At 32.9% G+C, this 115343-nt stretch carries 70 protein-coding genes and 1 pseudogene (1 of these 71 cut by a window edge); 50 read left to right on the forward strand and 21 right to left on the reverse strand.

Translation table 11 applies throughout. The features are described 5' to 3' along the window. From ACFPTQ_RS07760 to ACFPTQ_RS07825, 14 genes are all read left to right on the forward strand, one after another. On the forward strand, window positions 1-605 hold the 3' end of the coding sequence (locus ACFPTQ_RS07760) for a sugar-binding domain-containing protein (RefSeq protein WP_379775956.1). The gene continues 1831 nt to the left of window position 1, outside the view; only the last 605 of its 2436 coding nucleotides appear in the window; its start codon lies beyond the left edge, outside the window; the stop codon is at window positions 603-605. A 146-nt stretch (window positions 606-751) separates the two neighbouring features. Next, window positions 752-2119, forward strand: coding sequence for a glycoside hydrolase family 27 protein (locus ACFPTQ_RS07765; RefSeq protein WP_379775959.1), 1368 nt, complete (start codon window positions 752-754; stop codon window positions 2117-2119). Continuing rightward, complete coding sequence (locus tag ACFPTQ_RS07770; protein WP_379775962.1) at window positions 2119-4050, forward strand: family 43 glycosylhydrolase; 1932 nt, start codon at window positions 2119-2121, stop codon at window positions 4048-4050. The genes ACFPTQ_RS07765 and ACFPTQ_RS07770 overlap by 1 nt, the downstream gene beginning before the upstream one ends. A 160-nt stretch (window positions 4051-4210) precedes the next feature. Continuing rightward, on the forward strand, window positions 4211-6232 hold the full coding sequence (locus ACFPTQ_RS07775; RefSeq protein WP_379775965.1) for a DUF2264 domain-containing protein: 2022 nt from the start codon (window positions 4211-4213) through the stop codon (window positions 6230-6232). A 145-nt stretch (window positions 6233-6377) separates the two neighbouring features. Continuing rightward, window positions 6378-7409 carry a winged helix-turn-helix domain-containing protein gene (locus ACFPTQ_RS07780; protein WP_379775968.1) on the forward strand — a complete coding sequence of 344 codons (1032 nt, stop codon included), beginning with the start codon at window positions 6378-6380 and terminating at the stop codon, window positions 7407-7409. A 192-nt stretch (window positions 7410-7601) separates the two neighbouring features. Further along, window positions 7602-8672: an L-rhamnose/proton symporter RhaT gene (rhaT, locus tag ACFPTQ_RS07785; RefSeq protein ID WP_379775971.1), complete on the forward strand. Its 1071-nt coding sequence runs from the start codon at window positions 7602-7604 to the stop codon at window positions 8670-8672. 37 nt (window positions 8673-8709) lie between these two features. Further along, on the forward strand, window positions 8710-10845 hold the full coding sequence (locus tag ACFPTQ_RS07790; protein ID WP_379775974.1) for a bifunctional aldolase/short-chain dehydrogenase: 2136 nt from the start codon (window positions 8710-8712) through the stop codon (window positions 10843-10845). Window positions 10846-11023: 178 nt separating this feature from the next. After that, window positions 11024-11338 (forward strand): L-rhamnose mutarotase, encoded by a 315-nt coding sequence (gene rhaM / locus ACFPTQ_RS07795; RefSeq protein WP_379775977.1) that lies wholly within the window; start codon window positions 11024-11026, stop codon window positions 11336-11338. 13 nt (window positions 11339-11351) lie between these two features. Then, window positions 11352-12626 (forward strand): TIM barrel protein, encoded by a 1275-nt coding sequence (locus ACFPTQ_RS07800; RefSeq protein WP_379775980.1) that lies wholly within the window; start codon window positions 11352-11354, stop codon window positions 12624-12626. Window positions 12627-12640: 14 nt separating this feature from the next. Further along, window positions 12641-13993 carry an FGGY-family carbohydrate kinase gene (locus tag ACFPTQ_RS07805; RefSeq protein WP_379775983.1) on the forward strand — a complete coding sequence of 451 codons (1353 nt, stop codon included), beginning with the start codon at window positions 12641-12643 and terminating at the stop codon, window positions 13991-13993. A gap of 78 nt (window positions 13994-14071) precedes the next feature. Then, entirely contained in the window at window positions 14072-14809 is a 738-nt protein-coding gene (locus ACFPTQ_RS07810; RefSeq protein WP_379775986.1) for a (Fe-S)-binding protein, read from the forward strand. Window positions 14810-14839: 30 nt separating this feature from the next. Continuing rightward, on the forward strand, window positions 14840-16210 hold the full coding sequence (locus ACFPTQ_RS07815) for a glycoside hydrolase family 28 protein (protein WP_379775989.1): 1371 nt from the start codon (window positions 14840-14842) through the stop codon (window positions 16208-16210). Window positions 16211-16249: 39 nt separating this feature from the next. Beyond that, on the forward strand, window positions 16250-17644 hold the full coding sequence (locus ACFPTQ_RS07820; RefSeq protein ID WP_379775992.1) for a lactate utilization protein B: 1395 nt from the start codon (window positions 16250-16252) through the stop codon (window positions 17642-17644). Beyond that, complete coding sequence (locus ACFPTQ_RS07825; protein ID WP_379775995.1) at window positions 17644-18231, forward strand: LutC/YkgG family protein; 588 nt, start codon at window positions 17644-17646, stop codon at window positions 18229-18231. The genes ACFPTQ_RS07820 and ACFPTQ_RS07825 overlap by 1 nt, the downstream gene beginning before the upstream one ends. Window positions 18232-18386: 155 nt before the next feature. Here ACFPTQ_RS07825 and msrB read toward each other — a convergent pair whose 3' ends face one another. Further along, complete coding sequence (gene msrB, locus ACFPTQ_RS07830) at window positions 18387-18833, reverse strand: peptide-methionine (R)-S-oxide reductase MsrB (protein WP_379775998.1); 447 nt, start codon at window positions 18831-18833, stop codon at window positions 18387-18389. 7 nt (window positions 18834-18840) lie between these two features. Continuing rightward, window positions 18841-19278, reverse strand: a complete 438-nt coding sequence (locus ACFPTQ_RS07835) for an META domain-containing protein (RefSeq protein ID WP_379776001.1) — start codon at window positions 19276-19278, stop codon at window positions 18841-18843. Window positions 19279-19461: 183 nt separating this feature from the next. Between ACFPTQ_RS07835 and ACFPTQ_RS07840 the strand changes: the two genes are divergently transcribed. From ACFPTQ_RS07840 to ACFPTQ_RS07870, 7 genes are all read left to right on the forward strand, one after another. Beyond that, a complete protein-coding gene (locus tag ACFPTQ_RS07840) occupies window positions 19462-19938 on the forward strand; it encodes an OsmC family protein (protein ID WP_379776003.1) in 477 nt (158 codons plus the stop codon). A gap of 101 nt (window positions 19939-20039) precedes the next feature. Continuing rightward, a complete protein-coding gene (locus ACFPTQ_RS07845) occupies window positions 20040-22331 on the forward strand; it encodes a type IA DNA topoisomerase (protein ID WP_379776006.1) in 2292 nt (763 codons plus the stop codon). A 261-nt stretch (window positions 22332-22592) separates the two neighbouring features. Continuing rightward, window positions 22593-24074 carry a xylulokinase gene (locus tag ACFPTQ_RS07850; protein WP_379776009.1) on the forward strand — a complete coding sequence of 494 codons (1482 nt, stop codon included), beginning with the start codon at window positions 22593-22595 and terminating at the stop codon, window positions 24072-24074. Window positions 24075-24086: 12 nt separating this feature from the next. Then, the gene (xylA, locus tag ACFPTQ_RS07855) at window positions 24087-25412 is read left to right on the forward strand and encodes a xylose isomerase (RefSeq protein ID WP_379776012.1); all 1326 of its coding nucleotides are present in this window, start codon (window positions 24087-24089) and stop codon (window positions 25410-25412) included. A gap of 309 nt (window positions 25413-25721) precedes the next feature. Then, on the forward strand, window positions 25722-27140 hold the full coding sequence (locus tag ACFPTQ_RS07860) for a Gfo/Idh/MocA family oxidoreductase (RefSeq protein ID WP_379776013.1): 1419 nt from the start codon (window positions 25722-25724) through the stop codon (window positions 27138-27140). 137 nt (window positions 27141-27277) lie between these two features. Further along, entirely contained in the window at window positions 27278-28486 is a 1209-nt protein-coding gene (locus ACFPTQ_RS07865) for a Gfo/Idh/MocA family protein (RefSeq protein WP_379776015.1), read from the forward strand. Between the two features lie 9 nt (window positions 28487-28495). After that, window positions 28496-29863: a 3-keto-disaccharide hydrolase gene (locus tag ACFPTQ_RS07870; protein ID WP_379776017.1), complete on the forward strand. Its 1368-nt coding sequence runs from the start codon at window positions 28496-28498 to the stop codon at window positions 29861-29863. A 182-nt stretch (window positions 29864-30045) separates the two neighbouring features. On the opposite strand, the gene ACFPTQ_RS07875 is transcribed toward ACFPTQ_RS07870, so the two are convergent. Continuing rightward, window positions 30046-33993, reverse strand: coding sequence for a two-component regulator propeller domain-containing protein (locus tag ACFPTQ_RS07875; RefSeq protein WP_379776019.1), 3948 nt, complete (start codon window positions 33991-33993; stop codon window positions 30046-30048). A 379-nt stretch (window positions 33994-34372) separates the two neighbouring features. Here ACFPTQ_RS07875 and ACFPTQ_RS07880 point away from each other — a divergent pair, with 379 nt between their 5' ends. From ACFPTQ_RS07880 to ACFPTQ_RS07910, 7 genes are all read left to right on the forward strand, one after another. Then, a complete protein-coding gene (locus tag ACFPTQ_RS07880; protein WP_379776021.1) occupies window positions 34373-35557 on the forward strand; it encodes a 1,4-beta-xylanase in 1185 nt (394 codons plus the stop codon). 30 nt (window positions 35558-35587) lie between these two features. Continuing rightward, window positions 35588-36637 (forward strand): family 43 glycosylhydrolase, encoded by a 1050-nt coding sequence (locus ACFPTQ_RS07885; RefSeq protein WP_379776023.1) that lies wholly within the window; start codon window positions 35588-35590, stop codon window positions 36635-36637. 648 nt (window positions 36638-37285) lie between these two features. Then, on the forward strand, window positions 37286-40456 hold the full coding sequence (locus ACFPTQ_RS07890; protein WP_379776025.1) for a SusC/RagA family TonB-linked outer membrane protein: 3171 nt from the start codon (window positions 37286-37288) through the stop codon (window positions 40454-40456). 13 nt (window positions 40457-40469) lie between these two features. Beyond that, window positions 40470-42338, forward strand: coding sequence for a RagB/SusD family nutrient uptake outer membrane protein (locus ACFPTQ_RS07895; protein ID WP_379776027.1), 1869 nt, complete (start codon window positions 40470-40472; stop codon window positions 42336-42338). A gap of 26 nt (window positions 42339-42364) precedes the next feature. Further along, window positions 42365-43504, forward strand: a complete 1140-nt coding sequence (locus ACFPTQ_RS07900) for a SusF/SusE family outer membrane protein (RefSeq protein WP_379776029.1) — start codon at window positions 42365-42367, stop codon at window positions 43502-43504. 375 nt (window positions 43505-43879) lie between these two features. Next, entirely contained in the window at window positions 43880-46378 is a 2499-nt protein-coding gene (locus ACFPTQ_RS07905) for an RICIN domain-containing protein (RefSeq protein ID WP_379776031.1), read from the forward strand. A gap of 92 nt (window positions 46379-46470) precedes the next feature. Then, window positions 46471-49719 carry a TIM-barrel domain-containing protein gene (locus ACFPTQ_RS07910; RefSeq protein ID WP_379776033.1) on the forward strand — a complete coding sequence of 1083 codons (3249 nt, stop codon included), beginning with the start codon at window positions 46471-46473 and terminating at the stop codon, window positions 49717-49719. A gap of 1022 nt (window positions 49720-50741) precedes the next feature. Here the strand turns inward: ACFPTQ_RS07910 and nagA are convergent. The 13 genes from nagA to ACFPTQ_RS07975 form a co-directional block, all read right to left on the reverse strand. Then, window positions 50742-51857, reverse strand: a complete 1116-nt coding sequence (nagA, locus tag ACFPTQ_RS07915) for an N-acetylglucosamine-6-phosphate deacetylase (protein WP_379776035.1) — start codon at window positions 51855-51857, stop codon at window positions 50742-50744. A 32-nt stretch (window positions 51858-51889) separates the two neighbouring features. Next, window positions 51890-53980: a GDSL-type esterase/lipase family protein gene (locus tag ACFPTQ_RS07920; RefSeq protein WP_379776037.1), complete on the reverse strand. Its 2091-nt coding sequence runs from the start codon at window positions 53978-53980 to the stop codon at window positions 51890-51892. A gap of 306 nt (window positions 53981-54286) precedes the next feature. Then, complete coding sequence (locus ACFPTQ_RS07925; protein ID WP_379776039.1) at window positions 54287-55519, reverse strand: ROK family transcriptional regulator; 1233 nt, start codon at window positions 55517-55519, stop codon at window positions 54287-54289. Between the two features lie 664 nt (window positions 55520-56183). Beyond that, a complete protein-coding gene (locus ACFPTQ_RS07930; RefSeq protein WP_379776041.1) occupies window positions 56184-56402 on the reverse strand; it encodes a hypothetical protein in 219 nt (72 codons plus the stop codon). Between the two features lie 293 nt (window positions 56403-56695). Beyond that, the gene (locus ACFPTQ_RS07935; RefSeq protein ID WP_379776043.1) at window positions 56696-56983 is read right to left on the reverse strand and encodes a family 20 glycosylhydrolase; all 288 of its coding nucleotides are present in this window, start codon (window positions 56981-56983) and stop codon (window positions 56696-56698) included. Between the two features lie 245 nt (window positions 56984-57228). Then, on the reverse strand, window positions 57229-57579 hold the full coding sequence (locus tag ACFPTQ_RS07940; protein WP_379776045.1) for a hypothetical protein: 351 nt from the start codon (window positions 57577-57579) through the stop codon (window positions 57229-57231). Window positions 57580-58101: 522 nt separating this feature from the next. After that, window positions 58102-59247: a sialidase family protein gene (locus ACFPTQ_RS07945; protein WP_379776048.1), complete on the reverse strand. Its 1146-nt coding sequence runs from the start codon at window positions 59245-59247 to the stop codon at window positions 58102-58104. Between the two features lie 120 nt (window positions 59248-59367). Continuing rightward, window positions 59368-60552 carry an AGE family epimerase/isomerase gene (locus ACFPTQ_RS07950; RefSeq protein WP_379776051.1) on the reverse strand — a complete coding sequence of 395 codons (1185 nt, stop codon included), beginning with the start codon at window positions 60550-60552 and terminating at the stop codon, window positions 59368-59370. Window positions 60553-60823: 271 nt separating this feature from the next. Next, the gene (locus tag ACFPTQ_RS07955) at window positions 60824-62068 is read right to left on the reverse strand and encodes an MFS transporter (protein WP_379776054.1); all 1245 of its coding nucleotides are present in this window, start codon (window positions 62066-62068) and stop codon (window positions 60824-60826) included. A gap of 66 nt (window positions 62069-62134) precedes the next feature. Beyond that, entirely contained in the window at window positions 62135-63307 is a 1173-nt protein-coding gene (locus ACFPTQ_RS07960; RefSeq protein WP_379776057.1) for a galactose oxidase, read from the reverse strand. A 30-nt stretch (window positions 63308-63337) separates the two neighbouring features. Further along, window positions 63338-64258, reverse strand: coding sequence for a dihydrodipicolinate synthase family protein (locus ACFPTQ_RS07965; protein ID WP_379776060.1), 921 nt, complete (start codon window positions 64256-64258; stop codon window positions 63338-63340). 136 nt (window positions 64259-64394) lie between these two features. Then, window positions 64395-65975, reverse strand: a complete 1581-nt coding sequence (locus tag ACFPTQ_RS07970) for a RagB/SusD family nutrient uptake outer membrane protein (protein ID WP_379776063.1) — start codon at window positions 65973-65975, stop codon at window positions 64395-64397. An 8-nt stretch (window positions 65976-65983) separates the two neighbouring features. Next, window positions 65984-69391, reverse strand: a complete 3408-nt coding sequence (locus ACFPTQ_RS07975) for a SusC/RagA family TonB-linked outer membrane protein (RefSeq protein ID WP_379776066.1) — start codon at window positions 69389-69391, stop codon at window positions 65984-65986. Between the two features lie 1284 nt (window positions 69392-70675). On the opposite strand from ACFPTQ_RS07975, the gene ACFPTQ_RS07980 reads away from it, so the two are divergent. The 20 genes from ACFPTQ_RS07980 (at window position 70676) to ACFPTQ_RS08075 (ending at window position 100559) form a co-directional block, all read left to right on the forward strand. Further along, on the forward strand, window positions 70676-72046 hold the full coding sequence (locus ACFPTQ_RS07980) for a Gfo/Idh/MocA family protein (protein WP_379776069.1): 1371 nt from the start codon (window positions 70676-70678) through the stop codon (window positions 72044-72046). 81 nt (window positions 72047-72127) lie between these two features. Next, window positions 72128-73987, forward strand: coding sequence for a glycoside hydrolase family 35 protein (locus ACFPTQ_RS07985; RefSeq protein ID WP_379776072.1), 1860 nt, complete (start codon window positions 72128-72130; stop codon window positions 73985-73987). A gap of 109 nt (window positions 73988-74096) precedes the next feature. Further along, window positions 74097-75575 (forward strand): arylsulfatase, encoded by a 1479-nt coding sequence (locus ACFPTQ_RS07990; protein WP_379776075.1) that lies wholly within the window; start codon window positions 74097-74099, stop codon window positions 75573-75575. A gap of 81 nt (window positions 75576-75656) precedes the next feature. Beyond that, the gene (locus tag ACFPTQ_RS07995) at window positions 75657-77138 is read left to right on the forward strand and encodes a sulfatase family protein (protein ID WP_379776078.1); all 1482 of its coding nucleotides are present in this window, start codon (window positions 75657-75659) and stop codon (window positions 77136-77138) included. A gap of 90 nt (window positions 77139-77228) precedes the next feature. Beyond that, window positions 77229-79859: a family 20 glycosylhydrolase gene (locus ACFPTQ_RS08000; protein WP_379776081.1), complete on the forward strand. Its 2631-nt coding sequence runs from the start codon at window positions 77229-77231 to the stop codon at window positions 79857-79859. Between the two features lie 111 nt (window positions 79860-79970). Next, window positions 79971-82022 carry a glycoside hydrolase family 2 protein gene (locus ACFPTQ_RS08005; protein ID WP_379776084.1) on the forward strand — a complete coding sequence of 684 codons (2052 nt, stop codon included), beginning with the start codon at window positions 79971-79973 and terminating at the stop codon, window positions 82020-82022. Window positions 82023-82090: 68 nt separating this feature from the next. Further along, window positions 82091-83806, forward strand: a complete 1716-nt coding sequence (locus ACFPTQ_RS08010; RefSeq protein ID WP_379776087.1) for a PNGase F N-terminal domain-containing protein — start codon at window positions 82091-82093, stop codon at window positions 83804-83806. A 139-nt stretch (window positions 83807-83945) separates the two neighbouring features. Continuing rightward, complete coding sequence (locus ACFPTQ_RS08015) at window positions 83946-85277, forward strand: alpha-L-fucosidase (protein ID WP_379776090.1); 1332 nt, start codon at window positions 83946-83948, stop codon at window positions 85275-85277. 122 nt (window positions 85278-85399) lie between these two features. Next, a complete protein-coding gene (locus ACFPTQ_RS08020; protein ID WP_379776093.1) occupies window positions 85400-87037 on the forward strand; it encodes a beta-N-acetylhexosaminidase in 1638 nt (545 codons plus the stop codon). 483 nt (window positions 87038-87520) lie between these two features. After that, on the forward strand, window positions 87521-88054 hold the full coding sequence (locus ACFPTQ_RS08025; protein ID WP_379776096.1) for a sigma-70 family RNA polymerase sigma factor: 534 nt from the start codon (window positions 87521-87523) through the stop codon (window positions 88052-88054). 118 nt (window positions 88055-88172) lie between these two features. Next, a complete protein-coding gene (locus ACFPTQ_RS08030; RefSeq protein ID WP_379776099.1) occupies window positions 88173-89333 on the forward strand; it encodes a FecR family protein in 1161 nt (386 codons plus the stop codon). Window positions 89334-89447: 114 nt separating this feature from the next. Then, window positions 89448-92864: a SusC/RagA family TonB-linked outer membrane protein gene (locus ACFPTQ_RS08035; RefSeq protein WP_379776102.1), complete on the forward strand. Its 3417-nt coding sequence runs from the start codon at window positions 89448-89450 to the stop codon at window positions 92862-92864. Window positions 92865-92873: 9 nt separating this feature from the next. Next, on the forward strand, window positions 92874-94724 hold the full coding sequence (locus ACFPTQ_RS08040; protein ID WP_379776105.1) for a RagB/SusD family nutrient uptake outer membrane protein: 1851 nt from the start codon (window positions 92874-92876) through the stop codon (window positions 94722-94724). A gap of 57 nt (window positions 94725-94781) precedes the next feature. Next, entirely contained in the window at window positions 94782-95744 is a 963-nt protein-coding gene (locus tag ACFPTQ_RS08045; protein WP_379776108.1) for a BT_3987 domain-containing protein, read from the forward strand. A gap of 174 nt (window positions 95745-95918) precedes the next feature. Continuing rightward, window positions 95919-97172, forward strand: coding sequence for a glycoside hydrolase family 18 protein (locus ACFPTQ_RS08050; protein WP_379776111.1), 1254 nt, complete (start codon window positions 95919-95921; stop codon window positions 97170-97172). 398 nt (window positions 97173-97570) lie between these two features. Continuing rightward, the gene (locus tag ACFPTQ_RS08055) at window positions 97571-97792 is read left to right on the forward strand and encodes a family 20 glycosylhydrolase (RefSeq protein ID WP_379776113.1); all 222 of its coding nucleotides are present in this window, start codon (window positions 97571-97573) and stop codon (window positions 97790-97792) included. A gap of 24 nt (window positions 97793-97816) precedes the next feature. Next, a complete protein-coding gene (locus tag ACFPTQ_RS08060) occupies window positions 97817-98185 on the forward strand; it encodes a hypothetical protein (protein WP_379776115.1) in 369 nt (122 codons plus the stop codon). 295 nt (window positions 98186-98480) lie between these two features. Further along, the gene (locus ACFPTQ_RS08065) at window positions 98481-98582 is read left to right on the forward strand and encodes a hypothetical protein (protein WP_379776118.1); all 102 of its coding nucleotides are present in this window, start codon (window positions 98481-98483) and stop codon (window positions 98580-98582) included. A 35-nt stretch (window positions 98583-98617) separates the two neighbouring features. Next, a complete protein-coding gene (locus tag ACFPTQ_RS08070; RefSeq protein WP_379776121.1) occupies window positions 98618-100123 on the forward strand; it encodes an alpha-L-fucosidase in 1506 nt (501 codons plus the stop codon). Between the two features lie 97 nt (window positions 100124-100220). Then, window positions 100221-100559, forward strand: coding sequence for an L-rhamnose mutarotase (locus ACFPTQ_RS08075; RefSeq protein ID WP_379776123.1), 339 nt, complete (start codon window positions 100221-100223; stop codon window positions 100557-100559). A gap of 854 nt (window positions 100560-101413) precedes the next feature. Here the strand turns inward: ACFPTQ_RS08075 and ACFPTQ_RS08080 are convergent. The 5 genes and pseudogenes from ACFPTQ_RS08080 to ACFPTQ_RS08095 form a co-directional block, all read right to left on the reverse strand. Then, complete coding sequence (locus ACFPTQ_RS08080) at window positions 101414-102214, reverse strand: transposase (protein ID WP_417394811.1); 801 nt, start codon at window positions 102212-102214, stop codon at window positions 101414-101416. Between the two features lie 15 nt (window positions 102215-102229). Then, a pseudogene (locus ACFPTQ_RS16090) lies at window positions 102230-102355 on the reverse strand (transposase-like zinc-binding domain-containing protein); the annotation flags it as partial. A 231-nt stretch (window positions 102356-102586) separates the two neighbouring features. Further along, on the reverse strand, window positions 102587-104347 hold the full coding sequence (locus ACFPTQ_RS08085; RefSeq protein ID WP_379776126.1) for a RagB/SusD family nutrient uptake outer membrane protein: 1761 nt from the start codon (window positions 104345-104347) through the stop codon (window positions 102587-102589). Between the two features lie 11 nt (window positions 104348-104358). Continuing rightward, on the reverse strand, window positions 104359-107508 hold the full coding sequence (locus ACFPTQ_RS08090) for a SusC/RagA family TonB-linked outer membrane protein (RefSeq protein ID WP_379776128.1): 3150 nt from the start codon (window positions 107506-107508) through the stop codon (window positions 104359-104361). A 170-nt stretch (window positions 107509-107678) separates the two neighbouring features. Next, window positions 107679-109364, reverse strand: a complete 1686-nt coding sequence (locus tag ACFPTQ_RS08095; protein WP_379776130.1) for a sulfatase — start codon at window positions 109362-109364, stop codon at window positions 107679-107681. A 186-nt stretch (window positions 109365-109550) separates the two neighbouring features. Between ACFPTQ_RS08095 and ACFPTQ_RS08100 the strand changes: the two genes are divergently transcribed. Both ACFPTQ_RS08100 and ACFPTQ_RS08105 read left to right on the forward strand, forming a co-directional pair. Beyond that, window positions 109551-112553 (forward strand): two-component regulator propeller domain-containing protein, encoded by a 3003-nt coding sequence (locus tag ACFPTQ_RS08100; RefSeq protein WP_379776132.1) that lies wholly within the window; start codon window positions 109551-109553, stop codon window positions 112551-112553. A gap of 540 nt (window positions 112554-113093) precedes the next feature. Then, window positions 113094-114761: a glycosyl hydrolase family 18 protein gene (locus ACFPTQ_RS08105; RefSeq protein ID WP_379776134.1), complete on the forward strand. Its 1668-nt coding sequence runs from the start codon at window positions 113094-113096 to the stop codon at window positions 114759-114761. The last annotated feature ends 582 nt before the right edge of the window (window positions 114762-115343 follow it).

The raw sequence follows: 115343 nt of genomic DNA on the forward strand, positions 1-115343 counted from the left end.
CTAATGATACAAACAAAAAACACCTTTCCATGGATGCTTGGTCATTGTGGAATTATGACGAAGGGCAAAAAGTAAAAGTAGTTTGTTATACTAATGCACCAAAAGCACGTTTAGAATTAAACGGAAAAGTAGTTGGAGAGGTTAAAGAATACGATCAAGAAGTAGGGATTATTTCATGGGATATTCCATATCAATCTGGAAAATTAGTTGCTGTGGGCTTAGATAAGAATAATAAAGAAGTAAGCCGTTACGAAATCACTTCTTCTAAACAACCTCATGCTATTTCAGTTCAAAGTGCAGATAAGCAAATTAATAAAGACAAAGGAGTAGCCGAAATAATTTTACAAATTGTCGATGAAAATGGTATTCCAGTGATGCTTTCTGATAATGAAATAACATGTAAAATTATCAGTGGTAAAGCTAGTTTGTTAGGCTTAGAAGCAGGAAATAATAGTGATATGACTGATTATACTGATAATGTTCACCGTGTTTTTAATGGACGTATTTTAGTCTATATTCAGTCTAATGACAGTACAGAACCTATCAAAGTTCAATTTACTAGTCCTTGGTTAAAAGCAACTGAAGTAACTATCAATGTGAAATAGTTTCTTTTTTAAAGTAAAAAAAGAAATAAATAAAATGGCGTTTTTAGAAATTGACCTGTTTACTTTTTAGTAGACAGGTTAATTTTTATAATAAAAAAACTTCGTTATATTTGAAGTGTAATATTAACACATATTAATTAACCAAAATGAAATTAAAGAATAAAATAGTATTGTTATTGGGAGTTGTACTGGTGTCTTTGTTTGCAAAAGCGCAAAACTCAGTTTTAAAGAAAGACGAATTTAAGCAATGGGCTCAAACGCCTCCTATGGGGTGGAATAGTTGGGATTGTTATGGCTCAACAGTTGAAGAACATGAAGTAAAAGCAAATGCTGATTATATGGTTAAAAACCTAAAAAAGCTGGGCTGGGAGTATATTGTTGTTGATATTAGATGGTTTGTAGAAAATGATAAAGCAGGGGGGTATAATCAGAAAGATCCACGATATGTAATGGATCAATATGGAAGATATTTACCAGCATTGAATAGGTTTCCTTCTGCAAAAGATGGAAACGGATTTAAACCTTTAGCGGATTATATTCATAAAAAAGGATTGAAATTTGGAATTCACATTATGCGTGGAATTCCTAAAAAAGCAGTAGAAGAGAAATTACCTATTAAGGGAGCTAACGGAATTACAGCTGACCAAATATACACTACAGCCTTACAATGCGAATGGTTAAAAGACAATTACACAATTCTAGCAGATAAACCTGGAGCGCAAGAATATTATGATTCATTATTCGAATTGTATGCACAATGGGGTGTCGATTTTATTAAAATTGATGATTTGTCTAGACCCTATCATGAAGCCGAAATTAATCTGATTAGAAAAGCGATTGATAAATGTGGACGTAAAATTGTTTTAAGTACTTCACCAGGTGAAACTCCTATATCTGCTGCCAGCCACGTAAGTTCACATGCTAATATGTGGCGTATGGTAGATGATGTTTGGGATACTTGGCCTCACATAACTCATTTAATGGATGTAGCTCAAAAATGGTATCCATACATTGCGCCAGGAACTTGGCCTGATTGTGATATGATTCCTTTAGGAAGAATTTCGTTAAGAGGAGAGCGAGGAGAAGATCGAATGTCACGTCTAACCAAGGACGAGCAGTACACCTTGATGACTTTCTTTACAATTTTTAAATCGCCCTTGTTTTTTGGAGGAGATTTACCTAGCAATGATGCTTTTACTTTATCTTTATTAACGAATGCTGAAGTTTTAAAAATGCACCGTGAAAGTACTGATGTAAAGCAACTTTTCCAAAAGGATGGTACTGTTGCGATAACTTCAAGAAATCCTAAAGATAAAAGTATTTACCTGGCCTTGTTTAATATCTCAGACAGAGATTTTAGAGATGTGTCTGTTCGTTTAGCTGATTTAGGAATCACTTCTGCTGAAATTACTAATATGTGGACGGGTGAAAAACTAGGTTTAGTAAAAGATGAAATTGTGGTATCTGTAAAAGAACATGGTTCAGTTTTATATAAATTAAAATCAAAAAAATAATGCGTAAAATACAATTCAGTTTAGTTTTATTCTTACTTATAACTAGCTTTTCAAAAGCACAAAATAAATCGGGTGTTCCACCTGTTGTTGCCGAAAAAGATTTAACAGCTTATTTGTTTGTGTATTTCACAGGAAATAGTGTAGAAGAAGAGGCTGTTCGTTATGCCATAAGTCCTGATGGCTATCATTATTATCATTTAAATGATAACAAACCTGTTATAGATAGTAAATTAATTAGTTCTACTGGTGGTGTTCGTGACCCACACATTTTAAGGGGAGAAGACGGTAAAACCTTTTACATGGTTTTGACTGATATGACCTCTTCAAAAGGTTGGGATTCTAACCGTGCAATGGTGTTGCTAAAAAGTACTGATTTAGTAAATTGGAAAAGTAGTGTAGTAAATATCCAAACCACTTTTTCAGGAAATGAAAATTTGAAGAGAGTTTGGGCGCCACAAACTATTTATGATGCAAAAACGGGTAAATACATGATTTATTTCAGTATGCAGCATGCAGGGGGGCCAGATATAATTTATTATGCATACGCTAATAAGGATTTTACAGCTTTGGAATCAGAGCCAAAAGTGTTATTTGTGCCAAAGTCTAAAAATGCTTGTATTGATGGGGATATAATCGAAAAAGACGGTGTTTATCATTTGTTTTACAAAACCGAAACAAAGACTCCAGGTATTAAAGTCGCTACTTCTAAAGATTTAACTTCTGGAAATTGGACTGAAAATGATAATTATTTGCAACAAACAAAAGAAGCTGTTGAAGGAGCAAGTGTGTTTAAACTGAATCATTCTGACGAATATATTTTGATGTACGATATGTACATGAAAGGGAAATATCAATTTACTAAAACCAAAGATTTGGAACATTTTACAGTGATTGATAATGAAATTTCAATGGATTTTCATCCACGTCACGGAACGATTTTACCTATCACACGTTCTGAATTAAAACGATTAATTGCTAAGTGGGGTAAACCAGCGGCTTATCCACAAATCAATAATAATCCAGTTTTAGAAGGATTTTATGCAGATCCAGAGGTTTTATATTCGAATAAAACTAAGAAATATTATATTTATCCTACCAGTGATGGTTTTGATGGTTGGGGAGGCTACTATTTCAAGACTTTTTCTTCTGATAATTTAGTTGATTGGAAAGAGGAAGTTATAATCATAGATCTTAAAAAAGATGTGTCTTGGGCTAATAGAAATGCTTGGGCACCTTGTATAGTGGAGAAAAAAATAAAAGGCAAATACAAATATTTCTATTATTTTACTGCTGCTCAAAAAATTGGTGTAGCTGTCTCAGATAATCCAGCAGGTCCTTTTAAAGACAGTGGTAAAGCTCTAGTGAGTTCTCGTCCTGAAGGAGCAAAAGGTGGTCAGGAAATTGACCCAGATGTTTTTACAGATCCTAAATCAGGTAAAAGTTATTTGTATTGGGGTAATGGATATATGGCCGTTGCCGAATTGAATAAAGATATGGTATCTTTCAAGGAAGGAACGACTAAGTTAATAGCTGTAGATAGAACTTTTAGAGAAGGTACTTATATTATATATCGTAATGGAATTTATTATTTCCTTTGGAGTGAAGATGATACCAGAAGTCCAAATTATAAAGTTCGTTATGGAACATCAAAATCTCCAGTAGGGCCTATTGAAATTCCTAAGGACAATATTGTAATTCAAGGAAATAAAGAACAAGGTATTTATGCGACAGGGCACAATTCAGTAGTTAAAGTTCCGAACAAAGATGAGTGGTATATTGTTTATCACCGTTTCCCTTACCCTAACGGGATAAATATGGGTGATGCTGCTGGTTTTCATCGTGAAGTATGTATTGATAAGTTAGAATTTAATTCAGATGGGACAATTAAGCAAGTGGTTCCAACTCTTTCTGGAATTAATCCTCTTAAATAGAATTAAATTATAATTTTATAACTCTAAAAAGGAAAGTACTATTAAAAAAGTGACTTTCCTTTTTTTATTCATGCAACAAACTGGTAGGTAGTAGTTCAATTTATTGGATTGACCTTTTATCTTTGAAAAATTGCTATAACCAAAATTTTATTTAGAATCTATGAAAAACCGCCAACTTCTCGTTTTAGTATTGCTTTTTGGATTGCCAATCTGGGCGCAACAGATAGTTGAAAAATCGACAAATTCGATTTTCGAAATAAAAAATCCCGATTTTCAATTAAGTCCTGAAACAGGAATGACCAAACAACATTGGAAAGATGCTGCTATGTATCTTTTAGAAGGTGCTTTTAGTTATATCCAATCTCTTGATGATCCTATGAAGTTTCCTAAACAGGAAGGAAAAAGTTATCCACAGAATGAAGGGCAGATACCTACAGAAAAATTAGAAGGTTTGTGTAGAACCTTATTTGTTGCTGCTCCGCTTTTAAAAGAGAATCCTTCATTAACAATTAATAATATTAAAGTTGCCGATTATTACCGTTACCAAATTACTCAATTAACAAATCCTCAAAGTGCGTCTTACATTGTTCCTCGTTCTAAAAATGGAGGTCCTAGTCAGAATTTAGTAGAGTTTGGCGCATTGTCTATTTCTTTATTAGTGAATCCAGAAGTGTTATGGAATCCTATGTCACAAGAACAAAAAGATGCTTTGGCTAGAACCATGTTAAGCTACGGTGATGGACCAACGGTGAATTCTAATTGGAAGTTTTTCAACATTTTTGTATTGAGTTTCTTCAAGCAACAAGGTTATGTAGTTAATGAAAAATTATTAGTAGAATATCTGGACAAGTCTTTGAAAGATTATCGGGGAAATGGCTGGTACAATGACAGTCCAGCGTATGATTATTATAGTATGTGGGCTTTTCAAATGTATGGAATGATGTGGTCTGAATATTTTGGAAAGCAATACTACCCAGAATATGCAGCCAAGTTTACAAAGAACTTTAGCGATTTAAATGCTAATTACCCTTATTTGTTTAGCAAAAATGGCGAAATGATTATGTGGGGAAGAAGTATGAGTTATAGAGTAGGAGCCGTTATTCCGTTTCCATTAATGGGTTTTCAAAACGATTCGTCAATAAATTATGGCTGGATGCGAAGAATAGCTTCGGGAGTGATTAAACAATTTTTCACCCATCCTGATTTTATGAAAGACAAAGTTCCTACACTTGGCATGTATGGCCCTTTTGAACCAGCGGTACAAATTTACAGCTGTCGCGGAAGTGTTTACTGGATGGGAAAAATCTTTTTCGGATTATTGATTCCTGATGATAATCCGTTTTGGACAGCCAAAGAAAATAATGGTGCCTGGGATACTGAATTTAAGAAAGATGAAGTGTACAATAAATTTCAGGGCGTTTCCGAAATTCTAATTACAGATTATCCAAATATTGGCGCTTCTGAAGTGAGAGCCTGGTGTCATGAAAAGGTTAAAGACGACTGGCAAAAATTCCGGTCTACAGAAAATTACAACCGCCTTTCTTACATCAGTGCGTTCCCTTGGCAAGCCGATGGAGCAAACGGAGAAGTAGCAATGAATTATGTTATCAAAAATAAAGCGAACCAATGGGAAGCCTTCCGCTTATATACTTTTAAGAAATTTGAAGATGGTATTTATTATCGCGATGTTGTTTTAGAAACCGATTCGAATGTAAAATTCAATCTGGCGGATATTCCTTTGGCAAACGGAATTTTAAGAGTGGATAAAAATAATAGTTCAGTACCACTTCAAATGCGATTGGGACACTATGCCTTACCAAAGTTAAAGGGTGAAATTAAAACGACTATTAGAAAAGTTAAAAATCATGAAGTAACTATTATTGATAATGGAAAATATCAATTAGCCATGATTCCGCTTTTAGGCTGGGACAAATCAGAAGTAGTTCAGGCAAAAGACTTGCATCCAGAAGCCAACGAAAGTTCAGTTATTAATGTTGTCACTAATTTTGTTCCTAAAAACGAACAAGCGAATGTTTACGCCACATTAATGCTATGGAAAAAATCAGGAGAAAAGTGGAGTAGTCAGGAATTAGTACCCGTTAAAGAACTTTTTTATTCTACTGAATCAAAAAACATTAAAGTTGTTTTTAATAATAATACAGTCAAATGGATTAAATATTAATTGCAACTCAAAATTAATTTCAAAGCTTGTTTCTTTATTAAAGGAACAAGCTTTTTTTTTAATGAAATTACTATCTTTGAGAGTATTTTTGTTTTAAAATAAAAAATGTAAACGTTACCAAATGTAATTTTTTCAAAAACTCAAGATGAAAAGAAAATTGAAATTAGAAAGTCTTGCTATTGATGAGTTTTCTGCCACGCCAAAATACCAGCAATTAGTGAATGCGATATTAAATGCTATTAAAAAAGGGATTTTAAAAAAGGGCGACTCTATGCCATCTATCAATGAACTTAGTTTTCAGTATGAAATGTCTAGAGTTACCATAGAAAAAGGATATAATATACTACGAAAAAAAGGGATTTTGGAAGCTTTTCAAGGTAAAGGGTATTTCGTAGCTAATACTGATGTATCTCAGGATATTAAAATTTTTTTGATGTTTAACAAATTAAGTGCTCATAAAAAAATTGTTTATGATGCTTTTGTTGAAACTTTAGCTGATAAAGCTGCCATTGATTTTTACGTTTATAATAATGACTATGCATTGTTTAAAAAGTTATTGAATCAGCAAAAGACGGATTATACTCATTATGTGATTATTCCTCACTTTATAGAAAAATCAGATGATTATCAATTGCTAATTGACGGAATTCCAAAAGAAAAATTAGTACTTGTAGGAAAAAAAATAAAAGGGATTACTGGTGAATATGCTGCTGTTTATGAAAATTTTGAACAAGATATTTATAAGGCGTTAAGCGAAGCGCTAAAACCTTTGAGTAAGTACCACACCTTAAAATTGGTTTTTCCAGTGGATAGTTATTTTCCAAAAGAAATAGCAAAAGGTTTTGAGAATTTTTGTTATGACTATGCTTTTAATTTTAAAATCGTAAGCAATCTTGATGATGAAGAGGTCAACGAGGGAGAAGTATATATTAATCTTATGGAAGAAGATTTAGTTAAGATCTTAGATAAAATAATCAGCTTAAACCTAGCAGTAGGCAAGCAGGTAGGTTTGATATCTTACAATGAAACTCCTCTGAAAAATTATATTATGAATGGTCTTACTACAATTTCTACCGATTTTAAAATGATGGGGAAAACAGCTGCTCATTTAATTTTAAATAACTCTAGAGAGCACGTTGAAAATCCTTTTTCGTTGATTTTGAGGGGGTCACTGTAAGTTTTGTAAAAAAACAGCTATTCTGAATATTTAAAAAACGATACCTAGAATTTCACATTTTGTATTTAATCTGTCAGAAACTTAAAAAAAATATATTTTTTACCCTGAGACAAGGATTGTACAGGACAGTTTTAATTTTCCTTTTCTTTTATTTTACAATTCTATTACACAACCTTTAACTTATAATAATTTATGGAATCAATTCTTGGTATACTTTTTCATTCAATAGGAGGTTTTTCTTCGGGAAGTTTTTATATGCCTTTTAAAAAGGTAAAAGACTGGGCTTGGGAAAGCTACTGGATTGTTGGTGGTTTTTTTTCTTGGTTAATCGTTCCGCCATTGGCAGCTTATTTGACTATTCCAAATTTTACAGAAATTATTAGCTTAGCTGCTCCTACCGTTAAGACTGTTACTTATACCATGGGATTAATTTGGGGTATTGGAGGATTAACGTATGGTCTTGGAGTACGTTATTTAGGGATGTCTTTAGGGAATTCGATTACCTTAGGGTTTTGTTCTGCTTTTGGGGCATTAGTACCACCAATATATTATAATTTTAATCCAATTGAAGGAAAAGAATCCTTTACAGAGATGGCATCTACAGCTGGAGGACAGTTAGTGTTGTTAGGCGTTTTAGTTTGCATCTTAGGAATTGTTTTATTAGGTAAAGCAGGTACACTTAAAGAGAAAGATTTTGCTGTAGGACATGAAGATAAGGATAAAGATTTTAATCTGGCAAAGGGACTTATAATCGCTATTATTTCAGGTATTTTAAGTTCATTCTTCAATTTTGGTATTGAATCAGGAAAACCAATGGCAGATACAGCAAATGAAGCTTGGAAAGCTTTAAATCCAGGTCAGGGTGAGTTTTTATTTCAAAACAATGTAACCTATGTGGTATTGCTTTGGGGCGGACTTACAACTAATTTCTTATGGTGTATGTATCTTAATTTTAAAAATAAAACCTTTGGCGACTATACTAATACAAGTACTCCAATAGCTAAAAATGTTTTATTTTCTGGTATCGCTGGTACCATGTGGTTTTTACAATTTTTCTTCTACGGAATGGGTGAAAGTAAGTTAGGTAATGGAGCTAGTTCATGGATTTTACACATGTCTACTATTATTTTGACGGCAAACTTTTGGGGATTCTACTTGAAAGAATGGAAAGGGGTTTCTAAAAAGACCTATCAGATTTTCTTTTTCGGAATCGGATTAATGTTTTTATCAATCGTTTTAGTTGGTATAGGGAACTCAATATAATTATAATACGGAATAACAATTTTAAATTTAAATAACAATGTCAAATACTAATACAATGACTTTTAAACACGTAAGTTACCTATGGGATGATGCTAAGGCTGCTGAATTAGCAGGTGATGAAGTAGCTCTATTTATTTATCGCTCTAATTTATTAGGGGCAGATTTGAGATTAACTAATTATGGGGGAGGAAATACATCTGTAAAAATTACCGATAAAGATCCGTTGACTGGAGCTGCTACTGAGGTAATGTGGATTAAAGGTTCTGGTGGAGATATTGGAACATTAACAAAATCAGGTTGTGCTGCTCTTTACTTAGAAAGATTACGCAATTTAGAAAATGTATACAGAGGTATCGAATTTGAGGACGAAATGGTGGAATTATTCAACCACTGTATTTTTGATTTAGCTTCAAAAGCGCCTTCAATCGATACGCCATTACATGGTTTCTTGCCATTTGCTCACATCGATCACCTACACCCGGATGCAGCTATTGCTATTGCTGCTGCAAAAGATGGTGCTAAAATCACTGAAGAGTTATTCAACGGAGAGATTGGATGGGTTGGATGGCAACGTCCAGGTTTCGACTTAGGGCTTCAATTAAGAGCTTGTTTAGAAGAAGCGGAGAAAAACGGAAAAAAATTAAAAGGAATCATGTTAGGTTCTCACGGTTTATTTACTTGGGGAGATACAGCTTACGAAAGCTATGTAAACACTCTTGAAGTAATTGAAAAATGTGCTGAGTATTTAGAGTCTAACTACGGAAAAACCCGTCCTGTTTTTGGAGGTCAAAAAATCGAAAGTCTTTCTGAAGAGGCTCGTAAATTACAGGCAGCTAAATTAGCTCCAATCTTAAGAGGTTTCTGTTCTTCAGAGCGTAAAATGATTGGTCACTATACTGATGATGCAAGAGTTTTAGAATTCATCAACTCTAATGATTTAGAGAAATTAGCTCCTCTTGGAACTTCTTGTCCGGATCACTTCTTGAGAACTAAAATCAGTCCTCTTGTGATTGAATTGGCTCCAAACGAAGATTTATCTGATGTTGATGCTATCAAAGCTAAATTAACTCCAGCTTTCGAAGCTTACCGTCAAATGTACACGGATTACTATAATACTTGTAAAAAATCAAACTCACCAGCAATGCGTGATCCAAATCCAGTGGTTATTTTATACCCAGGAGTAGGTATGTTTACTTTTGCAAAAGATAAAACAATGGCTCGTTTGGCATCTGAATATTATACTAATGCTGTAAACGTAATGAAAGGTGCTGAAGCAGTTTCTGAATATACTTCATTACCTCACCAAGAAGCTTTTGATATCGAGTACTGGTTATTAGAAGAGGCTAAATTACAACGTATGCCAAAACCAAAAGCATTATCTGGAAGAGTTGCTTTAATTACTGGTTCTGCCGGTGGTATTGGTAAGGCTATCGCTAAGAAATTTGCTGAAGAAGGTGCTTGTGTTGTAATCAATGATATCAACGAAGAGCGTTTGGAAGGAGCTACTGCTGATTTCAAGAAAACTTTCGGTAGAGATGCAGTTTCTAGTACTTTATTAAACGTTACTGATGATGCTAGTACAGCTAAAGCTTTAGACGCTGCTTGTTTAGCATTCGGTGGTGTTGACATAGTTGTAAATAATGCTGGTATCAGTATTTCTAAATCAATTGCTGAGCACTCATTAGAAGAGTGGGACAGATTATATGATATCTTGGTTAAAGGACAATTTATTGTTTCTAAAGCAGGAATCGAAGTAATGCGTAAACAAGGATTCGGTGGGGATATAGTAAACATCGTTTCTAAAAATGCAGTTGTTGCAGGACCAAACAACCCAGGATATGGTTCAGCTAAAGCGGCTCAGGCTCACTTGACTCGTTTGATGGCTGCTGAATTAGGTGCTGATAAAATCCGTGTGAACACAGTTAACCCTGATGCTGTAATCTCTGACTCAAATATTTGGTCTGGAGGATGGGCTGAAGGACGTGCTAAAGCTTACGGAATTACTGTTGCTGAATTACCGGCTTACTACGCTAAGCGTACTTTATTAAATGAAATTATATTGCCAGACGATATTGCTAATGCATGTTATGCTTTCGTTGGAGGTTTGTTAAGCAAATCAACAGGAAATGCATTAAATGTTGACGGTGGTGTTGCAATGGGCTTTTACAGATAGTTTTTAGATGTTAGTTTTTAGATTGATTAATCTAGCGTCCGATTATTTTCGGACGTTAGATTTTTCTTAGTCAAGAAATGCATCTGTAAATTTCTTTCCTTTTTTAAAAAACAAATATTCTTTAGCAACTCAGGTGGTTTATTGCATAATGACTGCCTTTTTAGTATCATCTTAATTTATGAAAAAAGTAGCATTTAAAATGCAATTGCATCAAGGTCAGGTTCAAGAATACCAAAAAAGGCATGATGAATTGTGGCCTGAATTAGCTGATTTATTGAAAAGTGTAGGAGTAGAAGATTACTCTATTTTTTTTGATGAAGGTACACATGCCCTTTTTGGTGTTTTAAAAATTGAAGATCCAAGTCGTTTAGATGAATTGCCTAAACATCCTGTTATGCAAAAATGGTGGAAATTTATGGGAGATATTATGGATGCCAATCCAGACAATTCACCAGTGAGTGTTTCGCTCAAAGAAGTTTTTTATTTACCTTAAAATTTAAATTATCATGATATTAGATTCTAATAAAATTGCAGCTCATAATGACGGACTTTATGCTGCTCATAAAAACAAATTAGTTTTCACTCTTTCAGAAATTGCTGAATCAGAAAATATTATCCAAAAATTAATTGATTTCCAAATTGCAATTCCATCTTGGGCTTTAGGTACGGGAGGAACTCGTTTTGGACGTTTTCCAGGTGGTGGAGAACCTCGTTCTTTGGAAGAAAAAATCGAAGATGTAGGTTTGTTACATGCTTTAAATAATGCTTCTGGAGCAATCTCTTTACACATTCCTTGGGATATTCCAACAGATAGAAATGCTATCAAAGCTTTGGCTGCTCAACATGGTTTGAAATTTGACGCTGTAAACTCAAATACTTTCCAAGATCAGGCTGATAGTCAATTTTCTTATAAATTTGGTTCGTTACAAAACGTAAACAAAGCAATCCGTAAACAAGCCGTTCAACACAACATTGATGTTATCCAACAAGGTGTTGAGTTAGGTTCTGAGTCGTTAACTGTTTGGTTAGCTGACGGATCTTGTTTTCCAGGGCAATTGAATTTCCGTAAAGCTTACGAAAATACATTAGAGAGTTTACAGGAAATTTATGAAGCATTACCTTCAAACTGGAAATTATTCTTAGAATACAAATGTGCGGAACCTAATTTCTATTCCACTACAGTTGCTGATTGGGGACAATCGTATTCTTATGTGAAAAAATTAGGGGATAAGGCAAAAACCTTGGTAGATTTAGGTCACCACCTTCCAAATGCTAATATAGAGCAAATCGTTTCCTTATTATTGATGGAAGATAAATTAGGAGGATTCCACTTTAATGATTCTAAATACGGAGACGACGATTTAACTGCTGGTTCATTAAAACCATATCAATTGTTTTTGATTTTCAACGAATTAGTAGAAGGTATGGATGCTAAAGGTATTGATCATGCTACAGGTTTAGGTTGGATGATTGATGCTTCTCACAACGTAAAAGATCCAATGGAAGATTTATTGCAATCTGTTGAGGCTATTATGATAGCTTATGCTCAGGCTCTTTCTGTAGATAGAAAAGCTTTAGAAGCTGCTCAGGAAGAAAATGATGTTGTTAAAGCTCAGGAAATTTTACAAAATGCTTTCCGTACAGATGTTCGTGCATTAGTTGCCGAAGCTCGTCTACGTGCTGGTGCTGCTCTTAATCCAGTTGCATTATACCGTCAGTTAGGTGTGCGCAATGAATTAATTGGAGAAAGAGGTTTAAAAACAGTAGCAACAGGATTGTAAAAAAAGAATATTAAATGAATGCAGTAGCCATTTTCGACATTGGAAAAACCAATAAAAAAGCCTTTCTGTTTAATGAAAGTTATCAAATTGTTTGGGAAAATTCAGTAAATCTTCCGGAAACAGTTGATGAAGATGGATTTCCTTGCGAAGATATAGTAGCTCTAAAAGATTGGTTTTTGGGGTGTTGGGAGCAAATGAAAAAGCAAACAGAATACAATCTAAAAGCAGTTAATTTTAGTGCCTACGGTGCTAGTTTTGTGTATGTTGACGAAAAAGGCAATCCTTTGACTCCTTTGTACAATTATTTAAAACCATATCCTAAGAAATTACAAGATAAATTTTATTCTAAATACAAAGGAGAAGAAGTTTTCGCAGTGAAAACTGCTTCTCCAGTTTTAGGAAGTTTAAATTCAGGCATGCAGGTTTACAGATTAAATAAAGAAAACCCTGAGGTTTTTGATAAGGTAAAATATTGCTTGCATTTACCGCAATACATGAGTTTTTTGTTAACCCAACAAGGTTTTACTGATATTACAAGTATTGGATGCCATACAAATCTTTGGAATTTCAATAAAATGAAATACCATAAATGGACAAAAAAGCAAAACATCAGTGAAAAATTAGCTCCAATTCACAATTCAGAAGAGGTTGTTACTCTTGAAGATGGGACTGCGGTTGGTATTGGATTGCATGATAGTTCTTCGGCATTGATTCCATATATTATCAATTTTGAAGATCCGTTTGTGTTACTTTCCACAGGAACTTGGGTAATTACCATGAACCCTTTTAATAATAAGAAATTAACTTTTGATGAGTTGCAAAATGACTGTTTGTGTTTCTTGCATTACAAAGGAAAACCAGTAAAAGCTTCCCGTTTATTTGCAGGTAATGAACATGAAATTCAATCATTAAAATTAGCTAAACACTTCAACGTTGCTGAGGATAGTTACAAAAATGTGCTATACGATAAAGATATAATTACTAAATTGCGGGCAAAATTCAAGCAGTACACTAAGGGTGATAGTAAAATTTTGAAAAATTGTCCTTTTAACAAAAGAGATTTATCAGAATTTGAAAATTACGATGAAGCTTACCATCAGTTGATGTTGGACTTAATTGCGCAACAAATTATTTCGACTAACTTGGTGATTCACAATAGTCTTGTAAAGAAAATTTTTGTAGATGGTGGTTTTAGTAAAAATTCCATTTATATGAATTTGTTGGCAGAAGCATTCTCAACAGTCGAGGTATATGCGGCATCTATGGCACAGGCAAGCTCTTTAGGAGCTGCACTAGCCATTCACAGTAGTTGGAATACAAAACCAATTCAGAATGATTTAATTGATTTAAAATTTTATAAACATTAATAAAAAATGCCTATCCTCATTCCACTTAACGAATTACGATAGGCAGTTTTTTTTAGTAGAAAAACAAAAAAAAAGTATATGAAAGTTGGACTTTTTATACCCTGCTATGTGGATCAATTTTATCCACAAGTGGGTATTGCAAGCTTAGAATTATTAGAAAAACTGGGATGTGAAGTGCATTTTCCAATGAATCAAACCTGTTGTGGACAACCAATGGCTAATAGTGGTTATGCTCATTTAACCGAAGGTTGTGATACTAATTTTGTGGCTAATTTTTCTGAATTTGATTATATCGTTTGTCCTTCTGGAAGTTGTACTTTACACGTGAAGGATCACCTTCATTCGAAAGAGAATGAAGCTGCTGCTACACATATTAGAAATAATGTGTATGAACTTACAGAATTTCTAACGGATGTTTTAAAAGTAGAATCTATCGAAGGGAATTTCCCTTTCAAAGTAGGAATGCATCAAAGTTGTCACGGACAGCGCGGATTGAAGCTTTCGCAAATGAGTGAGTTAAATGCAGCTCCTTTCTCTAAACCGGAACAATTGTTGACAAAAATAGAAGGTTTAGAATTAGTTTCTTTAAGTAGAAAAGATGAATGTTGTGGTTTTGGAGGTACTTTTTGTGTAACTGAAGAAGCCATTTCTGTAAAAATGGGGCAAGACCGCATCAAAGACCACGAAAAACACCAAGTAGAGTATATTACTGGTGGTGATATGTCTTGCTTGATGCACTTGGAAGGAATTTTGCGACGTCAAAATAGTCCAATTAAGACGATTCATATTGCCGAAATATTAAATTCTTCACTTTAAAACTGGGATTTGATTTTTAAAAATAGTGAAATGAAAAAAATAACCCTTTGTTTTGTAATTCTTTTATCAGTTGTTTTTCTATCCTTCAAGAAAGAAAAGACTACGGTTACTGTAAAAAAAATTACCGTAGAAGCACCTTTTAGAATGCCTGCCATCAACGTACCGGATTTTAGCAAATGCCCTAAATTTTCTATTGTAGATTTTGGAGCTATCAAAGGTGATAAAGACAAAACTTCTAAAGCCATAAGCGATGCTATTGCCAAAGCGAATGCAGCTGGTGGAGGAATCGTTGTTATTCCTGAAGGCGAATGGTTGACAGCCAAAATTCATTTTAAAAGCAACGTCAATTTGCATTTAGACAAAGGTGCATTATTACTTTTTTCAGAAAATCCTAAAGATTATCTTCCTGCTGTTCGAAGTACTTGGGAAGGCTATGAATGTTATAATTATTCGCCATTGATTTATGCGTACCAATGCAAAAATATAGCCATTACTGGAGAAGGCGAATTGAAAGCCAAAATGGATGTTTGGAAAATATGGTTCAAACGCCCAAAACCACACATGGAAAGTCTAAAAAGATTGTACTATCTAGCTTCCTACAACAAACCAATGGAAGAACGACAAATGGTTAATGATACAGCCAATTTTCGTCCGCAATTTATCCAATTTAATCGTTGCCAAAATATTTTGATGGATGGTGTTACGATAACCAATAGTCCTTTTTGGACGATTCATCCTTTTTTGTCTAAAGATGTGGTACTTCGCAATTTAAAAGTATATGCTCACGGTCACAACAACGATGGTGTGGATCCAGAAATGAGTCAAAATGTGTTAATCGAAAATTGTGTTTTCGACCAAGGTGACGATGCTATTGCGATTAAATCAGGAAGTAATCAAGACGCTTGGCGATTGAATACCCCTTCCAAAAATATTGTGATGCGCAATTGTACTGTCAAAAATGGACATCAATTAGTAGCCATTGGTAGTGAATTATCAGGTGGAATCGAAAATGTATTTATTGATAAATGTACCGTTATTGATGGGGCAAAACTCAATCACCTTCTTTTTATCAAAACCAATGAACGCAGAGGAGGTTATGTCAAAAATATCTACATGAGCAATATTACTTCTGGTAAAATTGACCAAGGAATATTGGGCATAGAAACCGATGTTTTGTACCAATGGAAAGATTTAGTTCCAACAATCGAACGCCGATTAACTCCTATTAAAAACGTATATTTGGATAATGTAAAAGCAACTAATGTGAAGTTTGTTTCCAGAATATTAGGGCAAAAAGAACTTCCTATAGAAAATATTTTTCTAAAAAAGGTAAGTGCAGATGCGGTTCAAGGAGAGCATTCTATTCATGAAAATGTGTTGAATTTTGTAAATAAAAATTGATTCTAAACGGACTAATGGTCTATAGAAAACTACTATAAGATGTCTTCAGAAAAAATAATACAACATAGCGAAGCCGCTACACGTTTTAACAAAGATGTAGAACGTGTCAACTGGCATGATGAAACGCTTTGGTTTGTTCGTTCCAAAAGAGATAAATCAGCTCACGCCATCCCAGAATGGGAAACACTTCGTGAGACTGCTTCGAATATTAAAAATAATGTGCTTTCTAATATGCATCATTATTTACATGAATTTGAGGCCAAAGCCAAAGAAAACGGAATCATTGTGCACTGGGCTGCCGATGCAACCGAACACAATAAAATAGTACATTCGATCATTGCTAAGCACGGAGTTACCCAAATGGTAAAATCCAAATCTATGCTTACCGAAGAATGTCATTTGAATGAATATTTAGCCGACAACGGTATTGAAGTAATTGATTCCGATTTAGGAGAATTTATTGTTCAATTACGACAAGAGCCTCCAAGTCATATTGTATTGCCTGCCATTCACTTGAAAAAAGAAGATGTTAGTAATACGTTTAATGAGCATCTGGGGACTGAAAAAGGGAATAATGATCCACAATATTTGACTGAAGCAGCTCGTAAAGAACTAAGAGATACTTTTTTAACTCGAAAAATAGCACTTACAGGAGTGAATTTTGCAGTTGCCGAAACAGGAGAGTTTGTGGTTTGTACCAATGAAGGAAATGCCGACATGGGTGCGCATCTTGCTGATGTTCACATTGCTTGTATGGGATTTGAAAAATTAGTTCCAGAGCGTAAACACTTAGGGGTTTTTCTGAGACTTTTAGCGCGTAGCGCAACAGGACAACCGATTACTACTTTTTCGAGTCATTTTAAAAAGCCTAGAAAAGGGCAGGAAATGCACATTGTAATTGTTGATAATGGCAGAAGTACGCAATTAGGCCGTGAGGAATTTAGAAATTCTTTAAAATGTATTCGTTGTGGCGCTTGTATGAATACTTGTCCGGTGTACAGACGAAGTGGAGGACATAGTTACCACAATGCCGTTGCTGGTCCTATTGGTTCTATTTTGGCGCCAAATTTAGACATGAAAAAGAATGCCGATTTGCCATTTGCCAGTACATTATGTGGGTCTTGTACCAATGTGTGTCCTGTAAAAATTGACATTCATGACCAATTGTACAAATGGCGTCAGGTTTTGGTAAAAGAAGGTTATACACCCTCTTCTAAAACGATGGCGATGAAAGGAATGTCGGCTGTTTTAGCCAATCCAACGGTATTTAAAATTGCTGGTAAGGCAGGAAGATTTGTAGTGAAGAATATGCCTTTTATGGTAAATAATAGCATGAATGCCTGGTACAAACAAAGAGAAATGCCTGCAGCACCAGAAGAATCATTTAGAGAATGGTATGCCAGAAAAGCAAAAGAATCTAAAGACAAGAAATAATGAGCAGTAGAGATAGTATTTTAAATAAGATAAAAAACAATCAGCCTTCATCAGCGAATGAATTGCCTAGTATTAGTTTTTTAGGATTGGACAAAATTGATGTTATTGAAACGTATAAAACGGTTTTAACTGGAATTGGAGGTTTTGTTGAGGAAGTAGGTAGTTTAGACGAAATTAAAGCTTACATAGCAACCCATTATCCAACTGACAAAAGAAAAATTACTACACTCCCAGAATTTGCTGATATTGCCGAAACCAATTGGACAAACGATGATCCGCATAGTTTACAAAATGTAGAATTAGCTATTGTGAAAGCACATTTTGGAGTGGCTGAAAATTCAGCGCTTTGGGTAACAGATGCTATTTTGGGTCAAAGAGTTTCTCCCTTTATTCCGCAATATTTGGCCATTATCGTAAATAAGAAAGATATCGTTCCCTTTATGCAGCAAGCCTATGAGCGTATAGGTGATTTAGATTATGGTTTTGGGACTTTCATTGCAGGGCCTTCTAAAACAGCAGATATAGAGCAATCATTAGTTCTTGGAGCTCACGGAGCCAGAGGATTGGTTGTTTTCCTAATGAACTAATATTTTTAGTTATATACCATTAAGGAATTAAGGAAAATTAAGTTTTGACTATTAATAACAAACCCGACAGCGTTGAAAAAAGCTGTCGGGTTTTGTTATTTAAAATAACACATTAAATTCTTAATTTATCTTAATTCCTTAATGGTTTAAATCATTTAATCTTTAATTTTTTCAATTGAAACCGCATTGATACAATAGCGCAAACCACCCGGAGGAGGTCCGTCAGGAAAAACATGTCCTAAATGCGCATCGCAAACATTACACACGCATTCGATACGAATCATGCCATAACTTACATCCTTGTGATAAGCTACGTTTTCAATCGCTATGGGTTGTGTAAAGGATGGCCAGCCTGTTCCGCTTTGGAATTTAGTAGTTGAATCAAAAAGAGGGGTTTTGCAACATTTGCAGGCATATTTTCCCGCTTCAAAAAGATTACACATTTCTGAACTATGGGCTCTTTCTGTTCCTTTTTGACGGCATACGTAAAATTCTTCTGCTGTTAATTGAGCTTCCCATTCAGCATCCGTTTTTTCTACTCTTTCGGGAGGTTTAGGATTGCCATGAGTGGCAAATTTTATAAGGTCGTTCCAGTTTAACATAATTCATTTATTTAAGGTATACAGCTACAAATTTTGCCAAAGGAGCCATTCGAGCTTTATTCAATTGTAAGGTATCATTTTTAACGGAATAATTATCAGTCGTTTTTAAAATATTTAAAAAAGCTTCTTCAACAGTAGGTTTGACACAGGCCATTTTGGTAGAAATCATTTGTGAAAAAGAAATCCTATTTGTTTTAGTGTCTAATACATAAGTGCCTGAAAAAGAATTACAACTACTGTTTCCTATAATCCTATTGTCATTGGATTTTAAAATAAAATGAGGTTCTTTTACAAAATTTTCAGCGGTTATTTTCTCACCATTAATTTCAATTAGTTTCCAATATTTTTCGGTAACCGTCAAATTTTGATTGTTTGGATTATTTATTTTAGCTGTATTACAAGCAAATAAAAAGGGAGCTAGGGAGAACAATATTATTTTTTTCATCTTTTACAATTTGAGGCTGAATGATTCTAATTCGGTTTTGTGATATAAATTATCATTCGGTTTTGTGACAAAGGTAAAGAAGCCGTTTCTTAAACGATGTTTACAAAATCCTAAATTTTAAGTTTTCAAATAGAAAAGAGGATAAGCCTTATTTGGTTATATTTGAATTTTCAACCTAATTCTATGGCATTTAAACATTTATTTAAGGCGAAATTAAATTGGAGTTCTACAACTGAAAAAACAGCAATTAGTAGAAGATACAGTAAAACACACCAAATAGCTATTGAAGGGAAACCTGTTTTAGATGTTTCAGCTGCTAAAGCATTTAAAGGCAATCCTTCATTGTATAATCCAGAAGATTTATTGCTGAGTGCCGTAGTTTCCTGTCACATGATGTCTTATTTGTATGTTTGTTCCCAGAATGGAATTGATGTGATTTCCTATGAGGATAATGCCGAAGCCGATTTAGAAGTAGCACATGATGGTTCCGGACGAATTGTTGAAATTCGTTTGCATCCAAAAGTGTTGATACTACAAAAAGATAAAACAGCACTAGCCTTGCAGTTACACACTAAAGCGGCTGAACTTTGTTTTATTGCGAATTCCTGTAATTTTCCCATTTTGCATTTTCCCAGTTGTGATGTTCTTGATTTGCTTTAAAGTAACATAGCGAATTGTATTTCGTTCATAATTCTTGAGGAATTCGTTTTAGAGTCCATTACAAAATGCCTAATTTGCAGCCTTAAATTAGAAGGAGAAAAATGAAGGTCTGTATTGCCGAAAAGCCAAGTGTAGCAAGAGAAATAGCCGCTGTTTTAGGGGCAAATACTAAGCGTGATGGCTATTTTGAAGGCAACGGTTATATTGTAACCTATACTTTCGGACATTTATGTACCTTGAAAGAACCCAACGATTACAGACCGTATTGGAAAAGTTGGGATTTGAATAATCTTCCGATGCTTCCTGAAAAATTCGAAACTAAGGTTGTTCAAAATTCAGGGATTCAAAAGCAGTTTAATATTGTAAAAAGTTTATTTGATAAAGCCGAATTGGTAATCAACTGCGGGGATGCTGGGCAAGAGGGAGAACTTATTCAGCGGTGGGTCATAAATGAAGCCAATTATAAAGGTGAAGTAAAGCGTTTGTGGATTTCTTCGTTAACAACAGAAGCAATCAAGGAAGGTTTTGAAAATTTAAAGCCTGCATCCAATTACGATAATTTATATTATGCTGGTTTTTCGAGAGCTATTGGTGACTGGCTTTTAGGAATGAATGCCACTCGATTGTATACGGTAAAACATGGCGGTTACAAGCAGGTATTGTCAATCGGGAGGGTGCAAACACCAACTTTGGCGATGGTTGTAGAGCGTTTCAAAGACATTCAGAATTTTGTTCCTCAGCCTTATTGGGAGTTGCAAACGCTTTATAGAGAGACGCCTTTTAGTTACGAAGAAGGACGTTTTGTTAATAAAGAAGAAGGAGAAGAATTAGCCAATAAAGTCAAGGAAAGTGATTTTGAAATCATTTCGATTGAAAAAAAGAAAGGAAATGAATTTGCTCCTAAATTATTTGATTTGACAGGTTTACAGGTCTATTGCAATACGAAATTTGGATTTTCGGCAGAGGAAACCCTTAAAATTGCCCAGACTTTATATGAGCAAAAAGTAATTACTTATCCCAGAGTAGATACCACTTTTTTACCCAGTGATATTTACCCAAAAGTTCCTGGTATTCTTCAAAAATTGAATAATTATTCGGCGTTGATAGCCCCTGTTTTGGCAAAGAAAATTAAAAAATCGGCCAAGGTTTTTAATGACAAAAAAGTCACCGATCACCATGCGATTATTCCAACAGGTATCGAAATCAATTTGCCTTATAATCAACAACAAGTTTATGATATTATTGTAAAACGTTTTATTGCTGTTTTTTATGATGATTGTTTGGTAGCCAATACGACTGTGCTTGGTAAAGCCGCCGATGTTGTTTTTAAAACTACCGGGAAAGTAATTCTGGAAAAAGGATGGCGAGTAGTTTTTGAAGATCCAAACGCTAAAGAAAAAGAACCAGATTTGTTGCCTGATTTTGTAAAAGGCGAAAAAGGACCGCACCAACCATCATTCTTAGAAAAAGAGACAAAAGCTCCTAATCAGTTTACAGAAGCTACTTTATTACGTGCTATGGAAACAGCTGGTAAGCAGGTGGATGATGAAGATTTACGCGAGTTAATGAAAGAAAATGGTATTGGACGTCCATCAACCAGAGCGAATATTATTGAAACACTTTTTAAACGCCAATATATTGTTCGAAATAAAAAGCAGGTATTGCCCTCACCAACAGGAATTCAGCTTATTGATATCATCCAAAATGATTTATTAAAATCGGCTGAATTAACTGGAGTTTGGGAAAAACAATTAAAGGATATTGAAAAAGGTACTTTTACCGCTTCAGCTTTTATCAATAATATGAAAAGTATGGTAGATGCTTTGGTCTATGAAGTACGAAAGGAAACTACTCATGCTAATATTTCACATACAGCAAGTATTCAAAAGCAGGAGGTGGCAGTCGAGAAAAAGCAGTCAGCGGGAATTGCTGCTGAGGTTTGTCCTAAATGTAAAAAGACCACTTTGATAAAAGGAAAATCAGCTTTTGGTTGTAGAAACCACAAGTCGGGTTGTGATTTTGTATTGCCTTTTGTTTTTGCAGAGAAAAAAATATCCGAAAATCAATATTTACGATTACTTCAAAAAGGTTCTACGGTAAATTTAAAAGATTTTAAAACAGAAACAGGAAATATCGAAGGTTTGCTCCGTTTTGATGATGATTTTAAACTCGTATTGGAGGCGAAGAAGACAATAAAGCAATCAACCCCAGATACGTTAAGTTGTCCAAAATGCCAACAAGGAACGGTAATAAAAGGGAATACGGCCTATGGTTGTAGTGATTATAAAACGGGCTGTAATTTTAAAGTGACTTTTGAAGTAGTTAGAGAAAAATTAAAAGATCAAAAACCAACAAAAGAATTGGTTTATGCTATTTTGAAAGAAGGTTTTTAATTTTTTTTTGAATTACATCAGCAAGATTATTTAAGTTAGTAATTGAATAGAAGCTCGTAAGCATTTTACTTACGGGCTTTTTTTATGGTTTCAAGAGTGGTTGATTCGTTAATTATCTTTTTTGTTAATGAAAAAATGGATTAAGATGTTTTATATTCTAAAAAAAATAATTACGTTTGCATACCGGAACAGAACAGTATGGTGTTTTGTTTTGAAAAAAAGCAATTATCCAAGCCAAAATAACCTTAAGAGAATTATAAAATGTATTACATCGGATACGATATAGGAAGTTCCTCTGTGAAAGTTGCCATTGTTGAATCGGCAACAGGAAAAAAAATAATCAGTCTTCATGAACCTACTAATGAAATGGAGATAACTGCCTATCAAAAAGATTGGGCGGAGCAAGATCCAGAAATGTGGTGGGAATACTGCTGTGTTGCTACAAAAAGAGCTATTAAAGAAGCAAATATTGATGCTTCGAAAATTACAGGAGTTGGTATTTCGTATCAAATGCATGGTTTAGTAGTTGTAGATAAGGATGGTAAATCGTTACGAAATTCAATTATATGGTGTGATAGTAGAGCGGTACAAATAGGTGATAAAGCTTTTGAAGATTTAGGAGAGGTAAAATGTGCTACTCATATTTTAAATTCTCCAGGGAATTTTACAGCTTCTAAATTGGCTTGGGTTAAACAAAATGAACCAGAGCTTTATGCTAAAATTGATAAGTATATGTTACCAGGGGATTACATTGCTTATAAATTGACGGGCCAAATTAATACCACTAAGAACGGTTTATCTGAAGGTATGCTTTGGGATTATAAAGAAAACAAAGTGGCGAATTGGTTGTTAGATTATTACGGAATTGATACTACATTGACACCTTCTATTGTTGAAAATTTTAGTAATCAATCTTTTTTAAATGAGCAAGGTGCTGCAGCGTCTGGACTTCCAGTAGGAATTCCTGTTGTGTATCGCGCAGGAGATCAGCCTAATAATGCTTTGTCATTAAATATTTTGAAACCGGGTGAAGTAGCGGCTACAGGTGGTACTTCGGGAGTGATTTATGCTGTGACCGATAATTTAAAATCAAAAGAAACTTCCAGAATCAACAGTTTTGTTCATGTAAATTACACCAATGATCAACCAACTGTAGGGAAATTATTGTGTATCAATGGAGCAGGGATACAATACCGCTGGTTGCGTAACCTTTGTGGAAATGATTCTTATGAAAATATGAATCTTAAAGCAGAGGATATTCCAGTAGGTTCTGATGGTGTTGTTGTAATTCCTTTTGGGAACGGTGCGGAGCGTATGTTTAACAACAATAACATTGGCAGTCATTTTTTGAATGTTAATTTAAACAAACATGGTCATGGACATTTGTATCGTGCAACATTAGAAGGTATTGCTTTTGCCTTTGTATACGGAATGGAAATCATGAAGGATGATAATACCAAAATTGATGTTATTCGAGCTGGAAATGATAATTTATTCCGTTCTGAGATTTTCTCGAATACTGTAGCAACACTTATTGGTCACGAAATCGAAATTTACAATACTACAGGAGCAGTAGGTGCAGCGAGAGCCGTAGGCTTGATTGATGGTGATTACAAAAGTTTTGGAGACAATATTATCAAAAACGATCATGTAATGACCTATATGCCTTTGCAAAATAAAACACCTTATTTGCAGGCATACCAAAATTGGAAAAAAGAATTAGAACTCATTATCAACAAATAAAAACAAAATAAAATGGCTTTAATAGGTAATAAAGAATACTTTAAAGGTATTGGCGAAATTAAATTTGAAGGAAAAGAATCAGATAATCCTTTAGCATTTAAATATTATAATCCAGAGCAAGTAGTAGCTGGAAGAACCATGAGAGAATGGTTTAAGTTTTCTATTGCTTACTGGCATACATTCTGCGGTCAAGGTTCAGATCCATTCGGACCTGGAACACAAAATTTTGCTTGGGATTTAGCTAATGACCCAATTCAAGCAGCTAAAGACAAGGCAGATGCAGCTTTCGAATTTATCACTAAAATGGGATTTGATTACTATTGTTTCCATGATTATGATTTAGTGCAAGAAGGAGCTACGTTTGCAGAATCAGAAAAAAGATTAGCAACAATCACTGAATATTTAAAAGAAAAGCAAGCTGCTTCAGGTGCAAAATTGCTTTGGGGAACGGCAAACTGTTTTTCTAATCCACGTTACATGAATGGAGCGGCTACGAATCCTGATTTCAATGTAGTGGCTAGAGCAGGAGGTCAAGTAAAATTAGCCTTGGATGCAACTATTGCTTTAGGTGGAGAAAACTATGTATTCTGGGGAGGTCGTGAAGGTTATATGTCTTTATTAAATACTGACATGGGACGTGAATTAGACCACATGGGACAATTTTTAGTAAAAGCTAGAGATTATGCTCGTGCACAAGGTTTTAAAGGAAACTTCTTTATTGAGCCAAAACCAATGGAACCTATGAAGCACCAATACGATTTTGATTCGGCTACAGCTATTGGGTTTTTAAATAAATATGGTTTACAAGATGATTTCAAAATCAATATTGAAGTAAACCACGCTACATTGGCACAACATACTTTCCAACATGAGATTGAAGTTGCCGCTAATGCTGGAATGCTTGGAAGCTTAGATGCTAACCGTGGTGATTACCAAAACGGATGGGATACAGACCAATTCCCTAATAATATCCAAGAAATCACTGAAGCGATGTTAGTTTTCTTGAAAGCTGGAGGATTACAAGGAGGAGGAGTTAATTTTGATGCAAAAATCAGAAGAAACTCAACCGATATGGAGGATGTATTCTTAGCACACATTGGAGGAGCTGATACATTTGCAAGAGCTTTACTAACAGCTGATAAAATAATCACTTCTAGTCCTTATGACAAATTAAGAACACAAAGATATAGCTCTTTCGATTCTGGAAAAGGGAAAGAATTTGAAGAAGGTAAATTAGGATTAGAGGATTTATACAAAATTGCTCAAGAAAACGGTGAATTGCAATTGCAAAGTGGAAAACAAGAGCTTTTTGAAAATATCATCAACCAATATATATAATCTTTATAGTTTGTAAACGAACAAAAGCTTAGAGTTTGAAATGCTATCAATATGAATTAATACATAGTTGGTAGCATTTTTTGTTGCATATTAATAGTAGAAATTAAATTCCCTAATTGAAAAAAAACATGAATTTTTTGATAAATAATATAGTTTAAAATAGGTGAATTCATTAATTCATTTATTTTTGCTAAAACGTTTTACTTTTGTAAAAGTTTTTTAAGTTAAATAGTTGGAAAAACATAAAAAAGCTAAGTATTTTTTCTATATTGATGTAGGTATTTTTTTAACACAATAATTTGTATTAGTATGTTCAATGAGGATTATTCAAGAAGAAAATTTTTAAGAAATACATTGTTAGCCTCAGTAGCAATGGCAACACCTGAGGCAATATTTGCAAGTGCAAAAATTTTTGGCAGTGCTGATAAAGTTAATTTAGCTTGCATCGGTATTGGAAATCGTGGAGCACAAATCATTAAAGAATTATACAGTACTGGTCTTGCAAATATTGTTGCGCTCTGTGATGTAGATATGGAAGCGCCTCATACAGTTGAGATTTTACAAATGTTTCCTAAAGTTCCAAGATATAAGGATTTTAGAGAATTATTCGATAAAATGGGAAACCAGTTTGAAGCGGTTTGTATTGGTACACCTGATTTTTCACATTTTCCTATCACGATGATGGCTATAAGCTTAGGAAAGCACGTATATGTTGAAAAACCTATGGCACGTACTTTTCATGAAGTCGAATTAATGATGAAGGCTGCGGCTAAAAACTCTAAAGTAGTTACACAAATGGGGAATCAGGGGCATTCAGAGCAAAATTATTTTCAATTTAAAGCTTGGAAGGAAGCGGGAATAATAAAAGATGTTACCGCAATTACTGCACATATGAATTCGCCAAGAAGATGGCATACTTGGAATCCTAATATAAAATCGTTTCCACCAAAAGAACAAATTCCTTCAACTTTAGATTGGGATCTTTGGCAGATGCAAACACATGGACATAATTTCAATAAAGATTTTGTTAATGGTCAATGGAGATGCTGGTTTGATTTTGGAATGGGAGCATTAGGAGATTGGGGAGCACATATTCTGGATACAGCTCATCAGTTTTTAGATTTAGGGCTTCCATATGAAGTTGATCCTTTGAAATTAGATGGACATAATGATTTCTTTTATCCAATGTCTACCACACTTTCATTCAAGTTTCCTAAACGGGCTGATATGCCTCCGGTAGAAGTAAAATGGTATGACGGTGTAGATAATTTTCCTCCAATACCTGAAGGTTACGGTGTACAAGGACTTGATCCAAGTATTCCACCACCTAGTACAGGAGCAATAGAACCCGCTAAACTTAATCCTGGAAAAATTATTTATAGTAAAGATCTCATCTTTAAAGGAGGATCACATGGTAGTACATTGTCTATTATACCAGAAGAAAAAGCTAAACAAATGGCTAATAAGTTGCCAGAAGTGCCATTAAGTTCATCAAACCACTTTGCTAATTTTCTTAAGGCATGTAAAGGAGAGGAGCAAAGCCGTTCTCCATTTGCAATTGCTGGACCATTAAGTCAAGTTTTTTGTTTAGGTGTTGTGGCTCAATGGACTGGTGAAAAGATTGCCTTTGACAGAAAAAGAAAAATAATAACAAATAGTAAGAAAGCAAATCAATTGTTAATGGGACCTCCACCTAGAAAAGGTTGGGAAGAATATTATAATGTATAATTTAACAATAGAGTAAGTGTTTTTATAGCTTATGTTTAAAATAGTTTTCTTAAACTAATATTTTCTGTTCCTAGTATTTAGTAATAATAAATAATAGCGGTAAAAGCTGATTTTAAAATTTTAATTTATGTTTATTTATGGATCGTAGAAACTTTATACGGCAGTCTGGCCTATTTACAGCAGGTTTACTACTACATCAGCAAATGCTACACGCTTATTCACTCAATGATCAACCTGAAAAAATTATTTCAATAGGAATAATTGGATGTGGTGATAGAGGAATAGGACTGGGTTCATTTCTGAAGGATATGCACGATAAATTTCAAGTGAGGGCATTATGTGATGTTTTAGATTTTCGATTGGATCAGGCTAAAAATATGTTTAAATCCAATGTGCTCTATGAAAAAGACTATCGTAAATTATTAGATGATAAATCAATTGATGCTGTAGTGATAGCTACGCCATTGTCTTCGCATTATGAAATAGCCGTTTCAGCTATTAAAGCAGGTAAACATGTGTATTTAGAAAAAACAATGACTTATAATGCGGAACAAGCACTTGCTTTAGTAAAATTAGTTAAGGAATATCCCAATCAAATAGTACAGGTAGGACATCAATATCGCTATACACCACTTTATTTTAAAGTAAAACAAATGATAGACAATGGTTATTTGGGGAAAATAACTCAGATTGACTGTCGTTGGGATCGAAATGCTAATTGGCGAAGAACAGTCCCAAATGGCTATTCAGACAAACAGGTAAATTGGCGTATGTATAAGGAATATTCGGGTGGTTTGCCAGCTGAATTATTATCGCATCAGGTTGATTTTATTAATTGGGCATTTGATACCCATCCAGATGAAATCATTGGTACAGGAGGAATTGATTTTTTCAAAGATGGACGAGAAACCTATGATAATGTACAAACTATTCTTCGTTATAAAAAAGACGGAATGATTGGGAATTTTGGAGCCACTTGTGCAAATGCTAAAGATGGCTATCTTTTTAAGTTAAAAGGAACAAAGGGAACTATTGAATTGCTCATGGATGAAGGAATTTTTTATCCTGAAGCACAAACTAAGAAAGAACTTGAAACGGTTGATGGGGTAACTGGAGCATCTAAAATAGAATGGAATAAGGAGGGAGGAGTTCCTATTTTGAAAGAGAAAACAAAAGATGGTAGTTGGTATGCATTTCATGAATTTCATAAATGTATAGTAACTAATTCAAATCCTGTATCAAATGTTATAACAGGTGCTAGGACTGCTTGCTGTGTTCATATGATGAATAAAGCTATTTATAAAAACACAATTCAAAAATGGGAATCGCAATTTAATTTTAAATAAAATTGACTTATGAAGAAAATTATAATAATTGCATTATTATTTGCGGCGGCTAATTCTGTCGCACAAAGTAAAGAATGGCAATCTTTGTTTGATGGTAAAACCCTTAATGGATGGAAACAAATAACAGGATCTGCCCCTTTTAAAGTTGAAAAAGGAATGATTGTAGGTTCAACTATTCATAATTCGCCTAATTCATTTTTAGTAAGCAACCAGAAATTTAAAGGTGATTTTGTACTAGAAATGGAAACGATGATAACAGATATCAATACTAATTCAGGCATACAATTCAAAAGCAATTTTGATCCAAAAGGGAATAATGGAAAAGGGATGATTTATGGTTATCAGTACGAATTGGATCCATCTTCTCGTAAATGGAGCGGAGGAATTTATGATGAAGGCCGAAGACAATGGTTGTATCCAGGTTCCTATAATCAAAATGACCGACAAGATTTTACACCTAATGTATTTCATAAAATCCGTATTGAATGTATTGGTAATTCAGTAAAAACCTGGTTAGATGATATACCCGTTTCCTATTTAATTGATTCGCTAAACACTAATGAAGGACTATTGGCTTTACAAGTACACTCGATTGGACAGACTGCAAAGGAATCAAGTAAAATATATTGGAAGAATATCCGTATTCAAACAAAAAACATCCAAGCACGTTCATTTCCTAGGGGGATTTATGTAGTTAATTTGATACCTAATACCCTTAGTACATATGAAAAAGAAAGTGGTTGGGAATTATTGTTTGATGGAGTAACAGCTTCTTCTTGGCGTGGAGCAAATAAGAGCACTTTTCCAGATAAAGGTTGGGAGGTTAAGGATGGAATTTTAAAAGTTTTACCTTCCTCTGGAGGAGAGTCTACTAATGGGGGAGATATTGTGACAAATAATCAATATAGTGCATTTGACTTATCGGTTGATTTTAAATTAACAAAAGGCGCAAATAGTGGTATAAAATATTTTGTCACCTTAAAAGAAGATACAAAAGGTTCAGCAATTGGACTTGAATATCAGTTACTTGATGATACCCTGCATCCAGATGCCAAATTAGGTCGTGAAGGCAACAGAACACTAGCTTCATTGTATGATTTGATTAAATCAGACAAATCCACACGCTATTTTAAACAACCTGGAAATTGGAATACAGCTCGAATTATAGTATATCCTAACAATCATGTTGAACACTATTTAAATGGAATCAAGGTTGTTGAGTATGATCGAGGATCACAAGCTTTTCGTGATTTGGTCGCTATAAGTAAGTATAAAGTATGGCCTAATTTTGGGGAAGCACCTCAGGGTCACATATTAATTCAGGACCATGGTAATGAGGTAAGTTTCAGAAGTATTAAAATAAAGAAACTCAATTAAAAGAAATACTTTATAGACATGGTAAACAAAAAAGAGTCTGTTTTTTTAAACAGACTCTTTTTTATTGCACCAAAAATGTATTTGATTCGTTAAAATAGTACTAAGGGTGAAGCCAAATTTTCATTATTAATAAATAAAAGTTAGAAAATAAAACTGCTGATTATGACTTTATGGTATTGAAATTAATTACCATTGTTCATGAATTCAGAAGGCGACATTGAGAAACTTTTTTGAAAATTTCTACTAAAACTTGATTGGGAATTGTAACCTACAATTTCTGCTATTTCATATACTTTGTATTTACCTGATAATAATAATTCGGCTGCTTTTTTTAAACGAGCATTATTAATTAATTCGTTCGGACTCAAATTAGAAATATCCTTAATTTTTCGGTATAAAGTAGAGCGGCTCATGTTTAGAATTTCAGCTAATGATTCAACGCTTAGATTCGTATCGGACATATTTTGGTCAATTATTTCATCTAATTTTTTAATAAAATCTTCATCCGTTTTATTGTGTGCAACGTTTTTTAAATGAGATAGTGGAGAACTTGCGTAATATTCCATTACGTGACGTCTATTAGAAATTAAGTTATTAATTTGTGCCAAAATAAAATCCATAGAGAATGGTTTTGAAATATAAGCATCAGCTCCAGATTCTAATCCCTTGATTCTGGTTTGTACGGCACTTAAAGCGGTCAATAAAATCACTGGAATATGGCTTGTTTCGATATTCGATTTAATTCGATTACATAATTCTATTCCGTCCATTATAGGCATTGTAATATCGCTTATCACAATGTGAATAGTTTCATTATGGATTACTTTAATTGCCTCTTCACCATTTGATGCTTTAAATATTTTATATTCTTTACCAAGTTCTTTACTCATAAAATTGAGTAGCTCTACATTATCTTCTACAATTAGTATTTGGGTTTTGAGATCTTTAGCTATTATTTCGCTTTCAAATTCTTCATTTTGATCTTTTATAGTTGATTCTGAAGGCGCTTTATAAAGATGGAATTCACTTTCTTGATGAAGAGGTAATTTCAAAACAAATGTATTCATGGATTCGTCCTGAAATTGCAATTTTAAAGTTCCTTTATGTAATTCAGTTAAAGAATGTGCTAAGGATAGACCAATTCCTGTACCTGTTTGGTTTTCAGAGCCCAATATTCTAAAGAAAGGTTCAAAAATTTTGCTTTTTAATCCCTTAGGAATCAAATTTCCATCATTTTTAACGATGAATTCAAATGAGTTTTCATCTCTAAACAAAGTAATAATTACTTCACTTTTAGCGTATTTTATAGCATTACTAATTAAATTACTAAGGATTTTTCTAATTGCTTCTGCATCTACAAAAGCATAAATACTTTTTTCTCCCAATTCTAATTCAAAATGAATATTTTTCTCTTCAATTAAAGGGGTAAATTCCGACTGTAATTGTTTTACTAGAGCAGAAATATTAATTTCAACAAAAGTGAGGCCCATTCCTTCTATCTCCGTTTTTCTAAAATCTAATAATTCATTCACCAAGTTTAATAAACGAGAGGTGTTTTTTTCCATGATCGATAGATTTTTTATAATATCTGGAGATTCATAGGTTTTTTTCATCAAACTTTCTAAGGGGCTTTTTATTAAAGTCAAAGGGGTTCGGATTTCATGAGCTACATTGGTAAAAAACTCAATTTTAGCATGATAAATTTCCTTTTCTTTTTCGTTATTAAGAGCCGCAATTTTTTGATTGTTTTCTTTGATATTCATCTCATGATACCTGCCCAAAAGCCAGTACAAACCTCCTGAAATGATTAAAAAGTAAACAAAAAAAGCATAATTACTTGCCCAAAAAGGAGGTAATATGGTTATTTCAATAACTGCTTCCTTACTCCATACTCCGTTAGCACTTAAAGATTTAACTCTAAATTTGTAGCTTCCTGATGGGAGTTCTGTAAAAAATACTTTGTTGTTTTTGTTTAAAAAGATCCAATCATCGTTGATACCTTCTAATTTATACCAATATTGTGTGAGTTCTGGAGCGGTATAACTTAATGATGCAAAATCAATATTAAAATTGGACTGATGATTTTTTAAGGTAATTTTTTTGATGAAAGAAACCGATTCGCCCAATGGAGAATTTTCATCATTAACCATTACATCTTGATTGTTTATTTGTAAGCCTGTAATAAAAATAGGAGGGTTGTATTTATTTGTGTTAAAATTTTTAGGATTAAAACTGATCATTCCGTTCAGATTCCCAAAATACATATCTCCATTAGAATCTTTGAAAGCGGAATTATAATTAAATTGGTCACTTAATAATCCGTTAGCTTTAGTGAAAATAGTTATAGCTTTAGTTTTGTAATTAAATTTCACTAATCCTTTTGAGGTTGTGATACATAAATTTTGCTGAGAATCTTGCAAAATAGAATAGATAACATTGCTAGGGAAACCATCTTTTGTTGTAAATTTCTTAAACTCCCTTTTATTGTAATCAAATAAGTTTAATCCATTTTCAGTTGCTATCCAGAGGTTGTTTTGTTTATCTTGAAATATGGAGTTAATAAAATCATTACTGATGCTTTTATTATTATTAAAATCATATTTGTAAACTACTTTTTCATGTGTTTTTGGATTGTAATAAAACAATCCGTCACGATAAGATCCAGCCCAAAAATTTCCTTCATTGTCTTTAAATAAGCAAGTGTAATGGGTTGTCTCTGAAAAATCATTACAAACTGTAAAGTTGTCATTCTTTTGGTCGTAAATATATATCCCTAAAGAGGTTACTACATAAAGTCTTTTATCGGGAGTTTCATAAAATGTAACAATGAAATCACTTTTAAGATTACTATTAGAATGATCATAATGTTTGATTACTTTACCGCTATTCGCATCCATAACGTCTAATCCATGTTCAAAAGTTCCAATCCAAACCTGATTTCCACTTGGTAATACTCCATGGATGTTATAAAAAGATAGACCCGATTTTGTTCCGTTTGGTTGATAGTTTATGAAACTCTTCGTTTGTAAATTAAATTTATTAATACCCGCATCTTCAGTACCAATCCAAAAATTACCTTTACTATCTTTTTTTATTTCACGTATGGCGCTCCCAACAATGGCATTATTGTTTTTGCTTGGAAAGTATTTTTTAAACTGGTCATATTGTTTTTGATGGTAATTGACACCACCAAAATAAGTTCCTATCCAAACTCCATTTTCCTTATCTATTGTAATGCAATAGGCAGCATTGTCTGAAATAGCATAGGGATCAGTTGGACTTTTGCGTAAATTTCGAATTGTTTTATTAGATAGATTATAGATATAGACTCCAGATTCACTTGCTATCCATAAATTATTTTTATTTCTTTTAAATTGTCTTACAAAGATTGGTTTGTTTGCTCCATTGATAAAAGGTGTAGTTTTTCGACTGGAAATATCATATTTATAAACACCATGATCTCTAGTTCCTATCAAAATCGATTTAGCATCTAAGGCATAAATAGTTGAAATTGAAAATTGATTATTAGGTAATTGTACTTTTATTTTATCAAAACTCTGAGTTGATTCAGAATAACGATATAAGTCATCATAAGATGATGCCCAGATTACGCCTTTTTGGTCACAAGTAATTGAAGTTGTATAAAATGTATTTCTGTCAAACATTGTTGTCTCTTTTGTATTGACATTATATTTAACCAATGTTCCAAAAGAAATAAACCACAAGTTGTTTTTAAAATCATTATCAATATCATTGATACGATTATTAATTGCTTCATTTAAAAAAGTAAATTTTTCTAACTTTTTGTCATAGGAATACAAGCCTTTATCTGTTCCTACCCAAATATAATTTTTGAATTCATGTAATGATTGGATGTAATTAATTCCTAATGAGGTATTAGGATTTGATCCGCTTCGAAAAGTTTTAAAGTGATAGCCATCAAATCTATTTAATCCATCTTTAGTTCCAAACCATAAAAATCCATCCTTATCCTGAATTGATGCTAAAACGGTATTGTTAGACATTCCGTTTTCTACCTTATAATGTTTGAAATAATATTCTTGACTAAAGGAAGCAGTAGAAGTGAACCAAAGACAAATTAGGGTTTGTATTTTAAATAATTTTTGCATGTAAATTTTAAATTAATTTTTTTATAAAAATAATCGCTCTTCTTGTGTCATAAGCATTCAAATTGTTTTGCCCCCATGTTTATAACGCTTTCTCAATGTGTTTTGACCAATTTTGACATAATTGTGAAACAAAATGAAGTTACTGTTGTGTTACTAATATCCTACTTTGGTCAAAAAATAAATTTGATTTTTTTTTAATATATAAATTACATAATTGATAAAAAAATACCGTATTGTAATAGAAATAAACAAAAAATATCTTCTTTAAAGGGAGTTGCAATATTACTTAATTTTTTAAATACAAAATAGGAAAGTATTTTTTTTAATTTTTTATATCACCATAATAAGAACAATATCAAGTAGGTAAAATAATTTAGAAATGACAAATAGAAACACACTGACAGCCATTGTTTTATTTTCGCTATCCATAATTAGCTGTAATGTAAGCAAAAGTGAATTTAAAAAATCACATGTTTCAAGTATCCTTAATTCAAATATTAAAAGAGAAATCTGGAGTAAAGAAATTGCTAATGATTGGTATTCAAAACAGCCTTGGCTAGTTGGAGCAAACTTCAACCCTATTACAGCTATAAATCAACTTGAAATGTGGCAGGCTGATACTTTTGACCCTAAAAGAATAGACCAAGAATTAGGCTGGGCAGAAGCAATAGGAATGAATGTAATGCGTGTTTATCTGCATGATTTATTGCACAAAGATGATCCGAAAGGGTTTTATAAAAGAGTTAATGAATATTTGAAAATAGCCCACAAACATCATATTAAAACATTGTTTGTATTGTTTGATTCTTGTTGGGATCCTTTTCCTGTTTCAGGAAAACAAAGAAATCCTCAACCTTTTTTACATAATTCAGGTTGGGTTCAATCCCCTGGACAAAAAGCACTATTAGATACAACACAAGTACATCGATTAGAAAAATATGTCAAAGAAACTGTAGCGCACTTTAAAGACGATAAGAGGATTTTAGGATGGGATGTTTGGAATGAACCCGATAATATGAACAGACCTGCCTATGATAAAGTAGAATTGGTAAATAAAGAAGAACTAATTTATCATTTATTGCAAAAGACTTTCGAATGGGCACGTTCTAGTAATCCATCTCAACCATTAACTTCAGGGGTTTGGGCAGGTGATTGGTCCGAAAAGGGAATGAAACCTATTTTTAGGTTACAATTAGAACAATCTGATGTTATTTCTTTTCATTGTTATGACAAGCCTGCCGATTTTAGAAACAGAATCAATGAATTGAAAAGATATGGTAGACCTATGTTGTGTACTGAATATATGGCCAGACCAAACGGCAGTACTTTTGAAGGTTTTTTACCAATCGCTAAAGAAAATAACATAGCTATGATGAATTGGGGGTTAGTAGATGGAAAAACACAGACTAAATTTCCTTGGGATAGTTGGACAAGAAAATATGATTCTGCACCTCCTGTATGGTTTCACGAAGTGTTTAATACAAATGGAGTACCATACATAAAAGAAGAGGCTGATTTTATTAAAAAAATAACTGCAGAATCTAAATCCAAAACCAGCTACTAATTCTAAACAGCAATTCTAGAAAACATAATTATGATGATAAATACAATCAAGCGAAAGCAATTAATTTTAATAGCGCTATTTTGTTGTATAGGCAATGTAATGCTAGCACAACAAACATTCTCCAATCCTCTATTAGAGTATGGAGCAGATCCATATAGCACATTTCATAATGGTTTTTACTATTATACGCATACAATGCAAAATCAAATTATGATTTTGAAAACTAAAAATCTAGCCGACTTAAAAAGTGCAGAAAAGAAAGTGATTTGGAAAGCGCCTGCAAATACTTCCTATTCTGCCGAAATATGGGCTCCAGAGATTCATTTTATTGATGGAAAATGGTATGCATATTTTGCTGCTGATAATGGTTCAAACGATACACATAGAATGTATGTTTTAGAAAACAACTCCGAAAATCCAATGAAAGGGGAGTGGGTTTTTAAAGGTAAAATTGCGGCCAAAACAGATAAATGGGCAATTGATGGTAATGTTTTTTCATTCAAAAATCAATTATATATGATTTGGTCTGGATGGGAAGGTGATTCTAACGGTCAACAAAATATTTATATTGCCAAAATGAAGAGTCCTACTGAAATTGAAGGTGACAGAGTAAGAATTTCAAGTCCTACAAAACCTTGGGAATTATTTGGGGCTTTGCATGATGACAAAAACCCTGCGCAAGTAAATGTAAATGAAGGACCTCAATTTCTATCACATGATAATAAATTGTTTATTGTTTTCTCGGCCAGTGGTTGTTGGACAGATAATTATAGTTTAGGCTTACTTACTTTTACAGGAAAAGATAATTTGTTGGATCCATTGGCATGGGTAAAATCAGATAAACCAATTTTGCAACAATCAAGTAAAACGAAGGTATATGCACCAGGGCATAATTCTTTTTTTAAGTCTCCTAATGGTAAGGAAGATTGGATTTTATATCATGCAAATTCTAATCCAGGCGAAGGATGCGGACAACATAGGTCACCTAGAATGCAACAAATAAAATGGGATAAAAACGGCAACCCAATTATCGGTGTACCTGTTTCGGAAGGTGTTCGCTTGGCTATACCTACAATGTAAAAATAAATCAATCCCTTTTTTATGTAATTTATCGTTTCTTTCGATGTAATTTTTTTGGTTAGTTTTAATGGTTTTTTTCAAAATTGCATCGTAGGAACGATTAAGTTACAAGTCACTTTTTACAATATATACTTTTAAGATTATTATTTCGGATAAAGAATACTACAATCTAATTTTATTAAGATTATTATTGATGTCATTTGTTTTAGCTAAATCGTTTTACTACGTTTGTTTATCTACTAAAATTATTATTCATCTAAAAGTGTTACGCCTAAATTCTTATCGTCTTCAAAAGTATGTATTTCCTTTTTTTTAAAAGCTTGTTGCAATTACAAAAGATAGAGTGATTACTTTTTATAGATGGAGTATTTTATTGATTTTTATGTGTTTTATGCACCATATAAACATAATTATGAAACAAAATGAAGTCAAAATTAATTGTGCATTCTCTTAATTTGGTCAAAAAATAAAATATAAATATTTATGAAATAAATTATGTTATTGATAAAAAAAGTTCATTATAATTTTTAAATATACATGTAATGACTTTTTATTACAAAAAAATGTTTTAGTTGTAATCTCCTTATGTTTTTCTAATTCACACAAATAAATAACTAATTAATTAACCAACCAAAAATTAAAATTAAAATGAAAATTCAAACGACTTGGGAAATGTTTACAAGACAATCAAGCTTATTTGTCTTGGGTAAGTTTAATTTTCGTAAGTCTGGATTTATTTGTCTATTGTTTTTAATGCTCTGCATTAATAATGGATATTCTAAATCTGGTCAGACGAAGTTTATTACACAAAAAGGAATAAAAATTACAGGAAATGTTACCGATTCTGATGGTAATGCAATACCAGGAGTTAGTATCATTGAAAAGGGCACTAATAATGCCGTACAAACAGATATTGATGGAAATTATACAATAAATGTATCATCTAATAAGTCAATTTTGATATTTGAATTTATTGGAATGAAAAGGGTTGAGAAATCTTTGGATAATTCAAAAGTGTTAAATATTGTAATGACAGATGATAAAAATGAACTTAATGAAGTAGTAGTTGTAGGTTACGGTACTCAGAAAAAAGAATCCGTTGTGGGTGCAATTAGTACATTAAAACCTTCTGCCATTCAATTTGGTACCTCTCGAACACTTGGTAACAATTTAGGAGGTCAAATTACAGGGGTTATTGCGGTACAACGTTCAGGAGAGCCTGGTTATGACGCTTCGGATATAAAAATTCGTGGAATCTCTACTTTTGCAGGTGGTACTAGCCCTCTTGTTTTAGTAGATGGTATCGAAAGAAATTTAAATGATGTAGATATTGCTTCTATAGAATCCTTTTCTGTTTTAAAAGATGCAGCTGCGAGTGCCGTTTATGGAGTTCGAGGGGCAAATGGTGTAATCTTAATCAACACTAAGAGAGGTTTTATAGGTAAGCCTACTATTCAAATTCGAACTGAAACAGCTATTCAAGAACCTACTAAATTACCTCAATTTATCAGAGCAGCTCCTTATATGAGTTTAATTAATGAATTAGCTGTAGACTCAAATAGACCTATGCCTTTTACTGAGGACAGAATTGCTAAGACTGCAAGTAATTATGACCCAGATTTATATCCTGATGTAAACTGGATTGATGCGATTACTAAAGATTATGCAACTACTTCCAGAACCAGTCTTAATGTAGGTGGAGGATCTGATGTCTTGCGATATGCGCTTACAGCGTCTTATTATAATGAGAGAGGTATATTGGCTGCCGATTCAAAACAGTCTTATGATTCAGAAACCCGTTTAAATAGAGCAACAGTAAGAACAAATATTGATATTAACTTAACTAAAACAACATTGTTTAGAGTAAATATTGGAGGGTTTTTACAACAGCTTACAAAAGGAGATAGTAGTACTGATTATTTATTTAATACAGCTTTTGAAACTACACCTTTTGCACACCCTGCCATTTATTCAGATGGTACCATTCCTAAAGTTCCTGCAAGACCAAATCCATGGGCTATTTCTACGCAACAAGGGTATTATAAAAATGGAGCAAGTAAAATTGAAAGTTTTGTTTCGTTAGAACAAGATCTTAGTACTTTGATTACAAAAGGATTAAAGGGTAAATTAGTTTATTCATTTGATAATTATTCTTCAAACAGAATTACGAGAAGTAAATCACCTGATTATTACAATATTGCTAGCGGAAGAGATATTCAAGGAAATTTAATTCATGATATTCAACAATACGGTCAAGAGTTTCTTGGATTTGGTAATGGTGCTGATTATGGAGATCGTCGTGTGTATTTAGAAGGAAGTTTGACTTATGGTCGTACTTTTGGCAAACATGATTTAAATGGATTGTTACTATATAATCAAAATAGTTATGATAATGGAGGAGTTCAGCCATACAGACACCAAGGTATTGCAGGAAGAACTTCTTATGGATTTGGAGGTAGATATATTGGAGAATTCAACTTTGGTTATAATGGTTCTGAAAATTTTGCCAAAGGACAACGATATGGTTTCTTCCCATCTTTTGCTCTAGGATGGATTGTAAGTGAGGAGAAATTCATGGAACCTTATAAAGATGTACTTAGTAAACTTAAATTTAGAGGTTCGTATGGTTTAGTAGGTAATGATAACATTGGATCAAATAGAAGATTTGCTTATCAGACGACCATTAATGGTAATTCAGATGGTTACAACTGGGGTACGGGAACCGGAAATTATATTGGGGGAATTCAAGAAGGAGAGGTTGGAGTTACAAATTTAACTTGGGAAAAGGTACTAAAAACAGATGTTGGAGTTGAAATTGGATTGTGGAGAACGCTTGACTTAACAATAGATGTTTTCAAAGAAAAAAGAAAAGATATTTTTATTAGACGTTCTACGGTACCTACGCAAGCAGGATTTATAAATACACCTTTTGCAAACTTTGGAAAGATGGAAAATAAAGGTATTGAAGTTGCATTAAATTTCAATAAACAATTTACACCTGATTTTTTCATGAGTTGGAGAGCTAACTTTACTTATGTTCAAAATAAAGTTACTGAAAGAGATGAACCGGAAGGAGTTAAAAATTTATATCCATATAAGTCTGCAACCAATATTCAAAATAATACATTGTGGGGACAAACAGCTCTTGGATTATATACTACAGACGATTTTGATTCTGTAACAGGATTGTTAAAAGACGATTTGCCTGAACCACAACTTGGTGGGTTAGTTCGTCCAGGAGATATTAAATATCAAGATAAAAATAGCGATGGTGTCATAAATGCCTTAGATGAAGGTTTTATTGGAGGGACAAGAGATCCTCAAATAATCTATGGTTTCGGTTCTACTTCTAGATACAAACAGTTTGATATGAGCTTTTTCTTCCAAGGGGTTGGAAAAACATATGAAGTAATAGGACAAGGCGGTGAGGATTCTGCCCGTTTTATACCAGGAAGTGGGACAGGAACATTAGGAAATATTTATACCAATTACAATGACCGTTGGACAATAGACAACCAAAGTCAAAATGTATTTTGGCCAAGATTAAGTTATGGTACTAATACTAATAATTCTGTAGCATCTACTTGGTGGAAAAAAGACATGAGTTTTATGCGTTTGAAATCAATTGAATTTGGATACTCTTTGAAAAAAGATATTGCAGAGAAAATTAAGTTAAGAGGATTAAGGTTTTATGTGAGTGGTAACAACTTGTTCTATATTTCAAAATTCAAACTTTGGGATCCTGAGTTAGATACAAGAACAGGTTTAAGATATCCGAGTACAAAATCTATACTTTTTGGTTTAGAGGTTAATTTATAAAAATTAAAATAAAATGAAAAATATATATATAAAATCAATGTTCTTATTTTTAACATTGACATTAACGTACTCTTGTTCAGATTATTTGGATAAAGAGAGTGATACCGAACTTACCTTAGATGGTGTTTTTAATAGTAAAACAAAAACAGAGCAATGGTTATCAGGATGCTATTCTATGGTACCAGATCCAATTTGGGGTTATCAAAGAGATTTAGGATGGGAAGTTCTAGGTGATGATATGACACCATCGGAAAGATGGCGTAATTACGGTTGGGAAGTTATTCCATTTGCCTTGGGTACTTGGTCAACTAATAGTAATTGGGGCCCTGGATATTGGGCTAGACTACCTCAAAAAATCAGAGAAATTAATATCCTTATAAAAAATGTTAAAACAATTCCTGAGCAGAAATTGACTGAGGATGATGTGAAATTAATGATAGGTGAAGCTCGATTTTTAAGAGCATATTATTACTATTTATTAATTAATACTTATGGACCTGTTCCCTTTAATCCAGAGCAAATTGCTCCTGTAAACTATACATTAGCGGATTTATTGCAAGGACCAACACCATTTGATGAAATTGTAAGTTGGATCGATACAGAATTAGAAGAAGTGTCTAAAATTTTACCAACATCTTATGACGATGGAAGAAAATATGGTCGCGCAACTTCAATTATGTGTAAAGCGGTTAGAGCCAGAATGTTATTGTTTGCAGCAAGTCCATTAGTTAATGGAAATACTGATTATGCGGATCATGTTGATAATGGTGGTGTTCATCTTTTTAGTACAAGTTTTGATGTTAATAAATGGAAAAAAGCTGCAGATGCTAGTAAAGATTTAATTCAAGTAGCTAATGCTGCAGGTCACGAATTGTATACAGAGTTAGCCCCTAATGGAGAAATTGACCCTTTCTTGTCATGTCAAAATTTATTTTTTAAAGAATACAATAAAGGTAATACTGAAGTTTTATTTGCTCGTCCAAGTTCTAATTATAGAGAATATGATATTCATTCGGCTCCTAGAGGAAGTGGAGGTTATGGAGGATATGGGGTAACTCAATCTTTAGTAGATGCTTTCTTTACTGCGAATGGATTGCCTATTTCTGATCCAAATTCTGGTTACGTTGAAAATGGTTTTTCTTCACAGGACGGATATTGGACTAATGGACAAACAAAATGGAAAGAAGTAAAAAATGAAGGGCAGGTAACTTTAGCAGGTACCTATAATATGTATTGTAATCGAGAACCACGTTTCTATTTGGCTGTTAATTTTGATGGGCAATGGTATAGTAAAGATTCTAGAAAATTAGAATTTTTTAATGGAAAGAGAGATAATAATAATACTCACGATGCTCCTCAAAACGGATATTTAGTTAGAAAGAAAACAGATCCATCTCGTGATCCAATCAATAACTATTATACTCCACGTCCGGGTATTTTGTACCGACTTGGAGAAGCATACTTAAATTATGCTGAAGCATTAAATGAATACAATCCTGGTGATCCAGACATTTTAGTCTACTTAAATAAAATTAGAAAAAGAGCTGGAGTAAGAACATATACCACTGGAGTGACTGATGAAAATAATATTCATGTAGATATTGCCGATCAAGCCAAAGTAAGAAAATTAATCCATATGGAAAGAAGAGTAGAACTTTGTACTGAAGGAATCCGCTACGATGATATTAGAAGATGGAAAGAAGCAGAACAATTATTGAATACTGATTTTTACGGTATGAATTTTTATGGTCAAAACGCTACAGATTTTTATAAAAGAACAGTATACCAAAAAAGAATTTATAGAAAAGCTTTTTATTGGTTCCCTATACATTTATCTGAAATAGTAAAAAATCCAAATTTAATTCAAGCTCCTTACTGGTAAAATACATTTAAATAAATAAAACTAAAATGAAAAATATATTAAATATTATCTCAGTTATAGTAATTATGGTTCTAACCGCCTGTGATGACAAAGGTCTTGAAAATGCGGATTGGCTTAAAGAACCAAAATTTGAACAACCTATGGCATTAACAGTTTCTTCGGATAATGTTGTAATGACAGAAGGGAATGATAATGCAGAAGCTATCACATTTACTTGGACACCAGGTAATGATAGAGGAGCAGGAACAACATTGAAGTATTTTTTCCTAATGGATATTGTGGGAAATAATTTTAACGAGGAAACAGCCTTAATCGAAGAACTTCCAGTTGATATTTTTACTAAAAAATATACAGTTGGACAATTAAATTCTCTTTTATTGAAAAAATTCAAGCGACCTGGTGGAGTAGTTACTAAACTTGAAGCCATGATAATTGCAAGAGTAGACAATAGTACTCAATATCAAAAACCTGAAATTGCAAAAGCGTTTTTCTCTGTTACAGCTTACAGTCCAGGTCCATTACCATTATTTATGGTTGGAGATGCTATAAGTGGTGGATGGAATTACAGTACAGGTAAAAGTTTGCCTGAAATCACTCAAAGAACTATCTATAATTTTGTAGGTAACTTTACTCCAGGTTCTTTCAAAATTATTAGAACTCCAGGAAGTGAATTACCATCTTATGATCCTGCTGCGGGGAATACTTTAATCTTCAATGAAACTGAACCAAGAACCGAAAATAATGTTTTTAAAATAACACAATCAGGTCGTCATTCATTATATATTGATATTGAAGAGAAAATTTATGCTTTAGGTTATGTACCTTATGAAAATGTTTACATGGTTGGAAATGCTATTTCAGGTATTGGATGGAATATTGGGAATGCTAAGCAAATGACTTGGGATCTTAAGAATCCAGAAGAATTTATCTTTACAGGACAATTTGATGCTGGTGAATTTAAACTTTACACACAGCAAGGTGACTGGAATGGGAGAGCATTGATGCCTCCAAATAATGGAACTCCACTTATTCCTGATGCTGCTCCAACACCTTTAACATTGAAACCAAATGCCAGTCCTGACAATAAATGGATAATTCAGGCTGCAGGAAATTACAAACTTATAGTAAATCCAGCCAAAATGACTATACAGTTGAAAAAGATCTAATAGGCATTTCAAGTTAAAAAATAATAAAAATTAGCCTAAAAGAAGTCAAAGTTTTTCAATGCATAGAGTTGAAAATTTTGGCTTCTTTTTCTAAATAATGAAGTGATACATTTAATATGATAGTATCATTTCTAGTATAATCCTTTTACTAGTTATAAAGTGGACGAAAAAAACGATAACGATATTTTAATAATCAATAGGTATTTTTTTAAGCATAGATTTTGTCTGCAATTAATTGAAATAACTAATGGTTAATGCCGAATTAAAGTAAAAAAATATTTTTTATTATCGTAATAGAAGTTTTTAGATTGATCTTTTAAATAGGATTTAAATGTTCAAATCAAATTCAAAAAATATATACTAATTAATCTAAGCATGAAAATAAGAAAAAAATTAATTGCTTTATTTGTTTGCATAGGGATTATGGATATGTTGTCAGCACAAACAGCAATGAATCCTTTGTTTTCAGGAGCTGATCCAGAAATTCATTATTTTGAAAATAAGTATTACATCTATACAACAGCTACTTATGGAACACAGTTTCATGCTTATTCCTCAATTGACTTAACTAATTGGAAGGATGAAGGTGTTATTATGGATCTTTATCCGGATAGTCCATGGGCACAAAATAATGGCTGGGCACCGGCAGTAGTTTTTCGCAATGGTAAATATTATTTTTATTATACAGCTGAGGCCAAAATAGGTGTGGCAGTGGGTAATACACCCATTGGACCTTTTAAAGATACAAATAATGCACCGCTTATTGCAACAGACCCCAAGATGACTGATATTATTGATGCAATGGTGTTTACGGATGATGATGGTAAAAATTACATTTATTATGGTGGCTCAGGCCAAAGTAAATTGTCGGTACGAACATTAAATTCAGATATGGTCTCAGTTTCTGAACCTTTAGATATAACTCCTCCAAATTATACCGAAGGACCCTTTATGGTAAAAAGAAAAGGGATTTACTACATGATGTATTCTAATGGGTATTGGGGGAATGATTCTTATAATGTTCGGTATTCTACTTCTACTTCTCCCATAGGGCCTTGGACCTATCAAGGTGTTATTCTTAGTTCCAATAGTGAGGATAAAGGACCGGGACATCATTCTGTTATAAAGATAGGCGATTGTGATGAATACTACATTGTGTACCATCGTTATGAGAATGCTTCCAGCGGAGATAGAAAAATTGCAATTGATCATATGTATTTTAATTCGGATGGTTTAATCGAACCGATAAATATGACTAATTATGGAGTGGAGCCAAGAATTCCCGATAATTCATGCTCCTCATTGCCGGTATCTCCAATTATTTCAGGAGGAATTTATAAATTAATTCACAAAGGGACTAACCAATCTTTAGAAGCGAATCTATCTGGTTCTAATGTTTATCAAAATACTGAAAATGGGGGTGAATCTCAACTTTGGAAAATAAGTTTGGAGTCGGATGGTTATTACAAATTGACAAATAAAAATACAATTCAATGTATAGAAGTAAAAGATAATAATGAGCTTCCTGGAGCTAATGTACAACAAGGACCTGACAATGGAAACGATGAACAACGATGGAATTTAGAAGCGATGACAGATGGTTATTTTAAGATTACGCATAAAGGGACTAACCAATGTTTGGATGTTTATCAAAACAGCAATGCTCCTCTTGCCAATGTGATACAATATACTGACAATGGAAACGATGGACAGCGCTGGGAATTGGAATTAATTGAAGTACCAATTGTTTCCGGAGGATTGTACAAATTAACCCATAAAGGAACGAATCAAGTTATAAGTGTCGATAAAGAAAGTACGACTCCCGGAGCGAATGTTCATCAATGGACAGATAGCGGAAATATTAAGGGGCAACGATGGTATATTACACTTGAAAATGATGGGTTTTATAAGTTGCAAAATAAAAATTCAAATCAAGTTTTAGATGTTGATAATAACAGCTCAAATGATGGTGCTAATGTCCATCAATGGAATGATACTGGTAATGATGCACAGCGTTGGAAACTGGATTTGATGCCCGACGGTTATTATAAGCTAACCCATAAGGGCACTAATAAATGTCTTGACGTCAATAACAATCTTTCAGAACCAGGGACAAATATACAGCAATGGACAGATAATGGAAATAATGCCCAACGTTGGAAGCTTGATTTGATGCCAGATGTAAATTCGATAATTGGTAATGGAACAGGATTATTAGGTAATTATTTCAATGGAATTAATTTTGAAAAACCGGTATTAGAAAGAGTAGATGCTAAAATTGACTTCGAATGGGGAATGTCTTCTCCTAATGCCAATGTCAATTCTAACCAATTTTCGGTAAGATGGACTGGTAAAATAAAACCTAAATACAGTGGAGAACATGTTTTTTATGTAACTAGTGATAATGGTAGAAGATTATGGATTAATAACCAATTAATTATTGATAAATGGAATAATAGAATAGGCGAGTACAAGGGAGAAATTATTCTTAAAGCGGGTGAGGATTACGATATTAAATTGGAATATTACGAAACAGCTGAAAAAGCAAGTTGTAAATTAGAATGGTCAAATTTATTTCAGGAAAGAGAAGTAATTCCCACCTCACAATTATTTGTAGGTAATTCTACTAATCCAGAACAGGAAGTAAGTAATCAATTGGATATTTTAAATCCAGTCGATCAAACTTTATACATCAAAACGAATATTGATTTATTAAATGCAACTACAAAAATATTTGATATTCATGGTAGGCTTATAAGTACTCCTAAAATTGAAAATAATAATTTGTACGTAGGTAATTTAAAACAAGGTTTATATCTGCTACAAATTCAAAACAATAACAAAAAATACAGTAATAAATTTATTAAACGATAAATTCAACTATAAAAAAGAAGCTTCAAAAGTGACAATCAGTTGTATTGTCGATGTCACATTAGAAGCATCAAATATTAATTTTAAAATAGAATATGAAAACAAAACAATTTTTAGTTACAATTTTTGGACTCGTTTCTGCAACGTTGCTTGCTCAAGAATACAATCCTGTAGCCAATTCCAAAGCAGTGATTGTTTCAGGGAACACAAGGTTTACCGTTCTTTCACCCCGGGTAATTCGTATGGAGTGGAGCAATGATGGTAAATTTGTAGATAATGCTTCTTTAACTTTTGTTAATCGAAATCTTCCAGTACCAAAGTTTGTTAAAAAAGAAACTAATGGGGAACTTCAAATTGTTACCGATGTTGTAAAACTTAAATATAAAATAGGTTCGGGTAAGTTTTCTGATAAAAATCTTAGTGTAGATTTTATTGTAAATGGAAAAAATGTAACATGGAAACCAGGCTTAGCAAATAATAAAAATTTATTAGGAACAACCCGTACTTTGGATGGTGTAAGCGGACCAGCCAAAGAATTGGAACAAGGAATAATTTCTCGTGATGGATGGTACTTAATAGATGATAGTGTACGTCCACTTTTTGATAATTCTGAATGGAATTGGGTGATGAAACGTCCAGCGGATAATAATCAGGACATGTATTTGTTTGCCTATGATACAGATTATAAAAAAGCTTTAAAAGATTTCACAGACATTGCTGGTAAAATTGCTATGCCTCCACGTTTTGCTTTTGGTGCTTGGTGGTCAAGATATAGAGAGTATTCAGATACGGAATTTCGTGAACTTGTAGGGGAATTTAAAATGCATGATGTACCTCTGGATGTTTTTGTAATTGATATGGATTGGCATGTGAAATCGTTGCCTGAGTTTTTCAAAAACGGACAAAGACAAAAGGATCAAGCCGGAGAAGATGCGGGATGGACAGGTTTTACATGGAATAAAAATTTGTTTCCTTCTCCTGAAAAGTTTTTAAAATGGACAGATGAACAACATCTTAAAACCTGTCTAAATCTTCATCCTGCTTCCGGAATTCAGCCTTATGAAGAAGGGTATCCTGAAATGGCAAAAGCAATGGGGATTGATCCAAGTACAAAGAAGTTTGTGCCTTTTGAGATTACAGATAAAAAATTTGCTACTAATTATATGAACCTTATTTTGCGTCCAATAGAAAAAGCGGGTGTCGATTTTTGGTGGTTAGACTGGCAACAATGGGGTAATACTAATATACCGGGAGTTAATCCTACTTTTTACCTAAATTATGTGCATTATAGTGATATGGAACGTCAAAATAAGGTTCGTCCACTTATTTTCCATCGTTGGGGAGGTTTAGGAAACCATAGATATCAAATAGGATTTTCAGGAGATACCTTTGTTAATTGGGAATCATTAAATTATCAACCTTATTTTACTTCAACAGCGGCTAATGTTGGTTTTGGATATTGGAGTCATGATATAGGTGGTCATCAAGGCGATGCAGGTTCTCCTGAATTGTATACTAGATGGATTCAGTGGGGTGTTTTTAGTCCAATTTTTAGGACTCATGCAACGGCAGCTCCGCAACACGAAAGACGTATCTGGGCTTATCCACTCGATAATTTTTTAATTATGAGAGAAGCTTATTTAACTAGATATTCTTTAGTTCCTTATTTGTATAATGAAGCGCGAAACACCTATGAAACTGGAGTTTCTACTGTTCATCCTATGTATTATGATTATCCAAAGGAAGAAAATGCTTATTCAATCCCTAACCAATACATGTTTGGTCGTGATATGATTGTTAATCCAATAACTAAACCTATTGAAAAAGACAATATAGCTGTTTCACAAGTTACATGGTTACCAGAAGGGAAATGGTTCGAATGTAGTACTGGAAGTATTATCAAAGGAGGTAAAAAAGTCGAAATGGCTTTTACATTAAGTGATATTCCTGTTTTTGTAAAGGAAGGAGCCATTATTCCTATGCAAGAAAAAGTAGAAAGAACAGATGAAAAACCACTTAATCCTTTAATCTTGGCTTTTTATCCTGGCCAAAATGGAGCACTTAGACTTTATGAAGATGAAGGGAATAATAATAATTTTAAGAAAGAAGCCTATTCATATACTTCAATAACATCTAAAAAGGCTGGAAATAAAATGAATATTCAAATAAATCCAGTAGAAGGTTCTTTTTCAGGGATGTTAACTTCCAGAGGGTATGAATTGCGTTTTCCTTGTACTTTTCCACCAACAAATGTATCGGTTAATGGACAAATCATCCCTTTTAGCGCAGAACCTAAATCGGGTAGTTGGTCATATTCAGGAAATGATTTTGAGACACGAATTTATGTTTCGGAATTACCAACAAATAAAATGGTTGCTGTAGAACTTGATTTCCCAGAATACGATCAACAACTACTTTCAGGTAAAAAAGGACAAGTTAAATACATGAAAAAATTCGAAGCATTCCGATTGTTGAATGATTGGAATGATGGATTATATAGTCCTTTTGAAATAATGTCACTTTCTCAATTTGGACAAAATATAGAATATCACCTTAACGATATTAAGCAAGAAATTGATGGTTTTGATGACAGATGGAATAATGCTTTATTAACGATACAATCTATAAGTGAATCGAACAGTGCCTACAAGCCTTATTATAATTTCCTTAAAGCTTTTGGAAATATAGCAGAAAAACCAGAGTTTAAAAATACAGAAAGCGTAATTGAGTCTGACGGAAAAGTTAAAATTGAATTTAATCAAAAGAGTACAGATAAAATTTATTACACAACGGATGGTTCAGTTCCTACAACTAATTCATTGCTTTACACCAAAGCTTTTGAGGTTTCAGTACCAGTAAGAATTAATGCAATTGCATGTCCAGTTGCTAAAGGCTCTTGTAGTTCGGTTTCTTCAAAAATATTTTATGATAAAAAAACGGGATTAAATTATAGTTTGTATAAAGGGACTTGGAGTAAAATGCCGGATTTTGATAAATTGACTCCTGTAGCTAAAGGATATGCACCTGATTTTGACTTGAATAAAATTAACCATGATGCATATAATTATGGTTTGGTTTACACAGGATATATCAATATTCCCGAAGATGGAAAATATATTTTTTACATAGCTTCTGATGATGGTAGTAAACTATACATTGATAATTCATTATTAATAGATAATGATGGTTTACATGGCTATTCTGAAAAAAGTAACGAAATTAGATTGAAAAAAGGTCGTCTTCCTATTCGTTTAGAATATTTTCAAGAAAGTTATGGACAAGGTCTTTCGGTGGAATTTTCATCAGATAAATTTGCTAGAAAAAGTCTTTTTCCATCATTTTAATTGATTATTAAGATAGGAATTTTAATATTGTTTTTTTTTTACAGAAAAAGTCACATCTATTAAGATGTGACTTTTTTATTTCTTCTAACTTAATCAGCAATTAAAACACTATAATTTAACTTCGAATAGTTGTTGCTAGACTGAGATTAATTTTGGTTACCCTAATTTTGCTTTTTTTGGGGTAACCGATTTTACCACCAATGATTTAAGATTTAATAGATAAATTGAATAGTACCAAAAACAAAAAAGCCTGTAAATCACACGATTTACAGGCTTTTGAACTAATTTGAATTTGTTTTAGTGGAGTGAATGGTGTTTTAATTGAACACCTTCTTCCTGTATTAATGTTCATTAATAGTCTCGATAAATAGTATGTGAAGCCTTTAAATTATTAGGGTTATTCATAATGATTGTTTCTTAAAAATTGTTTTCCATTAGCAATATTAAGTTTGTTTTTTCATGATTTTTATAAAAATGAGCTTTTTAAATTGATAAATATCTACTTAAAATACAACTCAAGGTGTTTGACTGTAGAACACCTTGAGTACTACTTTTTAAGGTTTAATAAGAAAATGTAAAAAGTATTTTTCTTGATAATTAATTTGTTTAAAAATAAATTAAATTTTTTTCTTCCAAATTGAATATATCTTCTGTTTTAACAAAATTAATTTTAATAATTACTGTTTTTTTTTGGTACTTCTTGTGCAACATTAAAATTAGTATTTAAAAGATATTATAATTGGTTGTCTTTGTTTCAAAATGGGTTTCCGTTCTAAAGTCTGAGTAACTGCGTTATTTTTATTGATTTTATAAATGCGTAAAAAAAAGATGTTTTAATATCTATGAAGTCCAAAAAAATCCTCGGTTCTAAATGAACTTCTTTTCTTTAGAGTAAAACCATTTTGAGTTACTATAGGGTTTGTCTGTTTTTTTGAAATGAGTAGCTGTATGTAAAAGAATATAATAATGTTGTTATTGTTTTGGACAAAGAAGCTTCTTTAAAATTTATTAATCAAAGAATCCTATAATTTTAGAGTTTCTATTTCTGATAGATTATCATTGAAAGTGATAAAATTAGCAGGGAAATCCGTCTTTATTTTACCTAGCTGGTTTTCCATATTAATCGCTTTAGCTACTCGACATGTAGCCATTTTTATAGCTTCATCAGCAGATATGTTTAGTTGGTTGTATGCATTTTGTACAGCTTCCTTCATAGAGATACTAGCTCCGGCCAAATTTCCTTCCTCATTTCGGTAAAAACCATTCTCTAGATGAATGTCAAAATCTTCCCATTTAAAATTTAAAATTTTACGTCCTAGGAAGGCAGCATCACTGATCAAAAAGAATTTTTCTTTCTTTAAATTATATGCAATTTTTGCAGCAGCATAATCACAATGAACGCCATCAAGTATGATAGGGGTATAGACAGATTTATTCTCTAAAGAAGCACCTACTAAGCCAGGTTCTCGATGACCAAATTGGGTCATTGCATTATAAAGATGGGTTACTAGTTTAATTCCTTTATCAAAATAATATTGGGACTCTTTGTATGTCATATTTGAGTGTCCTGCTGAGATAATGATATTACTTTCTAATAACATATCTATTTGTTCGTCTGAAAAACATTCTGGGGCAATGGTAATTACTTTAATAATGCCTTTTCCATAGCGGATGATTTCCTCCAGTTCTGAATTTGTAGGTTTTCGAACTTGATTAATACTATGTGCACCTCTTTTTAAAGGGTTTAAAAAAGGGCCTTCTAAATGCATTCCAATAACTCCATTTTTATATTTGTCCTTGTAATTTTTAATAGTTTCAATTCCTTTAAGTATTGACTCCCTAGAAGAAGAAATCAAACAAGGTAGCACATGAGTTGTACCGTATTTAAGGCTCGAATTGTATATGTCATTGATAGTTTCTTCAGTAGGTGTTTTGCTAAAATAGTATTTTTCTCCACCGTTTATCTGGATGTCAATAAAACCTGCTGAAATATGTTTTCTTTTTAAATCAATTATTTCAATATTATTTGGAATTTCTTTTTGAATTGAAATAATTCTTCTATTTTCTATTATAATAACTCCATTGTCAATTATTTCATCTCCTGTGTGTACAATTCCGTTGATAATCGCTTTTTTCATTTTAAAGATAGATTGAAATTATTTGATTTGTTTTAGTTCATTTCCAATGTAAAGGTAGAACAAGGTAAGCCTACTTCATTGACCAAATTAGCAGTGGTAAAAGCTTCCCATGCGTATAAAACTGTTTTTATTTTTTCACCTTTTGGTATTTTAATTAATATCTTGCTTTTTAAAATAGTAGCCTTACTTTTAAAATGAATCCCTTTGTCATTTACCAATTCGAAACCTATTAATTCTTTTTGATTTGACGTATTTAATTGATGTGCTGAAGCAAATGAAATTATGATGTTATCGTTTTTTTGTAATGCTTTTAAAGGAATTGGGCCACTTGCTATTATTTTTTTTGAATAAGTATTTTGTAGTGCCTGAAGTGCTAAGCGATTTTCAACTTCCTTTTTCTTTATGGGATGCACATTTGAGACATCACCATAGTCCATGCTTACAGCCATTCCACTATTAGGTATAAATTTTTGTAATTTGTTTTGCATGTCCCTAAATGCAGGCCATGAAGGTCTGTCAATACTGGACAATTGAACATAATAGAACGGAAGATTTTCATTCCAGGCATTTCTCCAGCTTTTGACTAGTGTAGGCATAAGATGTTCGTATAATTCGACATTGTGCGTATTGCTTTCACCTTGATACCAAATAATACCTTTTATGGGGAAATTTATAAAAGATGAAACACCAGCCTCGAAATTGTATGCAGGTTCATAAGGATGACGTTGTTTACTGTTTGAGGCATTTTTCAAATTTTGATCGGCTCGCTCTCTAACCCAAGGCATGATGAAATCGGATTTTCGCCAGTTTGTTAATACATCAACAACTTTGTCGTCATGTTCTAAAGTGTATCTGTCAATCCAGGATTCAATAGGAGAGCCCCCAACTGCCACTTGAATTAATCCTATAGGAATGTTTTCTTCAAAGGCAATTTTTTTACCAAAATAATAGGCTATAGCAGAAAAATCTTTAGCACTTATCGAATCACATATAGACCAGTTTCCTGAAAAGAATTTAAGTTGATTTGTCTTAGTTAAACTAGTTGAATCCCAAGGTTTTTCATCTGTTTCCCGAATGCTTTTAGCATTGAATAATCGAATATTGGTATTTTTGAAGGCATTTTTTACTTCGGTTAATCCATTTTCTGAATTTTGAAGTTGAAAAGCCATATTAGATTGTCCGGAGCAAAACCAAACATCGCCAATCAGAATGTTCTTTAAAGTGATTGTCTTTCCTTTAGATTGTACAGTAATTTGATAAGGGCCACCATGTTTCATTGGTGGAAAAACGGCTTTCCATTTTCCATTTGAATCGGTAATGACACTTTTTTTCTCTTGTTTAAAAATAACATCAATAGTTTCGCCTCCATCTGCAGTTCCATAAATTTGGATAGTTTGGTTGCGTTGTAAAACCATATTGTCAGTAAAAACTGTAGCTAATTTTAATCCACCATAATTTTGTGTAATTTTTTCATAAACAGTTTTAGCAATTATAGAGGCTCCTTCATTAGTTGGATGTAAGGCATCAGGAAAAAGATCGGTTCGATTATAAAGTGGTTCATGTAAGTTAATTAACGCTACATGATTGGCTTTAGCAATATTAGGGATATGTGATTGTATTTGCCAATACCAATCCCTTGTTCCGGATTTAAAACGAGGATGTTCATTAAAAATTGGAGTTAACTTACAGATGTAAATTTTGATTGAAGGATTTTGTTTTTTAAAAGTTTCTATTAACCAATTATAATCGGCATCAAATTCATCGTTGTAATTGGGCCAATTTCTTGGGTCTGTATCATTTAGGCCGAGATGGATAATAGCAATGTCAGGATTAAATGCAAGAGCATTTTTGAATTCATTGGTTTTGTAGTAAGGATTATGACCTTTTTTTAAAAGTGTTGCTCCGCTATGTCCAAAATTCTTTACCTGATATTTTTGTCCTATTAAGATTTGCAGTTGCGATGGATAAGATTCATTAATAGGATCAGATAATAAATATCCTGCTGTCACAGAATCTCCAATACAGGCTACTTTTATTATTTTTTTTTGAGCAAATACACTCCAATGAAAAGTAATAATAAATACAATAATAAGAGTAAACAACTTAGATTGGGTAGTTTTCATGTTATATTTCAATAAATTGACATGAAGTAACTTTGTTTATCTACGAGGCGAAACTCAGAGTCACGCCTCTAGATAAACAAACAAGATCAACTTAACTTCAACTTAAAAAATTAATATTTGATATTAAAGTTACTAACGTACTTTAATTAAAGACACAATCTTCCTCTTTTAATTAATTTAAAGAAAATCATATACTAGTTAATATTTACTAAGCTTAAATGTATATTTTTAGTATCTGATTGTAAATATAGTAATTAAATTTACAAACAAAACAATTATTATTAAAATATTTTAATAATAATTGTTTTAGTTGTTAATCAAAGGGGTTAACATCTTTTCTTTAACTACGCAACAAGCCCCAATAACTCCAGTACGACGACCTAATGTAGATTTTTTTAATTTCATATCTCGGTTCACTAAACCTAATGAATGTTTTTTTAATGCTGATTGAATAGGTAAAAGAGTATAATCTCCTAATTGAGCAAAATCTCCACCAATAACTAAGAGATCTGGATTAAAAATATTGAGTAAAATTGATAAATAGCGCCCCATTTTTTCACTTTGAAGAGTAACTAAGTCAATACATAAACTATCTTCTAAGTTTAATGCCCCAGAAATTATTGCATGATGTTGTAGTGCTAAAGGATGATCATCAAGAATTACCCTTGATTGTTTTCCTTCACTTAAGGCTTCTTTAAATTGATTGACTAAAGACCAACCTGAAATTTCGGTTTCTAGGCAACCAATTTTACCGCATTGACACATAATACCATTGTCAAAAATATTACTATGACCAAACTCTCCAGAATAACCAGATTTTCCATAGTATAATTTCCCATCTGTAATCATTCCAATAGCAACTCCCCAGCTGTAATTTAGAAATATTATGTTTTGTTCATCATCCACTACACCTTTGCTGTATTCTCCAAAAGCCATAGCTCTAGTGTCATTCTCAAGGTGAACAGGTAGATCTAATTGTTCTGAAATCATTTCTGATAAAGGTCTGTTTTCACTAAAAAAATAATTATAACTAAAACCTTCCATTGAATTTATTCTCCCGGACAAGTTGATACAAACCCCTACGATCATTTTCTTATCAACCGAAGAATCTTCAATAAAGGAATTAATTAAGTTACAGAATTCTAATAATGATTCCGGATTGTTTTCTAGAATAAATGATGTTCCTAATTCAATACTAATGAAGTCATTTTTGATATTTTGTAAACCAATAGAAATACTTGCTTTACCAACTTCAACACCTAAAAAGTATGCAGAGGTAGGGTTTATACTAAAAAGGGAAGGGCGTCTTCCTCCACTGTTAGTAATTTTTCCCATGTCTACAACATAGCCTTCGCTTAATAATTCATTTATAGCTTTAGTGACGGTAGGTACACTAGATTGTAATTCAGTGCTCAATTCGGCTATAGTTGCATTTCCTTCAGAGAGTAGTCTTCTAGTTATAGCTTGTCTAAGCATATGCCACTTTTGTCCTGAAAGGCTCTTATCTTTACTTGCATCTAATAAATCTTTTAAACTCATCATGTTTTTTTTAGATAAATTTTTAAATTATATTAAACAAATTTACTATAATTTATAGGTATCCTTGTAGTTGTTTTTGTAATAATTTATTAACAGTATGTTTGTTATTGAATTATTTATCAATTATTCTTTCGCTTTAACAAAAGTGAACATCCATTTTATAATATTTTGTAAATTAGTTCTTACGAGTGATCCTGTAGGTAATTTTACTGTGATTGTATTCCACCCTTTTATTAAATTTATTTTTTGTTCTCTCTCTCTGTATTCATATCCTTCATCGATTAATGGAATCTCTGGATTTCCTTTTTGATTAGGATGTTTCCAATTGGGTGGAGCAATTAAAATATTATTTACCCATATTTTGCTGTTTAAATTATTCCATGTTCCCTCATTTGGAGAATCAGAAGCTATAGAACGGGATAAATTATTGAAGCCTATCCAGAATTCCTCTTGTTTATTTTCATCACTCCAAATTTGAGTTTCAGCATACCATGTTGTATTTTCTTTTGTTTTTTCTAGAACTCCTTAAATTTGTGGTGCCCACAAATGTTTCATCATCAAAGTATCACCAACTAATTGGTATGGTAGTTTTTCTTCTGAGTTACTAAAATTTTCTTTTTCAGGAGAGAAACTCAGCATTAAATCACCTTTGTTGTCACAAGTACTAAAAAATCCAGTTTAAATCAGATTTTTTTACATGATTAAAAGCTAAATCTTTAAAATATTGTTTTTTTTTTGTTCTAGTAGTCTTTTTTTCAAATTCAGTAAAAGATTTTGCTCTTTCAGTTTTAGGTTGACCAATCGTGGCTGTCCAACCCGCATAACCACCACCTTTCCAAGTTAGTTCTGCAAAAGTTAACATTCCCGGATAAACCGGATTCATTGTCATAACATCTTCTTCATTACTTTCTGTTAAGTCCAGTTAAATACTTTTTTTAAAACCTTCGGTTAAGGCAATAACTTCGGGTAAAAATTTGGGATTGGTAATTTTTACCTCATCGGCACCGAAGTGTAAATAAGGAACGTCATAAGTAGTAAAACCCCTTTTATGATATTTGTTACAATTTCTGAACCTTCATTACTTTGCATATCAACTCCCTATGTTCTGTTGAAAGCAGCGCTGAGATCAGGCATATCGATTTCTGAAACTAAGATAATGTAACGTTTTTACAATAATTAATTTAGTTCTTTTAAATCACTCTCAGTATAATATTCGTCTTTGTCGCGAAGCATATGTTCCGGATTTGTTAACTGGGGATATTGCTTACTTTGCAAACTCCAAACAATATCTTCGGAAGGATGAAAGTGGAAAATATTTAGCTTATAAGCAGCCATCATATCAATTTGTTGTTTCAAGAGTTTCATCGATTGATAATTTCTCCCTATATCAACCATAAATCTGCCCCTCGCAAAGGCTGGCCAATCCGTAATTTCAGAAGCATCCACAAAAACATTGTCATGCATTAACTGCAATAAATTTAAAATACCATTATAAATTACTTAAGACGTATTGATGCGGTAAGTACAATTTTATTCGCTCTTGTTTCAGATGTTAAGCCTCATATTGATTTTGTGGCACAGTAACATTTCCTAAACGAAGCTGTATGTAATTTGTTACATTCGATAGTTTGTTTACTAATTTTACATTCAGTTCTTTTTTCTCCATAGCCTTTTTCAAAACCAAAGCATCCTTTGCTAAAGTTGTATTATTAATAAGAATTATAATAGCCAAAGATAATTGCAAAAAAAAACATATTCCATTTAGGAAGTTGCGTTTTAGGTGATAAAGAAGGTTTTAATTCTAGATTATAAATATAAAGGTAAACAAAATGTTTCCACAATAAATATCCCTCTTCTTTGAGATGTAAACCATCATTGCTAAATTCTTTGATTAACATGCCGTTTTCATTACAAAAAGATGTATATAAATCAATATAAGCATAATGGTTAGTTGTGGTATGCTGTTTTAAAGTAGTGTTTAACTTCTTGATATTCTTATGTTTATTATTGTGACTGCCAATTTTTTTATAGATATCCCTTACTGGTAATATACTCTGCATGTACAATTTTGTCGAAGGCGATTCTTAATTTTTAAATAAGAATCAATTTTTTAATATTTTTAAAAATACTATCGGTCGAGGTATTTCTTGATAAGTCATTAACTCCTATCAGTAAAAGAGCCTTTGTTGGCACCTGATGATAATTTCATCGATTCGGTTAAAGACTCCAGCACTTATTTTTCCGCTTATTCTACGGTTTTTAACGCAATTATCAGCAAAAGTTCACTCTATTCTGATCCATCAGAAATACTATTTCCCAGAAAAATAATATCACTTTTTGTCATTGGAAGAGTTCTGAAATGAGAAACTCGTTGATGGTAATAGGTAGAGAAGAGGCTGTCAGGTAAAGTTACTTTTTTTAGTTGTGCATTAGTATTTCCGATAATAAATAAAATTAGAAGAATGGTGGTGCTATAAAAGCAGTTTTTTTAATAACTCATGAGTTATGGTATTAATGTTGGGATTTTTTTGGATGAAATAAAGCCCCCTAAAAAGATATGATTCTAAGAGGGCTTTTAAAATTTATTTTTTACTTGTTTTACTTTTCTTAGAAGCTTTTTTAAACTTATCCTTTCCATCAGTAAGCCATTTTAAAGAAAAACGCACAAACGTATTTTGTTTATAGTCATCTTTTTCAAAAAAAACACCTATGTCTCCATTACTCAGTATAGTAAGCGAGGAATATGCTGATCCACCGCCATATATTTTTTTTCCTTCTGTCCAATTTTTTCCTTCGTCATAACTAACACGAACGGTCAGATTCATACGACCTTTTTCCATTTTTGCATTTGAAAAAAGTATTCTGTTTTTGTTATACCCTTCTTCTTTAGAGGTATATCGGATGATACTTGCATTACAACCAGGATCAATTAATTTTGGTTCAGGTGTACTAATCCATGATTTGCCTCCATCTGTTGACGTGTGTACATAACGCATTCCGCTATTATTTACCCTTGCATTAATCAGCCAACTTCCGTCAACCAATTCGATAATTTTAGATTCATCAGCTGGTTTTATAGGTGTGTCAATAAAATACCATGTTTTTCCGTGATCATCACTTCCAAAAACGAATAATCCTTTGTTTAAATTAACTAAAGTATGCAACAATTTCCCTTTTTTAGTTTGTATTCCTCGACCTGATGTAATGAATTTGAAATCATTATGCCATTCCGGTTTTGCAATTTGGCTCGTAATATCTTCTGGTTTACTCCAGGTTTTACCATTATCATTACTTTTAACTACGTGCAAATAATAAATGTCTTTTTCTTTATCTAAATCCATGAAATTATAGAAAAGAAAAATTTCTTTGGTATCATGATCTACAATCATTGAAGGATCTGATGCAGATTTCCCTATAGGAAAATCGATTACAGTTTCAATAGTTGACCAGGTTTTACCATTATCGGTACTTCTTCGCATGACGATGTTAATGTCTTTACTCCATTTCAAATCACCACATGAAGGTACTCTTTCATCTATGGCAGCTACAAGATCACCATTTGGAGCCGTTACAATTGCTGGAATTCGGAAACAAGAAACGCCTTCTACCATTGATGCGTTGAATAGATCTTGATGTATGGTTACTCCTTTAGCTATTTGTTGATTTTTATTTTGCGCATAAATACCTACAGTAGCAGCAAAAAGTAACGATGTAAAATAATTTTTCATTATAAATTTTATTGATGTTATAGTGAATTCTGTGTTCATTGATAAAATTATATCATATAGTTAGTCTCTATTTTTTTTTAAGTTAAAAGTTAGAACTATATTTTTAATAATTATCCCTAATTATTTTTTTAAATGCTCATTTAAAATTTGTAAACAATACCATTCCTGTCTAGGTAGATGAAAAGGTCCTTTAAACATATTTCCTTTTGCAGTTTGAGCAATAGTACCGTCTTTATGTAAATACCCGAACCATTCCCCGTTTGCTGTATCATGAAATTTACTGTAAGCATAGTCATGAACCATTTTATGCCAAGTTGCATATTTTTCATCTCCCGTCAAAGTGTAAGCTAATAAAGTTGCAATAATAACTTCATTATGAGGCCACCAGAATTTCATGTCTTGCCAGTATTCTTGAACAGGTTTGTTATAAACATCACGAAAGTATAAAATTCCACCATGTTGTTTGTCCCATCCGCGTTCCCACATATAATCAAGCATTTTGCAGCCCAATTTAATTAAGTGGGGATCATTATTTCTGTACTTTGCTTCGTGTAAAATGAACCAAGCTCCTTCAATGGCATGGCCTGGATTTAACGTTCTTCCATCAATATGGTCGATTATAGAACCGTCTGGAGCAACTTGTTCCATGACACATTTTATATCATCTTTTACAAAATCGTTTTCTATTTCTGTTATCCACTTGCTAATCCATTCGTCGCAACGAGGGTCGCCGATATTTTCACGCAATTGTTGTGCCGTGTTTATCATAATCATCGGCACTCCAATCCCTTTTGATGGTCGGGTAGAAGTAAATTTGGGTTCTAATAGCCCTGGAACTGTAGAATATTCGATACACTTACCGAATAGTAAACGTGCTTTTTCGGCTATAGTTTCATCGCCACTGGCTTTTGCATAGGCTGACATTGCTATAACTGCAAAGGTTTCCGAAAAATAATACCTGCGTTTACGTATAGGGTCTCCATTACGAGTGACATGGAAAAACATCCGTCCATCGCCGTCAAAACAATGATTGTTTAAAAAATCGATTCCTGATTTGGAACCTTCTAACCATTCTTGTTTTGATTCGACAGTGTTGTAAAGTGTGGCCAAAAGCCAAGCGGCACGACCTTGTATCCAGACTGCTTTATCATCATCAATCAGGCTGCCATCCTGGTCACGCATTAATAAATAACCTCCAAATTCGGTATCAACAGAACGTGGAAACCAAAACGGAATAGTATCGTTTAGCAATTGGTTCTGATAGAAATCTTTGAGATTTTGAAGATCTGTTTTTGAATAGCTCATTTTGAAAGATATTTGGTAAAATTTATTTAAAAAAAGGTGTAAAAATCTTAGCTACTTAATTTTAGATACTATTTAACTAGTATTTTTAAGTAACTATCAGGTGATAAAAGATTAAATAAGGAATCGTTTTTTAGTCTTTTTTTATATAGGGTAATAATTTAGGAAATGAATAAAAGCACTATTAAAATTTTATTATTAGTATGTTTAAATTAAAATGTAAATAGATAGTTAAACAGTTTATAAATAGTAATGAAACATAATCTTAATTGTTTTAAGCATCAACAAAATCATTGACTTTTGGTCGTAAAAAGCTTACTTGAGCAATTAAAGCAATTACAACCACAATTGCCATCATTGCGAATCCAAAACCTAAGGTTCCGCCGTCCAGGGATTTTCCCAATAAAGAAGTGACTAAAGCGCCACAACCAACTCCCGTCATGTTAAGTATTCCATAGGCAGTTGCCCTATATTTGGAAGAAACAAATTGACATATTATAGGCATATTATTGGCATCAAACATACCATAACCAATTCCAAAACAAAGTGCCGCTCCTACCACATTAAATAATGAATCTCCAAAACCGATTAGTAATAAAGCCGGTATAGTTAAACTTAAACCAATGGCACTGGTATAAACCCTTCCTTTTACATTTTTTTGTACCCATTTATCAGATAATATACCTCCAAAAACAACACCTAATAGTGATGAAAAGGAAATTGCAATTGTAGCGATTGGTCCTGCTTGTTCCATAGGAATTCCCAGATTTTCTGAAAATAAGGTAGGTAGCCAGTTTTTAGTTGCCCATCCCGGCAAACTGATGATGGCAAAATAAAATAAGATAACCCAAAAAGAGATATTACTAAATAATAGAGCTAAACCTTTGAAGAGAGAATTTTTATTTTTTATAATTACAGAATCAGAAGGAGCAGTTTCTTTTTCGGTACTTTTTCTGTCTCTTAATAAAAAGACTAAAATAAAGGCATATGCAACACCTATTAATCCAAAATAATGAAAAGTAATATGCCATGAATAAGTGGCTGCAATTGTGGCTCCAAAACCTCCCAATGCAGAACCAACGTATAAACCTGTCATGTGGATTCCTATGGCAAGTGATCTTGTTTTTTGTTGGTGATAATCAGCAATTAATGATAATCCGGCAGGAATATAAAGGGCTTCACTGATTCCCATTAATGCTCTTAGCCAATAGATTTGATGGTAAGTAGTCGCATAGCCCATAGCGTAAGTCACTGCCGACCACACAAACAAACTACCAACAATCAACCATTTTCTGTTTAATTTGTCAGCAATAATTCCAGATATAGGGCTCATTAATGCATAAATCCAAAGAAATATAGCCATTAGACGTCCAAAATTTTCACCAGATACTAATTCAGGTATATCTGTTTCCATAGAAGGACGCATGGTGGCCAACATTTGCCTGTCCATATAGTTTAGTAAGGCTACAAGCCATAACAAGCCGACAACTATCCAAGGATAATATTTACTGTTTTTCATGTTTTATTTTTTTTAGTTTAGATCTTCTTTTTCAATTTAAAATTGATATAAACTATTGATAGATGTCTATTTTATTGTTCCTAACATAACATCAGGAGTACGAATACCAGGTTTTATTTCCCCATTAGATAAAACAATTTCGCCATCCCACATGATAGCAGTTGTTGTAACGTGAGCGAGAAAAGGTAATTCCCCAATTTTAGACCAAGAGTTTGAATTTGTGTTGTACAACAGCAATCCTTTATAAAAACCATTATGATTAGTGTTTAACAGATTTTTTTCTGTAATCAGTTTGGTCTTTTCTTCAGGAGAATCAATTTGTGCAATTTGGGATAAATAGGTTTCGATTTTATGAAAAACAACACCATTATCTCCGCCAACGATTAAAATCGAATGATTACCAATTGCAATACCAGCACCAGCGGAAAAATTGGTTGTTTGTTCTCCATCAGAAATGTTTGCGCGACTTTCCCATTTTTGCTTTTTTAGATTAAAGACAAAAGTGGTATTATGCAAATCGCTTATTCCAGAAGCTGTTTTTGTTCTACCGCCAATCACATAGATATTGACTCCCATAGTATCATTTTGGCTAACTACTACTGAATTAGCCAAAGCAATCGGTAGTTGGGGTAATGTTTTCCATTCCAGATTAGTACTGTTTAAATCCAAACTTAAAAATTGATCAGAAGATTTTGTTGCCTCATCACCACCAATGGCATACACTATATTCCCAATATGTGTAAGACCGATATTTGTAATATGCACAGGGAAATTAGGCAATGATTTTGTTTCTACCTTATTTTTGGCTTCATTCCATTTTAGAATAAATGCCTTATTTGAAAGACCATTTTCATTTTCACCGCCTACATAAACTACACCTAAATCAGTTACTGTATTTCCACAATAAGCAATAGGTTCTGGTAATGTGCTCTGTACCTTTTTATTCCAGTTATATTTATCATTGCATTTCTGCAACACGTGAATTTCATTTGAATAGTGTTTTTTTCCTCCTTCCCAAGGCATTTTATCCTGAAAGTTTGCTCCGCCAGCAACAATCAAAACGTCATTGTTTATTCCGTTAATTGGACCCGCAAAACCTAATGAAACACTTCCATCTGCATTTTGCAACTGAGCTGCTTTTTTCCATTCGATATTCGTAATCTTTGTTTTTTGCGAAAAACTAACAGTTGTGGACATAATTAAAATAGTAAGGATTAGGGAAGAAAAAGATTGATTCATACTGTTTATTTTAGAGTAAACGAACTCGGATTATTTTGATTTGAAAGAGTCAAAATCTAAACTAGCAACATCTTTCTTGAATAATTCAAATTGCTCGGCGCTCATGTTTTTAACAGGCAATCTAAATTCTCCTAAATCATGGCCTACTAATTTCATATAGGCTTTTCCAACCGAAATTCCACCATATTTGCCTAAAAAACGAATCATATCAATTGATTTTTGTTGCAGTTTACGGGCTTTAACCAAATCATTGGCATTAAAAGCATCAATCAAATCATAATACAATGGAGCAGCATAATTAAAAGTACTTCCAACAGCACCTTTTGCTCCTAATACCAATGCTGATAACATGTTTTCATCACGTCCCCAAAGCATATCAAATTTTCCGTTTTCATAGCTCATGCAACTTTGGTAATCCATAAAATCTTCATGAGTATATTTAACTCCTGCAAAATTTGGCAATTTACCATCTAAAGCTCTTACTAAATCAAACATTGGTATGTTAACACCTGTTAGTACCGGAATGTGATAATAATAGAAAGGCATGTTTGGTACTGATTCTCCCACTTTAATACAAGCTTCTGCAAGAACATTTACATTGGCAGGTTTGAAATAGAAAGGAGCCGTAAAAGAGACTGCATACAAACCAATTTCATAAGCATGCTTAGCTAATTCGATACAATCGGTAAGACAGGTTCCTCCAAGAAAAACAATAACGTTAAAATCGGCATCATGATTAGAACAGTCAGCCCATGCCTGAGCAACTGCTTTTTTTTCATTTAGCGAAGTGGATACTCCCTCACCGGTAGAACCATTAATGAAAGCGCCTGTTACACCATTTTTTTTAAGAAAATTATAATAGTCGGGAATTATACTGAGGTCTAATTTTCCATTGTTGTCAAAAGGGGTAAAAGGAGCTGAAATAAGTCCTTTTAAATGTTTAATTTTCATGATTTTTGTATTAAGGATTTTGCTTAAAGCTTTTAATTTAGGGATTTTTTTAGTCTTACTGAATTATTAATATATAAATTATTAGTTTTTTTTGGAAATCCGGCAAATTGTAACTTGCCGGATTTTTCTATTGGAATTAAGTCCCGCTATAACCAGGGTTTTGTTGTCCCTCTAATGTGGCATCATTTGTTAAAGTACCTAGGTCTATTGGCCATAGTAATTTATGGTTTTGTCCTACGATATTATTCAAAACACCAACTAATGGTAGGTCTTTTCTGAATACTAAAGGATTTCCAGAAGCATCTTGCATACGACGTAAGTCATACCAGATTTTAGCTTCGGCTACAAATTCTTTTTGTCTTTCAGCAAAAATAGCCAATTCGTTTTGTTCGAATGAACCATTTACATATACTGGAGCAATTCCTCCACCACCAGCATAAGCACGGGTTCTGATTTGGTTAATTTCAGCAGATGGATCCTGACCTTGTTTGTTTTTAATCTCGGCTAACATTAGGATAGCTTCTGATAGGCGATACACTGGAAAATCATCGGAGAAAACACGCGCACCACTAACGATAGTTCCTATAAATTTACGTAAGTTAGTTGCATGAACTGTTCCTTTGTTGAAATTTAAGAAAGTAACATTGGCTCTGGTATCGGCTGCATCGTATTTTTGATACAATTCGTATTTGTATTCATAACGAATAATTGTTCCGCCTCCATTTACTTTTAAAGGATCACTGGAAGGAATGGCTACACCTTTGTCATCTACATAACCAGCTAGTGGATCTGTAATGGCATAAATAAATTGTCCATAATTATTAGTTGCTTCACCAAAACCATATCGTATGGCAAAAATGATTTCATTATTTCCTTTAATTGAGGATGCATCAGCTGAATTAAACACATTGGCAAAGCTTGGCTGTAAACTGTATTTTGGGATTACAGCTTCTACTGCTGCTCTGGCAATAGCCAAATCAGCGGCTGTAGTTGTAGGTGCGGCACCGTCAATTTTAACCTTTGCTGACCATAGGTAGATTTCAGCCTGTAACATCTGAGAAGCTGCCAAAGACCATTGTGCTTTTTGCATTTTGGTAGTGTAAACTCCTGCAAAATTAGTTACCGACTTGTTGATGTCTTCTTTGATAAAGTCTAAAGTTTCTTTTTCTGTTGCAGTACGCGGCAGATAAGCATCCGCTGCCGTTGTTGGTATATTTATTGCTACTTTGGGTTCTTTTGCTAATGGCACTCTGCCATAAGTACGATACAATTGAAAATAATAAAATGCTCTTAAACCGTAAGCCTGACCTAAATAATAACTTTTATCAGCATCAGCTAAATAATCTGCTTTTTCTACCTGATAAATAAAATTATTTACCTGAAATATCGCAGCATAAAATCCTGCCCAACTCGAGATGCCAGGAGATGATTCTCTTAAATCCTGACGAACGATAGATCCTGAGTTCAATGAAGCGGTTCCAGTAAAACTGGTACCATCTCTTAGTGTACCCCCTCTAAGTTCCCCTAAGTTAAATAATGTAAACTGAAAGCTTCTAAGTTGGTTGTGTAAGCCTACCATTGCTCCATCTACTTGAGATGGCGTTTTCCAAAAGGTTTTGGTAGTGTAATAATCTTCTGGAGCTAAATCCAGTTGGTCACAAGCATTAAACGTAATTGACAACGTCAATAATGCAATTCCTAATACTATCTTTTTCATATCTTTTTTTATAAAATAATTTGAACTCCAAAAACGAATGTACGTGGCAATGGATAACCTCCTGTAACAGCTGTTCCGTTACCTGTTGTCTCTGGAGAGAATAAAGTTGATTTACTGAAATATCCTAAATTTTGTCCTGTTAAAGTAAGTTTAAGCCCCTCTATTTTTACCTTTTTCAATATCTCGCTTGGTAAAGAGTAAGCTAAACTGATTTCACGGACAGACAAATAGTCTGCTTTATTATAAAACATGCTAGATGTTCTGAAAGTATTATTTTTAAACAATTGATCAGCCCAATAGTAAGTAGGGTATTTAGCATTTGGGTTTTCAGGAGACCAGGTATCAAATACTTCTTTAGTAGTATTGAATGTTCCTTGTGCATTACTTAAAAACCAGGATCTAGGTCCATCATATTGAACAAATCCCAAAGCGTAATCAAAACGAGAACTAAGTGAGAATCCTTTATATTTGGCATAAAAGCCAAAACCTCCGGTTACTCTAGGTACTGTACGCCCCATGTATTCTCTATCATAGGTGTTGATAACTCCATCTCCGTTTACATCTTTCCATTTTACGTCCCCTAAGGCGATTGGAAAATGCAAAGCTTTATCAGCCGTTGACATGGCGTTATATACATCAGGATGCACTAATGTTCTGGCACCAATTAAATCTTTTAATGTGAGTGCATAAGCATCTAATTCTTCGTTGGTTCTGATAATGCCTTCTGCAACATAAGCATAAGCTACGTTTGGATCCTGACCCTCTTGCAGACCACCAACCCAAATTAAATTACCGTTTTTATCATATACCTGACTTCCTCCAACTCTATTATTTTCTAAACCATTGTTAGGTAGTTTTAATATTTTATTAGTATTATAGGCTGCATTTGCAAAGAAATCTAATGAAAAATCATTTTTTTTGATTATTTTGTAATTTAATTCTGCTTCAAGACCTCTGTTTTGCATATTCCCTAAGTTTGTAGTAATTGATGTTAAACCTGAGGTAGCCGGAAGGCTAAAGCTTGAAATTTTGTCTTTTGTTTGTCTGTTGTAATAGGCAAGTGTAAGATCTAATCTATTGAATAAGCGGGTTTCTAAACCAAACTCATAAGTTGCTGAACGTTCCCATAATAAATCAGGGAAAGAAAGGTTTCCTAGTGCAAATCCCCCAACTCCATCGTATCTTGAAGAAGGATAAGAACCCTGTAATTGGTAAGCACCAATATTGCTAACATTTCCATTTTCACCATAACTGGCTCTTAATTTTAAGGTATTAACTATTTTTGAGTCGCTTAGGAAATTTTCTTTGTGCATATTCCAACCTACAGATACACCAGGGAAACTCCCCCAACGGTTGTTTAATAAAGTGGAATATCCATCACGTCTCACTTTAAAAGTCATTAAGTATTTTTCATCATAATCATAAGTAAGGCTAGAGAAAAATGATAAAATACGTTGACGTGTGTGATAGGTGTCAATAGACCTTCTGTCTCTTTCAATGCTGGTATATTGTAAATCCATAAAATCATCAGATGGAGCACCTGATCCAGAAGCCGACAATCCGTTTGAATAGATATCATAATATTCAGTACCAATCATTGCATCTATATGGTTTTTTCCAAGGAAATTAGTATTGAAATTTAAGGTACCATTATAGGTTTGACTAAATTCTCTTCCAAATGAGGCAGATGAGGAACGGGTTTTGTTGATGTTGTTAGGACTTGATAAGAAGTCTTTATTGAAAGCTTCATTAAAACCTTCATTGTAAAACCAATTGGCGCTAGTTCTAAAGTTTAAATTTTTTAATATATCCGCTTTAAAAGATTGAGTCAATGTAAATTTATCACTTTGGTTTCTGCGTATAAATTTGTCATCATTGACAGCAGGGTTACCATCTTGATAATCACGGCCTACTAATAATTCACCATTTGCATTAGTTCCTCTCATCGTTGGAGGCGCCCCTAAAGCACGGGTCAAATAATTACCTTCACCAGTAGTTTGAGCATCTCTCCATTTAGCCGTTGCAAAGTTCAAACCTGACGTAGAAGTCAACCATGATTTTATTTTGTAATCACCATTAAAAACAAAGGTAAGTCTTTTGTAAAATGTATTAATTGGTAAACCTTCTTCGTTATAAGAGCCAATACTTGCATAATAATTGCCTTTTTCATTCCCTCCAGTCATAGATAGATTGATGTCTTTAGTTATCCCCTGAGGTCTAAGAGCATACTTCTTGTAATTAAAATCTTTAAAGATAATTTCTTTATTGGTTCCATTAATGTCATAAGCACCAGCTGCGTTTGTTTTTACCGGATCTGTCATACTTTGCCAGCCTTGCTGTAATAATTCTTCATTAATTGAATTTCTAAACATAGGACTCCATACTGCAGCTGCATTTTTGTTGCCATCAATAATATTTCCATTTGCGTCTTTGTAAAGATTTCCAGTACCAAAAGGACCTGTAGAGTTTAGTTGTGAAAGGCGGCTAGGGTCATATTTACCTGAAGTTTCAATAGCTTTTCTGGACCAGTATATATAGTCTTGTGCATTAATAAAATCAAAAGGAATATTTAAGGTGTTGATACCCAGTTTGGCATTTACGGTGATGTTTGAAATGCCGGATTTACCTTTTTTGGTAGTAATCAAAATTACTCCATTGTTTGCTCTGGCACCATAAATAGCAGTTGCTGAGGCATCTTTTAAAACTTCAATAGAAGCGATGTCATCAGGATTGATTTCACTGAAACTGGCTCTTAAAAAACCATCAACCATTACTAATGGAGATCCGCTTCCATCGTAATTAGTACCCCCACGCAAAGTTATACTGGCAACTGCACCAGGACGTCCTGAAGCTTGTTGTACTCTTAAACCAGGAATGGTACCAGCCAAGGCTGAAGCAGGATTAGAACGTACTCCTGTTTCTAATACTTTGTTATCTAGTTTAGATACAGAACCCGTTATTTTTGATTTTTTTTGTGTCCCGTAACCAACGACTACAACTTCGTCTAAGTTTTCTCCACTTTCTTTTAAAATTACTTTAATTGTGGTTTTTCCAACAGATACTTCCTGTGTCTCCATCCCAATAAAAGAAATGATAAGTTTTGTAGCGTTATCGGGAACATTAATTGTAAATTCTCCGTTGAAATCTGTTTGAGCAAAAATATTAGTCCCTTTTACTGTTATATTAACTCCTGGTAAAGGATTTCCTCCAGTATCTGTAACGGTTCCTTTTATCTGTTTTTGTTGTACAACAGATATTACTATTTTATTTTCTATTGAGTTAATTCCCACAGTTGAATCTATAGCTAGCACTTGAGATGTGAAAGGTAAAAACAGTAGAGGAGTTAGTTTTGAAAATTTTCTTATTTCTGGTATGAGCCAAAAATCTTTCGGTTTGTTTTTTAAAATTAATTTCATGTTTTGTAGTGGTTTAAAGTTAGTATAAATATTTAATATGAATTATTTTAGGAATTTCATTTTTAGTGACAATACAAATTGTCTTGATGTATGTTTAAATGAAATAAAAAAATCTTTTTCCTTTTTATTGGTAGTTAATATTAGAATTACAGGTTTGTATTTATAGTGTAAAAAAATAATTGTTTAGTAATATTTTGTAAATATATAAAATATATTATTATGTACAACATTATTATTAAAATATTTTAATAATTGTTTTTTGTGTTGTTTTTCGTTTTTATCATTATTTGATTTTGACGAATGGTTTATTTGTTATTTAAAAAACAAAAAAATGCTAAATATAGACTCTTGGTTAGCTGTTGTTTGGAAGTTTGATTTGATTGAATTGAGAGTCTTCTTTTGAGAAAAAAAAGTGTGTTATTGAAAAAAAAGTTTTAAATAACGTTTTTTTTTTTTTTTAAGATTAAGGTAATTAGGTTTTTAGTTTTTTTTTTTTTTTTTGGAGTTTTATGTTACTTTTTTTGCTAGGGTTTATTATAATTGAAATTAAGATTAGGACATGGTATTTATTTCATTTATAGGGGGGTATTAATGAAATGACCTCATGTATATATTTAAATTTATTAAGAGGCTGTGTTGTAATTTAAAGTTTTGATTATAGTAGGATGTTGTTTTTAAATTATTGAGGAGTGATGTTTTTTATGTTTATTCGTTTAAGATGTTTGTATTTTAGTGTAGATTTTTATTATTAAATATAATCTTTAAAATGTTATTTAAGAAGTTGTAAAATGTAATTTATAGGATTTTTTTGGTTGGTTGTGTGTTTTTGTTAATTAATTAAGCTTTATTATTAAAAAAAAATAATATTGTGATTTATTTAATATTTAAACTCATTTAGCAGTGTAAAATATGGAATTATTATTTTTTTACTAGAAAATTATTTTTTTTAAAGGTTTTATATTTTATTTTTTTATTTCTCTGTATTTTTAATAGCGTGCTCGAGAACATTTTCTAGAGGTTTTGTTGTTAAATTAGAATTTAATATCTAGTTTCGTCTTAATTATGAACTTTTAAATTAAAAAAAATAAACTTGATTTACTTTAAATGAGTCTTTTGAAAGCTCATAAAAGTATAATCATTGAAGTTCTATTTTGATTATTTTTTTTAAAAATAAGTAGTTCTTGTTTTATTATTAATCAGTAAATAATTATATAATTATTTTAGAAAAATTCTTGAATATTCTCATTAAACTAAATAATGGCTTACACTTTTAAATATAAAAACATGAAAACCAAAATCTTTAATTTATTTTTAATTTTTTTAGTCTTTGCTGAAGTATCAGCTCAAATGATAAAAACCCCTAGTCCTAAACGACCTAAAGGACAAACAGATGTTTTGCGTCTGGCTACAACCCCCATCGCTAATGTGCGTATTGCCTTTGTTGGTTTAGGTATGCGTGGTCCAGGTGCAGTAGAACGTATGACACATATACCAGGAGTAGAGATTGTTGCACTTTGTGATATGTTAGAAGATAGAACGAAATCAGCAAATGAAATTCTTGTTAAAGCAGGACTTCCTAAAGCGAAAGAATTTTTTGGAGATGAAAATGCCTGGCGCAAAGTAACTGCGCTTCCTAATGTAGATCTTATTTATGTGGCTACCGATTGGAAACACCATGCACAAATTGGTGTTCAGGCCATGAAAGACGGTAAACATGTAGCTATTGAAGTACCTGGTGCTATGACAATGGATGAAATTTGGGATTTAATCAATACTTCTGAAAAAACACGAAAACACTGTATGCAATTAGAAAATTGTGTATATGACTTCTTTGAATTAACCACCTTAAATATGGTTCAACAAGGGTTATTGGGAGAAATTATGCATGCTGAAGGATCCTATATTCACGGACTTCAACCTTTTTGGGGAGAATATTGGAATAACTGGCGTATGGATTACAACAGAAAACATCGTGGAGACATATATGCTACTCACGGGATGGGACCTGCTTGTCAAGTATTAAATATTCATCGTGGGGATAAAATGAACTTTTTAGTTTCTATGGATACAAAAGCAGTGGGTAATCCCGCTTACATCAAAGAAAAAACTGGAGAAGAAGTTAAAGATTTTAGAAATGGTGATCATACTATGACCATGATTCGTACCGAAAATGGGAAGACAATTCATATTCAACATGATGTAACTTCTCCTCGTCCTTATAGTCGTATGTATCAGGTTAGTGGAACAAAAGGATTTGCAAATAAGTATCCAGTTGAAGGTTATGCTTTAGATTCAAAAGAGATAGGTTCGGATGTTGTTCCAAATCATGAAAATTTAACTGCCCACAGTTATGTTCCTGCAAATGTAAAAAAAGCTTTGATGGAAAAATACAAACATCCTATCGTGGTTGGAATAGAAGAAAAGGCCAAGAAAGTGGGAGGGCATGGTGGAATGGACTTTATAATGGATTACAGATTAATCTATTGTTTGCAAAATGGTCTTCCATTAGATATGGATGTGTACGACTTGGCTGAATGGTCTTGTCTTGCTCCTTTAACAGAAAAATCTCTTGATAACAATTCGGCTCCAGTTGAAATACCAGATTTTACTCGTGGAGGATGGAACAAACTAAAAGGATTAGAATTTTCTAAATAAAAATTCAATTCCAAAACTTTCATATAAAAGAGTGTGGTACATAACGAAATCACTCTCTTAGATTTAATAAAAAAAATGAAAATGAAAAAAATATTTTTAGCCCTTGTGTTTTTCTTGTTTATGTTGCCTACACTATTAGCGCAACAAAAACATAATTTTGCTATTGCCGATGGTAACTTTTTGTTAGATGGCAAACCAGTACAAATTCACTCAGGTGAAATGCATTATTCCCGAATTCCACAACCTTATTGGCGTCATCGTTTAAAAATGATGAAAGCCATGGGATTAAATGCGGTGGCTACTTATGTGTTTTGGAATTACCACGAAGTATCGCCTGGCGTTTGGGATTTTAAAACAGGAAATAAAAATGTGGCAGAATATATTAAAATTGCACAAGAAGAAGGTTTATTTGTAATCTTGCGTCCCGGACCATATGTATGTGCCGAATGGGAATTTGGTGGTTACCCTTGGTTTTTACAAAATGTTCCCAATATGGTAATTCGTGGTTTTAATACAGAATATTTGGCTGCTACTAAATCATACTTCACACAATTATACAATCAGGTTAAAGATTTACAAATTACCAAAGGAGGACCTATTATCATGGTTCAAGGGGAAAATGAATTTGGTTCTTATGTGGCACAACGTAAAGATATACCTTTAGATGAGCATAAAAAATATAGTGCTGCTGTGTTCCAACAATTGAAAGACATCGGTTTTGAAGTTCCATTCTTTACTTCTGACGGGAGCTGGTTATTCGAAGGAGGAGCATTACCGGGAGCATTACCTACAGCTAATGGCGAAGGAGATGTAGTAAAATTAAAAAAGGTAGTTGATCAGTTTAATAATGGAAAAGGACCTTACATGGTAGCTGAATTTTATCCAGGCTGGTTAGACCATTGGGCAGAACCGTTCCCGACACAAAAACCGGAGCAAACTGTTCGTCAGACTAAAAAATATTTAGACAACGGAGTTTCATTTAATTATTATATGGTTCATGGAGGGACTAATTTTGGATTCACTTCCGGAGCTAATTATGATAAGAATCATGATATTCAGCCTGATATGACTTCCTATGATTATGATGCGCCAATTAGTGAGGCAGGATGGGCAACTCCTAAATACAATGCCTTAAGAGAGTTATTAAAAACAACCGAAACGCCTGCGGTTCCTTCTAAGATGGAGGTGATTACAATACCCAAAATTTCTTTGACTACTGCTGTTGATTTAGCCGATTTAAAATCGGAAATAATTCCGGTAATAGAAGACAATCCTTTGACTTTTGAACAGTTGAACCAAGGAGATGGTTATGTTTGGTACAGTAAAAAATTCACGCAACCGATTAGTGGAAAATTAGAACTAAAAGGCTTACGTGATTATGCTATAGTGTATGTTAACGGAAAAAAAGTGGCCGAATTAAACAGATATTACAAAAAATACGACTGTGATATTGATATTCCTTTCAATGCAACTTTGGATATTGTTGTTGAAAATATGGGACGTATTAATTATGGATCTCAAATCAATGAAAATAACAAAGGAATTATTTCGCCTGTTATTATCAATGGAGAAACAATTACAGGAGAATGGGAAATGTACAAATTACCTATGAGTACCGAACCCAAATTGGCTAAAAATAAGAATACTGGAAAAATAAACCGTCCAACTTTATACCAAGGTTCATTTAATCTTTCTAAAACTGGAGATACCTTTTTAGATATGCGTGATTGGGGCAAAGGGATTGTTTTTGTAAATGGAATTAATATTGGACGCTATTGGAGTGTTGGTCCACAACAAACTTTATATCTACCGGGATGCTGGTTGAAAAAAGGTAAAAATACCATCATGATTTTTGAACAAAAAAATGATGTGTTACAAAATAAAGTTAGCAGTATTGATACACCTATTTTACAGGATTTAAGACCAGAAAAGGGACAATAAAAAGTGTGATTTTTCTTCTTCAAGGAGAACATAGTTTGCAATACAATGGTAATTAATGCTATTATTAATTCTAAATAGAGATTCATTAGTGTAAACAAAAAATAAAAGTATGAATAAAATTTGGAAAGCATTCTTTGTGTGTTTGATTACAAGTTTTGTATTTGCCCAAAAAAAGCCAAATATCATTTATATCTATGCCGATGACATGGGGTATGGAGAGTTGGGCAGTTATGGTCAGCAAAAAATAAAGACACCAAATTTAGATAAAATTGCAAAGGAAGGAATCAAATTTACGCAGCATTATGCCAGTGCGCCGGTTTGCGCACCTTCTCGTTGCATGCTAATGACAGGGAAAAACAGTGGACATTCCTATATTCGTGGTAATTACGAGTTAGGAGGATTTGAAGATGAGAATGAAGGAGGACAAATGCCATTGCCTGAAGGTACTTTTACTATTGCCAAGTTGATGAAACAGGCCGGTTATGTTACAGGAGCTATTGGTAAATGGGGGTTAGGAATGAGTAACACCACTGGTGATCCTAATAAGCAGGGGTTTGACTATTTCTATGGATATTTATGTCAGAAACAGGCACATAATTTTTACCCTACCCATCTTTGGGAAAATGGGAAACGGGTCATGTTGAATAATCCGTATATCCAAGTGCATAAACCTTTGGTAAAAGATGCTCCCAATACCGCTTTCGATTATTTCAAAGGGAAAGAGTATTCAGTAACAAAAATGGCTGAAAAAACATTTGAGTTCATCAAAGAAAACAGGAAGAAACCATTCTTTTTATACTTGCCTTACACAGGACCTCATGTTTCGCTTCAGGCGCCAGATGAAGCGGTAAAAGAATACATAGGTCAATTTGAAGAGAAACCCTACCGAGGTGAAAAAGGATACGCATCCTCACTTTATCCGAGGTCAACTTATGCTGCCATGATTACTTATATGGATAAACAGGTGGGAGAAATTATGAAATTATTGAAAGAACTCGGATTGGATGAAAACACTATAGTGATGTTCTCAAGTGATAACGGTGCTACATTTGATACGGGTGGTGCTGATATTAATTTTTTTAATAGTGTTGCAGGATTAAGAGGTAGAAAACAAGATCTATATGAGGGCGGAATCCGTGAGCCTTTTATTGCCCGCTGGCCAGGAAAAATTAAGGAAGGAATGGTAACGGATCATATCTCTGCCCAGTTTGATTTGATGGCGACCTTATCTGAAATAACTGGGGTGAAGGCATGGAACAATGATGGAATTTCGTTTTTACCAACTTTGTTGGGGAAGGATAATAAACAAAAGAAACACGATTACCTTTATTTTGAATTTCCGGAAAAAGGTGGTCAGGTGGCTGTTCGAATGGGAAATTGGAAAGGAGTTAAAAGCAATATGAAGGAGAATAAAAATGCTCCTTGGGAAATTTATAACCTTGAAAAGGATGAAAAAGAAACAACAGATGTTGCCTCCCAGAATCCAGAACTAGCAAAGAAGTTTGAAGAGATATTGAATAAAGAACACCAGTTGTCTCATATAAGGGATTGGGAATTTATAGAACCAAAATTTCCCGAAAATAAATAAAGCAATGCTGAGGTTATTTGCGGATTTCAAATATTAAAATTAGCAATGAATAAAATAAGAACTGTATTGATAGTATGTTTCATGACAAGCGTACTATTTGCCCAAAAGAAACCAAATGTTATATTCATTTTAACCGATGATTTGGGCTATGGAGACTTAAGTTGTTACGGAGCTACAAAAATAAGTACGCCTAATATAGATAAATTAGCCAAACAAGGTATTCGATTTACCAATGCGCATTCCACTTCGGCTACCTGCACACCATCCCGTTATGCTATAATGACAGGGCAATATCCTTGGCGAACAGCAGGAACCGGAATTTTACCTGGTGATGCAGCCTTGATAATTCCTATAGATAAACCGACATTACCCTCTTTGTTTCAAAAAGCAGGATATAAATCGGGTATAGTTGGGAAATGGCATTTGGGATTAGGGAATAGTTTAGAAAAAGAATGGAATGGAGAATTAAAACCAGGACCTAACGAAGTAGGATTTGATTATTCCTTTATTTTTCCAGCCACAGCGGATAGAGTTCCTTCCATATTTGTCGAAAATCATAAGGTTCTTGCGTTGGATTCTAATGATCCTATTCAGGTTGATTATGAAAAAAAGATTGGTAATGATCCTACAGGAAAAGAGCATCCTGAACTATTGAAAATGCAATCTTCTCCTAATCATGGACATGATAATACAATTGTAAACGGAATCGCACGTATTGGTTACATGACTGGCGGAAATAAAGCCAGATGGACTGATGAAGAAATGCCGCTTACATTTTTGTTTAAAGCAAAAGAATTTATTGAGACTAATAAAGACCAACCATTTTTTCTACATTACACACTAACAGAACCGCATGTACCACGTATGCCTTCTACAATGTTTAAGGGAAAAAGCGATTTAGGCTACCGAGGAGATGCCATATTACAATTAGATTGGACTGTTGGGGAAATTATGAAGCAATTAGAATCTCTTGGTATCGCAAAAAACACCATTATCATTTTTAGTAGCGATAATGGACCAGTTCTTAATGATGGTTATCAGGACGAGGCAGTCGAAAAATTAAATGGACATACGCCTGCAGGTGTTTTACGTGGTGGAAAATATAGTTTGTTTGAAGGAGGCACACGAGTTCCATTCTTGGTAAGTTGGCCAGGAAAAACAAAACAAAAAGTTTCTGATGCCTTAATTTCCCAGGTTGATTTGATGGCTTCTTTTTCAAAATTACTTAATGTAGAAATAGAAGGAAACACCGCTGTAGATAGTGAAAATATTTTGAATGCTCATCTTGGAAAAACTAACAAGGGACGTACTGTTCTTGTTGAACAGGGAATAGTGTCTTTAGCTATTGTAAAAGGCGATTGGAAATATATTGAGCCTAATAAAGGCCCAGCTTTAAATAAAGTTACCAACATAGAGCTAGGTAATAGTTTACAAGCACAGCTTTATGATTTGAAGAATGACATTGGAGAAAAAAATAATCTCGCAGATAAATATCCTGAACTAGTAGAAGAATTATCCGAAAATTTGCAAAAGATAAAAGCACGTACTAATAAAAAAAAATAAGTTTGATTTTTAAGGAAAAATATATAGATAATAGCAATAGAGTATAATTAAAAAGTACTATAGTTATTGGATAAAATGAAGTAATAAATTATGAATAAAATAATGAAAAACATTGCCTTTATAATATTCTTTTTAATTTTTGGTAGTGCCAATGCGCAACAAAAAGACACACCAGTATTTATATCTGGTACCAATTCCCAAGTTAAAAAAACAATATTACCTGATAGTTTGTTTTCAACTTACTATCATCAGCGGGTTTCTCATTTTAGAACTCTTCCAATGACAAAAAATGATATCATTTTTCTGGGAAATAGTATTTCTGATGGAGCGGAATGGGGTGAATTGTTTGTTGACAAGCGGGTTAAGAACCGTGGAATAAGCGGTGACATAAGTGCAGGAGTACTAAGCCGAATAGATGAAGTTATTATCAGGAAACCCGCAAAAGTTTTTTTGCTGATAGGGACTAATGACCTTTCAAGAAATATTTCGACTGATAGTATTTTTAAAAATATTACAAAAATAGCTTCTTATCTAAAACAGGAATCTCCTTCGACGCAATTGTACATCCAAAGTATATTGCCTGTTAATGATGTCTATAAAAAATTTGGCGGACACACCAGCAAAGGAGAACAGATAAAACAGTTAAATGCCAATCTGAAACAAAATGCGACGGCTTATCATTATGCCTATATTGATTTGCACACTCCATTTTGTGATGAGAATGGAAAGATGACAAAAGAGTTTACCAATGACGGTTTGCATCTTAAGGGAGACGGATATTTACTATGGAAACATTTGGTTTATCCTTATGTGTTTGATCTGGAATCGAAACCTTCTCTATTGCCCAAACCGCAACAGCTGAAATGGAATAAAGGGTATTTTTCTTTGTCTTCAACAACGACAATTCTATTGAATAATCCTGCTTTGGAAAAGGAAGTTTTGGTTTTGAAAAAGGCTATGGAGAAAAAAGGATTGCGAGTGAAATTAACTGATAAAGTAACTGATCAGGAAAATTACATTCAGCTTCGTTTAGGAAATGTTGTGGCACCACAAAATCAATCTGAGGCCTATCATCTGGAAACAGCCAAGGATAAAATTGTGCTTACTGCCAATACGCCTCAGGGAGTTTTTAATGGGATTCAAACATTATTGCAGTTAATGCGTGACAATGTTTTTGTAGATGCAGCTGAGATTACAGATTGGCCTGCTTTTGCATGGCGTGGATTTATGGTCGATGTGGGAAGAAATTTTCAATCGGTAAAACTTTTAAAAGAACAAATCGACGCGATGGCGGCTTATAAACTAAATGTTTTTCACTTTCATCCTACCGAGGATATTGCCTGGCGTTTACAAAGCAAGCTATATCCCCAGTTAACCGCTCCGGAACATATGCTTCGTGATAAAGGCGAATATTATACCGAAGAAGATTTAAAAGAGTTGATTAATTATTGCAAAGAACGATACATAACCCTAGTTCCAGAGATTGATATGCCAGGTCATAGCGCCGCATTCAAAAGAGCGATGGGAGTAGATATGCAGAGTGATGCTGGCTTAGAAATTGTAAAAAACATTATTAAAGAATTTTGTTCCACCTATGATGTACCCTATTTACATTTAGGTGCCGATGAAGTAAAAATTACCAATCAGAAATTTTTGCCCGAAGTTATTGCCTTAACAGAAAGTTTAGGCAAAAAAGTGATAGGATGGGAGCCAGGTGGTAATTTTAGCGATGGGGTAATTCGTCAGCTTTGGATGGAAGGAGCAACAAGTGTAAGTAAAAACAAAAACATAAAATATATAGATTCAAGGCATTTGTATTTAAATCATATGGATCCTTTAGAAAGTGTAGTTACCATTTTTAATCGTCAAATATGCAATTTAACTGCGGGTAACGAAAATGCTTTGGGCGGAATTGTATGTGTATGGAATGATAGGGCTGTAGCCAATGAAGAAGATGTTATGACAATGAATCCGGTTTATCCTGGAATGTTAACTTTTGCAGAACGCTCTTGGCAAGGTGGTGGTTATGCAGGCTGGACAGCAACCATTGGCCAACCATATACCGAAAGAGCCAATGCCTTTGCGGAGTTTGAAAACCGTTTGTTAGATCAAAAAAAGCAATATTTTATAGGCTTAGCTTTTAATTATGTTAAGCAAGCTAATTTAGTTTGGGATATTTATGGACCTTTTGATAATAAAGGGGATTTAACCAAAACTTTTACACCTGAAAAGGAAAAATTTAATGCATCAAAAGAAAAACCAATGTACAAAGCGTCTGGCGGTACTTTAGTGATGAGACATTGGTGGGCACCTCAAATTTCGGGTGTCATTGAGCAACCAAAAGAAAACACAACTTGGTATGCCAAAACCCAAATTTGGAGTGATGTAGATAAACAGCAAGAATTTTGGATCGGTTTTAATAATTTATCCCGTTCCATGAATACCGATTCGCCAAATGCAGGTACCTGGAATAATTTAAACAGCGTAGTTTGGGTAAATAATGAGTTAGTTAAGCCGCCACATTGGAAACATCCTAACCAAAAAGGAAATCTTGAAATCCCATTGATTGATGAAGGATACGAATTTAGAGAACCAACAAAAATTACTTTAAAAAAAGGATGGAATACAATTAAGGTAAAATTACCAGTAGGTTCATTCAAAGGCCTCAATTGGCAAAATCCAGTAAAATGGATGTTCACTTTTGTTGAAGTAACTGAATAAATAAGCTGCTTTTCCAACAATAAAAAGAATTAAATACGAATAAAATAAAAGGACTAAGTCATACTTACCTTTTATGATTAGCTAATTTATTAAACAATATACTTATTAAATATGAAGACCAAATACCACTTTATTATTCTAATGCTCTTATTTAGCTTATCCACATTTGCTCAAAGAGATACTATTCCATTAAATAAAAACTGGCAATTTAAAATAGACAAACAAGCCGAAGGTTTTGCGAAACAATGGTTCTCAAAAAACTGGACTGATGGTCGTGTGGTAACCGTTCCGCATACTTGGAATATCGAAAAAGAAAATGAAAAACATTACGGCTGGGGCTGGTATCAACAAAAAATGTTTGTGCCTGCCAAATGGAAAGGCAAACAATTGGTATTGCAATTTGGAGCCATAAACCATACGTCAACTATTTATATTAATGGTAAAAAAGTGAAAGAAAATATTGGTGATGGTTTCAATAAATTCTTTATCAACTTAGATGGCGTGTTGAATTTTAATGCCGAAAACACTATTACCGTTGCCTGTAATAATGATTTTGGAAAAATGAAAGTTCCTTATGCAGATTCGTTCGATTGGCCAAACGATGGCGGAATAATTAGAGAAGTTGCCTTATTAGTGAGCAATCGTCCGGCAATGGCATATGCACATATCACACCAAAATTGAATGTAGAAACCAGTCAGGGAGATGTAAAAATTAATATTGGTCTGCGCCAAAGTGATGCCAACAAAAACCTAAAATTTAAAGTTCAAATCACCGAGGATAATCAAGTTACGCACAATGTTGTTTTGCAAACTACAGTTAAACCAGTTTGGGAAAATGGCGAAGCGGTTTTAACTTTCAAATTGCCAAAAGTGAATCCTTGGCATTTTGATTTTCCAAATTTATACCGTGCCAATATTACTTTGTTAAACGGGAGTAAGGCTACTGATAAAATAAGTAGTTCATTCGGTTTTCGCGAAATCAAATTTGTGGGCACTAAACTGCATTTGAACAATGAACCGATTAAAGTGATGGGAGTGGAGTGGACTGCGGGATCGAATCCTAATTTTGGTTTTGCAGAAACAAAAGCAGAAATCATTCGTCACGGAAAATTGATGAAAGATGTGAATTGTATTTTTAGCCGAGTTCATTTCCAGCAAGATGATGCATTTTATGATTTCTGTGACCGTAACGGAATCATTATTCAGGAGGAAGTTCCTTTGTGGGGACCTGATACTCCGTCTGATACTTCCATTGAGAAAATTGCCCATAGCCAGTTGGAAACCATGATTTCAAACCATTATAACCATCCTTCTATTTTTGCTTGGGGCGCGGGAAATGAGTTGCGTGGTCGTGATACTAACATGAAAAAAATGATTGAAGGATTGATTGCGAAAACTCGTAAATTAGATCCAACACGTTCTGTGTGTTATGTGAGTAATACTTTGAATAAGCAATATTACAATGATCCTAAATTTACACCTGATGCAGGAAGTTTAGGCGATTATATCATGATGAATGAATATGGTGGAAGTTGGTGGGATGTTCCTGTTGGGAAAATTAATCAATATTTGGACAGTGTACATATGAGCTATCCAGATAAACCTTTCTTTATTTCGGAGTTTGGTTTGTGTGAACCTAATTTTAAAGGTGGGGACGAGCGTAGAGTGGAAGATATGATTTATCACATGGCTATGTACGAAACGAAGACTTATATAGAAGGCGGAATTTATTTTGACTTGACCGATTATCGTACGCATTACGGTGGAGGTGAAGGTAAATTGAAACAAAGGGTACACGGTATTTATGATATGTATGGCAAGCCAAAACCATCTATGAAAGTATTACGAGAGCAATCTTCGCCTGTAGAAGTTCAAAATACAAGTGTTTTGAAAAAAGGAAAACTGAACTTAACCGTCTTTGGCAGTATCGGTTTACCGCAACACATTGTAAAAGGGTATAAATTGTATCTGTCTGATAAAACGGATAATTACACCAGTACCAAAGCTTATGATTTACCAACCTTAAAACCTGGGGAGAAAATTAATTTTGAAGTGGATGATTTGTATGATGGTAAAGGGATTATTACCATAGTTAGGCCAACAGGCTATATTGCATCGCAGAAGTCATTTTATCCTAATGAAGTTTTCGAAACCTTTAAATAAGTATTGATATAAAAAGCAAGATGATTTTATTTTATGAAAAAAGAAGTCTTATAATAAATTAAATAAAAATGTATAAGTCAATAATCGTTAAAATAATCGTCACATCGCTACTCGTAGTGAGTTTTTGCGATGCCCAAGTTGCAGAAAAAGCAAATTTGGATGGGTATAAAATTACCTATATAAAATATTCGAATGGTAAAAAAGTAGAAAATCAAGATCCTATACTAGTTTTTACCAATCAAAAAGAGACCTTATTATCTTCTGAAAATATTCAAAATAAAAAAAATAATTATCCTTTTGAAGAGACCAGAATTAATAGAGCCGATAATTCGTTGATACAATTGACTTATTTAAAAGCGAACCATAGTATTGCCATGGTTGATAATAACTCTATTTTGAAGCAGAATATTGAGTTGGTCAACGAGACAAAAATAATTCTAGGGTATCTATGCAAAAAAGCAAAAACGGTTGTTAACTCTAATAGTATTGAACTTTGGTATACTACCCAATTAAAAGTTAAAGGAGCGCCTACCGTTTTAGGTCAAAATTTAGGATTGGTGTTGGAAATGGTTAGAAATAATAATTCTGTTATAACAGCATCAAAAATAGAAGTATTAAAAAAGGGTCAATCTATTTTTATTTCAAACGATTTTTATACAGCTCCTAAAATGGATGCCCTGAGTTATCGTGATTTTCTTTGGAAAAGCCGTTTTAAAACCATTAAAGTTTTTGAAGAAGAATTGGTGCGATTCTCTGATGAAGCAAAATCCAACGACAGTATTTTAAAGTTTGCCAAAGGACTTATACTTGTTCGAAAAATAAAATTCCCTGAAATAAAACAAGGTCAAAAAATTTTCATTGATCTTCAACAAAATTCTAATGGAGATGCATACGACAGGACAGGTACAGCGTTTATTATTCCAACGGATAAAAGCATTTCGTTTTTGGACGGATTGCAAAAAGGAGTCAAACAATTGCCTATATATACTAATGGAAATCAATCGGAGTATCAAGGGGTTGTTGCAACGGATAATTATTCCCCGTTATTGGAAATGATGCGATTTTTTACCCCTTTTGGAATTAAGCAATACAATTATCTGGAATTAAAAGATAAAAAATGGCATGAAGTAACGCCTTATAGACAGGAAATTACTGATTTGGGCAGTTATTTAAGCGGGAAAGAACTTTGGGTTGGAATGACAATCGGGAATTATGACAATGGAGGACATAAAGTTTCAATGAATATTACGATCCATCCAGGAGAAAACAAATCAGAAGGAAGTTTGGTCTTGAAAGAAAACAATGTATTGCCATTATTCAATACTGTAAATGTTTTAGAAATGGAAGGTCAGAATTATGGCAGTATGTTTAACACAGAAAAAGGACTTGAAGTTAGCTTTATTTTGGATAAAGATGTCAAAAGCGCTCAACTCAAATATATTACTACTGGTCATGGAGGTTGGGAAAACGGAGATGAGTTTGTACCAAAAAAGAATACTATTCTTCTGGATGGGAAAGCCATATTTTCATTTATCCCGTGGAGACAGGATTGTGGATCATATCGTTTGTTTAACCCTTCATCTGGTAATTTTTCTGATGGCTTATCCTCTTCGGATTTAAGTCGGTCGAATTGGTGTCCGGGTACTGTTACGACTCCAATTTATATTGATTTAGGAGATTTAAAGGCAGGAAAACATACTATTCAGGTTCAAATCCCAATGGGGAAACCCGAAGGAGGAAGTTTTAGTGCTTGGAATGTTTCAGGTTGTTTAGTCTGGAAATAAAAATCAGTAAAGAATTGTGACTATTTATGTTACGGAGTTAAGTTTAATTCCACTTGGGTTGTATTTTTTAAAATCAAATAGTTTGGAGTCAAAGTTTTTTAAAATTATATAACGTTCTGTTTAAATAAAATTTGTCAAAATGATAAAAAAAATAATAGCGTTGGCACTCTTTAGTGGAACTGTTTTTTGCGGCACTGCACAATCTAAAATTGATCCTAAAACCATTAAAGAAAAAATGCAATGGTTTGCTGATGCTAAGTTGGGAATCTTTATCCATTCGGGTATTTATGCCGTGGATGGTATTGGTGAATCATGGAGTTTTCATAACAAAGAGATAAGTCATGCCAATTACATGAAACAATTAAAAGGTTTTACACTCAAGAAATATGAGCCTGCCGTTTGGGCAGATTTAATTAAGGAAAGCGGTGCCAGATATGCCGTTATCACAACTAAACATCATGATGGGGTTGCGATGTATGATACAAAATTGAATACCCTCAGTTCTGTAAAAGCGACTCCTGCAAAAAGGGACATGATCAAGCCTTTCTTTGATGAATTACGTAAAAGAGATTTAAAATGTGGAGCCTATTTTTCATTGATTGATTGGACAAATCAGGACTATCCCGGTTTTTTAAAAGACAGTTCAAGATATAGTGTGCAGAATGACTACCAGCGGTGGAATAAATTCAGAGCTTTTTTTCAGGGGCAGATAAAAGAAATCAGCACCCAATTTAATCCTGATTTGTGGTGGTTTGATGGAGATTGGGAGCATAGCGCAGAAGAATGGGAATCAGAGAAAACCCGCCAAATTATCCTTTCCAGAAATCCTTCTTCAATTATTAATGGACGTCTTCAGGGATATGGTGATTATGCTACGCCGGAACAAAACTTCCCTGTCAGCCGACCAGCGTTTGATTGGTGGGAGTTATGTATGACTATTAATGATAATTGGGGTTATCAACCTAAAGACCAAAACTGGAAAACACCTTATGAAATCATAACCATATTTGTTGATGCTGTAGCAAATGGAGGCAATTTGCTTTTGGATATTGGCCCACGGGAAGACGGAACTATTCCTGAAGAAGAAGTAACTGTACTTAAAGAATTAGGAGCTTGGAATAGGAAACATGGAGAGGCAATATTTAATACTATTGGTGGGATTCCGCAAGGACATTTTTATGGACCTACTACTTTGTCTAAAGATTCCACGACGCTTTACTTATTTGTACCTGGAAAAACGACAGGGCAATTAATGGTTAAGGGGTTGAATTGTAAAATTGAAGCTATTACTGTAGTAGGGGATGGAACAAAACTTACACATAAAGTTGTAGGTAAAATTTCTTGGAGCCCTGTACCTGGATTGGTTTACATAGATCTTCCAGAGGCTATTCAAGATAAATATGTCACAGTTTTAAAATTGAAATTGGACAAACCTATAGAATTGTACAATGGACAGGGAGGGTTGAAATAAAAAAATATTCATTTGTTTTATTAGCACAATCTCTAAATTAGAAATTAGTTCTCAAAATAGAAGAGAACTGTATGAAATTTGAAATAATAACAATAATAAATTAATTAAAAAAAAACGTAAACATGGTTAGATCATTTATCCTTACTTTACTTTTATGTGGTGTGTTTTCATTTGCACAAGAAGTAAAAATTATTCCCCAGCCAGTGCAAGTCACCACAAATGCCGGTAGTTTTATAATAAGTCCTAAAACAAGTTTGGTGGTTTCCAATAAACAGGATGGTGCTACTGCGGCTTTTTTCAATGATTATTTATCAGATTACTATGGTTTTAAGTTGCCAATAGTAAAAGCCGCCAAAAAAAATAGCATCCAGTTTAACAGCCATAAAAATATTGATGGACTTAAAAAAGAGGGATATACTTTAAAATCCGATGCTAACGGCGTGGTAATTAATGGAAATTCAGCTACAGGAACTTTTTATGGAATGCAGACTCTTATTCAATTACTTCCTGTAGAAAAAAGCAATAGTTTAAAAATTGCATCAGTAGATGTGAAAGATGAACCTCGTTTTGCTTACAGAGGGTCGATGCTGGACGTGGGGCGTCACTTTTTTCCAGTTTCTTTTATTAAAAAATACATTGATTATTTGGCTTTACACAAGTTGAATTATTTTCATTGGCATCTGACGGAAGATCAAGGTTGGAGAATTGAAATAAAAAAGTATCCTAAACTTACTGAAATAGGTTCTAAAAGAAACGGATCTATTATAGGAAGATATCCAGGTAAAGGAAGTGATAATACACCTGAGGAAGGCTTTTATACTCAGGAAGAAGTGAAGGAGATTGTGAAATATGCTTCAGACCGATTTATTACGGTAATTCCAGAAATTGAGATGCCAGGTCATAGTAGTGCCGCAATTGCAGCTTACCCTATGTTAAGTTGTTTTCCAGATGAAAAAACAGCTATTCCTGACAACATGATTTCTGAAAAAAGCAAACAAGAATTAGCAAATGGTAGAGTAAAACTAGTTCAGGAAACATGGGGGGTTTTTACGGATGTGTATGCTCCAACTGAATATACTTTTAAGTTTTTAGAAGATGTTCTTGATGAAGTAATGGCTTTATTTCCGTCGAAATATATTCATGTTGGAGGAGACGAATCTCCTAAAGATGCCTGGAAAAGAAGTAAGTTTTGTCAACAGCTTATAAAAGAAAAAGGGTTGAAAGACGAACATGAACTTCAAAGTTATTTTATCCAACGAATGGAAAAATACATTAATAAAAACGGAAGAACTTTAATCGGTTGGGACGAAATATTAGAAGGAGGTCTTGCACCAAATGCGATAGTAATGAGCTGGAGAGGCGAAAGTGGTGGTATAGCTGCTGCCAAAGAAAACCATCAGGTGATTATGACTCCAGGAAGCCACGTTTATTTGGATCACTCTCAAACAAAGAATGAAAAAGAAGTTACCATTGGAGGTTTTACTTCATTAGAGAAAATATACAGCTATGAGCCTATTCCTAAAGAATTGAATAAACAAGAGGCTAAATATGTAATGGGTGCCCAAGGAAATGTTTGGACAGAATATATGGTTAATCCAGCTAAAGTAGAATACATGATATTTCCTCGTTTAAGTGCATTGAGTGAAGTACTATGGTCGCCAAAGGAAAGTAAAAGCTGGCCTGTTTTCGAAACCAAAATCGAAACGATGAAAAAGAGGTATGATATGTGGGGAGCTAATTATTTCAAAGATAAAGAGTAATTTTTATTAAAAGGTGCAGCTCAATTTGGGCTGCATTTTTTTATTTGGTAACATTTTATAATTTATAAAAAATGAAATCTTAAAAGGTTTTTTATTGTTTTCTTCTTCTTTGTTTTGCAAATTTACTAATTTGATTAATGTCTAAAACACTACTGTTCTGAAAAATGCTTAGCAATTTCTTCAATTAAAGACAACAAATTGGAATGAGCTTATAATGCAGGGAGAAAGTTAAATCACATTTTGTGATAGATTTGATTTTAATTCTTAAAGAGAAAATGATTCTAACTTAATTTAATAAAATTAAAAAAAGGTAGACGATACCAAACAAAGGTTTTTCTTAACATTATTTAAAAAAAATAGTAATATCGATGGTTATAGTAAATAAAATTTAAAAATACTTGTATATTAATTTATAGTTTTAAAATCATAAAATTATTTCTTTTGTATAAATTTGAAAATAAATAACCAACAACTTTGTGTTAAATGACTAAAAAAGAATATAAAAGCCTTTTTGATGAGTTCTATGCATCTCAGCGTTTACTTGCAAATAAATACTTAGAAAATATGGATGTTGCAAAAGACGTTGTTCAGGATGTTTTTATAAAAATATGGGAGGATAAAATTGAATTCCAAAATATAAACGAAGCAAAGGCATATCTCTACACCTCCGTAAAAAACAAATCGCTAGATTACCTAAAAAGTAAGCGATATAAATCTATAGATTTTTTATCAGCTAGGAAGTTAGAAAAAATTGAAACGGAATCATTTTTTCTTCGAGAAGTCGTTGTAATTGAGGTATCAACTATTGTTGAAAAAGCCATAAACGAGCTTCCGGATAAATGCGCAAACATTATTAGATTAAGTTTGAAAGAATATACCGTTTCACAAATAGCTGATGAGCTAGGTTTGTCCATCAATACTGTTAAAACGCAAAAAAAAATAGCCTATAAAAAGTTAAGACCATTGCTAGAAGAATATTACTTTTTATTTTTTTTTCTACTTAAATTTTTTAAGTAGTTTTTTTACAGATTTTTTTCACATATGATTTTTTGTAAAATTTAATCTTAACATTTTTTTTACATTTCTTCACCCTATTAAATCATTTTGTCGTTTTATATATATAATCAGATTTCTTATGTCCAATTTTGAACAAATAATTAACTTATCTAAGAGCTTAGCCGCTTCATTTTTAAACAAAAAAAAGAATACTGAGATAGTAGAGCAATCTCAATTGTTTAATAGTGAAGATGCGGATTATATCATTAAAAATATTAATGATGCATCTTCAATTAAAGAGCGTCAATATTTAATTAATCAAATAGACAAGGAAGGCGATTGGGAAAATGTGGTGAAAAGAATAAAAGTATCTAATAAGAGGTTCTATTGGAGGTTATCAGCAGCTGCAATGATATCAGGTTTATTACTTACGAGTTATTTCTTTAAGGATACGTTGTTTAGTACAGCTTTAGAAAAAACGCCTATTGTTTTAAATATTGAACCTGGAAAAGAAAAAGCAATTCTTACTTTAGAAGATGGTTCTAATATCACTCTTGGGAAAGGTAAAAGCTATTCTTCAAGTAATCTAATTAGTAATGGAGAAAAACTGGTTTATAATTCGGGAGTAAATTCAAAGTCTAAAAATGTTTTTAATTATTTGACTATTCCCAGAGGAGGGCAATATTTTGTTAAATTATCTGATGGAACAAATGTTTGGTTGAATTCAGAATCAAAATTAAAATATCCTGTTGCATTTCTAGAAGGAGAAATGCGTGAGGTGGAGTTAGTTTATGGAGAAGCTTACTTTGATGTATCCCCAAGCACAGCTCATAAAGGGGCTAAATTTAAAGTTTTAAACCAAAAACAAGAAGTTGAAGTATTAGGTACGGAGTTTAACATAAAAGCATATAGGGATGAAGATAATGTTTACACTACTCTAGTGGAAGGTAAGGTTACAATAAACCTTGAAGGAAGTAAACAATTTTTAAAACCGAGTCAACAATCCGTTTTAGATATTAATAATCAAATGATAACAATATCAAATGTTGATGTTTATGATGAAATATCATGGAAAGAAGGGATTTTTAGTTTTGACGACTCAACTCTGAGAGAAATTACCAATGTGTTGTCTAGATGGTATGATGTTGATTTTGTTTTTTTGAATAAATCTCTTGAAAATCAGGAGTTCGTAGGTATATTAGATAAAAAGCAAAATTTAGAGGATATTTTATCGGTAATTAAAAATTTTGGTATAATTCGAGAATATAGAATAAAAGGTAAAACTATTATGTTGAAATAAGACTAAAAAATAGATAAGAAAAAGGGAGCGAAGTTTATTGACATTTGGCGGTGTTTAAACTTCGTCCCTCTAATTGAGTATTAATCATTGTATAACTAACACAAAAGCAAATTTATGAAAATTAAATTAACTATTGCTCTTTCTCGTTTTAAAGAGCGGTTATTTTTAACCATTATGAAAACTTTCATCTTTTTATTTTGCACTACCGTTTTTAGTTTTAATGCTAGAGATGCGTTTTCACAAGAAAAGATAAAGATAGACCATGACCAATTAGTTACGGTAGATCAAGTCTTTAAAATTATTAAAAAACAAACTGATTATCGTTTTATTTACCCTAAGGAATTATTTAGTGAAGCACCTAGGGTACAATTAAAAAAAGGTGAAATCTTTGTGACTAAATTATTAGAGCAAAGTTTAACAAACAATAAATTTTATTTTGAGGTTGCTAATGGCAGTACTATAGTAATCAAGGAGAATTTGAAACCTGTTGTTGTCCGTAAAGAAGTACAAAGTATTGAAATATCTGGAAAAGTGGTTGATGTTTCAGGACAACCATTGATTGGAGCCAATGTTTTGGAGAAAGGAACAACAAATGGTATTCAGACTGACATCGATGGTAATTTCAAATTAACCATTAAAGACAAAAATGCAGTGTTGGTTGTTTCTTACATGGGTTTTTTGGTAAAAGAAGTTCCAGTAAATTCAAAAACTAATATTACAATAATATTAGAAGCGGATGCAACATCATTAGATGATGTTGTTGTAGTTGGATTTGGAAAGCAAAAAAAGGAAAGCGTAGTGAGCTCAATAAGCACAATAAAAGGTGAAGAGCTTAAATTACCAACAAGGAGTTTAAGTAATAATTTGGCTGGTCGAGTATCTGGAATTATTGCTGTTCAACGTTCGGGTGAGCCTGGTTATGATAATTCTGAATTTTGGATTAGAGGTATTAGCTCCTTTAAAGGAGGGACAACACCATTGGTTTTAGTAGATGGAATACCTAGGAATATGAACGATATAGAGCCAGATGAGATAGAGACTTTTTCGATATTAAAAGATGCGGCATCTACTGCTATATATGGAGCTGAGGGAGCCAATGGTGTAATATTGGTTACATCGAAAAGAGGGAAAGCACAAAAAACACTGATTAGCTACAGAGGAGAGTATAGTTTATTGCAACCTACTCGTTTGCCAGAGTTTTTAGGTGCAGTTGATTTTATGAAACTCTACAATGAAGGTCTGAGTAATGAAGGTAAGCAGCCTAAATTTTCTGATGAAGTAATAGCAAGAACTCAATCTGGTCTAGATCCTGATTTATATCCAGATGTACAATGGCTTGATTTGTTGAGAAATACTACTAATAATCAAAGACATACCTTAAATTTTAGAGGAGGAGGAGAAAAAGCACGTTTCTTTATTTCTGGAGCCTATTTTGGAGAAAGTGGTCTTTTTAAATCTAATCCTAATGTAAATTATGAAAATAATATTGGATTGAAACGTTACAACTTGAGATCAAATGTAGATTTTGATGTAACGAATACTACTTTATTAAGAGTTGATTTAAGTGGTCAGTATTTAGAAACCAATTATCCAGGAGTTGGAACTGCCGCACTGTTTAGAAATATTACTTTAGCACCGCCAAACTTATATCCAATGATTTTTTCGGATGGAACTTTTGCCTCTCATCCAACACCTAGTGATAATCGTTCCAACCCATATAATTTACTTATGGAATCGGGATATGCAAAAGAGTGGAGAAGTAGTATACAATCAAAAGTAGCTATAGAACAAAAGCTTGATGTAGTTACTGATGGGTTAATGGTAAAAGGGGTTGTTAGTTATGATTCTGATTCTAGATATGTTTCAACTAGAACAAAAAGACCGGCCCAGTTTATTGCAAATGGAAGAGATGTTAATGGAGATTTGATGTATAGCCAAACTGTAAATGAGACAGTTTTTGGAGAGCCTGTTGAAAGTAATACTGGAAATAAAAACATATATCTCGAAACATCTTTGAACTATGGTAAGACCTTTGATGGTAAGCATCTTGTCGGAGGAATGTTGCTGTACTATAAAAAAGAAACTCAACTAAGTAATGAAGCACTTGCTTTTAGAAAAGAGGCATATATAGGTAGAGCTACCTATATGTTCGATCGTAGGTATTCTATTGAAGCAAATTTTGGAATTACAGGAAGTGAAGCTTTTTCTAAGGGCAATAGATATGGATTTTTCCCAGCAGTAGGTGTTGCATGGAACGCAAGTAATGAAAGTTTCTTTACAGGTATAAAAGATGTAATTAATGATTTAAAAATTAGAGCATCTATTGGAAGAACAGGAAATGATAATACTGGAGGTGATAGATTCTTATATAGAGGAACTTTTGTTAGTGCTACAGGTTATTCAATTGGTATTGGAGGAAGTGGTCCATTAAATGGTATTGGTGGGTATGCTGAAGGTAGATTTGCAGCACCAACTTTATCCTGGGAAATTGAAGACAAACGAAATATAGGAATAGATCTGGGGCTTTTTAATAACAATATAACGTTACAGGCAGATTATTTTGATAATTCTAGATATGATATTTTGTTACAAAGAAACACAGTTTCGGCATCAACAGGTTTTAGACAGGCACCATGGCAAAATTTCGGGAAGGTAACTAATAAAGGGGTTGATCTTACCTTGAATGGAAGAAAACAGCTTGGCGACTTTGTAGTTGGTTTGAGAGGAACTTTTACCTTTGCTAGAAATAAAATAACAGAATTTGATGAGGTTAAGCAACCTTATTCATGGATGAACGTTACAGGAACCCGTTTGAATATTCCTAATATTTATATTGCTGAAGGTCTTTATACTGAAAATGATTTTGATATATCAGTAGTAAATGGAGCGAATGTTTATACTTTAAAAGATGGTTTGGCTGTCTCTACACTAAGCTCAAATAATTTACCAGGTGATATTAAATACAAGGATCTTAACGGGGATGGTAAAATTGATCAATTTGATCAAACTAGAAATGCTGCAATGCCTACTGTTCCAGAAATAGTTTACGGTTTTGGTTTTAATGTTGAGTACAAGAATTTTTATTTAAATGGATTTTTCCAAGGTGCAGGTAATGTATCTACAGTACTAGGAGGATCAAATCCAGAGGGTTTCTTCCCATTTACTTTCGGAGTTGAAGAAAGTTCTGTAAGAAAAGAAGGGTTAAATAGATGGACGGTAAATAACCCTTCTCAAGATGTAATGTTCCCTCGTCAAAGATCTTCAACTTATTTCCATAATAGAGTTGCTAGTACTTGGTGGTTAAGAGACGCTAGTTATATTCGCCTAAAAAATGTTGAAATAGGTTATAATGTAGATAAAAGCTTGTTGAATAAATTGGGACTAACTACAGGAAGAATATACGTAATGGGAAACAATCTTTATGTATGGGATAAGATTAAAATGTGGGATCCTGAAATAGGAAATGCAAATGCAGGTTTGAATTATCCGTTACCTAGAACAATAACTTTTGGACTTGAACTAACACTTTAAAAAAAAATCATGAAATTATATAATAAATTATATATAGCTATTTTATTCTTGTTAGTGGCTATAGCTACAAGTTGTAGTAAAGACTATTTAGATGTTTCAGACGAATTGGCTGCTGAAATGACTTTAGAGAAGGTGTTTAGTATGCCTTCTAATACTAGACAGTTTCATAGAAACATTTTCTCAGGAATTACCAATAGTTCGTGTATGATATTTGGAACAGATTATGCTATGAATGGTTTAGATAATCCATGGGCAGGCTCAACCGATGAGCTAAAAATGGCTCAAGGACCCCTGCGAAACCTTACATCTAATGGGTTTAATGCAGCTAATGCCCCTTTCCATAGATGGGGTCTCTTATATCCACTAATTAGACAGGCCAATTTATTTTTAGAAAACGCCAAAGTAATACCGAAAAGTGGTTCAGCAGATTATATTGATGAGGAGGAGCTTGCTAAAATGAAAGCTCAAGCTAGATTCTTAAGAGCCTATTACCATTATTTGTTGTTCGAATTGTATGGACCAATTCCTATAATGAAAACTGCCGTTGATCCAAATTCTTCAGATTTAGATTTTTCTAGAAATTCGGTAGATGAAGTAGTGAGTTTTATAGATAGTGAATTAACCGAAGTTGCTGGTCAACTAAATGATAAAGAAACAGCCGAAGCATTTTTAGCACTTCCAACAAAAGGTGCTGCACTGGCGGTAAAAGCTAAGTTATGGATGTATGCAGCCAGTCCACTTTTAAATGGAGGCTATAGTGAAGCTTTAACGATAGCGAATCCTGAAGATGGTAAAAAGATTTTTCCTGCATTTGATAGTACTAAATGGCAAAAAGCGTTGGATGCAACAAAAGCACTAATAGATTTTGCAGAAGCAGGAAATTATCAACTATATAAGAACGCAGGTGTTTTCAATCCCCACACGTCTCTATATGAATTATTTCAGAAATATAATGACGAAATTATTTGGGCTACCCCCAATAATGATTGGGGACTTCTAAGCGACGACGGAACTGATAGAAGACTTACTCCAAGAACTGAAGGGGCAGGATTTGCATCTATTGCAGTGACTCAGGAGTTAGTGGATGACTTTTTTATGTTAGATGGCTTACCAATTAACGAATCACCAATGTACAGTGAAAATGGATTTTCTTCGGCTGGCGAGGATTTAAGTGGACAAACCAGTGTAGGAACTTACAAAATGTGGATTAATAGAGAACCTCGTTTTTATCAAACAGTGATGTTCCATGGTCGTAAATGGCATAATGGTACTAATAATGTAATTAAATTTAATAAAGGTAGCGGAAATGATAATTCATCTGAAAATTATCCTTGGTCTGGTTACCTATTATACAAACGATTAGATAAAAGCATTCGAAACGAAGGTAGTTTTCCAAGAAGTAAATACAGACCCTCTATAATATTTAGACTTGCCGAGTTTTACTTATTATATGCTGAAGCACTAAATGAGGTTAATCCACAAGATCCAAAAATATTACAATATGTAGATAAGGTAAGAGAACGTGCTGGAATACCATTGCTTTCGATTATTAAGCCAGGAATTCAAGGTAATCAGCAAGCTCAAAGATTAGCAATAAGAAGAGAAAGGCGTGTAGAATTAGCTACTGAAGGACAACGTTATTTTGATGTTAGGAGATGGATGATTGCTGATCAAGCAGAGGGACGTCAAGGAGGTGCTTTTTATGGAATGAACATGAATGGTGGTACCGAAGCTGCATTTTTCCAACGTACCCCTTATGAGACTAGAGTAGCTTGGGAGAAAAAAATGTATTTATATCCAATTCCATTAGTAGAAATACAGAAGAGTAAGAAATTAGTTCAAAACCCAGGATCATGGTAGTCTTGGAGTATGTGTATAGTATAACTTTAATAAAGTTAGTAACAAAAAAATAAGAAAATGAAAAAAATAATTTATTTTAAATATCTATTTTGTACCATTACATTGTTCGGTTTATTGATGGCATGCAATGAAAATGAAGATACAAATAAAGGGGACAATGGTATTTTTATAGTTCCATCTGCTAAAGAAGCTACAGAAAGTAAAGTTTTATTGTCGTTTGTTACCTCTCCGTATAAATATCCAGTGGCTGTAGCTGTCAAAGCTCCCGTTAGTACAAGTACTGACGTAACAATTGATTTAGATAATAATCAGGTTGCTGCATATAATACTGCTCATAAAACCAACTATTCTGTAATGCCTGAAGGGAGTTATTCATTGGAAGCAACAAACTTAACAATACCTGTTGACTCTAATGCTTCTCAGCAAACAAATCTGGTAGTAAAAGCGGGTATGCTTAATCTGGATACAGATTATTTATTACCGATAAAAGTTGCATCAGTTTCAGCAAGTGATATTGTTATAGATCCTGCTATGGCTACTAAGTATTATATTTTCAGGGTCCCAACGCCAAATCGAGGTAATTTGTCTAATGGTAAGACAGCCTCTTGGAAAAATCCTTCAGCCTCATTTAACGCGCAGAGAGCAGTTGATGGTAATACTAATGGCGATTGGGGTGGAGGTTCTGTATGTGAATCTGGTGCAGCAGCTGAACAATATTGGCAGGTAGATTTAGGTGCTATTTCTCCACTAATTGATGATGTAAAAATTTGGAACAGAACCGATTGTTGCGATGATCGTACAATAAATTTTTATGTATTTATTTCTGAAGTGCCTTTCACAGGAGCTAGTGTAGCAGAATCATTAGCACAGCCAGGCGTTAAAGCTTTTTATACAGCTGGTAAAGCAGGCAGACCTACACAAATATTAACTTCTGTATCAGGACGTTATATTAGAGTTCAAAATACTGGCGGACAGAGTCTTACTTTGGCTGAAGTAACTGCAACAGGGATTAGACCTTAAAGAGGTATAACTAATTGGGCTATGTAAAGCACTCAAAGAGTACACGGCAGTAGCAATGCTGTCGTGTATTTTTTTTGCCAATGCTAACTAAATCTTGCTTTATCAATTAGTGAGACTAATTTCTATGCTTAATAGTGAGGGTGATCTGTATGATTAAAACCAAAAATTAAAACAATGAAAAAAAATAAATTATTTAAAGCAATCTTTTTTACGCTTGCAGTTGTGTTTTCAGCGGTTGCTATGTTGAGCTGTTCTAACTCAGAAACTCCACTGCCAGATGTACCACCTGTTATAATCAATCCTCCAGTTGTGACACCTCCAGTTGTTATTAAGCGTGACAGTGTTTTTGTCGTCCCAAATTCAAATCGTGTAGTGGAAGGCTATTTAACCTTGTCAAAATGGTATGGTTATTCTTATAATGATATTGACTATTCAAATGTAACACATATTGATTTTGGGTTTATAGCACCTAAATCTACAACCGATGCCACACTTGTGTATGAAGATTCGGCGAATGAAGCCGCTGCTTTAGCTTATTACTCCGACCTGACAGATAAAACATTTTTGGGTTACGGTGATAAACTAATAACCAAAGCACATGCGGCTAATGTGAAAGTACTTATTGCAGTATCGGGTGCACCAATTCTTAGAACCCTGCTAGCCAATAATACGCTCCGGGTAAAATTTGCAGCCAACCTAGTAACATTATTAGAGCAAAAAGGATATGATGGTATAGCATTGGATTATGAATACCCTGAAAGTAATAGTGAGGGATATAATATTCTTATGTTGATACAGGACTTAAGGGTTGCTTTTGCTAAATCAACTGTTTTGGGATCTAAAAAAATACTTATTACTATGGCAATGCCTACAGGAGACTGGGCTGCTAAGTATTACGATATGGCTGCTTTGGCTAAATGTGTAGACTGGTTTTCTCCCATGACTTATGAGTACAGTTCAGAAACAATTGCTAATATAAATTCTCCCTTATATAAAAATGCAAGCAAAGGAAATTCATCAGCCATTGACGATGCAGTAAATTATTATGTGAATACCCGAAGTGTGAATCCTTTACAGATAACCATTGGTGTTCCTTTTTACGGGGCGCAATATACCGCTTATTCGTCATTAGGTGCTTCAGCTACTGGGGCTTTGAGAGCAACTAAGGATATGTATAAAGATTATATCAGCAAAGGAGGGTTCACTGAGATGTGGGATAGTGCTACCCAACATTCTTATTATGTAAACAGTAGTACCAACATGATGATTGTTTACGATAATGAAAAAGATATGGCCACAAAAGGTGCTTACCTGAAGTCGAAAGGACTAAAAGGTGCAATGATTTGGGAATTATCAAGAGGTTTTTATGATATGGGTTCAACTAAAAATCCGTGGTTACAGGCTTTGGGTAATGCTGTATTGCGATAGAATCGTTCGTTTATAGTAATAAGGTATAACAGCTAATAAATTAGTTTTAAGTGTTTTTTATTTATGGAATTAAGAAGTAGGTAATTAGTTATACTGTTTTGGTTTTTATTTGATTAGTTTGGTTTTTTAGTTGAGTCAGTAAGAAAGGAGTTAGGAATCCTTAACTCTTTTTTGCTGACTTTAAAATTTTAAGTTCAAAAGGATTTAAAGCTATTGACTTTTACTAGTTAATATGATATAAGTACTGATGTTAATTTTGAGTATTCTTCCTGTTCTTTTTAATTATTTACTTGATGTTTAGTTTTTGAATTGTTTTAAAATTTAACGATTAATAGTTTTTACCTCTACTTATAGTAAGATAAATATTGAAGTTCACCTTTCTTATAATTTTTCAAATCTTGTGCAATGTTTGGACTGAATATATAGGATCTGCTAAACACATAGAATATATGATTTTGCCAAGAATGACAGCTTTGTCAGAAGTGGTGTGGGCTCAAAGAGAAAATAAGAATTTGGTGGATTTTAAATCTCGTTTGAACAAGATGAAAGAACGTTATGAAACTTTAGGGTTAAATTATGCGAAACATGTTTTTGAAACCAAAACGGATACTATTGAATGATGTTTTATACAATTACCAAATTATATGGGAAATACTATTTTAGAAAGTAACAAGATTAAGATAAAATCATCTCGTTTTCAAATAGAAGAAATAGTAGAGCTAAAAAACAATGTAGTTTTTGAAAGATTTATTAATTGGGTCATGGGTGAATTTGATTTATTTCTTCAGGATGAAGATGAAAAAAAATTGAAAGTTTATTTTCCTAATGGATGGTTTAGTATTGATTATTTTCAAAATACAGATATAAAAATTGGGGTTGCAATAAAAGTGGAAGGAAAGTCTAAAGTTATAAATCAAGAAATAATGAACCAATTAATGCAAATTTATATACGCATATATGATTTTCATAATGCTATACATATTCTAGTGGATAAAAAATATTCGAGTAAATAGAGCTTTGATTCAAAAGCCAGAGAATTTCAAATGTTTTGTATTGTAACCAGAAAGTTTAGTCTTCAATTTTTAGAAAATAAAGGAGAATTTGCATTTACGGCTTCTTCCAAGGTTTAAAAATAGTTAAAGGTAGTTTGATGACAACAGAAAATTTGAAACATGCAGCTGAGCCTTATGAATATCGTGAAGTGAATTTTCATGGAAGGCACCAGATGTTTCCAAATACAAAGACAGAACTTTTAAAGGATATAAAAGGAAAGACGGCCGTGTAGGAACTTCTAATTATTGGTTATTTGTGCCAACAGTTTTTTGTAAAAACAGAAACCTTGATGTAATAAAGGAAGCCCTGCACAATGAATTTGGGTATTCTGTTAGTGATAATTACAGGCAGTTTTAAATATTTAATTTATAAAAAATTTAATAAAATATAAAATGAAAAGGAAAATAGAATTAATGTTTTTAATGACAATATTTACAACGGTAGGTTTTTCACAAACAAAAAATTTTGTGTCTATCAATAACTCAATGTCAGACGATGAATTGGTGAAAATTGCGGCTACTATTACCCCGTCGCCTCAACAATTAAGATGGCAGCGTTTAGAGTTAACAGGTTTTATTCATTTTGGAATCAACACTTTTACAGGTAGAGAGTGGGGAGAAGGGAAAGACGATCCAAAATTGTTTAATCCCACAGCTTTAGATGCTAAACAATGGGTAAGAACTTGTAAAGAAGCAGGAATTAAACAAGTAATTCTTACCGCAAAACACCACGATGGTTTTTGTTTATGGCCAACTAAAACTACTGAGTATTCCGTAAAAAATAGTCCTTTGAAGGAAGGAAAAGGAGACGTAGTAAAAGAAGTGGCTGATGCCTGTAGAGAATTGGGAGTAGGCTTTGGAGTTTATTTATCACCTTGGGATAGAAATAATGCGTCTTATGGAACTGATGCATACAATGATTTTTTTATCAATCAGTTAACGGAATTGCTTACCCAGTATGGAAAAGTGGATGAGGTATGGTTTGATGGTGCTAATGGAGAAGGTCCTAATGGCAAAAAGCAGGTGTATGATTTTGAAAGATGGTATGCTCATATTCGAAAATTACAACCACAAACTGTAATTGCAGTTTCAGGTCCTGATGTACGTTGGGTAGGAACGGAAACTGGTCATGGTCGTGAGGAAGAATGGAGTGTGGTGCCAGTTGGAAAAAATAATAAATTTAATGAAGGTTCGCAAACCAAAGTAGATGCAGCACCAGCTGGAGACATGCGAGGTCAGGTTTTAGGAAGCCGCAGTCAATTAAGAGATGGAGATGCATTAAAATGGTATCCTGCCGAGACAGATGTATCGATACGTCCAGGATGGTTTTATCATGAATCGGAAGATAAAAAAGTGAAAACACCAGAACATCTTAAAGAAATTTATTTTCATTCGGTAGGTAGGAATGGAGTTCTGTTGCTAAATATTCCACCAGATAAAAGAGGATTAATCACTGAATTTGATATTACCGCTTTGAAAACATGGAAAGAGAAATTAGACAATATATTTAAGATGAATCTTCTTAAGGGAGCAAAAGGAATTGGAGCAATAAAAAAAATAAAACCGTTATTAGATAATAATGATGCTACTCATCTTTCATTTTCTATGAAAGGAAGTGATAATTTAATTGAAATGAATCTGAAAGAGGAAAAAACATTTAATGTGTTACTACTTCAGGAAAACATTACGATTGGTCAAAGGGTAGAGAAATTTGTTCTTGAATATTGGAATGGTAAAGAATGGAAAAAAGCAACTGAAGGCACTACTATTGGTTTCAAACGCTTATTAGAGTTTCCTGCTGTAACTGCATCTAAAGTAAGGTTGCGTATTGAGTCAGCTAGGCTGGAGCCAGCATTAGCCGAAATAGGATTGTATTTTGATAAAGAAAGTAAGTACTAGTAATTAAACTAGAAATAAATCGAATTTGATAGTTATGCTACTTCATAATTACAGAAATTATAAGTAGCAGTTGATTATAAATAATAGGAATAAGACAATGAAAAAATATTATTTGGCTTTGGATTTGAAGGAAGATGAACAATTAATGGCAGAGTACAAAGCGTATCATCAAAAGGTTTGGCCAGAAGTTATTGAAAGTATAAAAGGTTCGGGTATAGAGGTGCTTGATATTTATGGTATTGGAAATCGTATGTTTATGATTATTGAAGCCAATGAAGGTTTTTCTTTTGAAAAAAAAGCAGAAATGGATGCTAATAATCCTAAGGTTCAGGAATGGGAAGAATTGATGTGGAAGTTTCAACAAGCTCTGCCATTTGCAAAGTCTGGAGAAAAATGGATGCTAATGGAAAAAATATTTGAGTTGAAATCGCTATGATGTTTTATAAAAGAAAAGTAGATTTAAAAAAAGAAAAGTATTGTTTATAGTAGTTTACAATATAGTGAATTAGAATATAATATGGGTTGGAGAAAAAGAAAAAGTATCTAATTTATAGGTTTTTACAATGATTTTAATAGCTGGATTTATGTCTATTGATAGTGAGAATTCTTTATTTTAAAGAGATTAATAAACAACAAATACCTAATTTAATTGAGCAAAGTCAGTTTAATAAAACAAGATGGAAATTGTTTTTCTTTTTTAGGAGGAGTAAGGACAAAATTAAAATCTCGGTTTTTAGAATTTGAAGATCATTTATCGTGGATAGTATGCCGTTGGAGATTTTAAAATTTGCACATTCAGAAGTAAGCATGCTTTTGAGTAAAACAAACATAAAAAATGACCGATTTTGATTTTCACTATCGGTCATTTTTATTTTTACTATGTTTTTTAAAGACGTGTTTGTCAAAAAAAATCAAAAGAAGAACTCTTGTGCTTGTTTTTTTTAATTCAAAATTTTGTAAAAATAAAATTTAAAAACAACTTAAAGAAATATACTGTTGTCCTATGTAAATTAGCTATTTTTTTAATTACCAATTGAATCTTTAAAAATATTAAAAAAAAACTATAAAAAATTGTATTTTAATTATTGGTAATGTGGTCAAAAACGGTTGGTGATTTTTCATTTTGGATTAGTTAAATTAGGCTGTCAAATTGAAGAGGAAGTTGGCTCTGCTGAGGAGCAACCAACCAGCAATAAATTTGATGATTATACGATAATTAAAAGGATAGTTTTTAGCTATCCTTTTTTTGTTTAATTATCGGCAATCTGATATGGCTTAGAAAAACCTATTTCAGATTTGGTTTTTATAATATAAATACCATTTCAAGAAGTTCTTCCTATTGGCTAAACTTAATCCTCTATGGATATTCAAGTTGCCTTTTAAGTGTCCAAAAAAGGATTCTAGAGAGTTTGTTGAGTTGGGTATTTTATCATCCTTCAAGTACAGGAACATATTAGGTATAGCTTTTTTGATTACATTAAATGATCTTCTAACCATTTTATGAGTATACCAATATCTTCCTGTTTCAATATTATATGATTTTTGGTTAATAAAATCTCTATATCGTTCTTCCCATTGAATGAGTTCTATTAGCCATAATTGTCGTTTGTATTCAGAATCAATATGATGGATTTTTATTGCTATTTGTTTGAGTTCAAAACCTGATTTATGTTTAGGGTTCTGTGTAAGCCATATTCTACACATTCTTGAAATATGGACTAAACATCGTTGAAAAGGTACTCTTGGACAAACTTTTTTAATGGCCTTTATAGATGATTTATCTCCATCAGATGTAATGCTTTTTATTTTGATTCCTAGACTTAATAAATTTTGCAAGTCTTCTGCTATTTCTTCAAAATGCTCTCCATTAGTCATTCTATAAAGCTGTGTCGACTTTAAATGAAAGTTTCTATAAACCACCAGACAAATATCGTTAGGAAAATAAGTTCCATCAATTACCAGGTAAATTTCATCTGTTGAACTAAATTCTAAAATTGGAGCTTTGGATAGCATTTTAGAAAAATAACGTTGTAATGTACTTTTGCTATACCCTGATTCGACCGATATTTTATCAAATGTATCTTTCCCTATTACCCAGTTTCTAAACTAAATTTCTTTATTAGAATCCGAAACTGATTTATTATTTGATGTAAATAATTGTCCGCAATCTTTGCACTTAAATCGTTGTTTATTTTCTCTTTTTCCCCATTTAATAGTTTGAAGACTTTTACATGTGGGACAGCGCTTTTTTTTGAGTTATTCATAAATAAAAAAAGTTTATTGAAACGAATTTCAATAAACTTTCGGAAACATCATATTTCACAATGCTTTGCAGCGTTTTTACCAACCATTTTTGACTATTAAACCTAATTATTTAGATAGTTGGATTTTGGTCAAAAAGAAAGAGGTTGTTCATATGAACAACCTCTTTAATAATATACATATAATAACTTAAATCTTCAATTAATATCCAAAATTTTGATCCGCTGGTTCTATTTTGTCATTGGTATTTATTTCATTTAACGGAATAGGAAGTAGTAAATTTCTTTTTAAGAAATCTTCAGAAACAACTGCACCGTTATCAATGATATAATCCCTGAAATTTCCGGATAGAATATTATTGGTAACTTCAATATTGTATCTGTATTGGATACTTTTACTGTTGTTATGTAAATCAACAACTTTTCTCAAGTATTCTGTTCCTCTTCGACGAACATCTTCAAACAAATTTGGTTCTCCAGCCAATTCAAACATTCTCTCAAAAAAGATTTTATCACGCATTGCCTCTTTACTTAGTGTAGTTTGAACTTGTGGATAGACAGCTCCTGTAACAGAAGTTCTTGCACGGGTTAATACTTGGTTTAAGTAGGTAAGTGCCTGACCGCTATTATCTAATTCATTTTCAACATCAGCCATTAATAAAAGCAAATCTGCATAACGGAAGATAATCAAGTTTTTAGGATCATACTGAGCAGTAGCAATTACAGTAGAGAGCATCTTATTGTTATACGGATTTAAGTTTTTCTCATTAGCCGTAGTGTTATTCCATAAGTTTCTAACAGATGCCGGTATTGCCGTGGAAGCAAAGTCATAGTCTGGATTAGTAGCTGTGCTTCCTGCCTTACGAGGTGCAGATGCATAAATATCATAAATTACAGGTGCTGTTGCAGTACCGGTATTAAATAAAGGGTAGGCAACTGCTGTTTGAGCTGTATTTGCAGCATTTGTAAATCTAGATAAGTAAGTGGATGCTAAACGAGGATCGTCAGGATAAGTACCACGGTGAAGGTCATAGAATCCTCGGTCAATTTTAATGTTTCCAAATGAGGGCTGAAGCGCAGCAATTCTAACACCATTACTAGGGCCAAAATTAAATGAAGTACGTAGATTGATACCTACTGCATCAGTAAAGTTAATTTGGAAAATAGATTCTGTAGAATTACTATGATTCACCCATAAATCAGCAAATTTTGTAGCTAAAGCAAATTTTCCAATTGCTTTGTCTCCATAGGTTTTTGCTAAAGTATATAATGCTTTTGCATCATTACCGTCTGCTTGAGAATGGTTTGCCATCATCCAATAGCATTTTGCAACAAAGGCATTGGCAGCATCTTTTGTAGCTAGACCTCTCATGCTTTCAGTTGGAGGCAGATTTTCTGCTGCAAATATTAAATCACTAACTGCTTGATCGTAAACCAGTGATCTTTCGCTTAAAGGATTGTGTATGTTAGTTGTTGTAAGCGGTTCTGTTAATATAACTGCTTTACCAAACAAATTGGCTAATTGAAAATAAGCAAATCCTCTCAAAAATCGAGCATGTGCTAAAGCTCTTGTTTTATAGTCTGCAGAAAGGCTAGAAGATGCCATTCCATTTATTAGGTAATTACTTTCTGTAATAACTTTGTAGAATCCTGTCCAAATGCCACTTACAGTACTATTTGCTGCATAGATTTCATATCTTCCCGTAGTTTGAAGACGGTCTCCATCACTTCTTCCCCAGTATACACCATTATTTATGGTTCCTTCATGTAAAAATTGACCATAAAGGTTTGCATTTCCTAACCAACCATAATTTTGCATTATAACAGCCTCTGCAGTTTTTTGATCGTTAAAAACAGTTGCCGAATTAAAATTATATTTAGGATCTTCTTCTAAAGAACAGGACGTGGTAATGATTGATATTAAAACAACCATTAAACTAATTATATTGATTTTTATTTTCATAACTTAAATTATTAAAACGTTAAATTTACACCTAGGATAATTTGTCTTTGCACTGGGAAAGAATAAATATCTAATCCTCTGCTTAGTGGGTCAAAGTTGTTAGATCTGCTCGTAGGGTCATAACCGCTATAGTTACTAATTGTGAAAGGATTTTTTGCAGAAGCAAATAAATCTACACTGCTTAATCCTAATTTGCTAACAATCTGTTGTGTGAAAGTATATCCTAAAGTAATATCGGTACATCTTAAATAGCTGCCATCTTCAAGATAACGGTCATAGATATGTCCATTTACTACATTACTAAAAATGGAAGGATATTCATTTGAGGGATTTGTAGCTGTCCAAGCATTTGTTATTGCTGCAGGGTTCATGTTTCTGTCTCCATTTTGAAAACTTGCTAAATTAATGTAACGGTTGTTTGAATTAAAAATATCTCCACCTTGTACACCTGAAAACGAAGCTTTGAATCGTAATTGCTTATAGTTAACACTTGTCTGGAATCCATAAGTGTAATTAGGATTTGGATCACCAATAATAGTTTTATCAGCTAGATTTACAACACCATCCCCATTTACATCTACTACTTTAATATTTCCTGGAGCCGCTGAACTTCCAAAAGGAGCACCTACTATATAAGTATCTGTTTGTTGTACGATACCATCTGTTTTAAAACCGTAGAAAAGTCCAGGGGCTTCTCCTTCAATAAAGACATTTGGTGATCCAAAATGATCTCCTGCAAAACTACCAAAGAAAGATGATTTATCGCCAGTTACTGATGTACTACCGATTTTATTAATAGTAGATTTGTTAAATGCAATATTTCCGCCAATATTCCATTTAAAATCTTTATTACGAATAACATCTATATTTAATGATGCTTCAACTCCTTTGTTTTGAACTTCTCCTCTGTTAACTGTTAACGAAGCAAAAGATGTAGATGATGGTAATGGAACATTTACTAGTAAATCTTTTGTAGTTTTGTCATACATATCTACCGATCCAGAAATTCTATTGTTAAAGAACCCAAAGTCAATTCCTCCATTTATAGATTCGGTACTTTCCCATTTTAAATTAGGGTTACTAATACCACTTACACCTAAACCTTGTATTAAGGATCCTGCTACTGATGCATATCCTTGGCCTACGGTACCGTAACCAAATATGCTGGAGTATGGTCCCACATTTTGGCTTCCAGTTTCTCCATAACCTGCACGGAACTTAAATTGAGATAACCAACTAGCGTTTTTTTCTATAAAGTTCTCTTGTGCTATGTTCCATGCTACAGCAAAAGAAGGAAAATAAGCCCATCTGTTTTGTTCACTAAATTTACTGGTTCCATCTGCACGCATTGTAGCAGTAATAATATATTTTCCATCATAAAATGAGGTGTTTAATCTAGTCAGGTAGGATAGTAATTGATAGTCACTTTGACCAGGAGCTTGAATAACCATATTGGAAGCAGTGTGTATTCCATTAGTACGTAAGTTTGTGTAAGCAAAGCCTCTTCCTATTGCACCTGTATTTGTAAACGTATAGGCATCATAAGTTACACCCGCAGTAGCATCTATATTTACAACTCCAAGAGATTTGTTATAGAATAAAAGGTTTTCGACATTATAATTATTACGTTTCAGTCTGTTTTCGCTTAAATAACCATTATTTACAAAACCATTATATAAAGATAAACCATACCAGTTTGTGCGCTCTACATTATTTAAATTACCTCCAGTTCTAAAGGTATATTTTAAGTCCTTAGAAATTTTGTAATTAGCATCAAAAGCTCCAGAAAAGCGATATTCATTAGAAATATCATCATAATCTGTAAGCCAGCTTAATACCGAACCTCTACTGTCTACATCAGCTGCAAAAGTTACATCATCTATAGGTCTTAGATAAGGAGCGGTGTTTAGAGCTGTAGGTATAATGGCTCCAGAAGCTCTTCCTGTGCTATTTCCTCCAGACATCATGTTGTTTTTTCTGATGAATCCACTAAGTTGAAAACCTAATGATAGTTTATCTGAGATAGTGGTGTTTAAATTTAAGCGAAAATCACCGTGTTTTAAACCAGTATTTTTAACAATACCTTCTATGTCTTTAAAAGAAGTAGAAAAGCTATATTTGGTATCTTTAGTTCCCCCATTAATATTCAAATTGTAATCTGAAGATAAAGAAGCTCTTGTTATTTCTTTTTGCCAATTTCTATTGTTAATTGGAATTTCCTTACTAACAGTTGCTCCATTTTCGTCTGTTCCATTATATTTATAGCTTACTTCATTTCCATTGAAAATAAATCGTTGGTCGCTTTGATACTTATTGTTCCAGAAGTTTGCATATTCATTAAGATTCATAAGATCTATAAGATTTATTGCTTCTGCCATAGAGTAATTTGCACTCACACGTATTGTTGGTTTGCCCGCTTTTCCCTTTTTGGTAGTGATTAAAATCACACCATTAGCACCACGTGAGCCATAGATAGCCGTCGCTGAGGCATCCTTCAATATTTGTATGTCTTCAATGTCATTTGGGTTTATTCCAGCCATTGGATCTAGTGGAGGTAGATAATCCCCTGATGAATTGCGCATGGTTTGTCCTGTTGAGGATTGAGGTACATTATCAATTACATATAAAGGTTGGCTATCTCCTTGAAGGGAGTTTGCCCCACGAATAGTTACTGAACCTGCTGAACCAGGTGTTGAACCTCCTGTAGATACTGCGACACCAGCTGCCTTACCTTGTAGCAAATCATCAATTGAAGTAGCAATTGCAGCCTCGTCTCGAGTTGGTTTAAAGGAAACAACGGCACCAGTAAGGTCTTTTTTACGTGCAGAACCATATCCTATTACAACAACTTCGTTTAATTTTTGCGAATCTTCTTTTAGTATTATATTTATTGTCTCTTGTACACCAACAGTTTTTTCTTCATTATTAAAACCCAAGTATCCAAAAACCAGCACATCTCCTGTGTTGACTGCTAACTTGTATTTTCCGTCTAAATCTGATGTTGTGCCTTTTGTGGTTTTTTTAATTGTTATATTTACGCCAGGTATTGGCGAGCCTTTATCATCTGTAACCGTCCCAGTTACCATTTTTATTTGTGCTAACAGAGTACTGTTAGCCATAATTATAAAAAGAAATGATAATATCAAAACTCTTTTGCTCATAAGTTTGGTTTTTAAGTTAGTATAAAAATTAATTGTATTTGATTATTTGAAATCGATTTTAATATTCAATATTGCTTGATTATCAGATGTTCAAAATCTATGTGTTTTGTCTTCATTTTTGGTTTAGTTTGTTCTTCATAAATTTTTGTTAGTTAATATAAAATTATTTGTTATTCAGGATTTTCAGTATGGACTGTATTTTTTGCTGTTTTTCGATTTTTGTAAATCTGAATATAGTAGTTGTCTAATGTTTCTGAATCTTTATATTTTTTTCTTAATTCTTTTAGTTTTTCTTTCATTATTTCAACTACATCTTTATAATTTGGATCATTGTAAATATTATGGAGCTCGTTAGGGTCTTTTTCTCTGTCATATAATTCCCATGCATCAATATCGTAGTAAAAATGGATCAATTTATATTCTTTAGTCGCTATACCATAATGTCTTTTAACGGCGTGCTCTGCAGGGTATTCGTAATAATGATAATATATAGCGTCTCTGTCCCATTTTTCTTTTTTACCTAAAAGTAACGGCACTAAACTTTTTCCCTGCATAGCATTAGGCGCATTTACTCCGGCCATTTCCATGAATGTTTGCGCAAAATCCAGATTTTGAACCATTTCGTCTTCAGTAGTACCAGGAGTTATTTTATTAGGCCATTTTATTAAGAGAGGGGTTTTAAATGATTCATTGTACATAAAACGTTTGTCAAACCAACCGTGTTCTCCTAGATAAAAACCTTGATCAGAAGTGTATACAATAACTGTGTTTTCAGAAAGTTTTTCGTTATCTAAATAATCTAATAATCTACCTACATTATCATCAACGGATGTAATAGTTGCAAGGTAATCCTGCATGTAACGTTGAAATTTCCATTCCGTAAGTTCTTTAGTACTCATTGTAGGATATTTTTTTAAAAACTCCTCATTGATTGGTTTATATACCGCATCCCAAGCTAAACGTTGCTCTTTGTTCATTCTATTCAGTCCTGAGTGCAGGTGTCGTTCCTTAATATTCAAGCTGTCTAGAACTGCATCTTCTATTTTATTGTCATAGGTTAAAAGCATATCCTTTAGAATGTTCATTTCTGCAGATTTTGCTGCACTTGAGCGGGTGCTATAATCATCAAATAATGTTTCAGGTAAAGGGAATTTTCTTTTAGTAAATTCCTTATAATACTTTTCTTCTGGCAGCCATGGGCGGTGTGGCGCTTTATGTAAGTACATGAGTAAGAAAGGTTTGGTTTTGTCACGACGATGCTCTAACCAGTCTAATGTTAAATCAGTTGTAATATTGGTAACATATCCAGTAATTATGGTATCTCCTTTTTGAGTTATAAATTCAGGATTATAATAATCGCCTTGATCGGGTAAAATTTTAAATTCATCAAATCCTTTAGGATTATTTCCAAAATGTAGTTTTCCAAACATGGCTGTTTGATAACCAGCTTTTTGTAATAATTGTGGAAAAGTAACATTAGTTGTGTCAAACTCACTTAGGTTGTCTATTTTTCCATTTAAATGGCTGTGTTTTCCTGTTAGAATAACTGCTCTTGACGGAGCACATATAGAATTTGTAACACAGGCATTAGTGAATAGCATACCTTCTTTTGCAATCCGATCTATATTTGGTGTTTGTATTAGTTTATTATCGTAGGCACTGATAGCTTGGTAAGCATGATCATCTGACATGATAAAAACTATATTAGGTTTTTGAGTTTTAGTCTCAGGATTTTTACTGACAGAGCATGCTACAGTTAGTAAAGAGAAAAGACCTAAACTTACTTTTCTGTGAGTAAAGATTTTTTTTCTTGTTGTTTTTAAAGTGATAGTTAAACTATTCGAAATACTATTCATTTGTTTTAAATTTTTATTAGAGAGTTTCTAATCTGTAAAAAGAATTTCTACAAATCTATAGTATTTATTAAATAATTGTTAATATTGCAGGACTACATAAAGGTTACATGTGTAGAACTTTAAGGTTACATCAATTTTTATTATGTGTATAGTTTACAGTAAATAAGTGTTATAAAAAGCTAAGTTATGGTATTACAACTAAGGTTAACAATTTGGGTATTTTGTGTATTTCTTTTACAACTAACTACTTTATATTCTCAGACAAATGTTTTGAGGTTTAAGCGTATTACTTCTCAGAATGGCTTAACTTCAAATAGGGTTACTGCCGTAATGCAGGATTCCAATGGAGTACTTTGGGTAGGCAATCAAATTGCCATAAATCGATTTGATGGAGAAACAACTAAAATGTATCATGTAGCTCAAAATAATAATATCAATCAGTTCATCGAAGATGCATATAAAAATGTTTGGGTTGCTACAGAGTATGGACTTTATGTTTTGGATAAGAAGAAAGATGAATTTGTAAAAGTCAGATGTAATGTAGAAAAAGTTAATAGCTTATTTAATTCTAATGTTTTGTGTCTTACTTACACGAAAGGAAATGAACTTATAATAGGCGGTAATAAAAATTTTTTGGTAAAGTTACAAGTTGGTAAGAATGGACAGATTATCAATAATTCAATTACCGTTTTAGATAAACAAAAAATTGATGGGTATGTCACTAAAATAGTAAAAGATTCTAATTCTAGATTTTGGTTTAGCACAGATAAAGGGGAAGTGTTATGTCTTGAAAATGGTGTTGTTAAAAAGACATATTTTGCAAATTCTGGAAACACTTCATACATAAATGACATGGCTATCGATGGTTTTGGTAACCTATGGATAGCAACAAATGGTAATGGTTTATACCAGTATAATATTAAAAATAGTAGTATTAAACATTTTTCTAAAGATGAAAGTAGTGCAAAGCAAAGTATTAATAATAATGTAGTAACAAAAGTTTATGCTCAAGGTAAAAATGTTTGGATAGGCACTGATGGTGGAGGACTTAATTTATATGTTGAGGATAAAAAAACTTTTAATTACTATATGTATGACTTCGGAAATGAATTTTCTTTAGCTGATAATTCCGTTATTGACATACAGCCTGGGCTTAATGGAGTAATCTTATTAGGAACTGTGCATGGTGGAATATCTGTTTTTCGCAATAATTATAAAATAGAAAATATTCCAGCTAAAAACTTTAATTTTTTAATCGAAGATCCCCAAGGATCAAGAGTAATCGAAGATAGTTTTAATAATATTTGGTTATCAGCAGGAAGAACCGGACTTCGCAGATACAACCCAAAAACAAAAACATTAACGGTATTTTCGGGTAAAGGATCAGATGGATTTAAAGGAAATATTGTTCTTTCTCTTTTTGAGGATAAAAACAAAAGACTTTGGGTTGGTACCCTTAGAGAAGGTGTTAATACTTATGATTTAAAAAGCAATACATTTCTAAACTTACCTCATGCTAATGAATTAAAAGGTGTTTTTGCAATAGCGGAAGACAATGATGAAAATATATGGATAGGACATCGAAAAGGAATCAGTATCTATAGTAAAGAATTGAAATTAATCAATGAAATTCAACTTAATACAAAGTCCAGTTTACATTCAAATCAGGTAAGTTGCCTGTATAAAGATTTTGAAGGAGTTATGTGGATTGGAACTACCGATGGTCTTTTTAAGTATGAAAAAAGAGCTAATGGTTTTGTGAAAAGTAGTTACAGGCATAATAGTAATGATGTTAATTCTTTGAGTAGTAATAATATATTATCAATTGGCGAAATGTACGATCATTCAATTTTAATAGGGACTTATGGAGAGGGATTGAATAAGTATGTAAAAAATACGGGAAAGTTTGAAAGATTAATCAATGAAGATAAAATTAAAGGGGCTATCATACGTGGGATTTTAAAAGATAAGCAAAAGAACATTTGGCTTAGTACAAATATAGGGCTCACAAAAATAGACTTAAAAAATAAGATTACTAATTTCGGAATTAGCGATGGAATATCTCCTTTTAATGGTGGTGCCGCGAGTATAGATTCTAAAGGTAGAATAATAATGGCTGGAGTTTTTGGGTTTTCTTATTTCCAACCTGAAAATTTGAAATACATCAATTATTTTCCGCATGTTTTCTTTACTTCCGTTAAGGGAATTAATGGAAAAAATGAATTAGAATATCCTTTTTCTGAATTTGCAAATGATACAGTCGTTATAGAGCCAGATAGTAAATTATTGAATATAAATTTTTCGTCTTCAGAATTGTATTCAAAAAGCAGTATTAATTTCCAGTATTTAATGGTTGGATTAAATGAGAATTGGCAAAATTTGGGGACTCAAAATAAAATATCTTTCTCAAATCTGGCTCCTGGTGAATATGATTTGAGAGTTAGAGCTACCAATAATCCGCAATTATGGAATGATCAATATACTACACTGCATGTAATTATAGAACCTACTTTTTGGCAAAGACCTACAGTGAAATTTTTGATGTTTATCGGATTCATTTTATTACTTAGATTAGTGTATCGATTAAGGACGTCTTCAATCAAAAAACAAAAAGAAAAGCTTCAGAGGCTCCTTGATTTGAAAACTATTGAGGTAAAACAACAAGAACAAAAAATATCTCAAAATAAAATTTCTATGTTAGAAATTGAGAAACAAAATCAAGTTTTAAAACAAAAAAAATTAGAAGATGAATTGCACTTTAAAATTGATGAGCTTACTAATAATACTTTGCGAACCATGCATAAAAATAATTTGCTTACAGATATAAAGGATAAACTTAAAAAGGAATTAAAAAATAAGACTATAGATATTAAGAGTTTAGAGGACATAGTTGATCACATAAATGATAGTTTTATACTTGATGCAGATTGGGAAAGTTTTTATACTTTATTCAATCAAGTACATCCTACATTTGTAAAAACTTTAAAACAACAATACCCTTCATTAAGTGAGCGCGAAGTGAGATTATGCGCTTTAATTTTAATTGATTTTTCTTCCCAGCATATAGCCACACTTTTTGGAATTTCTTTAACTTCTGTGAAAGTGGCAAGACATCGATTGAGAAAAAAATTGGATATACCAAATGATAAATCGGTGAAACAGTTTATGTTAGATATATCTGTTGATTAATTAACATGATTACACAGTATATTAGTAAAGACAGCAGTAATATAGAAAGTTTATAATCTTTTCAATACGACTTGAATGACTAATAATTGAGTTAGAGGTATAAGAATTGATAAAAAAAAGACCAATTTTGAATTTCAAAATTGGTCTTTTTTTTATCAATTAAACAGCGTTAATTAACTTAATTTCTATCTAACTAAAGTTGTCTTTAATAAAAAATGCCAAACGGTTGCCAATACTTTTACCGTTTTATTATACTTAGAAAAAACAAATTGAATTTTTTAATACTTAGAAAAAAAGGTCTAATTAATTACTTATTGAATACGATGGGTATGCATGTGTTTTTTTTAGTTAATGATTTATTATGTTGGTTAAACTGTGAAAGTAACCTTAATGTAAATGATATGTAACTTAAATGTAATCCTTTGATTTTGTTATGTTTTAAAGTCAGTTGATATCTTCGTACTTGCCATAATGTTTTAAAATTATTATTCTGTATACTTTGTAGACATAAGGCATTATTAATAATTTAAAAATGTAATGATGAATTTAAACAAATTTATGTTAAGCTTTTGTATTGCGGTAAGTGTACTTTTATCCTCATGTGGGGCAGACAATGTTGACTCAAATCTTAATCCTGATCCTGATCCTGTACCAAATACAGGGAAAAAAAAAGTAATTAGTTCTTATATAAGATATAATTTTTATGAATCTAGTCGAGTTTCAAATGAATCATTATTGGCTAATAATGATTTGATTATGATTGCTTTTAGACCCTATTCGGATGGTAGTATCTATTGTGATTTGCCAGATAGTCAAGCTAGTTTTTCGAATGTTAGTTATTTGAGTAGTTTTGAAGGTAGAGATGGAGTTGTGGATTTTGGAGGGGTAGGTTCAGATATGAATGCAGGATTAGATTTGATAAATAATATCAAATCTTTTGAATCTGATGGTAGTTATAAACAATTCACATTTGGAACGTGGTTGTATTTAGATACCTGGACTTCTGGTGCTTATATTTTTAAAAAGGAGAATACTATTGGGAATATTTTATATTGTAAAATGGGTGCTACTAATGGTGTTTTGGAATTTAATAGTGATGGTAAGATTGTTAGCATCCCAGCAACTGGATTGGCATTAGGGGGATGGCATCATTTTGCTTTAGCTTATAATGGTAATAACGCTGTAAGTGATCGAGTTACCGCTTATGTTGATGGTGTTAAACTAACAGCTGTTAATACACCGTCAGATTTCCCGACAAGTGTTTCTTATATGAAGGCCCCTTTTCATATTGGTGTTGATATAGACGGTAAAATGGATGAAACATTTTTAAATAGTTTGTATTTAACAAGCTCTGCAATAGTTAATTATAAAAATAATGGGATTAAACTAAGAAATACCGATTGGAATTCAACAAAAACACTATCATATTGGAAGTATAATAATGCATCTAATATGGGGGAAGATTCACAGTCATGGAAGTCTATTTACAAAGATATTCGTTCCACAATTCAGGGAAAGGATATAAAATTAAGACTGGGTATTACAGGGGGAGACTGGAAAACGGTATTTTCAAATCCAAGTGCCAGAACAGCTTTTGCAAATAATGTTTCTAATTTTATTTCTGAAAATAATTTAGATGGTGTTGATTTTGATTTTGAGTGGAGTACAACAGAAACGGAATATAATAATTACAGTAATGCTATTGTTGAGATGGCCAATAAATTAAAATCAGTGTCTCCAAAAGTTACTTTTTCGGTATCCTTACATCCTTTTTCATATAAGATAACAAAACAGGCAATTGATGCTGTAGATTTTATTTCGATGCAGCATTATGGCCCACAGCCAACGCTATTTCCTTATGATGCTTTTGTAAGTTATACAGGAGTAGTTGTTGATTATGGAATTCCGGTCAATAAATTGGTTTTAGGAGTTCCTTTTTATGGAGCAGAGAGTAATGGAAATAAAGCCACTGAAGCTTATTTTTCGTTCGTAAATGCAGGATTAATAACATCACCCGATCTTGATCAGGTAAGTTATAATGGGAAAACTTTTATTTTTAATGGGCAAAGTACAATCAGGAAAAAAGCTCAATTTGTTAAGAATATGGGGTATTTAGGGATGATGAGTTGGGATTTGGCCACAGATGTGTCATCTTCAAATAATTTATCATTGATGAAAGTAGTAAATGAAGAATTGTCTGGAAATTAATATAGTAATATAACTGTTGATTATTATTTTTTGTTTAGTAGTATAATTTTATATTTTGTTTTTATGTCATAATGTTTTAAATGACTTATTAGTGAATTAATTAGATTAATTTGTTTTTTTATTGAGTTAGTAGGAAGATGGGGTGTTATTTGCCCCATTTTTTTGCTAACTTTTTATTTATTTATAACTAAATGCTATTTTCATTAGCCAAGAATATCAAAATGAGATCTATTGAGTGAGACATTTTATTGTTTTTAGGATGAAATAAAATAAAGTTGTAATAGCTGTCTTTAGTTACAAGGTATGGCCTAGAATATCATTAGGTAACGTTATTGAGTATATGAGTATAAAAGAGAAGTATATATTAATTTGTAGTAAATACAAATTATGACTAAACCTATCGCTAATCAATTTTTTACAGATTTTTTTTGCTTTAAAAATGACGTATTAATGACTCGGTTTCACCATTATGTGATATCTGTTTCCTTTTGGTTTTGATAATTTCGAATGAATTATCTGTAATCGCATTTTTAATTTTAATTTGTTGTATTTCAATTGATTAATTTGTGTTTTTTGAATAAT

Source organism: Flavobacterium sp. GCM10022190 (assembly GCF_042656445.1).
Classification (GTDB): domain Bacteria; phylum Bacteroidota; class Bacteroidia; order Flavobacteriales; family Flavobacteriaceae; genus Flavobacterium; species Flavobacterium nitratireducens.

Coding starts and splice junctions, on each gene's coding strand:
- ACFPTQ_RS07765 (WP_379775959.1), top strand. CDS start 752: ATGAAATTAAAGAATAAAATAGTATTGTTATTGGGAGTTGTACTGGTG.
- ACFPTQ_RS07770 (WP_379775962.1), top strand. CDS start 2,119: ATGCGTAAAATACAATTCAGTTTAGTTTTATTCTTACTTATAACTAGC.
- ACFPTQ_RS07775 (WP_379775965.1), top strand. CDS start 4,211: ATGAAAAACCGCCAACTTCTCGTTTTAGTATTGCTTTTTGGATTGCCA.
- ACFPTQ_RS07780 (WP_379775968.1), top strand. CDS start 6,378: ATGAAAAGAAAATTGAAATTAGAAAGTCTTGCTATTGATGAGTTTTCT.
- rhaT (WP_379775971.1), top strand. CDS start 7,602: ATGGAATCAATTCTTGGTATACTTTTTCATTCAATAGGAGGTTTTTCT.
- ACFPTQ_RS07790 (WP_379775974.1), top strand. CDS start 8,710: ATGTCAAATACTAATACAATGACTTTTAAACACGTAAGTTACCTATGG.
- rhaM (WP_379775977.1), top strand. CDS start 11,024: ATGAAAAAAGTAGCATTTAAAATGCAATTGCATCAAGGTCAGGTTCAA.
- ACFPTQ_RS07800 (WP_379775980.1), top strand. CDS start 11,352: ATGATATTAGATTCTAATAAAATTGCAGCTCATAATGACGGACTTTAT.
- ACFPTQ_RS07805 (WP_379775983.1), top strand. CDS start 12,641: ATGAATGCAGTAGCCATTTTCGACATTGGAAAAACCAATAAAAAAGCC.
- ACFPTQ_RS07810 (WP_379775986.1), top strand. CDS start 14,072: ATGAAAGTTGGACTTTTTATACCCTGCTATGTGGATCAATTTTATCCA.
- ACFPTQ_RS07815 (WP_379775989.1), top strand. CDS start 14,840: ATGAAAAAAATAACCCTTTGTTTTGTAATTCTTTTATCAGTTGTTTTT.
- ACFPTQ_RS07820 (WP_379775992.1), top strand. CDS start 16,250: ATGTCTTCAGAAAAAATAATACAACATAGCGAAGCCGCTACACGTTTT.
- ACFPTQ_RS07825 (WP_379775995.1), top strand. CDS start 17,644: ATGAGCAGTAGAGATAGTATTTTAAATAAGATAAAAAACAATCAGCCT.
- msrB (WP_379775998.1), bottom strand. CDS start 18,833: ATGTTAAACTGGAACGACCTTATAAAATTTGCCACTCATGGCAATCCT.
- ACFPTQ_RS07835 (WP_379776001.1), bottom strand. CDS start 19,278: ATGAAAAAAATAATATTGTTCTCCCTAGCTCCCTTTTTATTTGCTTGT.
- ACFPTQ_RS07840 (WP_379776003.1), top strand. CDS start 19,462: ATGGCATTTAAACATTTATTTAAGGCGAAATTAAATTGGAGTTCTACA.
- ACFPTQ_RS07845 (WP_379776006.1), top strand. CDS start 20,040: ATGAAGGTCTGTATTGCCGAAAAGCCAAGTGTAGCAAGAGAAATAGCC.
- ACFPTQ_RS07850 (WP_379776009.1), top strand. CDS start 22,593: ATGTATTACATCGGATACGATATAGGAAGTTCCTCTGTGAAAGTTGCC.
- xylA (WP_379776012.1), top strand. CDS start 24,087: ATGGCTTTAATAGGTAATAAAGAATACTTTAAAGGTATTGGCGAAATT.
- ACFPTQ_RS07860 (WP_379776013.1), top strand. CDS start 25,722: ATGTTCAATGAGGATTATTCAAGAAGAAAATTTTTAAGAAATACATTG.
- ACFPTQ_RS07865 (WP_379776015.1), top strand. CDS start 27,278: ATGGATCGTAGAAACTTTATACGGCAGTCTGGCCTATTTACAGCAGGT.
- ACFPTQ_RS07870 (WP_379776017.1), top strand. CDS start 28,496: ATGAAGAAAATTATAATAATTGCATTATTATTTGCGGCGGCTAATTCT.
- ACFPTQ_RS07875 (WP_379776019.1), bottom strand. CDS start 33,993: ATGCAAAAATTATTTAAAATACAAACCCTAATTTGTCTTTGGTTCACT.
- ACFPTQ_RS07880 (WP_379776021.1), top strand. CDS start 34,373: ATGACAAATAGAAACACACTGACAGCCATTGTTTTATTTTCGCTATCC.
- ACFPTQ_RS07885 (WP_379776023.1), top strand. CDS start 35,588: ATGATGATAAATACAATCAAGCGAAAGCAATTAATTTTAATAGCGCTA.
- ACFPTQ_RS07890 (WP_379776025.1), top strand. CDS start 37,286: ATGAAAATTCAAACGACTTGGGAAATGTTTACAAGACAATCAAGCTTA.
- ACFPTQ_RS07895 (WP_379776027.1), top strand. CDS start 40,470: ATGAAAAATATATATATAAAATCAATGTTCTTATTTTTAACATTGACA.
- ACFPTQ_RS07900 (WP_379776029.1), top strand. CDS start 42,365: ATGAAAAATATATTAAATATTATCTCAGTTATAGTAATTATGGTTCTA.
- ACFPTQ_RS07905 (WP_379776031.1), top strand. CDS start 43,880: ATGAAAATAAGAAAAAAATTAATTGCTTTATTTGTTTGCATAGGGATT.
- ACFPTQ_RS07910 (WP_379776033.1), top strand. CDS start 46,471: ATGAAAACAAAACAATTTTTAGTTACAATTTTTGGACTCGTTTCTGCA.
- nagA (WP_379776035.1), bottom strand. CDS start 51,857: ATGAAAAAAGCGATTATCAACGGAATTGTACACACAGGAGATGAAATA.
- ACFPTQ_RS07920 (WP_379776037.1), bottom strand. CDS start 53,980: ATGAAAACTACCCAATCTAAGTTGTTTACTCTTATTATTGTATTTATT.
- ACFPTQ_RS07925 (WP_379776039.1), bottom strand. CDS start 55,519: ATGAGTTTAAAAGATTTATTAGATGCAAGTAAAGATAAGAGCCTTTCA.
- ACFPTQ_RS07930 (WP_379776041.1), bottom strand. CDS start 56,402: ATGAATCCGGTTTATCCGGGAATGTTAACTTTTGCAGAACTAACTTGG.
- ACFPTQ_RS07935 (WP_379776043.1), bottom strand. CDS start 56,983: ATGCATGACAATGTTTTTGTGGATGCTTCTGAAATTACGGATTGGCCA.
- ACFPTQ_RS07940 (WP_379776045.1), bottom strand. CDS start 57,579: ATGCAGAGTATATTACCAGTAAGGGATATCTATAAAAAAATTGGCAGT.
- ACFPTQ_RS07945 (WP_379776048.1), bottom strand. CDS start 59,247: ATGAAAAATTATTTTACATCGTTACTTTTTGCTGCTACTGTAGGTATT.
- ACFPTQ_RS07950 (WP_379776051.1), bottom strand. CDS start 60,552: ATGAGCTATTCAAAAACAGATCTTCAAAATCTCAAAGATTTCTATCAG.
- ACFPTQ_RS07955 (WP_379776054.1), bottom strand. CDS start 62,068: ATGAAAAACAGTAAATATTATCCTTGGATAGTTGTCGGCTTGTTATGG.
- ACFPTQ_RS07960 (WP_379776057.1), bottom strand. CDS start 63,307: ATGAATCAATCTTTTTCTTCCCTAATCCTTACTATTTTAATTATGTCC.
- ACFPTQ_RS07965 (WP_379776060.1), bottom strand. CDS start 64,258: ATGAAAATTAAACATTTAAAAGGACTTATTTCAGCTCCTTTTACCCCT.
- ACFPTQ_RS07970 (WP_379776063.1), bottom strand. CDS start 65,975: ATGAAAAAGATAGTATTAGGAATTGCATTATTGACGTTGTCAATTACG.
- ACFPTQ_RS07975 (WP_379776066.1), bottom strand. CDS start 69,391: ATGAAATTAATTTTAAAAAACAAACCGAAAGATTTTTGGCTCATACCA.
- ACFPTQ_RS07980 (WP_379776069.1), top strand. CDS start 70,676: ATGAAAACCAAAATCTTTAATTTATTTTTAATTTTTTTAGTCTTTGCT.
- ACFPTQ_RS07985 (WP_379776072.1), top strand. CDS start 72,128: ATGAAAAAAATATTTTTAGCCCTTGTGTTTTTCTTGTTTATGTTGCCT.
- ACFPTQ_RS07990 (WP_379776075.1), top strand. CDS start 74,097: ATGAATAAAATTTGGAAAGCATTCTTTGTGTGTTTGATTACAAGTTTT.
- ACFPTQ_RS07995 (WP_379776078.1), top strand. CDS start 75,657: ATGACAAGCGTACTATTTGCCCAAAAGAAACCAAATGTTATATTCATT.
- ACFPTQ_RS08000 (WP_379776081.1), top strand. CDS start 77,229: ATGAATAAAATAATGAAAAACATTGCCTTTATAATATTCTTTTTAATT.
- ACFPTQ_RS08005 (WP_379776084.1), top strand. CDS start 79,971: ATGAAGACCAAATACCACTTTATTATTCTAATGCTCTTATTTAGCTTA.
- ACFPTQ_RS08010 (WP_379776087.1), top strand. CDS start 82,091: ATGTATAAGTCAATAATCGTTAAAATAATCGTCACATCGCTACTCGTA.
- ACFPTQ_RS08015 (WP_379776090.1), top strand. CDS start 83,946: ATGATAAAAAAAATAATAGCGTTGGCACTCTTTAGTGGAACTGTTTTT.
- ACFPTQ_RS08020 (WP_379776093.1), top strand. CDS start 85,400: ATGGTTAGATCATTTATCCTTACTTTACTTTTATGTGGTGTGTTTTCA.
- ACFPTQ_RS08025 (WP_379776096.1), top strand. CDS start 87,521: ATGACTAAAAAAGAATATAAAAGCCTTTTTGATGAGTTCTATGCATCT.
- ACFPTQ_RS08030 (WP_379776099.1), top strand. CDS start 88,173: ATGTCCAATTTTGAACAAATAATTAACTTATCTAAGAGCTTAGCCGCT.
- ACFPTQ_RS08035 (WP_379776102.1), top strand. CDS start 89,448: ATGAAAATTAAATTAACTATTGCTCTTTCTCGTTTTAAAGAGCGGTTA.
- ACFPTQ_RS08040 (WP_379776105.1), top strand. CDS start 92,874: ATGAAATTATATAATAAATTATATATAGCTATTTTATTCTTGTTAGTG.
- ACFPTQ_RS08045 (WP_379776108.1), top strand. CDS start 94,782: ATGAAAAAAATAATTTATTTTAAATATCTATTTTGTACCATTACATTG.
- ACFPTQ_RS08050 (WP_379776111.1), top strand. CDS start 95,919: ATGAAAAAAAATAAATTATTTAAAGCAATCTTTTTTACGCTTGCAGTT.
- ACFPTQ_RS08060 (WP_379776115.1), top strand. CDS start 97,817: ATGGGAAATACTATTTTAGAAAGTAACAAGATTAAGATAAAATCATCT.
- ACFPTQ_RS08070 (WP_379776121.1), top strand. CDS start 98,618: ATGAAAAGGAAAATAGAATTAATGTTTTTAATGACAATATTTACAACG.
- ACFPTQ_RS08075 (WP_379776123.1), top strand. CDS start 100,221: ATGAAAAAATATTATTTGGCTTTGGATTTGAAGGAAGATGAACAATTA.
- ACFPTQ_RS08085 (WP_379776126.1), bottom strand. CDS start 104,347: ATGAAAATAAAAATCAATATAATTAGTTTAATGGTTGTTTTAATATCA.
- ACFPTQ_RS08090 (WP_379776128.1), bottom strand. CDS start 107,508: ATGAGCAAAAGAGTTTTGATATTATCATTTCTTTTTATAATTATGGCT.
- ACFPTQ_RS08095 (WP_379776130.1), bottom strand. CDS start 109,364: ATGAATAGTATTTCGAATAGTTTAACTATCACTTTAAAAACAACAAGA.
- ACFPTQ_RS08100 (WP_379776132.1), top strand. CDS start 109,551: ATGGTATTACAACTAAGGTTAACAATTTGGGTATTTTGTGTATTTCTT.
- ACFPTQ_RS08105 (WP_379776134.1), top strand. CDS start 113,094: ATGAATTTAAACAAATTTATGTTAAGCTTTTGTATTGCGGTAAGTGTA.